This is a genomic window from Amycolatopsis dongchuanensis (genome assembly GCF_039542405.1).
GTDB lineage: Bacteria > Actinomycetota > Actinomycetes > Mycobacteriales > Pseudonocardiaceae > Amycolatopsis_E > Amycolatopsis_E sacchari.
Genome location: NZ_BAABIB010000017.1, coordinates 1 through 115343 on the forward strand (window position 1 = coordinate 1; position 115343 = coordinate 115343).

At 69.7% G+C, this 115343-nt stretch carries 93 protein-coding genes and 3 tRNA genes (1 of these 96 running past the window's edge); 64 read left to right on the top strand and 32 right to left on the bottom strand.

Features of this window, described 5'->3' with window-relative positions; all coding sequences use genetic code 11:
* Positions 1 to 121 precede the first annotated feature (121 nt).
* Both ABFX51_RS02760 and ABFX51_RS02765 read right to left on the bottom strand, forming a co-directional pair.
* Complete coding sequence (locus tag ABFX51_RS02760; protein WP_346051862.1) at positions 122 to 679, bottom strand: hypothetical protein; 558 nt, start codon at positions 677 to 679, stop codon at positions 122 to 124.
* A gap of 85 nt (positions 680 to 764) precedes the next feature.
* Positions 765 to 1142, bottom strand: coding sequence for a winged helix-turn-helix domain-containing protein (locus tag ABFX51_RS02765; RefSeq protein WP_346051864.1), 378 nt, complete (start codon positions 1140 to 1142; stop codon positions 765 to 767).
* Positions 1143 to 1297: 155 nt separating this feature from the next.
* Here ABFX51_RS02765 and ABFX51_RS02770 point away from each other — a divergent pair, with 155 nt between their 5' ends.
* Entirely contained in the window at positions 1298 to 1567 is a 270-nt protein-coding gene (locus tag ABFX51_RS02770) for a helix-turn-helix domain-containing protein (RefSeq protein ID WP_346051866.1), read from the top strand.
* A gap of 169 nt (positions 1568 to 1736) precedes the next feature.
* On the opposite strand, the gene ABFX51_RS02775 is transcribed toward ABFX51_RS02770, so the two are convergent.
* Positions 1737 to 2708 (bottom strand): toll/interleukin-1 receptor domain-containing protein, encoded by a 972-nt coding sequence (locus ABFX51_RS02775; protein ID WP_346051868.1) that lies wholly within the window; start codon positions 2706 to 2708, stop codon positions 1737 to 1739.
* Between the two features lie 597 nt (positions 2709 to 3305).
* Here ABFX51_RS02775 and ABFX51_RS02780 point away from each other — a divergent pair.
* The 3 genes from ABFX51_RS02780 (at position 3306) to istB (ending at position 7069) form a co-directional block, all read left to right on the top strand.
* Positions 3306 to 4280: an MrcB family domain-containing protein gene (locus ABFX51_RS02780; RefSeq protein ID WP_346051870.1), complete on the top strand. Its 975-nt coding sequence runs from the start codon at positions 3306 to 3308 to the stop codon at positions 4278 to 4280.
* Positions 4281 to 4915: 635 nt separating this feature from the next.
* Positions 4916 to 5434, top strand: coding sequence for a hypothetical protein (locus ABFX51_RS02785; RefSeq protein WP_346051872.1), 519 nt, complete (start codon positions 4916 to 4918; stop codon positions 5432 to 5434).
* A gap of 816 nt (positions 5435 to 6250) precedes the next feature.
* The gene (gene istB, locus ABFX51_RS02790) at positions 6251 to 7069 is read left to right on the top strand and encodes an IS21-like element helper ATPase IstB (RefSeq protein ID WP_346051874.1); all 819 of its coding nucleotides are present in this window, start codon (positions 6251 to 6253) and stop codon (positions 7067 to 7069) included.
* A gap of 886 nt (positions 7070 to 7955) precedes the next feature.
* Here istB and ABFX51_RS02795 read toward each other — a convergent pair.
* Positions 7956 to 9584 carry a DUF11 domain-containing protein gene (locus tag ABFX51_RS02795; protein ID WP_346051876.1) on the bottom strand — a complete coding sequence of 543 codons (1629 nt, stop codon included), beginning with the start codon at positions 9582 to 9584 and terminating at the stop codon, positions 7956 to 7958.
* Between the two features lie 169 nt (positions 9585 to 9753).
* Positions 9754 to 10737: a DUF11 domain-containing protein gene (locus ABFX51_RS02800; protein ID WP_346051878.1), complete on the bottom strand. Its 984-nt coding sequence runs from the start codon at positions 10735 to 10737 to the stop codon at positions 9754 to 9756.
* A 238-nt stretch (positions 10738 to 10975) separates the two neighbouring features.
* Between ABFX51_RS02800 and ABFX51_RS02805 the strand changes: the two genes are divergently transcribed.
* The 3 genes from ABFX51_RS02805 to ABFX51_RS02815 all read left to right on the top strand — a co-directional run bounded on the left by ABFX51_RS02805 (position 10976) and on the right by ABFX51_RS02815 (position 14682).
* The gene (locus tag ABFX51_RS02805) at positions 10976 to 12184 is read left to right on the top strand and encodes a glycosyltransferase (protein WP_346051880.1); all 1209 of its coding nucleotides are present in this window, start codon (positions 10976 to 10978) and stop codon (positions 12182 to 12184) included.
* A gap of 357 nt (positions 12185 to 12541) precedes the next feature.
* Positions 12542 to 13687: an MFS transporter gene (locus ABFX51_RS02810; RefSeq protein ID WP_346051882.1), complete on the top strand. Its 1146-nt coding sequence runs from the start codon at positions 12542 to 12544 to the stop codon at positions 13685 to 13687.
* A 59-nt stretch (positions 13688 to 13746) separates the two neighbouring features.
* Positions 13747 to 14682 carry an esterase/lipase family protein gene (locus ABFX51_RS02815; RefSeq protein ID WP_346051884.1) on the top strand — a complete coding sequence of 312 codons (936 nt, stop codon included), beginning with the start codon at positions 13747 to 13749 and terminating at the stop codon, positions 14680 to 14682.
* Here the strand turns inward: ABFX51_RS02815 and ABFX51_RS02820 are convergent.
* Complete coding sequence (locus ABFX51_RS02820; protein WP_091505104.1) at positions 14663 to 15037, bottom strand: VOC family protein; 375 nt, start codon at positions 15035 to 15037, stop codon at positions 14663 to 14665. The genes ABFX51_RS02815 and ABFX51_RS02820 overlap by 20 nt on opposite strands.
* A 199-nt stretch (positions 15038 to 15236) precedes the next feature.
* Between ABFX51_RS02820 and ABFX51_RS02825 the strand changes: the two genes are divergently transcribed.
* Both ABFX51_RS02825 and ABFX51_RS02830 read left to right on the top strand, forming a co-directional pair.
* Positions 15237 to 16730 carry a molybdopterin-dependent oxidoreductase gene (locus ABFX51_RS02825; protein ID WP_177228584.1) on the top strand — a complete coding sequence of 498 codons (1494 nt, stop codon included), beginning with the start codon at positions 15237 to 15239 and terminating at the stop codon, positions 16728 to 16730.
* Positions 16731 to 16804: 74 nt separating this feature from the next.
* Complete coding sequence (locus tag ABFX51_RS02830; protein ID WP_091505103.1) at positions 16805 to 17449, top strand: fasciclin domain-containing protein; 645 nt, start codon at positions 16805 to 16807, stop codon at positions 17447 to 17449.
* 43 nt (positions 17450 to 17492) lie between these two features.
* On the opposite strand, the gene ABFX51_RS02835 is transcribed toward ABFX51_RS02830, so the two are convergent.
* The gene (locus ABFX51_RS02835; RefSeq protein ID WP_177228583.1) at positions 17493 to 17648 is read right to left on the bottom strand and encodes a hypothetical protein; all 156 of its coding nucleotides are present in this window, start codon (positions 17646 to 17648) and stop codon (positions 17493 to 17495) included.
* Between the two features lie 118 nt (positions 17649 to 17766).
* Between ABFX51_RS02835 and ABFX51_RS02840 the strand changes: the two genes are divergently transcribed.
* Positions 17767 to 18540 (top strand): SDR family oxidoreductase, encoded by a 774-nt coding sequence (locus ABFX51_RS02840; RefSeq protein ID WP_346051887.1) that lies wholly within the window; start codon positions 17767 to 17769, stop codon positions 18538 to 18540.
* 56 nt (positions 18541 to 18596) lie between these two features.
* The gene (locus tag ABFX51_RS02845) at positions 18597 to 19277 is read left to right on the top strand and encodes a flavin reductase family protein (RefSeq protein ID WP_091505101.1); all 681 of its coding nucleotides are present in this window, start codon (positions 18597 to 18599) and stop codon (positions 19275 to 19277) included.
* A gap of 196 nt (positions 19278 to 19473) precedes the next feature.
* On the opposite strand, the gene ABFX51_RS02850 is transcribed toward ABFX51_RS02845, so the two are convergent.
* Positions 19474 to 20451: a YihY/virulence factor BrkB family protein gene (locus ABFX51_RS02850; protein ID WP_091505100.1), complete on the bottom strand. Its 978-nt coding sequence runs from the start codon at positions 20449 to 20451 to the stop codon at positions 19474 to 19476.
* 143 nt (positions 20452 to 20594) lie between these two features.
* Between ABFX51_RS02850 and ABFX51_RS02855 the strand changes: the two genes are divergently transcribed.
* Entirely contained in the window at positions 20595 to 20972 is a 378-nt protein-coding gene (locus tag ABFX51_RS02855) for a DUF6401 family natural product biosynthesis protein (RefSeq protein ID WP_091505099.1), read from the top strand.
* Between the two features lie 184 nt (positions 20973 to 21156).
* Here the strand turns inward: ABFX51_RS02855 and ABFX51_RS02860 are convergent, their stop codons facing one another.
* Positions 21157 to 21990, bottom strand: a complete 834-nt coding sequence (locus ABFX51_RS02860) for a mechanosensitive ion channel family protein (RefSeq protein WP_346051890.1) — start codon at positions 21988 to 21990, stop codon at positions 21157 to 21159.
* A gap of 97 nt (positions 21991 to 22087) precedes the next feature.
* Between ABFX51_RS02860 and ABFX51_RS02865 the strand changes: the two genes are divergently transcribed.
* Complete coding sequence (locus tag ABFX51_RS02865; RefSeq protein ID WP_346051891.1) at positions 22088 to 23164, top strand: ATP-dependent DNA ligase; 1077 nt, start codon at positions 22088 to 22090, stop codon at positions 23162 to 23164.
* Positions 23161 to 24132, top strand: a complete 972-nt coding sequence (ligD, locus tag ABFX51_RS02870) for a non-homologous end-joining DNA ligase (RefSeq protein ID WP_346051893.1) — start codon at positions 23161 to 23163, stop codon at positions 24130 to 24132. The genes ABFX51_RS02865 and ligD overlap by 4 nt, the downstream gene beginning before the upstream one ends.
* Here the strand turns inward: ligD and ABFX51_RS02875 are convergent.
* On the bottom strand, positions 24123 to 25064 hold the full coding sequence (locus ABFX51_RS02875; RefSeq protein ID WP_346051894.1) for a methionyl-tRNA formyltransferase: 942 nt from the start codon (positions 25062 to 25064) through the stop codon (positions 24123 to 24125). The genes ligD and ABFX51_RS02875 overlap by 10 nt on opposite strands.
* Positions 25065 to 25172: 108 nt before the next feature.
* Between ABFX51_RS02875 and ABFX51_RS02880 the strand changes: the two genes are divergently transcribed.
* Complete coding sequence (locus ABFX51_RS02880) at positions 25173 to 26453, top strand: lysine N(6)-hydroxylase/L-ornithine N(5)-oxygenase family protein (RefSeq protein ID WP_346051896.1); 1281 nt, start codon at positions 25173 to 25175, stop codon at positions 26451 to 26453.
* The gene (locus tag ABFX51_RS02885) at positions 26450 to 27712 is read left to right on the top strand and encodes a salicylate synthase (protein WP_346051898.1); all 1263 of its coding nucleotides are present in this window, start codon (positions 26450 to 26452) and stop codon (positions 27710 to 27712) included. The genes ABFX51_RS02880 and ABFX51_RS02885 overlap by 4 nt, the downstream gene beginning before the upstream one ends.
* Here ABFX51_RS02885 and ABFX51_RS02890 read toward each other — a convergent pair.
* Entirely contained in the window at positions 27709 to 28602 is an 894-nt protein-coding gene (locus tag ABFX51_RS02890) for an SDR family oxidoreductase (protein WP_346051900.1), read from the bottom strand. The genes ABFX51_RS02885 and ABFX51_RS02890 overlap by 4 nt on opposite strands.
* A gap of 87 nt (positions 28603 to 28689) precedes the next feature.
* On the opposite strand from ABFX51_RS02890, the gene ABFX51_RS02895 reads away from it, so the two are divergent.
* Positions 28690 to 29268, top strand: coding sequence for a TetR/AcrR family transcriptional regulator (locus tag ABFX51_RS02895; RefSeq protein ID WP_091505091.1), 579 nt, complete (start codon positions 28690 to 28692; stop codon positions 29266 to 29268).
* A gap of 8 nt (positions 29269 to 29276) precedes the next feature.
* Here ABFX51_RS02895 and ABFX51_RS02900 read toward each other — a convergent pair whose 3' ends face one another.
* Positions 29277 to 29639: a tautomerase family protein gene (locus ABFX51_RS02900; RefSeq protein ID WP_091505090.1), complete on the bottom strand. Its 363-nt coding sequence runs from the start codon at positions 29637 to 29639 to the stop codon at positions 29277 to 29279.
* Between ABFX51_RS02900 and ABFX51_RS02905 the strand changes: the two genes are divergently transcribed.
* Positions 29638 to 30036, top strand: coding sequence for a MarR family transcriptional regulator (locus ABFX51_RS02905; RefSeq protein ID WP_346051902.1), 399 nt, complete (start codon positions 29638 to 29640; stop codon positions 30034 to 30036). The two genes, ABFX51_RS02900 and ABFX51_RS02905, sit on opposite strands and share 2 nt — an antisense overlap.
* Here the strand turns inward: ABFX51_RS02905 and ABFX51_RS02910 are convergent.
* The 3 genes from ABFX51_RS02910 to ABFX51_RS02920 are packed head-to-tail and all read right to left on the bottom strand — an operon-like array spanning position 30013 to position 33505.
* Positions 30013 to 30993: a FecCD family ABC transporter permease gene (locus tag ABFX51_RS02910; RefSeq protein WP_346051904.1), complete on the bottom strand. Its 981-nt coding sequence runs from the start codon at positions 30991 to 30993 to the stop codon at positions 30013 to 30015. The genes ABFX51_RS02905 and ABFX51_RS02910 overlap by 24 nt on opposite strands.
* On the bottom strand, positions 30990 to 31973 hold the full coding sequence (locus tag ABFX51_RS02915) for a FecCD family ABC transporter permease (protein WP_346051906.1): 984 nt from the start codon (positions 31971 to 31973) through the stop codon (positions 30990 to 30992). The genes ABFX51_RS02910 and ABFX51_RS02915 overlap by 4 nt, the downstream gene beginning before the upstream one ends.
* Entirely contained in the window at positions 31970 to 33505 is a 1536-nt protein-coding gene (locus tag ABFX51_RS02920) for a (2,3-dihydroxybenzoyl)adenylate synthase (RefSeq protein WP_346051908.1), read from the bottom strand. The genes ABFX51_RS02915 and ABFX51_RS02920 overlap by 4 nt, the downstream gene beginning before the upstream one ends.
* Positions 33506 to 33573: 68 nt before the next feature.
* Here ABFX51_RS02920 and entS point away from each other — a divergent pair, with 68 nt between their 5' ends.
* The 7 genes from entS to ABFX51_RS02955 are packed head-to-tail and all read left to right on the top strand — an operon-like array spanning position 33574 to position 57355.
* Positions 33574 to 34830, top strand: coding sequence for an enterobactin transporter EntS (gene entS / locus ABFX51_RS02925; RefSeq protein WP_346051910.1), 1257 nt, complete (start codon positions 33574 to 33576; stop codon positions 34828 to 34830).
* Complete coding sequence (locus ABFX51_RS02930) at positions 34803 to 35606, top strand: alpha/beta fold hydrolase (RefSeq protein ID WP_346051912.1); 804 nt, start codon at positions 34803 to 34805, stop codon at positions 35604 to 35606. The genes entS and ABFX51_RS02930 overlap by 28 nt, the downstream gene beginning before the upstream one ends.
* 52 nt (positions 35607 to 35658) lie before the next feature.
* The gene (locus ABFX51_RS02935) at positions 35659 to 35874 is read left to right on the top strand and encodes an MbtH family protein (protein WP_091505083.1); all 216 of its coding nucleotides are present in this window, start codon (positions 35659 to 35661) and stop codon (positions 35872 to 35874) included.
* A 2-nt stretch (positions 35875 to 35876) separates the two neighbouring features.
* Positions 35877 to 42809, top strand: a complete 6933-nt coding sequence (locus ABFX51_RS02940) for an amino acid adenylation domain-containing protein (protein WP_346051914.1) — start codon at positions 35877 to 35879, stop codon at positions 42807 to 42809.
* Positions 42806 to 46993, top strand: a complete 4188-nt coding sequence (locus ABFX51_RS02945; protein WP_346051916.1) for an amino acid adenylation domain-containing protein — start codon at positions 42806 to 42808, stop codon at positions 46991 to 46993. The genes ABFX51_RS02940 and ABFX51_RS02945 overlap by 4 nt, the downstream gene beginning before the upstream one ends.
* Positions 46986 to 54017, top strand: coding sequence for a condensation domain-containing protein (locus tag ABFX51_RS02950; protein WP_346051918.1), 7032 nt, complete (start codon positions 46986 to 46988; stop codon positions 54015 to 54017). Before ABFX51_RS02945 ends, ABFX51_RS02950 begins: the two co-directional genes overlap by 8 nt.
* The gene (locus ABFX51_RS02955; RefSeq protein ID WP_428832434.1) at positions 54011 to 57355 is read left to right on the top strand and encodes a non-ribosomal peptide synthetase; all 3345 of its coding nucleotides are present in this window, start codon (positions 54011 to 54013) and stop codon (positions 57353 to 57355) included. Before ABFX51_RS02950 ends, ABFX51_RS02955 begins: the two co-directional genes overlap by 7 nt.
* A 549-nt stretch (positions 57356 to 57904) precedes the next feature.
* Here ABFX51_RS02955 and ABFX51_RS02960 read toward each other — a convergent pair.
* The 3 genes from ABFX51_RS02960 to ABFX51_RS02970 form a co-directional block, all read right to left on the bottom strand.
* Positions 57905 to 58903: an ABC transporter substrate-binding protein gene (locus tag ABFX51_RS02960; RefSeq protein ID WP_091505078.1), complete on the bottom strand. Its 999-nt coding sequence runs from the start codon at positions 58901 to 58903 to the stop codon at positions 57905 to 57907.
* 124 nt (positions 58904 to 59027) lie between these two features.
* Positions 59028 to 59672, bottom strand: a complete 645-nt coding sequence (locus tag ABFX51_RS02965) for a response regulator transcription factor (RefSeq protein ID WP_091505077.1) — start codon at positions 59670 to 59672, stop codon at positions 59028 to 59030.
* The gene (locus ABFX51_RS02970; RefSeq protein ID WP_091505076.1) at positions 59663 to 60802 is read right to left on the bottom strand and encodes a sensor histidine kinase; all 1140 of its coding nucleotides are present in this window, start codon (positions 60800 to 60802) and stop codon (positions 59663 to 59665) included. The genes ABFX51_RS02965 and ABFX51_RS02970 overlap by 10 nt, the downstream gene beginning before the upstream one ends.
* A 110-nt stretch (positions 60803 to 60912) precedes the next feature.
* Here ABFX51_RS02970 and ABFX51_RS02975 point away from each other — a divergent pair, with 110 nt between their 5' ends.
* Positions 60913 to 61548 carry a DedA family protein gene (locus ABFX51_RS02975; RefSeq protein WP_091505075.1) on the top strand — a complete coding sequence of 212 codons (636 nt, stop codon included), beginning with the start codon at positions 60913 to 60915 and terminating at the stop codon, positions 61546 to 61548.
* Here the strand turns inward: ABFX51_RS02975 and lon are convergent.
* Positions 61511 to 63916 carry an endopeptidase La gene (gene lon, locus ABFX51_RS02980; protein ID WP_346051923.1) on the bottom strand — a complete coding sequence of 802 codons (2406 nt, stop codon included), beginning with the start codon at positions 63914 to 63916 and terminating at the stop codon, positions 61511 to 61513. The genes ABFX51_RS02975 and lon overlap by 38 nt on opposite strands.
* A gap of 73 nt (positions 63917 to 63989) precedes the next feature.
* Positions 63990 to 64751 carry a GNAT family N-acetyltransferase gene (locus ABFX51_RS02985; protein ID WP_342743473.1) on the bottom strand — a complete coding sequence of 254 codons (762 nt, stop codon included), beginning with the start codon at positions 64749 to 64751 and terminating at the stop codon, positions 63990 to 63992.
* 469 nt (positions 64752 to 65220) lie between these two features.
* Between ABFX51_RS02985 and ABFX51_RS02990 the strand changes: the two genes are divergently transcribed.
* From ABFX51_RS02990 to rpmG, 4 genes are all read left to right on the top strand, one after another.
* Complete coding sequence (locus ABFX51_RS02990; RefSeq protein WP_091505073.1) at positions 65221 to 67842, top strand: putative bifunctional diguanylate cyclase/phosphodiesterase; 2622 nt, start codon at positions 65221 to 65223, stop codon at positions 67840 to 67842.
* Positions 67843 to 67916: 74 nt separating this feature from the next.
* Positions 67917 to 67989, top strand: a tRNA-Thr gene (locus ABFX51_RS02995).
* A 76-nt stretch (positions 67990 to 68065) separates the two neighbouring features.
* Positions 68066 to 68138, top strand: a tRNA-Met gene (locus ABFX51_RS03000).
* Between the two features lie 34 nt (positions 68139 to 68172).
* Positions 68173 to 68337 (top strand): 50S ribosomal protein L33, encoded by a 165-nt coding sequence (gene rpmG / locus ABFX51_RS03005; RefSeq protein WP_091505072.1) that lies wholly within the window; start codon positions 68173 to 68175, stop codon positions 68335 to 68337.
* Between the two features lie 1027 nt (positions 68338 to 69364).
* Here rpmG and ABFX51_RS03010 read toward each other — a convergent pair.
* Complete coding sequence (locus ABFX51_RS03010) at positions 69365 to 70507, bottom strand: ROK family transcriptional regulator (protein WP_091505215.1); 1143 nt, start codon at positions 70505 to 70507, stop codon at positions 69365 to 69367.
* A gap of 139 nt (positions 70508 to 70646) precedes the next feature.
* On the opposite strand from ABFX51_RS03010, the gene ABFX51_RS03015 reads away from it, so the two are divergent.
* The 7 genes from ABFX51_RS03015 to ABFX51_RS03045 are packed head-to-tail and all read left to right on the top strand — an operon-like array spanning position 70647 to position 77039.
* Positions 70647 to 72044, top strand: coding sequence for an APC family permease (locus ABFX51_RS03015; RefSeq protein WP_346051926.1), 1398 nt, complete (start codon positions 70647 to 70649; stop codon positions 72042 to 72044).
* Positions 72041 to 74746, top strand: a complete 2706-nt coding sequence (locus ABFX51_RS03020) for a glycoside hydrolase family 2 protein (protein WP_346051928.1) — start codon at positions 72041 to 72043, stop codon at positions 74744 to 74746. Before ABFX51_RS03015 ends, ABFX51_RS03020 begins: the two co-directional genes overlap by 4 nt.
* Positions 74743 to 75612, top strand: coding sequence for an ROK family protein (locus tag ABFX51_RS03025; RefSeq protein ID WP_346051930.1), 870 nt, complete (start codon positions 74743 to 74745; stop codon positions 75610 to 75612). Before ABFX51_RS03020 ends, ABFX51_RS03025 begins: the two co-directional genes overlap by 4 nt.
* A gap of 10 nt (positions 75613 to 75622) precedes the next feature.
* Positions 75623 to 76069 (top strand): MaoC family dehydratase N-terminal domain-containing protein, encoded by a 447-nt coding sequence (locus ABFX51_RS03030; RefSeq protein WP_091505214.1) that lies wholly within the window; start codon positions 75623 to 75625, stop codon positions 76067 to 76069.
* Complete coding sequence (locus tag ABFX51_RS03035; RefSeq protein ID WP_346051932.1) at positions 76069 to 76470, top strand: MaoC family dehydratase; 402 nt, start codon at positions 76069 to 76071, stop codon at positions 76468 to 76470. Before ABFX51_RS03030 ends, ABFX51_RS03035 begins: the two co-directional genes overlap by 1 nt.
* 30 nt (positions 76471 to 76500) lie before the next feature.
* Entirely contained in the window at positions 76501 to 76740 is a 240-nt protein-coding gene (locus tag ABFX51_RS03040) for a ribbon-helix-helix domain-containing protein (RefSeq protein WP_091505067.1), read from the top strand.
* Positions 76740 to 77039, top strand: coding sequence for a type II toxin-antitoxin system PemK/MazF family toxin (locus tag ABFX51_RS03045; protein WP_346051934.1), 300 nt, complete (start codon positions 76740 to 76742; stop codon positions 77037 to 77039). The genes ABFX51_RS03040 and ABFX51_RS03045 overlap by 1 nt, the downstream gene beginning before the upstream one ends.
* Positions 77040 to 77045: 6 nt before the next feature.
* Here ABFX51_RS03045 and ABFX51_RS03050 read toward each other — a convergent pair whose 3' ends face one another.
* On the bottom strand, positions 77046 to 77945 hold the full coding sequence (locus ABFX51_RS03050) for an SGNH/GDSL hydrolase family protein (RefSeq protein ID WP_346051936.1): 900 nt from the start codon (positions 77943 to 77945) through the stop codon (positions 77046 to 77048).
* A 15-nt stretch (positions 77946 to 77960) separates the two neighbouring features.
* On the bottom strand, positions 77961 to 79184 hold the full coding sequence (locus tag ABFX51_RS03055; RefSeq protein WP_346051938.1) for a pyridoxal phosphate-dependent aminotransferase: 1224 nt from the start codon (positions 79182 to 79184) through the stop codon (positions 77961 to 77963).
* 179 nt (positions 79185 to 79363) lie between these two features.
* Here ABFX51_RS03055 and ABFX51_RS03060 point away from each other — a divergent pair.
* From ABFX51_RS03060 to rplA, 5 genes are all read left to right on the top strand, one after another.
* Positions 79364 to 79436: transfer RNA gene (locus ABFX51_RS03060), tRNA-Trp, on the top strand.
* A 34-nt stretch (positions 79437 to 79470) separates the two neighbouring features.
* Positions 79471 to 79899 (top strand): preprotein translocase subunit SecE, encoded by a 429-nt coding sequence (secE, locus tag ABFX51_RS03065; RefSeq protein WP_143249818.1) that lies wholly within the window; start codon positions 79471 to 79473, stop codon positions 79897 to 79899.
* 45 nt (positions 79900 to 79944) lie between these two features.
* Positions 79945 to 80727, top strand: a complete 783-nt coding sequence (gene nusG, locus ABFX51_RS03070; protein WP_091505062.1) for a transcription termination/antitermination protein NusG — start codon at positions 79945 to 79947, stop codon at positions 80725 to 80727.
* Between the two features lie 77 nt (positions 80728 to 80804).
* A complete protein-coding gene (gene rplK, locus ABFX51_RS03075; protein WP_091505061.1) occupies positions 80805 to 81236 on the top strand; it encodes a 50S ribosomal protein L11 in 432 nt (143 codons plus the stop codon).
* An 81-nt stretch (positions 81237 to 81317) separates the two neighbouring features.
* Positions 81318 to 82037 carry a 50S ribosomal protein L1 gene (gene rplA / locus ABFX51_RS03080; RefSeq protein WP_091505060.1) on the top strand — a complete coding sequence of 240 codons (720 nt, stop codon included), beginning with the start codon at positions 81318 to 81320 and terminating at the stop codon, positions 82035 to 82037.
* A gap of 63 nt (positions 82038 to 82100) precedes the next feature.
* Here the strand turns inward: rplA and ABFX51_RS03085 are convergent, their stop codons facing one another.
* Complete coding sequence (locus ABFX51_RS03085) at positions 82101 to 82874, bottom strand: hypothetical protein (RefSeq protein WP_091505059.1); 774 nt, start codon at positions 82872 to 82874, stop codon at positions 82101 to 82103.
* On the opposite strand from ABFX51_RS03085, the gene ABFX51_RS03090 reads away from it, so the two are divergent.
* The 17 genes from ABFX51_RS03090 (at position 82875) to ABFX51_RS03170 (ending at position 104448) form a co-directional block, all read left to right on the top strand.
* The gene (locus tag ABFX51_RS03090; protein WP_346051941.1) at positions 82875 to 83291 is read left to right on the top strand and encodes a hypothetical protein; all 417 of its coding nucleotides are present in this window, start codon (positions 82875 to 82877) and stop codon (positions 83289 to 83291) included. It abuts the gene before it with no gap.
* 245 nt (positions 83292 to 83536) lie between these two features.
* Complete coding sequence (gene rplJ, locus ABFX51_RS03095) at positions 83537 to 84079, top strand: 50S ribosomal protein L10 (RefSeq protein ID WP_091505057.1); 543 nt, start codon at positions 83537 to 83539, stop codon at positions 84077 to 84079.
* A gap of 47 nt (positions 84080 to 84126) precedes the next feature.
* Entirely contained in the window at positions 84127 to 84519 is a 393-nt protein-coding gene (gene rplL, locus ABFX51_RS03100) for a 50S ribosomal protein L7/L12 (protein ID WP_091505056.1), read from the top strand.
* Positions 84520 to 84794: 275 nt separating this feature from the next.
* Positions 84795 to 85937, top strand: a complete 1143-nt coding sequence (locus ABFX51_RS03105) for an ABC transporter ATP-binding protein (protein WP_091505055.1) — start codon at positions 84795 to 84797, stop codon at positions 85935 to 85937.
* Positions 85934 to 86728: an MlaE family ABC transporter permease gene (locus tag ABFX51_RS03110; RefSeq protein ID WP_177228580.1), complete on the top strand. Its 795-nt coding sequence runs from the start codon at positions 85934 to 85936 to the stop codon at positions 86726 to 86728. Before ABFX51_RS03105 ends, ABFX51_RS03110 begins: the two co-directional genes overlap by 4 nt.
* Before the next feature lie 2 nt (positions 86729 to 86730).
* Complete coding sequence (locus tag ABFX51_RS03115) at positions 86731 to 87570, top strand: MlaE family ABC transporter permease (RefSeq protein ID WP_091505054.1); 840 nt, start codon at positions 86731 to 86733, stop codon at positions 87568 to 87570.
* Positions 87567 to 88901, top strand: coding sequence for an MCE family protein (locus tag ABFX51_RS03120; RefSeq protein ID WP_091505053.1), 1335 nt, complete (start codon positions 87567 to 87569; stop codon positions 88899 to 88901). Before ABFX51_RS03115 ends, ABFX51_RS03120 begins: the two co-directional genes overlap by 4 nt.
* The gene (locus ABFX51_RS03125) at positions 88898 to 89926 is read left to right on the top strand and encodes an MCE family protein (RefSeq protein WP_091505052.1); all 1029 of its coding nucleotides are present in this window, start codon (positions 88898 to 88900) and stop codon (positions 89924 to 89926) included. The genes ABFX51_RS03120 and ABFX51_RS03125 overlap by 4 nt, the downstream gene beginning before the upstream one ends.
* Entirely contained in the window at positions 89923 to 90909 is a 987-nt protein-coding gene (locus ABFX51_RS03130) for an MCE family protein (RefSeq protein ID WP_091505051.1), read from the top strand. Before ABFX51_RS03125 ends, ABFX51_RS03130 begins: the two co-directional genes overlap by 4 nt.
* Positions 90906 to 92087: an MCE family protein gene (locus ABFX51_RS03135; protein ID WP_346051945.1), complete on the top strand. Its 1182-nt coding sequence runs from the start codon at positions 90906 to 90908 to the stop codon at positions 92085 to 92087. Before ABFX51_RS03130 ends, ABFX51_RS03135 begins: the two co-directional genes overlap by 4 nt.
* Complete coding sequence (locus tag ABFX51_RS03140; protein ID WP_346051947.1) at positions 92084 to 93295, top strand: MCE family protein; 1212 nt, start codon at positions 92084 to 92086, stop codon at positions 93293 to 93295. The genes ABFX51_RS03135 and ABFX51_RS03140 overlap by 4 nt, the downstream gene beginning before the upstream one ends.
* On the top strand, positions 93295 to 94554 hold the full coding sequence (locus tag ABFX51_RS03145) for an MCE family protein (RefSeq protein ID WP_091505048.1): 1260 nt from the start codon (positions 93295 to 93297) through the stop codon (positions 94552 to 94554). Before ABFX51_RS03140 ends, ABFX51_RS03145 begins: the two co-directional genes overlap by 1 nt.
* A gap of 36 nt (positions 94555 to 94590) precedes the next feature.
* Entirely contained in the window at positions 94591 to 95178 is a 588-nt protein-coding gene (locus ABFX51_RS03150; RefSeq protein WP_346051949.1) for a hypothetical protein, read from the top strand.
* A 27-nt stretch (positions 95179 to 95205) separates the two neighbouring features.
* Complete coding sequence (locus tag ABFX51_RS03155) at positions 95206 to 96036, top strand: hypothetical protein (RefSeq protein WP_091505046.1); 831 nt, start codon at positions 95206 to 95208, stop codon at positions 96034 to 96036.
* Positions 96037 to 96118: 82 nt separating this feature from the next.
* Positions 96119 to 96427 carry a hypothetical protein gene (locus tag ABFX51_RS03160; RefSeq protein WP_143249816.1) on the top strand — a complete coding sequence of 103 codons (309 nt, stop codon included), beginning with the start codon at positions 96119 to 96121 and terminating at the stop codon, positions 96425 to 96427.
* A gap of 516 nt (positions 96428 to 96943) precedes the next feature.
* Positions 96944 to 100444 (top strand): DNA-directed RNA polymerase subunit beta, encoded by a 3501-nt coding sequence (gene rpoB / locus ABFX51_RS03165; protein ID WP_091505044.1) that lies wholly within the window; start codon positions 96944 to 96946, stop codon positions 100442 to 100444.
* A 92-nt stretch (positions 100445 to 100536) separates the two neighbouring features.
* Positions 100537 to 104448: a DNA-directed RNA polymerase subunit beta' gene (locus ABFX51_RS03170; RefSeq protein WP_091505043.1), complete on the top strand. Its 3912-nt coding sequence runs from the start codon at positions 100537 to 100539 to the stop codon at positions 104446 to 104448.
* A 56-nt stretch (positions 104449 to 104504) separates the two neighbouring features.
* Here the strand turns inward: ABFX51_RS03170 and ABFX51_RS03175 are convergent, their stop codons facing one another.
* From ABFX51_RS03175 to ABFX51_RS03185, 3 genes are read right to left on the bottom strand one after another with little or no spacing between them, the layout of a single operon-like run.
* Positions 104505 to 105284 (bottom strand): hypothetical protein, encoded by a 780-nt coding sequence (locus ABFX51_RS03175; RefSeq protein ID WP_245782953.1) that lies wholly within the window; start codon positions 105282 to 105284, stop codon positions 104505 to 104507.
* 2 nt (positions 105285 to 105286) lie between these two features.
* Positions 105287 to 106411: a WXG100 family type VII secretion target gene (locus tag ABFX51_RS03180; RefSeq protein ID WP_346051952.1), complete on the bottom strand. Its 1125-nt coding sequence runs from the start codon at positions 106409 to 106411 to the stop codon at positions 105287 to 105289.
* A gap of 10 nt (positions 106412 to 106421) precedes the next feature.
* Complete coding sequence (locus ABFX51_RS03185) at positions 106422 to 106739, bottom strand: ESX-1 secretion-associated protein (RefSeq protein WP_091505041.1); 318 nt, start codon at positions 106737 to 106739, stop codon at positions 106422 to 106424.
* A 166-nt stretch (positions 106740 to 106905) separates the two neighbouring features.
* On the opposite strand from ABFX51_RS03185, the gene ABFX51_RS03190 reads away from it, so the two are divergent.
* Positions 106906 to 107055, top strand: coding sequence for a hypothetical protein (locus tag ABFX51_RS03190; protein WP_091505040.1), 150 nt, complete (start codon positions 106906 to 106908; stop codon positions 107053 to 107055).
* 40 nt (positions 107056 to 107095) lie between these two features.
* On the opposite strand, the gene ABFX51_RS03195 is transcribed toward ABFX51_RS03190, so the two are convergent.
* Genes ABFX51_RS03195 through ABFX51_RS03215 form a run of 5 tightly spaced genes read right to left on the bottom strand, consistent with a single transcriptional unit; the run spans position 107096 to position 110577 of the window.
* A complete protein-coding gene (locus ABFX51_RS03195) occupies positions 107096 to 107836 on the bottom strand; it encodes a hypothetical protein (RefSeq protein ID WP_091505039.1) in 741 nt (246 codons plus the stop codon).
* Positions 107833 to 108426 carry a hypothetical protein gene (locus ABFX51_RS03200; protein WP_091505038.1) on the bottom strand — a complete coding sequence of 198 codons (594 nt, stop codon included), beginning with the start codon at positions 108424 to 108426 and terminating at the stop codon, positions 107833 to 107835. Before ABFX51_RS03200 ends, ABFX51_RS03195 begins: the two co-directional genes overlap by 4 nt.
* Positions 108427 to 108429: 3 nt before the next feature.
* Positions 108430 to 109539 (bottom strand): WXG100 family type VII secretion target, encoded by a 1110-nt coding sequence (locus ABFX51_RS03205; RefSeq protein ID WP_091505037.1) that lies wholly within the window; start codon positions 109537 to 109539, stop codon positions 108430 to 108432.
* A 10-nt stretch (positions 109540 to 109549) separates the two neighbouring features.
* The gene (locus tag ABFX51_RS03210; protein WP_091505036.1) at positions 109550 to 109900 is read right to left on the bottom strand and encodes a hypothetical protein; all 351 of its coding nucleotides are present in this window, start codon (positions 109898 to 109900) and stop codon (positions 109550 to 109552) included.
* Positions 109900 to 110577: a YbaB/EbfC family nucleoid-associated protein gene (locus tag ABFX51_RS03215; protein WP_346051956.1), complete on the bottom strand. Its 678-nt coding sequence runs from the start codon at positions 110575 to 110577 to the stop codon at positions 109900 to 109902. Before ABFX51_RS03215 ends, ABFX51_RS03210 begins: the two co-directional genes overlap by 1 nt.
* Positions 110578 to 111087: 510 nt before the next feature.
* On the opposite strand from ABFX51_RS03215, the gene rpsL reads away from it, so the two are divergent.
* The 4 genes from rpsL to tuf all read left to right on the top strand — a co-directional run.
* The gene (rpsL, locus tag ABFX51_RS03220) at positions 111088 to 111462 is read left to right on the top strand and encodes a 30S ribosomal protein S12 (RefSeq protein ID WP_003102113.1); all 375 of its coding nucleotides are present in this window, start codon (positions 111088 to 111090) and stop codon (positions 111460 to 111462) included.
* Positions 111462 to 111932, top strand: coding sequence for a 30S ribosomal protein S7 (gene rpsG / locus ABFX51_RS03225; RefSeq protein WP_091505034.1), 471 nt, complete (start codon positions 111462 to 111464; stop codon positions 111930 to 111932). Before rpsL ends, rpsG begins: the two co-directional genes overlap by 1 nt.
* A 64-nt stretch (positions 111933 to 111996) precedes the next feature.
* The gene (gene fusA, locus ABFX51_RS03230; RefSeq protein WP_091505033.1) at positions 111997 to 114096 is read left to right on the top strand and encodes an elongation factor G; all 2100 of its coding nucleotides are present in this window, start codon (positions 111997 to 111999) and stop codon (positions 114094 to 114096) included.
* A gap of 129 nt (positions 114097 to 114225) precedes the next feature.
* Positions 114226 to 115343 carry the 5' portion of an elongation factor Tu gene (tuf, locus tag ABFX51_RS03235; protein WP_091505032.1) on the top strand. 76 nt of this gene lie beyond the right edge of the window, so 1118 of the gene's 1194 nt are visible here — the first part of the coding sequence; its start codon is at positions 114226 to 114228; its stop codon lies beyond the right edge, outside the window.

A 115343-nucleotide genomic window follows, 5' to 3' on the forward strand; every position in this document is an offset into this window, starting at 1 on the left:
CCGCCCGGATGTCCACGCGACACGGTTACCACGTCAACGTTCCTTGAAGAGGCACTAGCTGCCCCTTCGGCCACTGGAGGTCTGGTCTCGCGTGCTCAGTCTCCCATGCAGGGCCGGGCCGTCAGCGCGTCGTTCGGGACCGTTCCCTCGAGAGGGCTTGGACGAAATCCAGGATGAGACGTTCCACCGCTTGGGCTGTGCGAGTGGCCGACTCGAACCGCTTCGGCAGGTCTCGCACCTCTCGGTCGCCCAGTGCGGCAAGCTCGGGGTCGGTGCCGAGTACTTCCCGCAGGGGAGCGGAAGTCTCGTCCAGCGCGGAGATCGCGGATCGAAGTTGCTCGGTCAAGGCGCGCAGCCGGGCAGTTTGAGCGCGGAAAGCCAGGACGTCGCGCCACGCCTGTAGCCGCTGCTCGGCGGCCTGGTCCAGCCGATCCGCATGGGGATGCTCCGAGTGCCTGACCTCGGGCGGCTGCTCGTCGTCGAGGTTCCCGTTAAGGAGGTCCAGCACCAGCGCCGCGTGGTGGTCCAGGCAGCTGAACCACATGTCCTCGCGCAGGTCGAGAACGTAGAGCTGCGCTGGCCGCTCGCACCTCACGCACTGAATCGGCCCGTCGGCGGCTGGGACCAGCCCGCTCGGGAATTCACGCCAAGCAGGCGGTTGTGTCACGACGTCGTTCACCACAAGTCCTCTCGTCGGGCGTGCTCGGCCGGATTCAACCGGAGGCCCTGCGGGGCGCTGCGCGGCGATTTCGCCTCACCGCGACCTACCACGCCTGGGAGCGATCGTCTGCGACATCGGGTGTCTCCGGCTGCGCGTCGCCGTCCGGCCCGCAGTCATCCTGGAGGTCCTGGTGCTCGGCACCGGCGGCCTCGGCGTCGTAGGTGACGTAGGTTCCCTTGGACCTCACCGTCGCGACCAGGCCCCGCGCGCGCAGACGCTCGGTGGCCTGCCGGGCGGTGCCCAGGGAGACGCCGAAGACGTGGGAGAGCTTGATCTCGCCCGGGAACCGCTCGTACAGGCGGAAGTGTCCTCGGGTGATCAGCCCGGCGAGATGGTCGGCGAGTTTGTCGTAGAGGTAGGCCGGGCCGCCGCTGTCGGGGTCGAACGGGGGTAGCTGGTCGTCTGTTGCGTCGTCGCTCATCTGGCTCGTGCACCTTCCGTGAGTCGTCCGGCCTGCCGCGGTTCGTAGCGCTCTGACCAGCAGATTCGGCGAGGAACTTCGACTGAAGATGCTATATATCGCATGCTATATACAGCAAGTACTCGTGACTATGGTCTTTATAGCCAGGACTGGTCATGGTTGCCGACGTGACGGTCAAGACCCCGGAGTCCGAGGAGTTCGGCGCCCGCGTGCGAGCTGCACGCGAGCGGATCGACGGCCTGACTCAGGAGCGAATGGCCCACGCGAGCGGCCTCACGGCGAGCTACTACTCAAATCTTGAGCGCGGCCTCGCCAACCCGACGTTCGACGTCATCGTGACCATCGCCGACCGGCTGGGCGTCGACCCGGGGGAGCTGATGCGCGGCTTGAAGCCCTCCGGCCTGCGGAAACGCGGGCGGGGCTGAACGTCAAGAGCGTTACCTTAGCGAGAATTTTCGCTGATGAGACCGGCGTACACCGGGCAGGCCGCCAGGTCACGGGAAGCACACATTTGCGTGCACGGTGACTACCGCCGCAGATTCTTATCGACACAGCGACGCCGCAGCGGTTCGCGAGACCACGCATGTAGATTGCTCAGACTTGATTATGGTGCGCATCTTCTGGCGTGAACGTTTGAGTTGAAAGCGCAGAGAAGTCCATCCGGTCGAGGTAAATTTGCGCATGGGAGACACAGTAATCGCCAAACGCGACTTGCAGCATTTCGTAGGCAACTTTGGTTGAGTAGCGTGAGGCGAAGTGGAAAGTCGGTACATCCCTATAGGCAGAGTGATCGCGCCATTCTAATTCTATTAGATCTTCAGAATGTTTACCGCCTGCTGGCCGTTGCTTATATTTGAAGCCAAGGGATCGCAGTCCGTCCAATATTTGAATGATCTCCGCGGGGGGCATCTCGATGTTTCTGCGGAGCAGGTCTGTTTCGATATGCAGGTTCTTTGGGAGGTCCATCCTGCAACCGGTCAGCATGATCCCCACGACCACTTCGCGCTCGCCCGAGTCCATCCTTTCCAAGACGTAGCGGAAGGATCTGGCTATGGTATCAACTATGTCTTTCTCCTTCTTCGTCTTGAGTCCCATCTCTTTGAAGAGACGATCAGGAGTAGGAGGGTAGAAGTTTGATAATTGTCGGGGTCCCAGCTTCTCGGCAATTAGGTCAGCCAGCTGTTCGGGTGAATTTTTGCGGGCGTCGACGTAGCTGATCGTCGGCCGCAGTCCGGGAATTTCAGTCTCATCGAACTTGACCGGCAGCACATATTCAGCGCTTTCCTGCAGTGCTCGCGCCTGCGCGCTCTTTCGTTCGTGATTTGTCCACACTTTCTTGGCATAGTCCTCGGAGATGAACATTATGCAATAACGCGCAGACTTCCTATAAACCCAGTCGAGATGCTCATAGAGGTCCTTGCCCCATAAATTCACAATCTCGTAGTTATCATAGAATATACGAACCCCGCGATCTTTCAGGAGTGCCGCAAGCTTATCCACATATTCGCGTTGTTCGCCAGCAAAAGATAGGCAAACGTCGTGCTCTCGATTCTCTTCAATCGTCACGTTAAGCCACTCCTTCGGCGGTTGCTGCCTCCGACTGTCGGTGTGGTCCACGACCTTCGATATCGTCGCTGCGAGCATCCACGTTGTTACGCCAGACGTAGCACTGACACGTCACCGGACCTCGGGACGGGATTGTGAGCAGCGGTGAGGGGGCGCAGCCTTAGCGAGCAGTCGCAGGGCACTGGTTCTTGCGGCTTGGTCCTTGTGATTCGAGGACAATCGCACGGTCGGCAATGCATGTTCGAGATGGCGCTCGTCGGCCTTGGGTCTGCTGCCCCGCATCAGCCCCACAACGGTCATGCAAGTTGGGCAAGTGTCCAGGTCAGAGGCACTTTGAATGCCGCCCTGTAAATCAGACGGCACTGCCTTCAGAGGTTCGAATCCTCTACCCGCCACACCAGGGAAATCACTCCCGTGACCTGCGGAGACAGGGCACGGGGGTGATCTTGTTTCCGGCGGACCTATGCAGTCGGATGCGGGCGTATGCGGCTGGCTGTGTCCGATCCGTGTCCCTGGTTCGCGTTCCCTCCACCGGCTTTTCTGTTGCTTGAACATCGTGCAAGACTTGATCATGTCGTGCTTCGAGGGAGGGGATCCATGGACTTGCGCGTGATGCTCAGCTCCGTTGCGGCCGGGTACGACAGCAAGGCACCCACCGGAAGCCCGATCCAGGACCGACTCCGTTCCGCGAAGCTGGAGCTGGCACACCTCGTACCAGCGGGCTACCTGGTCGAGGGCAGCGGCGGTCGTGGTGTGGACGCCACCGTGCCATGGATCGCAGTCTTCGACCCTGACGAGACCACGACGGCGACGCGCGGGATCTGCGTCGTGTATCTGTTCGCCGCTGACATGAGCACTGTGTACCTGACGGTCATGCAAGGCGTCACCTATGCGCGCGAGAAGTGGAAGGGCGGGGGGCGGGACCGGTTCCGTCGTCAAGCGGAAGCGATTCGAGCGAAGATTGAGCCCGCCCTGAGTGCCGGGCTTTCGCCGACCGTCGATCTGCGGCACTCCGGACGTTTGCCCAAGGACTACGAGGCAGGCATCATCCTCGCCCGAGCCTACGGCGTTGATGCACTGCCAAGTGAGCACGAGCTCAGAGCGGACTTGGCTCGATTCGTGCGGCTTAGCGCCGTTGCGATTGAGGTGCGGAACCAGCTGGGCGCGAGCACGCCGGAGATCGTCGCTGCGACCTCGCCAGAGCCGGTCGAACGGGATTCGCAGGGGGAGTTCAAGCCGAAGAACGACTCTGAGTACGTCCAGGAAATTACGGGCAGGAAGATCGTCAAGACTCGGAAGCACGAGACGCTGGTGAAGCACTACGGGACCTTTCTGTCCGATCAGGGCTTCCGGCCCAACACGAAGGTTCACCCGCGCGATCTGGTGGCAACGAAGGGCGACGATCACTGGCTAATCGAGGCGAAGATCGTGCCAAATGGCAACGGCGTCCAGGCCGCGCGCGACGCCATGGGTCAGCTCCTCATGTGTCGCCGGTTCCACTACCCCGACCCAGAATCCGTGCGGACGCTGGCGTTGTTCAACGAATCGGTCGGCGACCTGTGTGTGACCTGAGTTGGCTCACGAATTGCAATCTAACGGAGTCACGGCTCGCTGACCTGGTGCTATGTTGGCGGGGTCGATGAAATTGGGGCACTAAACGGGCGACTCTGGGGTGGTCTGGTGCCGCACATCCGTGCCGTGAAGACTGGCCCGGGAGCCCGGGCGGTGCAGATCGTGTACTCGTAAGGGCTCGCGCACGATCGAGCACATTGGGTCGGCGCACAACGACGTCGAACTCGAGCTGTTGAAGACGGCCGCCCGCCAGCTGGGTGCTGGCGCGGATTATCGGAGCCGACGAGCAAAGTGGGCTCGTTGCGGGTGCTGGAGTAAGCCGGGATCGCGCCAGGCTCCCGTCCCACGCTGAGCGGCGCTTGCCCGCGTTTGCCACCGACGCCTGGCGTGAACGGCTCGCCGCGCTCTCCGCCGCCCATACCGGGCCCAGCTCGGCAAGCACGTGGCCTTGGAGTGACGAGCCCCAGCGCGAAGACCGGTCTCTCGGCGGCGGGGACAGGCCTGTGGCATCGTCGAGCCGGTCAGTCTGCCTCGAACAGCTGTAGGCGCGTCCAGCTTGAGGTGAGTTGGCCCCGGCGCCTGCCCGACAAAATGATCTAGTGCTCCGTGATCGGAGTGCGGCTATCGTGCAGACCGTGTGCGATCCGATTCGGACGATCCCGTCGGGCAAGATGCCGGTCCTGGGCACGGGGCAGGGCTTCGGGTTCATGTTCCTGCACAACACTCGGCCGGACGCCCGGGGCGCCTTCTTCACCACGCGGTGGCTGATGATCGTGCTCCCGATCGTTCCGCTGGGCCGCTACTACGTGCGGCAGGGGCCTACGACCGACTCCGCGGGTTTCTCCAGCGTCGGAACCTCCACCGAGTACACGATCCTGGGCAGATCGCGGCTGCGTCTCGTCGAACTGCTGCGCACCCTCGCCTTGTTCTGGGTTGTGTTCCCCGCGGCGGGGGTCGGACCGATCATCCTGTCGATCATCTGGGACAACGACGAGTCCAGCGAGTGGCCACAGGCCGTCGGCGCGCTCGTGGGGATCGTCTTGATCGTGCTGGTGCTGGTCGCGCACCAGGTGTACCGGCGGAAGTGGCGACCGCTGCGCGAGGCGTGCTGGCCGCCTGTTCCGCTAGCCGAGAGGCGTGAAAACGCAGGTTAGGGCTTCCTCTTCCTCGTCGGGTTCAGGCCAGCCGTGGAAGGATCGGGCGGCTCACGGATCGTGGTTGCCGCATACCCGCACCGGAATACCTGCGAGCACGCCATCACCGCCGCAGACCGCTACCCGCCGATGTCGCGACGCCATCCGTGCCGGTGCCGAAGGGCACTAATGTGAGCCAACTCGGGGCGACCTGTGTGTGACGCTGCTTGAGGAGCTCGGGATCGCGAGCGTGTGGCCGGGATCCGGACTCTGGGCCGGCTCGCCAACGGCCGTTGAGGCAGGCTTGACGAGCGGCCCGGAGTCCGTGGTCTAGCGGAAGCTCGCGGGCACGACTACCAGACATCGAATGCCCGTGCGACACCCTCTCGCGCCGCTCGTTCTCCGCCGTCCAGGCACTTCGCGTAAACCCGCAGGAGCACCGCGAGGCTGTGCCGGGCGAGTGAACACTTTCGCACGTGCCGCGGCACACACACGCCCGTAGACGGTGCTACTGACCCGTCCGCCGTCTCTGGCTCCTCGGAAGAGCCGTCCGTCTCTGGCCGTGCCGAACCGCGTCAGGTGGTCGTGCAGGATCTCGGTCAGAGCCGGTGGGCACGGCACACTTCGACCAACGTTGTCCTCGCGGTGCTTCAGCCGGCCTTCTGCGCTCGCTTCACCGGAGTCTGTCCATGCGCCGCTCACCTCTGGTCGCGCCTTCTCCAGGTGTATGTCACCCCAGCCGTGCTCCGGAGGCGCGAGGTTCTGCTTCTTCACGTTGGCTGCCTCCTCCGTGTTCGGCGTCGACTTCACTGCACCACCAACGAAAGCGAGCAACACGTGAGCACAACCGCTCAGCCCACACCGTCGGCAGCAGCGCCGAAGAATGGGCTGCCGTCCCAGATCGCTGATCCCACCCGGGCATTGAAGACCTTGACGATCGGGGTGTTCTGGGAGCAACTGGCCAGCCAGGCCCGGGACGAGAACTGGTCGCATGAGGAGTACCTCCCCGCACTGTTGCAGCGCCAGGTCGCCGACCGCGAGTCCAAAGGCACCGTGATGCGGATCCGCACCGCCCACTTCCCGGCCGTCAAGACCCTGGAGGACTTCAACCTCGACCACCTGCCCTCGCTGCGCCGCGACGTGCTGCCGCACCTGTCGACCAGCACGTTCGTCGCCAAGGCCGAGAACGTGATCCTGCTCGGCCCGCCCGGCATCGGCAAAACCCACCTCGCGATCGGCCTCGGAGTCAGGGCCACCCAGGCCGGCCACTCGGTGTTGTTCGACACCGCCAGCAACTGGATCGCCCGGCTCGCCGCCGCCCACCACGGCAACCGGCTGGAGGCCGAGCTGAAGAAGATCCGCCGCTACAAGCTGATCATCATCGACGAGGTCGGCTACATCCCGTTCGACCAGGACGCGGCGAAGCTGTTCTTCCAGCTCATCGCCTCCCGCTACGAGCAGGGCTCGGTGATGGTGACCTCGAACCTGCCGTTCGGCCGATGGGGAGAGACCTTCTCCGACGATGTCGTCGCCGCGGCCATGATCGACCGCGTGGTCCACCACGCCGAGGTTCTCACCCTCACCGGCGACTCCTACCGGACCCGCCAACGCCGCAACCTGCTGCGCGACCAGCAGCAGAACACCAACCAGAACTAGACGACAACACCTCGGAGGGGGTCAATTTTCCGGAGACCACCCGGGGTCAAGGTTTAGGGAGCGTTGACACGGGCTGGCTGCACTTCTGCAACCACCACCGACCCCACAGCTCAACCGGCGGCAAACCCCCGATCACCCGGGCTGATCAACCTCCCTGGACACCACACCTAAGCTGCCCCTTCGGCCCTGGACGAAATCCAGGATGAGACGTTCACTTCACGCGCCTCGGGGTCGGCGCCGAGCGCTTCCCACAGGGGAGCGGAGGGCTCATCCAAGGCGTAGATCGCGGATCGAAGCTGCTCGGTCAGGGCGCGCAGCCCGGCAGCCTGCGCACGGAAAGCCAGAGCGCCACGCCTGTAGCCGCTTCTCCGCGGTCTGGTCCAGCCGATTCGTGCTGGATTGCTCCAACTGCCTGACTTCGGGCAGTTGCTCGTCGTCGAGGTTGCCGTTTGAGGAGGTCCAGCACCAGTGACGCATGGTGATCCAGGCGGCTGAACCACATCTCCTCGCGCAGGTCGAGGACGTAGAGCTGCGCCTTGCCGCTCGCACCTCACGCACTGAATCGGCTCGTCGGCAGCGGGGACCAGCCCGCTCGGGCAATACCGCTAAGTTAGTACGTTTTACCTGGTCAGGGCGTTACCGGAGGCTCTGTTCAGTCGTTCCCGCCGGTTAGGCGGTTCTCCACTTGAGACAGTCGCCGTTGCGGTTGAGGGGAATCTTCAATTGAGGCAACTGTTCTGTCGGGGTGTGACCGCTCTGTGGGCGACGCCTCCAAACGCCTCTGAGCTGCGGAAACTCGCCTAAACTTAGCGGTATTGCCCGCTCGGGAATGCAGGCGGTTTTGTCGACGTTCACAAGTCCTCTCGTCGGGCGTGCTCGGGCGGATTCAACCGGAGGTCTTGCGGCCTGCTCGGCGGCGTACGGCGAAGCCCGTGAGGGCGAGTGCGCCGGCGCCCACGCTGAGGCTCATCAGCGGGACGACCTCCGTGCGGACCTCGTTGGAGGTGTTGTTGCCGGGGTTCGGGTCGGTCTCCTGGCCGGTGACGGTGGCCGTGTTGAACAGGGTCGTCACCGCGCCGTCGGCGGTACCGGTGACCTCGATCGTCGCGCTCTGCCGCAGGGGCAGGGGGCCGCCGGTGCAGGTGAGGACCAGGTTGGCGATCGCGCAGCCCGGGGTGCTGGTGGTGACGTTGGTGAGCCCTGCCGGGATCCGGTCGGTGACCGTGTAACCGGACGAGTCGCTGGGGCCGGCGTTGGTCACGACCAGGGTGTAGGTGACGGCTTGCCCGACGCTGACGTTGGCAGGACCGGCCTTGCTGATCCCGAGGTCCGCCTCCGTCGTGTCGTCGGCGACCATGACGAATTCGACGAAGCCCTGGCCGCGGTTGGGGGCGTAAAGGGGTATGCGATCGACGGTCGACGGCTGCAGGGCGTGGTCGGCATTTCCTGCCCCGCAGCGGAGGAGCGGGTCCGGGACGGCGGAGGAGGTGTGGGTGCTGGTGCTGAAGTCCCCGGATTGGCCAGGTACGTGGTCGACGACGAGCTGGAACGGGACCATGCTGCCGGGGGAGGAGTAGCTGCACTGAGCCAGGTACAGGACATTGTTCGCCATGAGGTCCAGCGTTTGGGAAGCCGAGTACTGGGGTTGGAAAGTGTGATCGGCGTTCCCAGGGCCGCAACTCGGAGAAGTGACCGGGGTGTTCGAGGCGCTGGTGCCGGTCGTGAAGTCACCGGGCCGGGCAACCCAGGTGCCGAACAATGAGTCGCCGCCGTCGGCGTTGGAGCCGTAGCTGCACTGCTGCAGGTTCACGTAGCGGTAGCCCATCAGGTCCACCGGCTGTGCTGCCGAGTTCGCGGGCTGGTACTGGTATTCGGCGTTTCCGGGACCGCAGACGGGCGAAGTTTCAGGCGTGTTGCTGGTGAACGTGCCGGTCGACAACTCAGCGGACACGTTGCTGAGGATGGTGAAGGGTGTCGTGGCCTGCCCGGCGGAATAGCCGCATTCGTGGAGGTTCAGGTAGCGGACACGCCCGACAGCCATGAGGCCGCTGGTGGCGGAGGTGGACTCGCCGTAGAGGCCGGCGTTGGGGGCGATCCTGAGGGTGCTGCCCTGCCACACGGCAGCTTCGTCGATCGGGCCGCCCATGCCCGGGTCGGTGTTGCACCTCAGCTCGTCGTTGGGATGCGTGACGTCGGTGGTGCCGGGGTTGAGACAGGTCCGGGTCGAGCCCGGCACCAGGCCGTACCCGGCGGGGAGAGTGGTGGAGACCGAGGCGTCGAACCGGTCGGAGCTGCCGGTGTTGACGTAGTAGTTGCGCACCAGGACCTGCTGCCCCGGCGTCTTGGCTGGGGCCCTGGTGCTCCACGTGGCGCCACCGTCGGCCGAGTACGCCCTCGTGGTGATCTCGTCCGCCGACGCGGTCAGCGGGGCCACGCTCAGCACCGCGAGTGCGGCGCCGGCGAACGCCGTCGCGGTCACCGCGGCGTGGCCCCACCGCCTTCCTCTCACAGTCATGAAGCTCCTTCGTGCGGGATGCGGTGACACGAGGTCCACTGCTCGCGCCACAGTCCGCAGACCAGGACGACCGACCAGGAATGTCGCTTCGACCCTCGCGGGGTAGTCCGACGAGAGGAGCCCCACGGGGGGCGGGCCGGCGCGGACCCGCCCCCGGTGGTTCTGCTGGTTACGCGGCCGTTCCCTGGCGCATCCGGCGCCGGAGCGCCCAGCCGCCGCCGAGAAGCGCGAACGCTCCGGCGGCGACACCGGCGGACACCATGGGCACCTCGGTGACCGCGGTGGAGGTGTTGTTGCCGGGGTTGGGGTCGGGGTCGTTGCCGGTGACCTGCGCCGTGTTCGTGATCACCGACGTGGAGCCGTCGGCCACCCCGGTCACGGTGTAGAGCGCGGACTCGCCCACGCCGAGCGGCCCGTGCGTGCAGGTGACCGTGCTGCCGTCGGTCGTGCAGTCCGCCGGCACCGTGACCTGCGTCAGCCCGGCCGGGACGGGGTCGGTCAGGGTGTAACCGGATGAGGCATCCGGGCCGTTGTTGATGACGACGATGGTGTATTCGATCGTGTCACCCGAGGACACGTTCGCCGGACCGCTCTTCGCCACCGCCAGATCGGCCTGCGGACGGTCCACGGTCACCGCCATCGAGGAGAGCCCGCGGGCGAGGCCGGTGCCACCCACGGCCTGCCACGTCAGCGAAGTGGTCGGCGCCTTGGTGGTGAACGTGGTTTCGTCGCTCTGGCCGGTGTCGTTGGCTCCGGTGTGGCATAGGGTCGAGGTCGCCGCGTCCCAGCTGTGACTGGTGCCCAGCGTTTCCACGGTCACGTCGGCGTTGGGGAACCGGACGCATTCGTACGCGTCCGCGTTCGGTGGGGCGCCGTTGAGCTGGTTGACGGTGAACCGCACGTTCACCGGCTCGCTGTAGGTCCACGTTTGCGAGCCCGTGCGGATGACGTAGGAGTTCGCGTTCGCCACCCAGGTGCCGTTGTCGACGGAGGCGGTGACGCCGTTGCTCAGGGTGGCGGAGGCCGGTCCGGTGCCGATCGTCGCCAGCGGCACGTCCGCGGTCTCGGGCGCCGCGTTCGCGGGTAACGCCGAGCCGAGAAACAAGGCCGAGGTGACCCCGGCGCCCAATACGCCGAAGAGCAGTCTTCGCACGGTGGTTCCTCTCGTCATGGGGACTGATGACGACGAAGAGGACCGACCGGATGACGGGAAGCTGACTGAACCTAGTCCGGGCGGGGGAGGCCAACCAGCCGCGGACGCGAAGAAAAAGAAATCCCTCTCCCCACTTAAACGTATATCGCACCCCGGGGCTTGCGGCAAGACCCCCGTCGTGCCGCACAATTCTCCGGCCCTGGTCAGGGGCCTGAACCAAAAAAGGGGGATTCGCGCAATGCGTGTGTTGTTGACGTCCTGGGGATCGCGCGGGGACGTGGAGCCGGTGGTGGGGTTGGCGGTCGCCTTGCGGGAGCTCGGGGCGGAGGCCGTCGTCGCCGCGCCGCCGGACGAGGACTTCGTGCAGCTGCTCGGGCGGGTGGGTGTGCCGCTCGTGCCGTTGGGGCCCACCGTTCACTCGATCGTCGCCAGGCCCGCCCGGCCGACCGCCGAGGACGCCTTCCGGCTCGCCGCCCAGCTGGTCGGCGCGCGGTTCGAGGCGCTGCTGCCCGCGGCCAAGGACTGTGACGCCGTGGTCGCCGCCGGGCTGATGCCCGCCGGCGTGCGGGACGTGGCCGACAAGCTCGGCATCCGCTACGTGCTCACCGCCTACCACCTCCTCGGGCTGCCGTCGCGGCGCTTCCCGCCGGGGAAGCGGCCCGGCACGCCGTCCCCGGAGGGCGAGACCGACCTCAAGAAGCTGTGGGAGCAGGACGCCCAGCGCGTGAACGACCTCTACCAGGAGCCGCTCAACACCCACCGCGCCGCGATCGGGCTGCCGCCCGTGGACAACGTCCGCGACTACGTCTTCACCGACCGGCCGTGGCTGGCGGCGGACCCGGTGCTGTGCCCGTCCGAGGGCATGACGGAGCTCGACGTCGTGCAGACCGGGGCCTGGATCCTGCCCGACGAACGGCCGCTCCCCGACGGGCTGGAGCGGTTCCTCGACGCCGGTGAGCCGCCGGTGTACGTGGGTTTCGGCAGCATGGCCTCGTACCTCCCGAAGGACATGGCCACCACGGCGATCGAGGCGGTCCGCGCGTGCGGTCGCCGTGTGGTCCTCGCCCGCGGCTGGGCCGGGCTGGCCTCCATCGACGACGCCGACGACTGCTTCGTCGTCGGCGAGGTCAACCAGCAGGCCCTGTTCCCGAGGATGGCGGCCGTGGTGCACCACGGCGGCGCGGGCACCACGACGACGGCGTCCAGGGCCGGCGCGCCCCAGGTGGTCGTGCCGCAGATCGCGGACCAGCCGTCCTGGGCCGCCCGGATCGCCGAGCTGGGCGCGGGGGTGGCGCACGACGGCGGGACGCCGACCCTCGAGTCGCTGTCCGCGGCGCTCGAAACGGCGCTCAAACCCCAGATCGCCGCGGGGGCGCGGGCGCTCGCCGCCGAGGTGCGTCCCGACGGGGCGACGGTCGCCGCGAAACTGCTGCTCGAAGGGAACTGAAAACCCGGGGCCCTGGCGGGGTTTCAGCCCTGCCAGGGCCTGGGGTTCTCCAGCCGGAAGGCCGTGCACCGCCCGGCCGCGGCGGCGAACTCCTCGGGCGTGCCCCGCTCCACGGCGCCCATCTTCTGGAAGAACGGGACCCTGGTGGCCCGCGCTGCTCGACCGGCAGCTCCACCGGGTGGAACTTCGTGTGGTGCCTGCCGTTGGCCAGCACCCGCATGGTGCCGATCACCAAGCCGACGCGCTGCGAGCCGATGAGCACCGTGTTGGTCGGCTTCCACCAGCGCGGCGGATCCGCGATGTCCCCTTCCCCACACTGCCGAAGGTTTGCGGGCATCAAAATCGTGCCATCCTCGGATGGTGCAAGATCGTGAGCGGCACTGGGGTGTCGTGGCTGCCGCCGGGGCCGGGGTCATCGCCGTCTGTTACGGGTTCGCGCGGTACGCCTTCGGGCTGTTCGAACCGCGGTTCTCCGGGGACTTCCACCTCTCGGGCACCGGGGTCGGCATCCTCGGCGGGCTGTCCACCCTCGGCTACGGGATCGGGTTGCTGGTGGCGCCGCGACTGGCGGTCCGCTCCGCCAGGAGGACCACGGTGCTCGCGGGCGCGCTCGCCGCCGCCGGGGTGGCGTTGATGGCGGCCTCGGGATCGGTCGTGTTGTTCGGCGTCGGCACGGTGATCGCGGGCAGCAGCGCGGGACTCGCCTCGCCGGGGGTGGCCCAGCTCGTCGGCGAACGGGTCGGCGAGGGGGAGCGGAGCCGCGCGCAGACGTGGGCGAACACCGGGACCAGTTTCGGGCTCGCCGCCTCCGCCTTCCTGCCCTTGGCGGTGTGGAGCTGGCGGTGGACGTGGGCGGGGTTCGCCGTCGTCGCGGTCGTCGTCACCGTCGTGGCGGGAACGCTGGTCGGCCGGTCCGCCGACCGGCCCCGCGAGACGGCGGCGCAAGGGAGCCGGTGGCCGGACGGCGCCACGCGGCTGGTCGCCAGCTCGGTGATCCTCGGCGCCGCGTCCGCGCCGTACTGGAACTTCTCCCCGGCACGCCTGTCGGACGCGGGGATCAGCACGGTGCTCGCGTCGCTGTGCTGGTGCGCGATCGGGCTCGCCGGGCCCATCGGCGGGATGGCGGGACGCCTCGCCGAACGCCGCGGGCTCCGCTGGACCGTGGTGTGCGTGTGGCTGGTCTGGACCGCCGGGATGGCCCTGCTGGCGTTGCCGCGGCCCGTGTTCCCGGTGGCGCTGCTGTCCACCGTGCTGTTCGGCATCGCGTACATGGGGTTGACCGGGCTGTGCATCCTGTGGGCGGGACGCCTGTTCGAGGACGTCTCGCGCGGCGTGACGCTGTCGTTCCTCGGGCTCGCCGCGGGACAGACCGCCGCGTCGCCGGTCGCGGGTGCGCTCGGGGACGCCGTCGGCCTCGGCCCGGTGTTCGGCGGGGCCGCGCTGGCCAGCCTGGTCGCGCTCCTGCTGCTGCCGCGCGAGGAGGCCCGCGTCGCGGTGGGATGACCACTTCCCTCCTTACCTACTTTTGAGTAGCCTCTCCCTCCGAGGATCGGAGGGACGCGATGAGGCGTTTCGGAGTTCTGCTGCTCGCGGTCGTGCTCGGGCTGGTGCCCATGACGGGGCAGGCCGCGACCCGGTTACCCGTGCTGTACTCCGGCGTCGCCTCGCTGGCGAACGCCGCGCTGCGCCCCGACACCGATCCCGCGGGCGCGAACGACTGGACCTGCCGCCCCGGTGCCGCCCACCCGCGGCCCGTCGTGCTGGTGCACGGGACCGTCGAGAACAAGACGTACAACTGGTTCACCCTCGCCCCGTTGCTGCGGAACAACGGCTACTGCGTCTTCGCCCTGAACTACGGCGACACCGGCAGCCCGCACGTCGGGCTGCCGGGCTCGACCCGCACCTACGGCGCGGCACCGGTCGCCGAGAGCGCCGGGGAGCTGCGGGAGTTCGTCGACCGCGTGCTCGCGACTACCGGATCGTCCGAAGTGGACATCGTGGGGCACTCGCAGGGCGGCATGATGCCGCGCTACTACCTGCAGTACCTCGGCGGCGCGAGCAAGGTCGGCAAGCTCGTCGCGCTCTCGCCGTCCAACCACGGCACCACCGCGGACGGGCTCGCGCAGCTCCCCGGCGTCGGCTACCTGCTCGCCACCGGGCTGGGCCCGTCCGTCGAGGACCAGCTCGCGGGATCCCCGCTGCTGCGGTCGCTCGACGAGACCGTGCCCGGTGTGGCGTACACGGTGATCCAGACGGCCTACGACGAGGTCGTCACCCCGTACACCTCGGCGTTCCTCGCCGGGGAGGGCGTCACGAACATCCTGCTGCAGGACCAGTGCCCCGCCGACGTCAGTGACCACCTCGGCATCTCGTTCGACGCCATCGCGTTGCGGGACGTCCTCAACGCACTCGACCCCGTACACGCCCAGGCACCGGACTGCACTCTCACCCTGCCGGTGAACGGCGGCGGACTCGCCGCTACAGGTACGGCCGCGTGATCATCTCCAGGCCGTGCCCCGACGGGTCGCGGAAGTAGACGCCGCGGCCGCCGTGCTCAGTGTTCGTCTCGCCCGGCCGTTGCCAGTGCGGGTCGGCCGCGTGGTCGACGCCCTGCTCCCGCAACCGGGCGTAGGCGCGGTCGAACAGGTCGTCGTCCACGAGGAACGCGTAGTGCTGCATCTGGATCTCCACCGGCGGCTCGGCGAACTGCAGCAGCACACCGTCTTCGAGCAGCAAGTTGGTGAACGGACCCCACGACGGCGCTTCCGCCAGCTCGAACAGGTCGCGGTAGAACGCCGCCGAACGCACGCGGTCGGTCGAGGCGATGATGGTGTGGTTGAACTTGGTACCCATGGGTTCCTCCTCCGGGAAGTACTGGTCAGGACGCGGAAAAGGTCCTGAGCCGGAGGAGCCCGCGCGGCGCTCAGCCCGCTACCGGGTCGCCGTTCCGTGAGTGGCCGATGGCCGTCCCGGTGATCACGTCGCCAACCTAGCTGGAAATCCGCGCCGAGCCAAGACCAATACGCGGCCGTCCCGGCTCCGAACCCCCGGCATGGCACAGACCTCCCTCCGCGCGTGGCGGGCCGTGGCATGCGGCGTGCTGGCGCTGCTCGCGGCGCTGGCCGCCGGGCACCTGGTGGCCGCGCTGATCAACGTCGGCGCCTCGCCGTACCTCGCGGTCGGCAACGCGGCCATCGACCTCACGCCGCTCCCGCTCAAGGACTTCGCGGTGCGGACCTTCGGCACGCACGACAAGCAGGTGCTGCTGGGCGGGATGGCCGTCGTGCTGCTCGGCGCCGCCGCGCTGGCCGGGCTCGCGTCGCGCCGGTCGCCCTGGCCCGGCACGGTCGTGATCGCCCTGTTCGGGCTGGTCGGCGTTGCCGCGGTGGCCACGCGGCCGGGCCTGGGCGCTGTCGCGGTGCTCGCGCCGCTGGCGAGCCTGGTCACCGGGGTGCTGGTGTTCCGCGGCCTACGCGGGAAGGAGACTGTGGCATCACGGCGGTCGTTCCTGATCGTGCTGGCTGGGTCCGCCGTTGCGGGCGTGGCGGGGCAGCTGCTCGCGTCCACAAAGGACGCAGGCGCCTCGCGTGCCGCCGTCGGTCCGCTCGTCCCGGCCCGGCGAGCACCCGCGATCCCGGCCGACGCGGACTTCGCGAAGCTCGGCACACCGCCGTTCCTGACGCCCAACCGGGACTTCTACCGCGTGGACACCGCGCTCACCGTGCCACAGGTGCGCACCGAGGACTGGAGCCTGCGGATCTCCGGCATGGTGGACCGGGAACGCGCCTACCGCTACCAGGACATCCGCGGCCGCCCGCTGGTGGAGCGCACGATCACGATGACCTGCGTGTCCAACGAGGTCGGCGGCCCGTACGTGTCCACGGCGAACTTCATCGGCGTCGACCTTGCGGACCTGTTGCGGGAAGCCGGAGTCCGGCCTGGTGCCGAGCAACTGTTCTCGACCAGTGTGGACGGTTGGACCTCGGGCACGCCGGTGGCGGACGCGCTCGATCCCACCCGCGGAGCGATGCTCGCGATCGGCATGAACGGCGAGCCGCTGCCGCTGGAACACGGATTTCCCGCCAGGCTCGTCATCCCCGGCCTGTACGGTTACGTGTCCGCGACGAAGTGGGTGACGCGGCTCGAAGTCACGACGTGGCAAGCGAAACAGGCCTACTGGCTGCAGCGCGGCTGGGGTGAACAGGCGCCGATCAAGACGCAGTCCCGGATCGACACGCCGAAGGGGTTCGAGACGGTACCGGCGGGCACACTGCGTGTCGCCGGGGTCGCGTGGGCGCAGCACACCGGTATCGACCAGGTCGAAGTGCGGCTCGACAACGGGCCGTGGCAGCGGGCGATCCTGTCCCGTGAAATCACTGTGGACACTTGGCGCATGTGGTGGGCGGAGCTGTCCGTAACGCCGGGCGCGCACCAGATTTCCTGTCGTGCCAAGGACAAGAGGGGTTACGTGCAGACGGCTGAACGGGCCGGGACCGTGCCCGACGGCGCGACCGGCTGGCACACGATCTCGTTCGTCGCGAAATGACCCCAATCCGTTCGTGCCGGGGCTCCGAATCCCTGATGACAGCAAGGAATTTCCCAACGCAGAAGGAGTTTCCCATGAAGGCTCTGCGCATCGCCGGTGCCGGTCTCACCGCCGCGGCCGCCGTGGCCCTCACCGCGTGCGGGGGTGGCGGTGACACCGCGTCCGGCGGCACGAGCAGCAGCGCCGCGCCGATGTCCAGCCCGATGAACAGCAATGCGGGCGTGACCACGAACGCCGACGTCTTCGGGCCCGCGTGCGGGAAGCTGCCGCAGGGCAGCGCGCCCGGCAGCCTCGACTCGATGGGGCCGCAGCCGGTCGCGAGTGCGGCGAGCACGAACCCGTTGCTGACCAAGCTGGTCGCGGCGGTGAAGGCCGCGAACCTCGTGGACACGTTGAACAGCCAGCAGGCCATCACCGTGTTCGCCCCGGCGGACACCGCGTTCGACAAGCTCGGCAACGCCAAGGTCACCGAGCTGGCGAACAACCCCAGCCGGCTCACGCCGATCCTGCAGTACCACGTGCTGCCGCAGCGCTACGACGCCAAGGGGCTGGAGGCGGCGGGCACGGTGCAGTCGCTCGACACCGCCGGTGGCCCGATCAGGATCTCCGGCTCCGGCGACAGCATGACCGTCAACGGCGCGAAGGTGCTGTGCGGCAACATCCCGACGAAGAACGCCACGGTGTTCGTGATCGACTCCGTGCTGACGCCCGGTATGTGAGGTTCGGCAGTGGGGCCGGCGACGCGCCGGCCCCGCTTCCTCGTCAGCGGCGTGCGCCGCGCTTGACCCAGCCGAAGATCGCCGTCACGACGAACAACACCGCGCCGATGATGAGCAGCCAGAACAGGCCCTTCACCACGGCACCGACGACCACGAGCACCAGCCAGACCAGCAACAGCAGCCCGATCAACCCGAGCATGGCACCCACCTCGCTTCCTCGCCGCCCATGCGGCCTCACCAGGGACTACCCCGGGTGCGGGCGGAAGTAACGGTCCGCAGGTGGGACGGGGGGAACCGCGGGTCACTAGGCTCCCCGCATGACTGATCTCTTCTCCGTGACCGGCAGGACGGTCCTGGTCACCGGCGGTTCGCGGGGCATCGGCGAGATGATCGCCCGCGGCCTGGTCGAAGCGGGCGCGCGGGTGCTCGTCTGCGCGCGCAAGCCCGGCGCCGCCGAGGCGGTGGCCGAGGAACTGTCCAAGACCGGCGAATGCCACGCGCTCCAGGCGGACCTGACGTCCACATCGGACATCGCCCGGATCGTCGAGACCGTGGGCGAGCGCTTCGGCGGGCGGCTCGACGTGCTGGTCAACAACGCGGGGGCGACGTGGGGCGCGCCGCTGGAGGAGTTCCCGGTGAAGGGGTGGGAGAAGGTCCTCTCCACGAACGTCACCGGCCTGTTCGAACTGACCACCGCGTTGCTGCCCGCGTTGCGCGCGAGCGGGGAACGACCCGCCCGTGTGATCAACATCGGTTCGATCGACGGGCTGCGCGTGCCGGTGTTCGAGAACTACTCGTACTCCGCGAGCAAGGCCGCCGTGCACATGCTCACCCGGCACCTGGCGAAGCGGCTGGCGGGTGAGGCGATCACCGTCAACGCGATCGCGCCGGGCCTGTTCCCCAGCCAGATGACGCGGTGGCTGCTCGACGACCCCGAGGGCAGGGCGCAGGTGGAGAGCGGCATCCCGCTCGGTCGCATGGGGCAGCAGGAGGACATCGCGGGCACGGTGATCTTCCTCGCCTCCCGCGCCGGCGCGTACCTCACCGGCGCGGTCATCCCGGTCGACGGCGGGGTCTCCGGCACGGCTTGATCGTCGTGTCCGAATACCGCCAGCGAGCGGCCGTCCCCGTCGTGAGACTGGCGGTCATGAGACACACCCGGATGGAACCCGGCATCCTGTACTTCGGCACCCCGGTGGTGCTGCTGTCCACCTGCAACGAGGACGGCTCGGCGAACCTCGCGCCGATGTCGTCGGCGTTCTGGCTGGGCTGGCGGGGGATGCTGGGGCTGGGCGCGCGGGCGAAGACCGCGGAGAACCTGCTGCGCACCGGCGAGTGCGTGCTGAACCTGCCGTCCGACTCGCTGGCCCCGCAGGTCGACCGGCTCGCGCTGACCACCGGCAGCGACCCGGTGCCGCCGCGCAAGGCCGAGCGCGGTTACGTCCACGAGGGCGACAAGTTCGCCCGCGCGGGGCTGACGCCGTTGGAGTCGGAGGTGGTCGCGCCGCCCCGCGTCGAGGAATGCCCCGTGCACCTGGAGGCGGTCCTCGAAGCGAGCCACCCGGTCGGCGACGGGGGCGTGCTCGCGTTCGAGGTGCGGATCGTGCGGGTGCACGTCGCCGACGAGATCCGGCTGCCCGGCACGACCGACCGCATCGACCCGGACCGCTGGCGCCCGCTGATCATGAGCTTCCAGCAGTTCTACGGCCTCGGCCCGCGCGTGCACCCGTCCACGCTGGCGACGATCCCGGAACGCCTGTACCGCGGCCCGGACATCGAGCGCGCCCGCGAGGCGGAGGTCCTCGCCCGCGGGGCAGCGGGGAACTAAGCCGCAACGACGACGAGTCTGTTGCCGTCGGGGTCGCGGAACGCGAACATCGGCGGAAGGCCCTGCCAGCGCAGGATTTCCGCGTCGACGTCACCCCGGCGGCTCGCAGGCCCTCGTGGTCATCGGTATCAGGCGGTGGGGAGGCGCACGCCGTCCAGAGCCCTGCCTTGACCCGTAGCCCGGCGTCGTCGGGATTTCACCGTCGTTCGTCCTTCGACGGGAAGTCCGCTTCGATGCGCTCCTCCTCGTGGTAGGACCGCTCCTGCGCGTAGGCGTCGTAGGCCCGGTGGTCCGCCTCGGTCTGCGGCGCGTCCGTCAGCGCACGCGGGTGCAGCCGCTCCTTGAGCACGACGTTCAGCTGCGCACCCAGCAGCGTGACGATGCTCTGCAGGTAGAACCACCACAACAGGGTGATGACCGTGGCGAACGTGCCGTAGGTGCTCTGCGCCTTGTGCAGGTAGTTGCTGATGATCAGCGACGACGCCGACTGCAGCACCCAGAACAGCCCGCCGGACAGCACCGCGCCCGGCAGCACGTCCCGCGTGGTGATCTCGCGGTCGGTCAGGATGCGGAACGCCGCGATGAACAGCCCCACGTCGAGCGCGATCGCGACGACGTACCCGAGCAGGTGTCCCGCCCAGCCCAGGTGGACGGCGTTCGCGCCGCTCGACACGAACCCGTTGATCAGGGTGCTCAGCACCAGGCCCAGCCCGATGGTGGCGAGCACGCCGACGCTGCGCCCGATCTGCTCGGTGATCTTCGGGCGCGCGACGTAGGGCAGCTCCCAGACGGAGTTGAACGCGAACTGCACCGTCCGCACGACGGACAGCCCGCTCCACAGCGCGCTCACCAGCCCGATGAGCAGTGCCCACCACGAGCCGGACAGCCCGTGCATCGACGACGGGTCGAGCAGCGGGAACATGGTGCCGACCTGGTCCAGCACGTCGTCCTTGACGCCGCCGGGCAGGAGGAAGCCCAGCAGCGTGATGAACACGAGGAACAGCGGGAAGATCGAGAAGAACGCCCAGAAGGCGATCATGCCGGCGAGGTTCGTGGACTGGTCCTCGCCGAACTTCCGGAACACGGCGACCGGGATGCCCACCGACTCGTGCCGCTGCTGGAACTCGTCCACCCGATCGAGCTGGGCCTTCACCTTGCCGGTCTTCTCGTTCACGGTGCGCTCCCGGTTTCTCCGATCCGTCCCCCGGGTGCTACCCGCTCGTCCACCAGGTCAACCAGGGGTTTTGGCGCGGTGGGCGCGGCATGGTACGTCACACTCCTGGGGTTCGCAGCGCGAGCGGGAGCTACCGTGGGTGCATGGCGAGTTGGGTGGCCCAGTGGGCCGAGTTGTCCGCGCGCAGGACGCTGGACCGGCTGGGCGAGCAGCTCGGCGCCGGCCTGCCGGCGGCGGCCGCGGTCCCGGGGCTGCTGGCCGCGATCGACCAGCACGCCGCCGCGGTGCGGGACATCCTCACGTTCGGGGTCGAGGGCTCGGCGGCCGTGGCGGGGGTCGTGCTGCTCGCCGGGTACGCGAACGGCGTGCTCGACCAGGCCCGCGAACACGGCTGGGCCTTCGCGGCGCCGGTGGACTGGGCCGCGGCCGACTGGTTCACCGCCCGGCTGCTGGCGGTCTGCGCGCTGGCCCGCCGCTTCGACGAGCCGGGCTACGACCCGCGCGCCCTGCTGGAGGCCTGAGGCGTTCGGGGCGCCGCGCCGCCCTGGGCTGCGCGGTGGCTCCGCGACGGTGGCCGCCGCCTGGGCTGAAGCCGCGCCGGGTTGCGGTCGGCCGCCGGTGGCCACCGAAGCCCTGCCCAACACACCCCTGAACGCCGGAACGGCCGGCCCCCGCGGGACCGGCCGTTCCTCCGATGGGTGGACGTCACCCCTGACCCGCGGTCGGGGGCATCGGACCCGGACCTTCGCCGCTCCGGGTCGCCGCGCTCGTCTCCGGGCGCAGCTGCTCGGTCGGCGCCTCGGTCGTGCGGGCGGCGTCCTCGCGGCCGCGCTGGTAGGCCTGCGTGCGGGCCTTGGCCGAGGGCAGCTCGCTCTCCGCGCGGCCCAGCCAGCTCTCCCAGCGCTGCTGCATCGGCTTGATCAGGCCACCGCCCATGCCGACGACCACGACACCGGCCACCGTCGCCAGCACGGTGATCAGCACCGGCGTGGTCACGGTCGTCGCGACGCCGATCTGGTTCAGCGCCGCGATGATGCCGAGCCCCCAGATGAACACCGCCGCGATAGTGCCCAGCACCCTGCCGTAGGACAGCCCGCTCAGCGCGCCGGACACCAGGTCCTTCACCGCCCTGGCGATGGCACCCGCCACCACCACGATGATGATCGCCACCGCGGCCTTCGGCAGCCACGCCACGATGCCCGTCAGCAGCGCGCTCACCGGGTTCGGGCCCCACACGCCGAACGCGATCTGCAGCGCGATCAGCAGGACGGCGTAGTACACGAGCTTGCTGATGATGTCGGAGGCGTCGTACTTGCTGCGCTGGAGCATCTGCTTGATGCCGCCGCGCTCGACGACGCGGTTGAAACCGACCTTGTCGAGCACCTTGCTCACGATCTTCGCGAGCGCCTTCGCCACGACCCAGCCGATCACCATGATCACCAGGAACGCGACGAACTTCGGTACGAAGGTGGCGACCGAGCTCCAGGCGTTCGACACGCCTTGTCCAAAGTCGACAGCCGCCAAATGGTTTGTGGACACTGCTTGTTCTCCTTCCGACCGGCGTTCCCGGCGGGTTCCCCTACCCCGTACGCGGGAAAACAGCTGCCACCCGGTCGGGTGGCGTTACGATCGGTCGGTGGAGCTTCCCGTGATGCCGCCGGTCCGGCCGATGCTGGCGAAAGCCGTGCACGAGGTGCCGCGTGCCCCCGGCCTGCGGTACGAGCCGAAATGGGACGGCTTCCGCTGCGTGGTGTTCCGCGACGGTGACGAGGTCGAGCTCGGTTCCCGCAACGACCGCCCGCTGACCCGCTACTTCCCCGAACTGGTGGACCTCCTGAAAGAAGCGCTGCCATCACGCTGCGTGGTCGACGGGGAGATCGTCATCGTCACCGAACACGGGCTGGATTTCGAGAGCCTCCAGCTGCGGCTGCACCCGGCCGCCTCCCGCGTTCGGAAACTGGCGGAGGAGACCCCGGCGAGTTTCGTCGTCTTCGATCTTCTGGCGCTCGACGACCGGGATCTGACCGCGGAACCGTTCGCCGAACGGAGGCGGCTGCTCGAAACGATCGTGAGCGGCGAGTTCGCGCGTGTGCACCTGACGCCGATGACCGAGGACCCGGATGTGGCGCAGGACTGGTTCCGCCGGTTCGAGGGCGCCGGTTTCGACGGCGTGATGGCCAAACCCGCCGACCAGCCGTACGAGCAGGACAGGCGGGTGATGTGGAAGGTCAAGCACGAGCGCACGGCCGACTGCGTCGTCGCCGGGTTCCGCTGGCACAAGGACGGCAACGGCGTCGGCTCGCTGCTGCTCGGGCTGTACGACGAAGCCGGGACGCTGCACCACGTCGGCGTGGCGAGCAGCTTCTCCGTCGCCCGTCGCGCGGAACTCGTCGACGAACTGGCGCCGTTGCGGGAGAACGCGCTGGAGGGGCATCCGTGGCGCCGCTGGGCGGAGGTGCAGGTCGAGGCGGGCGGCCGGATGCCCGGCGGGCAGAGCCGGTGGAGCGCGGGCAAGGACCTGGCGTGGGAGGCGGTCCGGCCCGAGCTGGTCGCCGAGGTGCGCTACGAACACGTGCAGTCCGGCCGTTTCCGGCACGGCACGCGCCTGGTGCGGTTCCGCCCCGACCGCACGCCCGAGTCGTGCACCTACGGTCAGCTGGAGGAGATACCACCGGCGGAACTGTCCACTTTGTTCGGTGAGGTGCGGTCGTGAAGGTCGAGATCTCCCATCCGGACAAGGTTTACTTCAACGAGCGCGGCGAGACCAAGGGCGATCTCGCCCGGTACTACGAAGCGGTGGAAGGGCCGTTGCTCGCGCGGCTGGGTGGCCGTCCGTTGCTGCTGGAGCGCTATCCCGAGGGCGCGAGCGGGAAGTCGTGGTTCCAGAAGCGAGTCCCGAAGAACACGCCGTCGTGGGTGCGGACAACGGTCGTGTCGACGCCGAACGGCACGAAGAGTGACGCGCTCGTCGCGGCCGACCTCGATCACGTGCTGTGGGCGGTGAACCTGGGCTGCATCGGGTTCCACGTCTGGCCGTTCCACGCGGACACGCCGGAGTTCGCCGACGAGCTGCGCATCGACCTCGACCCGTCGCCGGGCGTGGGTTTCCCGCAGGTCCGCGAAGCCGCGTTGCGGACGAGGGAACTGCTGGCGGAGCTGGGCATCGAGGTCCGCGTGAAGACGACGGGCTCACGCGGGCTGCACCTCTACGTCGACCTGGAGCCCCGGTGGGACAGCTACCAGGTGCGCGCGGCGGCGGTGGCGCTGGCCCGCGAGCTGGAGCGCCGGTACCCGGAGTCGATCACCGCGCAGTGGTGGAAGGAGGAACGCGGCGCCCGCGTGTTCGTGGACTTCAACCAGAACGCCCCGCACAAGACGGTGTTCGGCGCGTGGTGCGTGCGGCCGCGGGCGGGGGCGCAGGTGTCGACGCCGATCGCGTGGGAGGAGCTGGACGGCGTCGAACCGGCGGAGCTGACGATCGCCACCGTGCCCGCCCGGGTCGCCGCGCAGGGCGATCCCTGGGCGGGCGGTGCACCGCAGTCGCTCGAACCGCTGCTGGAGATGTCCCGGCGGGATCTGGAGAGCGGGCTGATGGACGCGCCGTGGCCGCCGGTCTACCCGAAGATGCCGAACGAGCCACCGCGCGTCGCTCCGAGTAGGGCTAAGAAGGCTCAGGGCTGAGCCGTGAGGTAGCCGCCCATCGTGCGGAAGTAGTCCGTCGCCGCGAGCTCGGTGCCGTCCTCGGTGCGGACGCGTTCGACGACGAGCCCGTGGTTCTGCCCGAACCGCGCGTCGGCACCGGCGACGATCACCACGCCGTCGCCCTCCTTGATGAAGATCCGCCCCGGCGTGCCGCCGTACCGCCCCTGCGAAACCGAGGCGCGCACGATCCGCAGCCGCTGCCCGCGGTGGTACGTGAACGCGTTGGGATAGGGGTCCACCTGTGCCCGCACGAGCCGGTCGATGTGCTCGGCAGGCCAGTTCCAGTCGATCCGGCTGTCCTCAATGGACCGTTTGTGGAAGAATGTCGCCTTCGAGCGGTCCTGTGGCATGAAGTCCTTGCGCCCGGACGCGATGAGCCCCAGCGCCTCGGTGACCACGGGCTCGATGAGGTCCACCGTCTTGTGGAACAGGTCCACGCTCGTGTCCCGCGGCCCGACGGGCACCGAGCGCTGCACGACGATGTCGCCCGCGTCCAGCTCCTCGTCCATCAGGTGCCCGGTGACGCCGACCTCCTGCTCACCGTTGATGAGCGCCCAGATCAGCGGCGAGAACCCGGCGTAGGCGGGCAGGAGCGAGTCGTGCACGTTCAGCGTGCCGTGCGGGGGGAGGGTGAAGATCTCCGGCGGCAGCCACGTGCGCCAGTTGTTGGCGACGATGATGTCCGGCTCGGCCTCCTTGAGCGTCGGCACCAGGTCGTCCGGCCGGTTGCGCAGCACGACCGGCACACCGTGCTCGGCGGCGAGGTCCGCGACCGAGTCCGACCAGATCTTCTCGTACGCGTGGTCACTCTTCGGGTGGGTCACCACCAGGACCACCTCGTGCTCCGAGTCCAGCAACGCCCGCAGCGTGCGGTGGCCCCAGGTCTGGTACCCGAACATCGCGACCCGCATCGGCTCTCCTCCGTCAGGGGATCAACATCACGCCCGAATGTAGTAGTTGAGGCTTCCCTAAGTTAGGTTAGGGTTGCCTCGGTTGTACATCGACAGATGGGACAGGGCATGCCAGTACCACCGGAGTTCGACCTGATCGGGGTGGGTTTCGGGCCCTCCAACCTCGCGCTGGCGATCGCCGTGGCCGAGCACAACGCCGGGGCGGCGGAACCGGTGACGGCGCACTTCCTGGAACGGCAGCCGCGGTTCGGCTGGCACCGGGGGATGCTGCTCGAAGACGCCACGATGCAGGTGTCCTTCCTCAAGGACCTGGTCACCATGCGGAACCCGGCCAGCGGCTTCAGCTTCCTGTCCTACCTGCACAGCCGCGGCAGGCTGGTCGACTTCATCAACCACAAGACGCTGTTCCCGCTGCGCACCGAGTTCCACGACTACTTCGCGTGGGCCGCGGCGCAGGTCGGCGACCAGGTGTCCTACGGCGCCGAGGTGGTGTCGGTGCGCGGCGGCGACCCGTACTTCGAGGTCCGGACGGCCGCCGGCGAGGTGTACCGCGCGCGGAACCTGGTGGTGGGCACGGGGTTGCGGCCGAACCTGCCCGAAGGAGCGCAGACCAGCGACCGCATCTGGCACAACTCCGAGCTGCTGCACCGCATCGAGGACGTGCGGGAACCGCGCCGCTGCGTCGTGCTCGGCGCCGGGCAGAGCGCCGCCGAGGTCACCGCCTTCCTGCACGACCGGTTCCCCGGGGCCGAGGTGTGCTCGGTGTTCGCGCGCTACGGGTTCAGCCCGTCCGACGACAGCTCGTTCGCCAACCGGATCTTCGACCCCGAAGGCGTGGACGCGTTCTACTCCGCGCCCGAGGACGTCAAGCGGCGCCTGATGAACTACCACGCCAACACGAACTACTCGGCCGTGGACCTCGACCTCATCGACGACCTGTACCGGCGCGTGTACCGCGAGAAGGTGCAGGGCACGCAACGGCTGCGGATCTTCAACACCTCGCGCCCCGCCGACATCACCGAGGACGACACCGTGCGCGTCACGGTCGAATCGCTGACCACGGGCGAGAAAACGGTGCTCGACGCCGACCTGCTCGTGTACGCGACCGGCTACCTGCCCGCCGATCCCACGCCGTTGCTGGGCGAGCTGGCGCGGGAGTGCCGCCGCGACGAGCACGGCCGGCTGCGTGTCGAACGGGACTACCGGCTCGTCACGCCCGGGCTCGGCGGCGCCATCTACCTGCAGGGCGGCACCGAGCACTCGCACGGGATCACGTCGTCGCTGCTGTCCAACACCGCCGTCCGGGTGGGCGAGATCCTCACCTCGATCGTCGAGCGCCGTCCCGCTCCGGACTGGTCGGCCGACTACGCCTTGAAGGAGTGGGCATGAACGAGCTGCGGGCGGTCGCGGCACTGGCGCGTGCGGGGTTCGAGGACTACGTCGTCTACGAGCGCGACGGGGCGTGGACGTTCGCGGGCGGCGCGCTCGCGACCATCACCCTCGACGCGACGCACGTCCGGGTCCGCGGGATCGTGGAGTCGGACACCGAGTGGTCGGGTTCGCCGGGCGCGGCGTTGCGGCGGGCGCTGGAATCGTTGCCCGTGCCGGGGTGGCGCGCGTACGGGTTCGTCCACTTTGGATTCTCGAAGCTGCTGTCCGGGCTGCGGCTGCGGGGTGCCGCGGCGCCGGCGGGAGATCTGGTGCGGTTGATCGTGCCGCGGACGGAGGTGCGCCTCGGCGCCGACGGCGTGTCCGTGTCCGGGGAGGAGCAGGCCCGGGTGCGGGAGATCCTGCGTGAGCCGTTCACCGGCACCGAGCCGCGGCCGCGGCCGATCGACGTGCGCGCGGACGGGGCGGGCTACCGCGATCGGGTCGCGTTGGCGGTGAAGGAGATCCGGCAGGGGCAGTACCAGAAGGTGATCCTGTCGCGGACCGTGCGGATCCCGTACGAGGCCGACCTGGTCGCGACGTACGAGCTGGGCCGTGCGGCCAACACCCCGGCGCGGTCGTTCCTGCTGCGGCTGGGCGGTGCGGAGGCCGCGGGGTTCAGCCCGGAGGTGGTCGTGACCGTGACGCCCGAGGGTGAGGTGACGACGCAGCCGCTCGCGGGCACGCGCGCCTTCGGGCGCGGGAGCGAGCAGGACGCGGCGGCCCGCGCGGAGCTGGAGTCGAACCCGAAGGAGATCTTCGAGCACGCGGTCTCGGTGCGCACGGCGCAGGAGGAGCTGCGGCGGGTGTGCCCGCCGGAGTCGGTGCGCGTCGGCGACTTCATGGGGATCAAGGAACGCGGCAGCGTGCAGCATCTCGCTTCGCTGGTCAACGGCAGGCTCGCCGACGGCCGGACCGCGTGGGACGCGCTGGAAGCGCTGTTCCCCGCGGTGACAGCGTCCGGCATTCCGAAACTGGAGTCGCTCGACGCGATCGCCCGGCTGGACGAGGCGCGTGGGCTGTACTCGGGTGCGGTGCTCACGGCCTCCGACGACGGTTCGCTGGACGCGGCGCTCGTGCTGCGGGCGGTGTACCAGGAGGACGGCGCCGCGTGGCTGCGTGCGGGCGCCGGCATCGTCGCGGACTCCACCCCGGAACGCGAGTTCGAGGAGACGTGCGAGAAGTTGACCAGCGTGGCGCCCTACGTCGTGCCGGCTTAGCTGGGCTCGCTGTCGAGGTCGGCGCCGAGCCCGGGGCCGGTCGGCGTCCAGCCGAGCAGGTCCCGGGTGACGCGGCTGGAGGTCGGGTTGTCGAGGCCGATGAAGCCGCTGAGGAAGCCGAAGTGCCGCTCGACGTTCTCCGGGGCTACCGGCGCGTCCGGGACCCCGAGACGGCGGCCGATCATCGCGGCGAGGTCGCGGAGGGCGATGCCTTCTTCGGCGACGGCGTGCAGCCTGGACCCGGCCGGCGCGGACTCGAGCGCCAGGCGGTAGACGCGGCCGACGTCCTGGGTGCCGGCCGAGGGCCAGCGGTTCGCGCCGTCGCCGAGGTAACCGGCGACGCCGGTGGCGCGGGCGATCGCGATCAGGGCCGACGCGAAGCCGTACTGGCCGGGGCTGTGCACCGTCGGCGGCAGCCGGACGACCGAGGAGCGGACGCCGTGCCCGGCGAGCGCGATCACCCTGTTCTCGGCGTCGATCCGCGGACCGCCGGGCAGCACGTCGTCCTCGGTGAGCCGTCCGGTGAATCCGGCCAGGATCAGCCCGAGCGTCGCGGCTGTGCCCACGAAGGGTTTCCCCGAGCCCTCCAGCGCGGCCGCCATCGCCTCGATGGCACGCAGGTCGGTGGCGGCCGCTCCGGCCAGGTCGCCTTCCCGCATCTCCTGGTTCTGGAACGCGAGGTGGATGACGCCGTCGGCCTCGCGGGCCGCTGTGGTCAGGGCATCGAGGTCGGTCAGATCCCCTCGGAGCACGTCGGCTCCGCGCGCTCGGACGGTCGTGGCGGCCTGGTCCGAGCGGGCCAGCCCGGTGACGGTGTGGCCGGCGGCCAGCAGCTCGGGAAGGACCGCGCCGGCGATGCGCCCGGAGGCGCCGGTGACGAAGACGTGCACAGCTGGATCTCCTCAACAAGTGATTGCACTTGATGTAATCACCCTAGCGCCGTGACTGCACTTGGTGCAATCGATAGGCTGAGCGGGATGCCTCGATGGGAACCGGACGCGGTGGGCCGCCTGCAGGCGGCCGCGATCGACCTCTTCGCCGAACAGGGGTTCGAGCGGACCACGGTCGCCGAGATCGCCGAGCGCGCGGGGCTCACCAAACGGACGTTCTTCAATCACTTCGCCGACAAGCGGGAGGCGCTCTTCGGGCCCGTGTCCGAGCGTCAGCGCGAGCTGGTCGTCGCCGAAATCGCCGCGTGCGCCGGTTCGGTGTCACCCGTCGACGCCGTGCTGCGTGGTCTGCAAGCCGCCGCCGACGTGATGTTCGAGGAACGCCGCGCCGCCGTGGCCCGGCGCCGGGAGATCATCGACGCCAACCCCGAGCTACGGGAACGCGAATGGGGCAAGCGGGCCGCCCTCGCGGACGCCATCGTCGAGGCGCTGCGTGCCCGGGGCGTCGACTCCGGCACAGCGCTCCTCGCCGCCGGTGTCGGGGTCCTCGTCCAGCAGATGGCGATGCGGACCTGGGCGGAGGCCGCCGACGGCCGGCCCCTCCGTGAGCACCTGTCCGATGCGCTGCTCTCGCTGCACGCGGTCATCGGGCAACGGTCCGTGTGAAGGGATCTTCAGGCCACCTTGCCGCCGGTTCCGATGTAGCCGCCCGGCGTCGCGGTGAGGGTGACGACGACCCGGTCCCGGACGTCCTCGCCCAGCGCGCCGACCACGCGGTCGGTGATGGCCGTGATCAGCCGGGCCTGGGCGTCCGGCACGCGGTAGGCGCCTTCCCGCAGGTTGAGCGTGACCAGGACTTCGTCGTTCCCCGCGACGCCGCCCGTGCCCCGGCGCCGCCGCGGGATGCCGATGAGGTCGACGCCCGCGAGGCGGCTGAACTGTTCCCCGTACACGTCCCCGATGGCGTCGGTCAGTGCTTGGATCAGTTCGACCTCGAGCGTGCACATCAGCGAGGAAGCACTCGACGAGACCGTCATGCCCGCGGCTGCTGACCAGGAGGTGGACGACGCCGTCCGCGCGCTGCTGTTGCTCATGCCCCGGCTCGTGGGCAGGGCGGAAGAAGATCCCGGTGCCGGAGTCGCTGCGCTCGTTCGCGCTGGCCCCCGGCACCTCTCGTTGCTGTCGTACCTGCTCGTCGGCGACCTGAACCGGAAGGGGATCCTCGAACGCACCGAGGACGAGGCCGACCGGCGGCGGCGGATCATCCGCATCGCGCCGGACCAGGAGCCCGCGATCAGGGCCTGGCTGGCCCGGGGCGCGGCGGCCTGGCGCAAGGTCCTGACGCCGCTGACGCCCGAGCAGCGCCGCCTGTTCGTGGACACCCTGCTCGCCTACGAAGCGGCCGCCGGGTCATCGGCGGGAACGGCGGAGTAGCCAGCCCAGGTACACCCCGCCGAGCGCGGCCGTCGCCACGCCGACCGGCAGCGTGCCGCTCCCGGCGACGCGCTGCGCCACGAAATCCGCCGCCAGCACGAGGAAACCACCCAGCCACGCCGCCGGGAGCACACCCGCCCCGGGCGCGCGCGTGAGGCGCTTCGCGAGCTGGGGCGCGGTCAGCGACACGAACGCGATCGGCCCGGCGACCGCCGTCGCGACCGCACACGCCGCCGTGCCGACGACGATCAGGTACAGCCTGCTGCGCTCGACCCGCACCCCCAGCGCCGCCGCCGAATCGTCGCCCATCTCGAGGATGTTCAGCCGCCGCGTGCCCGCGAGCAGCAGTGGCACCACGAACGCCAGCGCGATCACGACCGGCCACACGTGCGCCCAGCCGAGGTTGTTGAGGCTGCCCATCAACCACACCGTCGCGCGCGAGACGTCTGCCAGTTTCGCGTTGACGATCAGGTAGAAGTTGACCGCCTGCAGGATCGCGCTGATCCCGATGCCCACCAGCACCAGCCGGCTGCCGCGCACCCCGCGTTGCCACGCCAGCAGGTACACCGCGAGCGCCGTGACCAGCCCGCCCGCGACCGCGCCCAGCGAAATCCCGAGCAGGCCGCTGCCGAACGTGAGGATCGCCAGCAGCCCGCCGGTCGTCGCCCCGTAGTTGAAGCCGATGATGTCCGGGCTGCCCAGCGGGTTGCGGGACAGGCTCTGGAACACCGCCCCGCTCATGCCCAGCGCCGCCCCGACACACACGGCGATCAGCACGCGCGGCAGCCGCAGGTCGAGCACCGCGAAGTTCGTCAGCCTGCTGCCGTTGCCCAGCAGCGTGCGCACGACGTCCAGCGGTGCCACGGAAATCGCGCCCACACCCAGGGCGAGCACGGCGAGCACCACGGTCGCGACGACGAGGACAGTGGACACCACCACCGAGCGAGAGGTGATCATGCGCGAGCCGCCTTGCTCCGCCGCACCAGCCAGATGAACACCGGCGCCCCCAGCAACGCCGTCACCACGCCCACGTCGATCTCCTCGCGCGCGATCACCCGGCCCACCACGTCCGCGGCCAGCAACAACGCCGGCGCGAGGACCGCGCAGTACGGCAGCACCCACCGCTGGTCCGGCCCCGTCAGCGCCCGCACCATGTGCGGCACCGCGAGCCCGACGAACACCAGCGGACCCACCGCCGCCGTCGCCGCGCCCGCCAGCAACGTCACCGCCAGCAGCGACAGCAGGCGCGTACGGCCGAGGTGCGCGCCCAGCGACTTCCCGGCGTCGTCCCCGAGCGCCAGCGCGTTCAGCGGGCGCGCGAGCAGCAGCGCCAGCACCAGACCGACCGCGAGGAACGGCAGCACGCGCACGAGCGTCCCGGCGTCGGCCCGCGACAGCGAACCGACCGTCCAGAAGCGCATCTGGTCGAGCGTCTGCTGGTCGAGGAGGGTGAGCCCCTGCGTGAGCCCGGTCAGCGCCGCCGACACCGCGGTCCCCGCGAGCGCGAGCCGCACGGGGGAGGCGCCGCCGCGCCCGGCGATCAGGTACAGCGCGGTGCCCGCGATCGCCGCGCCCGCGAACGCGAACCACACGAACGCGCGCAGGTCGGTCAGCCCCAGCACGGTGACCGACAACGCCGCCGCGGCCGACGCCCCGGCGTTCACGCCCAGCAAACCGGGGTCGGCGAGCGGGTTGCGGGTCAGCGCCTGCATCACCGCGCCCGCGACCCCGAGCGAGGCGCCCACCGCGATCCCGATGAGCGTGCGGGGGATCCGCAGGTCCCACACCACGTACGACGCGTCGGAACCGTCGCGTTCGAACAGCAGGTGGACCACAGTGGACAGTGGGACCGAGCGTGCGCCCACGGCGACGCTCAGCAGCGCGAGGAGGACCAGGAGCGCGAAGGCGGCGAGCAGTCCGAGTGCGCGGCCCCTCACCCCGCTTCACCGGCGAGGCGCCGGGCCAGCTCGGTCTTGCTGACCTTGCCCACCTTCGTGAGCGGGAACGCGTCGAGCACCTCCACCCGGTCCGGCAGCTTGTACTCGGCGACCCCGCGCTCCCGCAGGAACTTCGTGATCTCCCGCAGCTTCGGCGCCTCGCCACGCATCACGAGGAACGCGCACGTCCGCTCGCCCAGCACGGGATCGGCCATCCCGACGACCGCCGCGTCGTGCACCGCGGGATGGGCGAGCAGGTGGTTTTCCAGCTCCTCGGCGGGGATCTTCTCGCCGCCGCGGTTGATCTGGTCCTTGACCCGGCCCTCGACGACCAGGTGCCCGGACGGCAGCTGCCGCACGACGTCACCGCTGCGGTAGAAGCCGTCCTCGGTGAAGGACCGCGCGTTGTGCTCCTCCGCGCGGTAGTAGCCGCGCAATGTGTACGGGCCGCGCGTGAGCAGCTCGCCGTTCTCCAGCACACGCACCTCGTCGGCGGGGCACAGCGGACGGCCCTGCGTGGTGACGACCAGCTCCTCGGGGTCGTCGAGGCGCGTGAAGTTCAGCAGTCCCTCGGCCATGCCGAACACCTGCTGCAGCGCACACCCCAGCGATTCGCGCACGCGGCTCGCGGGTTCGGCGCTCAGCTTCGCCCCGCCGACCTGCAACAACCGGAGGCTGGAGAGGTCCTCGTCGGCGAACTCCGCCGCGTCCATCCACAGCAGTGCGACCGGTGGCACGACCGCGGTGACGGTGACCTTCTCCCGTTCGATCAAGGCGAAAGCCGTGTCCGGACTGGGATCGGGAGCGAGCACTACCGTCCCGCCCGCGGCGAAGGCGCCGAGCAAGCCGGGGGAGGCCAGTGCGAAGTTGTGGGCGGCGGGCAACGCCACCAGGTACACAGTGGACTCGTCGAAGCCGGAGACCCCGGCGCTCGCACGCGCGTTGTAGAGGTAGTCGTTGTGCGTGCGCGGGATCAGCTTCGGCGTGCCCGTGGTGCCGCCGGAAAGCAGGAAGAGCGCGACGTCCGCGGGGTCCGGTTCGGGCAGCGGCACGGGGTCGGCCGTGGGCAGGTCCTCGGCCGCGATGACGTGCTTGAGCCCCGGCACGGCTTTCGTCACCACGCGCGAGAGCTCCCGGTACTCCTCGGTGATGAAGTACGCGACCGCTTCGCTCAGCTCGCACAGCGGGACGATCTCGGCCTCGCGGTGTGCGGGCAGCGCGAGTACGGGCAGTGCGCCGATGCGCAGCAGCGCGAAGAACAACGCGACGAACTCGGGGATGTTGGGCAGCTGCACCACGACCCGCTCGCGGGGCGCGATGAGCGGTTGGAGTCCGGCCGCCAGGCGGGCGATCCACGCGTCCAGCTCCGCGTACGTCCACTTCGAGCCGTCGGGGCCGACCAGCGCGACGCGGTCCGGATGGCGCTCGACCCCGGCCAGCACCAGGCGGTCCAGCGGTTCTCCGGTCCAGTACCCCTCTGCCCGGTAGCGCTCGGCCAGTTCCTCCGGCCAGGGCACACACCCGTCCAGCATCCGCAGCTCCTTGGGTCAGGCGACGAGCTTAGGTTAGGCTAGCCGATGTTCTCGGAGGGAGAGTGCTCGTGCGGCTCGGCGAACTCGTCATCGACGTCACACCGCTCCGCACCAGTTCCGGGTACCGGCGGGTGTTCACCGCGCAGACCCTCACGGTGCTCACGACGGCGCTGACGAACGTCGCGATCAACCTGCACGTCTACCAGCTCACCGGGTCCTCGGTCCAGGTCGGGCTGGTGAGCCTGGTGTTCGGGCTGGCGCTGCTCGCCGGGTTGCTCGCCGGTGGGGTGCTGGCCGACCGGCTGGACCGGCGGCGCCTGATCCTCGGCACGCGCACGCTCGTGGCCGTCGTCCTCGCCGGGCTCGCGGTCAACGCCGCGCTGCCGCACCCGCTGCTCGGGTTCGTCTACGTCGCCGCCGTGCTGGCCGGGGCCATCAACGGGCTCGGCGGTTCGGCGCTGATGGCGGCCGTGCCCGCGCTCGTCGCCCCGGCGCAGCTCGCCGCGGCGGGGGCGTTGTTCACGGTGACGAGCCAGTTCGGCGCGATGGTCGGGCCGACGGTGGCGGGGTTCCTCGCCGCGGGGCCGGGCGTCGCGGCGTGCTTCGCGATCGACGCCGTCGGCTACCTCGCGGGGGTCGCGTTGATGTGGCGCATTCCGCCGCTGCCGTCCGAGCGCGAACCGCAGCACCCGTTGCGTGCCCTCGCGGAGGGGTTCCGGTTCGTGCGCAAGGACCGCACGGTTGCCGGATTGCTGCTGATCGACGCGTGGGCGATGGTGTTCGCGATGCCGTACTCGCTGTTCCCGCAACTGGGCGAAGAGGTCTTCGGCGGCGGGCCGTCGACCGTCGGCCTGCTCTACACCGCGCCCGCGGTGGGCGCGTTCGCCGGTGCGCTCGCGAGCGGCTGGACCGGCCGCTTCCGGCACAGCGGCCGCGCGCTGATCGCGTCCGTCCTGTGCTGGGGGCTGGCGATCACGGCGCTCGGGTTGTCCGGGCACCTGTGGCTCGCGTTGGTGTGCCTCGGGATCGCCGGTGCCGCCGACACGACCTCCGAAATCCTGCGGCGCGCGCTGCTGCAGCACTACACCCCCGACCACCTGCAGGGCCGCGTGTCGAGCCTGTGGCTCGCGCAGGCCACGAGCGGTTCCGCGGTCGGCAACGCCGAGGCCGGGCTCGCCGCCCGGCTGCTCGGCGCGCCGGGCGCGGTGATCGGCGGCGGGCTCGTGTGCCTGGTCGGCGTGTGCCTGGTCGCCCTCACCCTGCCCGCATTGCGCCGGGCTAGCCTGCGAGGAGAACGATGCCCGTCGCTGCCGTCAACGGCGTAGAGATCCCTTACCAGGACACCGGTTCCGGCGAACCGGTCGTGCTCGTGATGGGGACCGCCGCCACGGGCCGGGTCTGGCACCTGCACCAGGTGCCCGCGCTCGTCGACGCCGGCTACCGGGTGATCACCTTCGACAACCGGGGCGTCGCGAGCGACGAAACCGGGTTCACGATCGACGACCTGGTGGCCGACACGGCCGCGCTCGTCGAGCACCTCGGGCTGGGGCCGTGCCGCTTCGCCGGCACGTCGATGGGCGCGCAGGTGGTCACGGAACTGGCGCTCGCGCGGCCGGACCTGGTCACGCAGGCGGTGCTGATGGCCACGCGCGGGCGGTCCGACGTGATGCGGCGCGCGATGCACGACGCCGAGCTGGAGCTGCGGGAGAGCGACGTGCGGCTGCCCGCGCGGTACGAGGCGGTCGTGCGGGCGATGGAGAACCTGTCGCCACGCACGCTCAACGACGACAAGGCCGTCCAGGACTGGCTGGACCTGTTCACGATGTCGCCGACGATCTGGACCCCGGGCCTGCGGGCGCAGCTGCACCTCGACATCGGGGGAAACCGCTTACCGGCGTACCGGGCGATCGAAGTCCCGTGCCTGGTCATCGGTTTCGCCGACGACGTGCGGCTGCCCGCGTACCTGGCCCGCGAGGTCGCCGACGCCATCCCGTCCGCCCGGTACCTGGAGATCGCGGACTGCGGGCACTACGGCTACCTGGAGCGGCCGGACGAGGTCAACGCCGCGCTCGTCACCTTTTTCGCGGCTGGACACCCTTAGCCTCCCCTTACTAAGGTAAGCCTCAGCTTATTCGGCGATCAGGGAGGCTTACGTGACGAACCCCTTCGACGACGACAGCGGCCGTTTCTACGCGCTGGTCAACGACGAGGGCCAGTACTCGCTGTGGCCCACGTTCGCCGAGGTGCCCTCCGGCTGGCGGATCGTGTTCGGCGAGGACACGCGGCAGGCGTGCCTCGACCACATCGAGGCGAACTGGACCGACATGCGGCCGCGCAGCCTGGTCCGCGCGATGGAATCCGAGTCCTGAGCGTGGCTTCGAGCGTCGAGGAGGTCCTCCCGCTCACGCCGCTGCAGCAGGGCATGGTGTTCCACGCCCTGCTCGGCGACCGGGTGGACGTCTACACGGTGCAGACGGTCCTCCGCCTGACCGAGGACGCCGATCCCGATCGGCTCCGGCAGGCGGCCGAGGCGCTCGTGCGGCGGCACGCGAACCTCCGCGTCGCGTTCCGCACGCAGTCCTCGGGGCAGTTCGTGCAGGTGGTCCGGCGTTCGGTGGCCGTGCCGTTCCGCGTGGTCGACGAACTCGACCTCGACGCCGAGCGCGCGGAACCGTTCGACCTGGCGCGCCCGCCGCTGCTGCGGTTCACGCTCGTGCGCGGGCGCACGCTCGTGCTGACGGCGCACCACCTGCTGTGGGACGGCTGGTCCGCGCCCGTACTGGTCCGTGAGCTGCTCGCGCTGTACCGGGGCGAGCAGTTGCCCGCCGTGCGGCCGTTCCGCGACCACCTCGTCTGGCTGTCCAAACAGGACAAATCCGCGGCGGAGCGCGCCTGGGCGGAGGCGCTGGCGGACCTCGACGGGCCGACGCTCGTCGGCTCACCTGCGGGTGGTTTCCCGCGGCGCACGGAGTTCCGCGTGCCCGGCGGTCCGCTGGAGCAGGCCGCGCGTCGGCATGGCGTGACGGTCAACGCCGTCGTGCAGGGCGCCTGGGCACTGACCCTGGCGACGTTGACGGGGCGCGACGACCTGGTGTTCGGCGCGACGGTTTCCGGCCGCAGTGCGGAAGTGCCCGGCGTCGAGTCGATGGTCGGCCTGTTCATCAACACCGTGCCCGTGCGCGTTCGCCTGCGTGGAAGGGAATCGCTGGCCGGGTTGTTCGCGCGGGTGCAGGCGGAGCAGGCGCGGCTGCTGGAGCACCAGCACCTCGGTCTCGCCGACATCCAGCGCGTCAGCGGGCAGGCGAACCTGTTCGACACGCTCGTCGTGTTCGAGAGCTACCCGATGGACGCCGAGATCCCCCTGCTGGCGGACGTTTCCGTGCGCGACGCCACGCACTACCCGCTCGCGCTGCTCGTCGTGCCGGGGGGCGAGTTCGTGGTGCGCTTCGACGCGGACCCTGCGCAGTTCCCGGACGTTTCGGCGATCGCCGACCGGTTCCTTGCCGTGCTCGACCGGTTCATCGCCGCGCCAGAGACGCCGGTCGCGCAGGTGGATCTGGTGCGGGAGGAGCTGCCGTACTTCCCGGCACCGGTGCCCTCGACGACTTTGCCGGAGTTGTTCGCGGAGCAGGTCGCTCGCACTCCGGATGCCACGGCGGTGGTGTTCGAGGGCTCCAGCCTGACCTACGCGGAGTTGGATGCCCGGGCTTCGGCGTTGGCGCGGCAGCTGGCTGCGGCGGGGGTGGGGCCGGATCGGATCGTGGGGATCCGGCAGGACCGGTCGCTGGAGCTGATCGTCTCGTTGCTGGCGGTGCTCAAGGCGGGTGGGGCCTACCTGCCGTTGGATCCTGACTACCCGGCCGAGCGGCTGGACTTCATGATCGCCGACGCTGCGCCGACCGTCGTGCTTCCTGCCGTGCTGGACGGTTTCGCTGAGCCTCGCCCGGCAGGCCCGGACAATGCGGCCTACGTCATCTACACCTCGGGCTCGACCGGCCGCCCGAAGGGTGTGGTGATCACCCACCGCGCGATCGTGAACCGTCTGTTGTGGATGCAGCACGAGTACGGTCTCACGGTCGAGGATGCGGTGTTGCAGAAGACCCCGTCGAGTTTCGATGTGTCGGTGTGGGAGTTCTTCTGGCCGTTGATCACCGGCGCCAAGCTGGTCCTCGCGAAACCTGGTGGGCACAAGGACCCTGACTACCTGGCCGAACTGATGCCGCAGGTGACGACCGTCCACTTTGTTCCGTCGATGTTGCGGGCGTACGGTGACCGCCCGCTGCCGAAGCGAGTGATCACGAGCGGGGAAGCGCTTTCCGCGGACATCGCCAAGCCGGGCATGCACAACCTCTACGGCCCGACGGAAGCCGCCGTGGACGTCACGCATTGGACTGTGACGGATGAGGTGGCGATCGGGCGGCCGGTGTGGAACACGAGTGTCCACGTCCTGGACCGGCTGCTGCGGCCTGCCGACGTGGGCGAGCTGTACCTCGGGGGTGTACAGCTCGCCCGCGGTTACCTCAACCGCCCGGGTCTCACCGCATCGCGGTTCGTGGCGGGACCGAACGGCGAGAGGCTCTACCGCACGGGAGACCTCGTGCGGCAGGTCGACGGCGTGCTGCACTACCTCGGCCGCACCGACGACCAGGTCAAGATCCGCGGCTTCCGCGTGGAACTCGGCGAGGTCGAAGCCGCGCTCACCGGCCTGCCCGGGGTCAAGGCCGCCGCCGTCGCCGTGCGAAGTGAGCAGCAGCAGCTCATCGGGTACGTCGTGCCGGAGGACGGCGCGAGCGTCGACACCTCCGCGCTGCGGCTGCCCGAGCACCTGACGCCGTCGGTGATCGTGACGCTCGACGACCTGCCGCTCACCCCGAGCGGCAAACTCGACCGCAAGGCCCTGCCCGAACCGGCCGTCCCGACCGACAGCGCACCCGCGACCGATCCGCGCGAGCAAATCCTGTGCGAACTGTTCGCCGACGTCCTCGGCCTCGCCGCGGTCGGGCCACACGACGACTTCTTCGCCCTCGGCGGGCATTCCCTGCTCGCCACGCGCCTGGTCAGCCGGGTGCGCCGGACGTTCGGTGTCGATCTGCCGCTGCGTGCCGTCTTCGACGCCCCGACCGCCACGCGCCTGGCCCGGCGCCTCGACGGCGGCGAACGCCGTCCCGCGCTCACCAAGCGCGAGCGCCCCGCGGAGATAGCGCTTTCTCCGGCGCAGCGCAGCCTGTGGTTCCTCTATCGCTTCGAGGGCCCGAACCCGACGTACAACATCCCGTTCACGGCGTGCCTCACCGGTCCGCTCGACACCGAGGCACTCGACGCGGCACTACTGGACCTCGTGACCAGGCACGAATCCCTGCGCACGATCTTCCCCGGCTCCGAACCACGGCAGGAAATCCTCGCCCCCGCACCGGTGCAGCGTGGCACAGCCGAACACTGCTTCCGCCTCGACGAGGAACCGCCGATCCGCTACGACCTGCGGCGCACCGGGGAGGACGAGTACGAGTTCACCCTGGTCGTGCACCACATCGCTGCGGACGAGTGGTCGGCACGCCCGCTGCTGCGGGACCTGAGCACCGCCTACGCCGCCCGCGCCGAGGGCCGCGAACCGGAGTGGGCACCGCTGCCTGTCCAGTACGCCGACTACACCTTGTGGCAGCAGGAAAACGCGCGCGATGACAGCGCTTACTGGCGGCAGCGGCTCGAGGGCCTGCCCGAGGAGCTGCCGCTGCCGACCGACCGTCCGCGCCCGCAGCAGCCGAGCCGCCGCGGCGGCAGCGTCCGGGTGCCGCTGCCCGACCTGCGACCGCTCGCACGGAAGCTGGGCGTGACGGACCTGATGGTCGGCCAGGCCGCGGTCGCCGTGTTGCTGCACCGCCTCGGCGCGGGCGAGGACATCCCGCTCGGCACGCCGACCGCCGGCCGCGGTGACGAAAGCCTCGACGACGTGGTCGGCTTCTTCGTCAACAACCTCGTGCTGCGGACGGACCTGTCCGGCAACCCGACGTTCCGCGAGTTGCTGGCGCGGGTACGGGAGACGAACCTGGAGGCGTACTCGCACCAGGACCTGCCGTTCGAACGCGTCGTCGAAGCGGTGAACCCGCCGCGCTCGCCAGGGCGGCACCCGTTGTTCCAGACGATGGTGTCGTACCAGGACCTCGACGCCTCATTGGCGCTGCCCGGCGTCACGGTGACCCCGCTCGACCCCGGCGTGACGGGCGCGAAGTTCGACCTCGCGTTCCATTTCGGGCCGGGCGAATGCGCCGTCACCTACAGCGCCGACCTGTTCGACGAGTCCACAGTAGAGGGATTCACGCAGCGGCTGGCGAGGCTGCTCAATGCATTCGTGGCCGAACCGAACCGCCCGGTGGGCTTGGTCGACGTGCTCTCCGAGGGCGAGCACGCGCAGCTCCGCGCCTTCAACGACACCGTCGAGACGCGACCGGAGACCACGCTCACCGCGATGGTCGAGGAGCAGGTCGCCCGCACGCCGGACGCCATCGCCGTCGAGTTCCACGACGCCAAGCTCACCTACGCCGAACTCGACGCCCGCGCGAACCACGTGGCCCACCGCCTGCGTGAGCTGGGTGTCGGGCCGGAACAGACCGTCGGCATGCACTGGGAGCGGTCGATCGAACTGGTCGTCGGGTTGCTCGGTGTGGAGAAGGCCGGGGCCGCGTTCGTGCCGCTGGAGCCGTCGTGGCCGCAGCGCCGCATCGCGGAGGTCTGTGCGAACGCCGGACTCGCCGCGATCCTGAGCGGCGAGAAACACGACGAGCCCGTGCGTGACCTGGGCGTGCCGATCGTGCACATCGGTGAAGAGTCCACTTTGGAGCGAGCCGAAGCGGCCATTCTGCCGGAGAACCTGGCCTACGTCATCTACACCTCGGGCTCCACGGGCACGCCCAAGGGCGCGATGATCCGCCACCGCGCGATCACGCACCGCCTGCTGTGGCAGCGCGAGCTCCTGGGCTTCGGACCGGGGGACGCGTCGCTGTTCAAGGCACCGCTCGGCTTCGACATCTCGATCAACGAGATCTTCCTGCCGTTGGTCACCGGCGGGAAGCTGGTCATCGCCGAACCCGGCGGTGAGCGCGACATCGACTACCTGCTCGGCCTGATCACGCGGCACGACGTCACGTTCACCTACCTGCCGTCGTCGATCCTCGACCTGCTGCTGCAGATCGACGGCTTCGCCGGGAAGGCGCGCTCGCTCAAGCACGTGTGGTGCGGTGGCGAGGTGCTCACGCCGGAGCTGTTCCAGCGGTTCCGTGAAGCCAGCGACGCCGTGATGTACCACGGCTACGGGCCCGCCGAGGCGACCATCGGCGTCAGCCACGTCGTGTACCGGGACGCCGTGCGGACAGCGGTGTCGATCGGCAAGCCCAACGGCAACACGCGCCTGTACGTGCTGGACCGCAATCTGATGCCGGTGCCGGTCGGAGTGCCGGGTGAGCTGTACGCGGGCGGGGTGTACCTCGGCCGCGGCTACCTCAACGACCCGAAGCGCACCGCCGACCACTTCGTCGCAGATCCGTTCGGCCCGCCTGGATCCCGTCTGTACCGCACCGGCGACCTGGCCCGGTGGCAGCCCGACGGGAGCCTGGAGTTCCTGGGGCGCGCGGACAACCAGATCAAGATCCGCGGCATGCGCGTCGAGCTGGAGGAGATCGAGGCCGTGCTGGAGCAGCACGAGCAGGTCCGCCGCGCGGTCGTGTTGTTGCGCGAGGACCGGCCGGGGCTCGTCGGCTACTGCCTCGGGCCGCGGGTCGACGGGCTCGGTGAATGGTTGCGGCAGCGGCTGCCCGGGCACATGGTGCCGCCGCGGTTCGTGTTCCTCGACGAGTTCCCGCTGCTGCCGTCGGGCAAGGTGAACCGCAAGGCGCTGCCGGCGCCGCCCGAGGAGGCGGTCACCGGCAGGTTGCCGGTCACCGAGACCGAGAAGCTCCTTTGTGGACTGATGGCCGAGTTGCTGCGCGTGCCGGAGGTCCGCGCCGACGACAACTTCTTCGCGCTCGGCGGCGACAGCATCCTGTCGATCCGGTTCGTGAGCAAGGCCCGTGCCGCCGGGTTGCAGCTCTCGCCGAAGCAGGTGTTCGAGCACCAGACCGCCGCCGCACTGGCCCGCACGGTGGACACGGCCGCGGTCACGGCGCACGACGACGGCACCGGTGACGTGCCGCTGACGCCGATCATGCGCTGGTGGACGGGCACCGGTGACCGGCACATGCACCAGGCCGCGCTGCTGCGGGTGCCCGAACCGTTCGCGCCGGACGCGTTCGAGCAGGTCCTGCAGGACGTCCTCGACCACCACGACCTGTTGCGTGCCCGGCTGGGCGACGGGGTGCTCCACGTGCCGCCCCGAGCACAGGCGGTGGTGGAGCACGTGAACGGCCCGTACCAGCCGGAGAAGTACGCCGAAGCCGTCGCCGCGCTCGATCCGGCCGAGGGGATGGTCCGGGCGGTGGCCTTCGACCGGCGGCTGTTGCTCGTCCTGCACCACCTCGTCGTGGACGGCGTGTCGTGGCGGATCCTCGCTGAGGACCTGGCGGAGGCGTGGACGGCCCGCACGTCCGGGCGTGCCCCGGCGCTGGCGCCGGTGCCGACTTCGTTCCGCAGCTGGGCACTCGCCACCGCCCGGCCCACGCCCGTGCACCCGCGCAAGGCGGAGGCCACGAAGGGCCGGTTGACCGTCGAATTCGGCATGGCCGAGACGAGGAAGCTGCTCGAAGGCAAGCACGCCCGTGTCCAGGAAGTGCTGATCACCGCACTGGGGCGCGCGCTCGGCCCGGCGACGATCGCGCTGGAGGGGCACGGCCGCGAGGAACAGCTGGCGCCGGGCGCGGACCTGTCACGCACGGTCGGCTGGTTCACCACGGTCTTCCCGTTCGAGTTGCGCGAAGAACCGTTGTCGCAGGTCAAGGAGCGCCTGCGGGCGATCGCGGACTCCGGCTTCGGCCAGGAGATCCCCGACGCCGAAATCGGCTTCAACTACCTCGGCCGGTTCGACCTGACCGAAGGCGACTGGACGCCGGGCCCGGAGCAGCTGCCACCGCCCGAGTTGCAGCACCGGGCGCTGGAGATCAACGCCCTAACGGAAGACGGCCCCGGTGGTCCGGTCCTCAAGGCGACGTGGTCGTGGACGGCGAAACACACCGAGGCCGAGGTGCGCAAGCAGGCCGAGGCGTGGCGCGAGGCGCTGACCGGCGACCTCGACGCGGGGCTCACGCCGTCGGACGTGCCGTTGGTGTCGCTCAACCAGGGGCAGCTCGACCGCCTCGCCGCGAAGTGGGGAAAGAAGTGATCGAGGACATCCTGCCGCTTTCCCCGCTCCAGCAGGGAATGCTGTTCCACGCGTTGTACGACACGGGATCCGACGACGTCTACACCGTGCAGTTCGTGCTGGGCCTGCAAGGAGAACTGGACAGCAAGCGCTTACACGCGGCCGCGCAACGGCTGCTCGGCCGGCACGCGAACCTGCGGGCGGCGTTCGTGCACGAGGACGTCGACGAGCCGGTGCAGGTGGTCCTCGACGAGGTGGAGCTGCCCTGGACCGAGGTCGACGGCGACCTCGAAGGCGTGCTCGCCCGCGACCGCGCCGCGCGGTTCACCCTCGACGAACCGCCGCTGCTGCGGATGACCCTGGTGCGGATGGGCGACACCGACCACCGGCTCGTGCTGACGAACCACCACCTCCTGCTCGACGGCTGGTCGCTTCCGCTGCTGGTCAGCGAGCTGCTGGCGCTCTACGGCGGCACCGAGCCGCCCCGGCCGCGGCCTTACCGCGACTACCTGTCCTGGCTGTCCACAAGGGACGTTCAGGCCTCGACCGAAGCGTGGCTGCACGTGCTCGACGGCGTCGAACCCACGCTGCTCGCGCCCGACGCTTCCCGCGTGCCGACCCGGCCGGGCAAGATCCGCGTGGACCTGCCGGCCGAGCGGCTCTACGCCCGCGCCCGCGAGGAAGGGCTGACCGTCAACACCGTCGTGCAGTCGCTGTGGGGTCAGGTGCTCGCGCGGCTGACCGGGCGCGACGACGTGGTGTTCGGCGCGACGGTCTCCGGCCGCCCACCCGATCTGTCCGGAGTGGACTCGATGATCGGGCTGTTCATCAACACCGTGCCCGTCCGCGTGCGTGCGGATGCCTCGCCCGCTGAGCTGCAGGCCCAGCAGTCGAGCCTGATGGAGCACCAGTACCTCGGGCTCACTGAGATCCAGCGCGCCGCCGGCGGCGGGGACTTGTTCGACACGCTCGTCGTGTTCGAGAACTACCCGATCGACTCAGGCGCGGTTGGTGAAAGCGAGCGGCAGGCCGGGATCCGGATCAGCCAGGTCGAAGTCGACGACGCCACGCACTACCCGCTGACGCTCGCGGTCGCGGCGGAGGAAGCGCTTTCCGTCACCTTCGAGTACCGGTCGGAGGTGTTCGACCGTGAGCGGATCGAGGCCATCACGCGGTACTTCACGCGTGCCGCCGAGTCCTTCGCCGAGGGACGGCCGGTCGAGCTCCTGTTCCCCGAGGAGTACCGGCAGCTCGCGGAGTTCGGCACCGGCAAGCGCCTCGACGTGCCCGCGAAGACGATGTCCGAGCTGTTCGAGGAGCAGGCCCGCCGGACGCCGGACGCGCTCGCCGTCGTGGACGGGCAGCGGCGGCTGACCTTCGCCGAGCTGAACCGCCGCGCCAACCACGTGGCACGCCTGCTCGTCGGGCAGGGTGCCGGGCCGGAGCGGATCGTCGCGCTCAAGCTGTCCGCGAGCGCGGACATGATCATCGCGTTGCTGGCGGTGTTCAAGGCGGGCGCGGCCTACCTGCCGCTGGACCCGGAGTGGCCTGCCGAGCGGATCGACCTCATGCTCGCCGACGCCCAGCCGGTGGCCGTGCTGACCGAAGTGCCCGAGGGCGAGGCGGACGACCTGCCGCAGAAAGCGCTTCCCGAGCATCCGGCGTACGTCATCTACACCTCCGGCTCGACGGGCACGCCGAAGGCCGTCGTTGTGCCCCACGCCTCGATCGTCAACCTGCTCTGCAGCCACCGGGACCAGCTGTTCGACCCGGCGCGTGAGCGTGTGGGGCGGCCGTTGCGGGTGGCGCACGCGTGGCCGATGGCGTTCGACGCGTCGTGGCAGCCGATGCTGTGGTTGTTCGCCGGGCACGAGCTGCACCTCGTCCCGCCGGACGTCCGGCGGGACGCCGACCGGCTGAGGGAGTTCCTCGCCGAACACGCGATCGAGTTCGTCGAACTGTCGCCTTCACTGTTCGCGCAGGTCGCGACCGAGCCGTGGCGCGGCTCGCTGAAGGTCCTCGGCCTCGGTGGGGAAGCCGTGCCGGGGGAGCTGTGGCGGATGCTGCGCGCGGAGGACGATCTGGCGGTTTACAACCTCTACGGACCCACCGAGTGCACTGTGGACTCCGCTGCAGCGGACTTCGCCGACAGCGAGTCACCTTCGATCGGCTCCCCGGTCGGCAACGCGCGGGCGTACATCCTCGACCGGCGGCTGCGGCCGTGCCCGGTCGGCGTGGAGGGTGAGCTGTACCTGGCCGGTGCCGGGCTGGCGCGCGGCTACCTCGGCCGCCCCGGTACGACGGCCGAGCGGTTCGTAGCGAACCCGTTTGAGCCCGGCCGGATGTACCGCACTGGGGACGTCGCGCGCTGGACTGCGGACGGCCGCATCGAGGCGCTCGGGCGCGTCGACGACCAGGTGAAGATCCGGGGCTACCGCATCGAGCCAGGTGAGATCGAAGCCGTGCTCGCGCGGGAGGAACGCGTCGAGCGGGTGGTCGTGGTGCCCCGCGAGGACACGCCGGGCGTGCGGCGGCTGGTGGCATACGTCGTGCTGCGTGAAGGCGGTGTCGAAGGGCTGCGGGAGCGCGTCGCGGCGAGCCTGCCCGACTACATGGTGCCCGCGGCGGTCGTGGCCGTGGACAGCTTCCCGTTGACCCGCAACGACAAGCTCGACGTGAAAGCGCTTCCCGCGCCGGACTACGAGGGCACCACACGCGCCCCGCGCACCGAGACCGAAGCCAAGCTCGCCGAGCTGTTCGCCGAGGTCCTCGGTGTCCGGCACGTCGGCGCGGACGACAGTTTCTTCGCGCTCGGCGGCGACAGCATCGTCTCGATGCGGCTGGTCAGCAAGGCCCGCGCGGCCGGGTTCGGCTTCAGCCCTCGCGACGTCTTCGAGCGCCGGACGGTCGCCGAACTCGCACTCGTCGCAGGCAAGGCGAAGGCCACGGCGGATCCGGACGCCGGCATCGGCGAGGTCCCGTTGACCCCCATGCTGCACTGGCTCACCCGCAACGCGCCGTACGACCGGCTCAGCCAGGCCCGGCTCCTGTGTACCCCGGCTGGGCTGGATCTCGACCGGCTCACCCGCATGCTGCGGACCCTGCTCGACCGGCACGACGTGCTCCGGTCCACTTTCGACAGTGGGTTCGTCGTACACCCCCGTGGCGCCGAACCGGCGCTGCGGCGCGTCGAGCTGACCGACGTGGCCGCGCAGCTGCCCGAGGTGCTGGAGGAGGAGCTGCGCGAGCTGTCCCCGGCTCAGGGCCGGATGGCGCGGTTCGTGTGGTTCGACCGGCCCGGCGGCGACGGGCGGCTCCTGATCCTGCTGCACCACCTGGTCGTCGACGGGGCGTCGTGGGGTGTGCTGGTGCCCGAGCTGGCCGACCTGTGGGCGGGTCGCGAGCTGCCGCCGGTCGGCACGTCGTTCCGCGAGTGGGCGAAAGCGCTTCCCGAGGTTGCGCGGGCGAAGGCACCGGAGCTGGACCTGTGGCGGGACATCCTGTCCGGTCCTGACCCCGTGCTCGGCACGCGATGCCTGGACCCCGCTCGAGACACCCGCGCCACGATGCGCGCGACCCGCACGTTCCTCGACGCGGATCTGACGAACGCGCTGCTCACGACCGTGCCGGAACGCCTCGGCGTGACGGTCAACGACGTGCTCCTCACCGCGTTCGCCCGCGCCATCGCGCGCTGGCGCGGGGAGGACGGTTCCGTGCTCATCGCGCTGGAAGGGCACGGCCGCGAGGAACAGGTCGTGCCCGGCGCGGACCTGTCCGGCACCGTCGGCTGGTTCACCGACGTGCACCCGGTCCGCATCGACCCCACCGACGTGCGCAAGGTCGCCCAGCAGCTCGCGCTGCCCGACGGCGGCCTCGGCTACGGCCTGCTGCGGTACCTCAACCCCGACACCGCCCCCGAGCTGGCGCGGCTGCCGGAACCGCAGGTGGAGTTCAACTACCTCGGCAGGCTCACGGTCGGCGAGACCGAAGGGCAGCCGTGGTCCGGCGCGCTCGAGGTCGGTGCGATGGGCGGTGGCGTGGATGACGCCATGCCCGCGCCGTACTGCCTGGTGCTCAACGCCCTCGTCCGCGGGTCGGTGCTGGAGGCCGACTGGCAGTGGGCGAGCGGCATCTTCCCCGAAGACCGCATCCACGACCTGTCGCGTGAGTGGTTCGCCGCGCTGAAGGAGATCGCCGATGAGTGACCTGGCCGCCCGCAAGCGCGAGCTGCTGCGCCGCCGGCTCGCGCAGGCCGGGCTCGCCCGCACGGACCAGATCCCGAGGCGGGACCGCGAGGACGACCTGCCGCTGTCGTACGCGCAGTCACGCATGTGGTTCCTGCAGCAGCTCGAACCGGACAGCCCGGCCTACAACGTGTGCCTCGCGATCAGCCTGCGCGGGGAACTGGACACGGCCGCGTTGCACCGGTCGTTCCAGCGGCTCGTGGACCGGCACGAGGTGCTGCGCACCCGGTACGTGCCGGGCGCAGACGGCGAGCCGCGGCAGGTGGTGGACCGGTTCGCCGTGGTGGCGATGCCCGAGACCGACCTGCGCGGCCTGCCCGCCGACGAGCGCGAACGCGCGGTGGAAGCGCTTTCCCGCGAGGAGTCCGCGCACGCCTTCGACCTCGAACGCGAGCACTCGCTGCGGTTGAAGCTGCTCCGCAGGGCCGACGACGAGTACGTGCTCGTGCTGACCGTGCACCACATCGCGTGGGACGGCTTCACGTTCAACGCCCTCTCCCACGAGATCTCCGCGCTGTACCGGGAGGACACCACCGGTCGCCCGGCCGGGCTCGAACCGCTTCCCGTGCAATACGCCGACTTCGCGCTGTGGCAACGGAAAACGCTTACTGACGAACGGCTGGCGGGCGACCTGGACCACTGGCGCCGCGCCCTCGACCCGATGCCGGAGCCGCTGCCCCTGCCAACGGACTTCCCCCGTGGCGCGACCCGGTCCAGCCGGGGCGACCGTCGGTTTCGGACGTTCGACGCCGCGCTCACTGAACGCGCCACCGCGTTCGCCCAATCCCGCGGCGTCACGCCGTTCATGGTCGTGTTCGCCGCGTACGCGGCCCTGTTGGGCCGCTACACCGGCGCGACCGACGTGCCGATCGGTTCGGCGTCGATGAACCGCGACGCGGGCGAGGTCGAGCGGCTCATCGGCAACTTCGGCAACACGCTGGTGCTGCGGGCCGACCTCACCGGAGACCCGTCGTTCGCGGAGCTGGTCGCGCGGGTCCAGCGGGTGTGCACCGAGGGCTACGCGCACCAGGACCTGCCGTTCGACCTGCTCGTCGAGCGGCTGCGCCCGCCGCGTGTGGCCGGGCGGTCGGTGTTGTTCGACGTGATGCTGCTGTTCCTGACGCAGGGGTTGCAGGGCTTCGACCTGCCCGGCGTGACCGCGGACTGGCGGACGGTGCACAACGACACGACGCAGTTCGACCTCGCGCTGGAAGCGTTCCTCACCGACGGCCGGATGCGCGTCGAGGCCACCTACTCCACGGACCTGTTCACCGCCGCGACCGTCGACCGGTTCCTGGCGCACCTGGAGTCGCTGCTGGAAAGCGCTCTCAACGAACCGGACCGCGGCATCGGGCGTCTGGACTACCACTCCTCGGCCTTGCCTGCCGGCGCCGAGGTGGAGTTGCCCGCAACGACGTTGGCCGAGCTGTTCTCCGCGCAGGTCGCCCGCACCCCGGACGCGACCGCCGTGGTCTTCGAGGGCTCAAGCCTGACCTACGCCGAGCTGGATGCCCGGGCCGCGGCGCTGGCTCGCCAGCTGGCTGCGGCGGGTGTGGGGCCGGACCGGATCGTGGGGATCCGGCAGGACCGCTCGCTGGACTTGATCGTCTCGCTGCTGGCGGTGCACAAGGCGGGCGGCGCCTACCTGCCGCTCGACCCCTCCTACCCGCCAGAACGCCTTGATTTCATGATCGCCGACGCCCAGCCCGCGGTGGTGCTGCCTGCCTCGTTGAAGGGCGAAGCCGAGCCTCACCCAGCAGGCCCGGACAACGCGGCCTACGTCATCTACACCTCGGGCTCAACCGGCCGTCCGAAGGGCGTCGTGGTCACGCACCGGGCGATCGTCAACCGCCTCCTGTGGATGCAGCACGAATACGGGCTCACGGCCGAGGACACGGTCCTTCAGAAGACCCCGTCGAGCTTCGATGTGTCGGTGTGGGAGTTCTTCTGGCCCCTCATCACCGGCGCGAAGTTGGTGCTTGCGAAGCCGGGCGGGCACAAGGACCCCGACTACCTGGCCGAGATCATGCGGCAGCTCACGACCGTCCACTTTGTCCCCTCGATGCTGAGGGTGTACGGCGACCGGCCCCTGCCGAAGCGGGTGATCACCAGTGGCGAGGCGCTGCCGTCCGAGCTGGCCCGTCCACAGGTGCACAACCTGTACGGCCCCACCGAGGCCGCGGTCGACGTCACCTACTGGCCCGCGGCCGAGGGCGTCGGGAACGGCACGGTCCCGATCGGACGGCCGGTGTGGAACACGAGTGTGCACGTGCTGGACCGGTTTCTGCGTCCGGTGCCGCCGGGCGTGCCGGGGGAGCTGTACCTCGGCGGCGTCCAGCTGGCCCGGGGTTACCTCGACCGTCCCGGGCTGACGGCCTCACGGTTCGTTGCGTCAGACAACGGCGAGAGGCTTTACCGCACCGGCGACCTCGTCAAACAGGTCGACGGCGTGCTGGAATTCCTCGGCCGCGCGGACGACCAGGTCAAGATCCGCGGGTTCCGGGTCGAGCTCGGCGAGATCGAGGCGGCCATGACCGCACTGCCCGGGGTGCGGGCGGCGGCCGTCGTGGCGCGGCCGGAACAGCAGCAGCTCGTCGGATACGTCGTCGGCGAGGCGGCGGACGTCAAGCGGCAGCTGGCGAAGACCCTGCCCGAGCACATGGTGCCCTCGGTGGTCGTGCCGCTGGACGCCTTGCCGCTCACGCCCAGCGGCAAGCTCGACCGCAAGGCGCTGCCCGAACCCGAGGTCAGCGTCACCGATACCGAGCCCGCCAACGACCGCGAGCGTGCGCTGGCCGCGTTGTTCGCCGACCTGCTGGGGCTCGACCGGGTGGGCGTGCACGACGACTTCTTCGCACTGGGCGGGCATTCCCTGCTCGCGACCAGGCTCGTCGGCCGCGTCCGCGCGGAACTCGGGGTTGAACTGACCATCGGCACGGTCTTCGACGCCCCCACGGTGTCACGCCTCGCCGCCGCGCTCGACGACAGCGCCCGCAAGCGGCCCGCGCTCACGCCGATGCCGAGGCCGCGGCGGGTGCCATTGTCGTTCGCGCAGCAGCGCTTGTGGTTCCTCTACCGGATCGAAGGCCCGAGCCCCACGTACAACGTCCCGCTCGCGGTCCGCCTCGACGGGCCCCTCGACCTCGACGCGCTGCGGGCCGCACTGTCCGATGTGGTCGGTCGGCACGAGGTGCTGCGGACGATTTACCCGGAGTTCGAGGGGCGGCCGTACCAGCAGGTGCTGGACTGGACCCCCACGCTGCACGTCGGGGGCAGCGTGGCGGAGGCGGCACGGCGGGCGTTCGAGCTAGACCGGGAACCGCCGTTCGAGGCGCGGCTGTGCGACGGGCAGGTGCTTTCCCTGCTGACGCACCACATCGCGAGCGACGGCTGGTCCGGAGAGCGCTTGCTCGCCGACCTCACCGCCGCCTACACCGCGCGCCTGCACGGCCGCCGTCCGGATTGGACGCCCCTACCCGTGCAGTACGCCGACTACGCGCTCTGGCAGCGGGACCTCCTCGGCGATCTTGGCGAAACGCAGCTGGCGTACTGGCGGGAAAAGCTCGCCGAGCTGCCGGAGGAGCTGTCGCTGCCCACGGACCGCCCGCGTCCCACGACGCCGAGCTTCGAGGGCGACGCCGTCCGGTTCCGGCTGGACGCGAAGATCCGGGAAGCGCTTGCTGCACTCGCCCGCGAGACCGGTTCGACGGTCTTCATGACCGTGCAGGCCGCGCTCGCCGCGCTGCTCGACCACCTGGGCGCGGGCACGGACATCCCGCTCGGCACGCCCGTCGCCGGCCGGAGCGACGCCGCGCTCGACGGGCTCGTCGGGTTCTTCGTCAACACGCTCGTGCTGCGCACCGACGTGTCCGGCAACCCGACGTTCCGCGAGCTGGTCGAGCGAGTGCGGCAGACCGACCTCGACGCGTTCGCCCACCAGGACCTGCCGTTCGAGCGGCTCGTCGACGCGGTGAACCCGACTCGCTCGCTGGGGCGGCACCCGCTGTTCCAGGTGATGCTGGCGTACCAGCAGGCGCCGCGTGCCGCCGTGCCGTTCGGGGCGGCTTCCCTGCGGGAGGAGCACGTGCCCTTCTACGCCGCGCGGATGGACCTGTCGTGGCACCTGTTCGAGGACGAGACCGGGATCGACGGCTGGCTCGTATACAGCAAGGACCTGTTCGACCGGTCCACTGTGGAGGATTGGGTCACTCGGTTCACGCGGCTCGTCGAGGACCTGGCGGCGCATCCGGACCGCCCCCTCGCGGCGAGCCGCCTGGCCCCGGCACAGGCGGATTTCCCGGTTGCGTCCGTACCGCCGGTAACGCTGCCGGAGCTGTTCTCCGCGCAGGTCGCTCGCACCCCGGACGCCACGGCGGTGGTGTTCGAGGGCTCAAGCCTGACGTACGCGGAGTTGGATGCCCGCGCCACGGAGCTGGCTCGCCGCCTGGCCGCGGCGGGGGTGGGGCCGGATCGGATCGTGGGTATCCGGCAGGACCGGTCGCTGGAGTTGGTCGTCTCGTTGCTGGCGGTGCTCAAGGCGGGCGGGGCCTACCTGCCGTTGGATCCTGACTACCCGGCCGAGCGGCTGGACTTCATGATCGCCGACGCTGCGCCGACCGTCGTGCTTCCTACCGTGCTGGACGGCGAGGCTGAGCCTCGCCCGGCTGGCCCGGACAATGCGGCTTACGTCATCTACACCTCGGGCTCGACCGGCCGCCCGAAGGGGGTGGTGATCACCCATCGCGCGATCGTGAACCGCCTCCTGTGGATGCAGCATGAGTACCAGCTCATGGCCGAGGATGCGGTGTTGCAGAAGACCCCGTCGAGCTTTGACGTGTCGGTGTGGGAGTTCTTCTGGCCGTTGATCACGGGCGCCAAGCTGGTCGTCGCGAAGCCGGGTGGGCACAAGGATCCTGACTACCTGGCCGAACTGATGCCGCAGGTGACAACCGTCCACTTTGTCCCGTCGATGCTGCGGGCGTATGGCGATCGTTCGTTGCCGAAGCGGGTGATCACGAGTGGGGAAGCGCTTTCCGCGGACATCGCGAAGCCGGGCATGCACAACCTCTACGGCCCGACCGAAGCCGCCGTGGATGTCACGCACTGGACTGTGACGGATGAGGTGGCCATCGGCCGCCCGGTGTGGAACACGCAGGTCCACGTCCTCGACCGCCTGCTCCGTCCGGTGGCGCCCGGCGTGCCGGGGGAGCTGTACCTCGGCGGCGTGCAGCTGGCCCGCGGTTACCTCAACCGCCCGGGCCTCACCGCCCAACGGTTTGTGGCGGCTCCCAACGGCGAGCGGTTGTACCGCACCGGCGACCTCGTCAAGCAGGTCGACGGTGTCCTGCACTACCTCGGCCGCACCGACGACCAGGTCAAGATCCGCGGCTTTCGCGTGGAACTCGGCGAGATCGAAGCCGCCGTCGAGCGGTTGCCCGGCGTGCGGCAGGCGGTCGTCGTCGCGCGGGACCAGCGGCTCGTCGCCTACGTCGTGGGTTCGCCGGACGGGGTGCGCGAAGCCGTCGCCGCCGAGCTGCCCGAGCACATGGTGCCCGCGGCCGTCGTGCCACTCGGCGAGCTGCCCCTGACGCCGAGCGGCAAGCTGGACCGGAAAGCGCTTCCTGACCCGGACTTCGGTGCACTGGCCGGGGACGCCAAACCCCGCGACGAGCGCGAGCGCATCCTGTGCGAGCTCTTCGCGGACATCCTCAAGCTGCCCGAAGTCGGCGTGCACGACAGCTTCTTCGAGCTGGGCGGCGACAGCATCATCTCCGTGCAGCTGGTCAGCCGCGCCCGCAAGGCAGGCATCCGGCTCACCCCGCGGCAGATCTTCGAGCACCGCACCCCGGCCGGCCTCGCCGCCGCCGGAGAGTTCACTGTGGACCCCGACGACGTGCCGTACGGCCCGGTCGAGCCGACGCCGATCATGCGGTACCGCGGCCTGTTCCAGGCGATGCTGCTGGTCGCGCCGCCGGACCTGACCGAACCGGCGCTCGTGCGCACGCTGCAGGCCGTGCTGGACCGGCACGACGTGCTCCGCGCCCGTTGGGACGGCCGTACCCTCGTCGTGCCCGAGGAGTCGTTCTCCGCGCGGGAAATCCTCACCCGCGCCACGGGTTCCCTCGACGACGAGCTGCTCGCCGCTCGCGACCGGCTCACCGACGAGCGGCTGCTGCAGGTCGTGTGGTTCCCGGACCGCGTGCTGCTCGTCGCCGACCACCTCGTCGTGGACGGCGTCTCGTGGCGGATCCTGCTCGACGACCTTGCCGAGGCCTGGCAGGGGCACGAGCTGTTCCGCAGCGGCACCTCTTTCCGGCGGTGGAGCCAAATCCTGCGGCAACAGGACCGCAGCGGCGAAGCAGACCTCTGGCGCGGCATCCTCGACGGCGCCGACCCGGTGCTGCCGTTGACCGACCGCGAGCCGGACGTGACCGAGTTCGCCGTCCCGCTGCCCGGCGGCGACGTGCAACAAGCGCTGGTCAGCGCGCTCAGGCAGGTGCTCGGAGACGCGGTGATCGCCGTCGAGGGGCACGGCCGCGAGGAGCGGATCGCCCCGGGCGTGGACCTGTCCGCGACCGTCGGCTGGTTCACGACGATCTTTCCCATGCGCACCACCGGCCGCGTGCGGGACCTGCCCGACGCGGGCCTCGGCTACGGGCTGCTGCCACCGCTGGGCCTGCCCGAGCCGACCGTGGTCCTCAACTACCTCGGCCGCGTCGAGACCGGCGACGGCTCGCCGTGGTCGGTGGCGCCCGAAGCGCCGATGCTGCGCGTTCCGCCGCGGCACGGCCGGAAACCGGACTGGGCGCTGGAGGTGAACGCCGCCGCGGTCGGCGACGAGCTGCGCGTCAGCGTCGCCGCCCAGGACAGCGGCTTGGCCGACCGGCTGCGGCAGGCGCTGGCGGCGGCCGGCCCGGTGCCGGACCTGGTGGACATCAGTCAGGACGAGATCGACGAGTTCGAAGAGGAGCTGGGCACGTGGTGAGTCAGCAACCGACGGCGGGGGAGCTGCTGCGGGAGGTCACCGACCTGCTGGGCCCCGAGGCGGCGGAACTGTCCGAAAACGACAGTCTCATCGAGTGGGGACTGGACTCGATCCAGCTCATGCAGGTCGCGAACAAGTGGCGGCGGCGCGGCATCAAGGTCGGCTTCGCGCAGCTGGCGAAGCAACCCACGCTCGCGGGCTGGCGCCAGGTGCTGGCCGAGGCCGCCGGGGTCGCGCCCGAGCCCGCGGTGAGCGTCGAGGTCGACGAGTCCGAGCCGTTCCCGCTCGCGCTCATGCAGCACGCGTACTGGATCGGCCGCGACGAGGAGACCACGCTCGGTTCGGTCGCCGCGCACCTGTACGTCGAGTTCGACGGCGAGGGCGTGGAGCCGGAGCGGCTGGAGCGGGCCGTGCGGGCGCTCGTGCGGCGGCACGGCATGCTGCGCGCGAAGTTCACGGACGACGGCCGCCAGCAGATCCTGCCCGAGCGTGCGCAGCCCGCGCTCGTCGTGCACGACATCGAGGACGAGCAGGAGCTGGAGCGCATCCGCGACCGGTCCTCGCACGCCCGGCTCGACGTCGCCGACGGCGAGGTGTTCTCCATCCAGCTCAGCCGCCTGCCCGGCGGCCGCACCCGGCTGCACGTGGACGTGGACATGCTCGCCGCCGACGCGCTGAGCTACCGCATCCTGCTCGCCGACCTCGCCCGCTTCTACGAAAACCCCGAGTTCGAGCCGATCGGTTACAGCTACCCGCGTTACCTGGCCGAACACGAGCTGAGCCGCAAGGCCGACCGCGAGCGTGCCCGCGAGTGGTGGCAGCAACGGATTCCCGAGCTGCCCAGTGCGCCGGACCTGCCGCTGGTGCCGGAAGGCGAGCGCGGCGACGCCACCCGCGTCACCCGGCGGCACCACTGGCTCGCGCCCGAGGACCGCAAACGCCTCGGCGCCCGCGCCCACGAGCACGGACTGACCCCGGCGATGGTCGTCGCGACCGCGTTCGCCGAAGCGCTCGCGGCGTGGAGCGCGCAGCCGCGGTTCCTGCTCAACCTGCCGATGTTCGACCGCGAGAGCCTGCACCCCGAGGTGGACCGGCTGGTCGGCGACTTCACCAGTTCCGTGCTGCTGGAGGTCGACTTCACCGAAGAAGCGTCCTTTGTGGACTATGCGCGGCGGCTGCAGGAACGGATGCACGCCGACGCCGCGCACGCCGCGTACTCGGGCGTCGAGGTGCTGCGGGACCTGTCGCGACACCAGGGTGAGCAGGTGCTCGCGCCCGTGGTGTTCACCAGCGCGCTCAACCTCGGAGAGCTGTTCGACGCCGAGGTCCGGCGCTGCTTCGGCGAGGCCGTGTGGATCATTTCGCAGGGCCCGCAGGTGCTGCTCGACGCGCAGGTCACGGAGGTCAACGAGGGCCTGCTGATCAACTGGGACGTGCGGGAAAACGCTTTCCCGGCGGGCATGATCGACGAGATGTTCGCGGCCTTCCACCGCCTGATCACCCGCCTCGGGCAGGACGACGACGTGTGGGACCAGCCGGTCGGCGGCCTGCTGCCGGCGAGCCAGGCGAAGATCCGCGCGAAGGTCAACGACACGGCGGGTCCGCGCAGCGGCAAGCTCCTGCACGACGGCTTCTTCGAGCGGGCGCGGCGGCAGCCGGACGCGCCCGCGCTGCTGTGGTCCACCGGCGAACTGACGTACGGGGAGCTGGCGGACCGCGCCCTGCGCATCGCGGCGACACTGGAACCGCACGACGTCGTCGGCGTGAGCCTGCCGAAGGGGCCCGACCAGATCGCGGCCGTGCTCGGGGTGCTCGCCGCGGGCGGCACCTACGTGCCCATCGGCGTCGACCAGCCGGCGGCGCGGGCCGAGCGCATCCGCCGCATCGCGGGCATCACACACACGATCACCAGCGCTGAAGTGGACGCCGAGCCACTGGCCGAGCCCGTGCGCGTGGACGAGGAGTCGATCGCCTACGTGCTGTTCACCTCCGGCTCGACCGGCGAGCCGAAGGGCGTCGAGGTGCCGCACCGCGCGGCGATGAACACGATCGACGACCTCAACGAGCGTTTCGGCATCGGCCCGTCGGACCGCTGCCTCGCGGTGTCCGCTTTGGACTTCGACCTGTCGGTGTACGACATCTTCGGCCTGCTGGGCGCGGGTGGTGCGGTGGTGCTCGTCGAGGAGGGCGACCGGCGGGACGCGCGGGCGTGGGCGGAACTGGTCGCGGCGAAGGGGGTCACGCTCGTCAACTGCGTGCCCGCGTTGCTGGACATGCTGCTCGTCTCGGCGCGTCCAGGGGAGCTGACCGGCCTGCGTACAGTGCTGCTCGGCGGGGACTGGGTGGGCACGGACCTGCCCGGTCGCGTCGCCGCGCACGCGCCGCGTTGCCGCTTCGCCGGACTGGGCGGCACGACCGAGACGGCGATCCACTCGACGGTCTGCGAGGTGCACGGCGTCCCGGGGCACTGGCGTTCGGTGCCGTACGGCACGCCGCTGCGTAACGTGGCCTGCCGCGTGGTGGACGCCCGCGGCCGCGACTGCCCGGACTGGGTGGGCGGCGAACTGTGGATCGGCGGTGATGGCGTGGCCCGCGGCTACCGCGCCGATCCGGAGCGCACCGCCGACCGGTTCGTCGAGTACGAGGGTCGCCGCTGGTACCGCACGGGTGACCTGGCGCGGTACTGGCCGGACGGCACGCTGGAATTCCTGGGGCGCCGTGACCACCAGGTCAAGGTGCGGGGGGTGCGGATCGAACTCGGCGAGGTCGAGGCCGCGCTGGCCGAACACCCGGAGGTGCGGCGCGGGGTGGCCGGGGTGGCGGGCAACCAGCTCGTCGCCGCCGTCGCCGGGAAGGTCACGCCCGAGGAGGTGCGTGAGTTCGTGCGGGACCTGCTGCCGCCGCACATGCTCCCGGCGCGCGTGGTGGTTCTCGACGAGATGCCGTTGACCGCGAACGGGAAGGTGGACCGCCGCGCGGTCGCGACGCACTGGGCCACGGGCGCGGACTCCTACGTGGCGCCGAAGACGCCGCTGGAGCAGGTGATCGCGAAGGTGTGGGCGGAGGTGCTGGAGGTCGAGCGCGTCGGCCTGGAGGACCCGTTCTTCGCACTCGGCGGGGATTCGGTGCTGGCAACGATGATCGTTGGCCGCCTGCGGGAAGCGCTCGACACCACGGAGGTAACGGTCCGCACGCTGTTCGCAACCCTCACCGTCGGCGCGATGGCAGCCCGCCTCCTCGCCGACGAGACCACGCCGGGCAGGCTGGAGCAGGTAGCGGAGATCTACCTGGAGGTAGACGCACTCTCCGAAGAGGACCTGGAGGGCGAACTGTCCTGAAGGCGAGTAGGGCCCCCTTCCGGGGCGGAAGGGGGCCGCAACTTCCTCGAGAAGTTTCCTCGTGAGGGCCGCGAAGGGTGGCTGGCTCTCCGCCGCCGAAAGCCACGATCCGATGCCGGTCGTGGAGCACCCGCTGGTGCGGGAGCAGCTCGGGATCGCTTAGTGGAGGGGTGCCTGGCATGGAGCCGCGCGGCACAGCGGTCCAGGCGCGAGAGCGAAGAACGTGTGTCGGTGGCGGCGATGACAGGTGCTCCCGTCGCTCCCGAGGTGTAATGCACCGCCTCGTGCAAGGCGCGGACTGGGAAGCCGTTCAGCATTGGCCCGGGGTCGTCCGCCGGAGCGGTTCGTCTGGCACAGCATCGTGCGCTGACCCGCCACAGCCCAAATTCAGCACCCTGTCGGCGAAGCGCCCAGCCGGACTGAGGTTTTCCGCATCTGTTAAGACCGGTGCGTGGCCCCAAACGCGCACTGACCGATCTGGACCTGGAGAGCGAACTGTCCTGAGGCGAGAACGGCCCCCTTCCGCGTGGGAAGGGGGCCGTTCAGCGGTCAGAGCTTCGCGAGGCCGGGCTTGAGCTTGTCCAGCACCCACGGGATGTCGTAGACCGTCGGGTAGCGCAGGGCCGAGATGGTCGCCATGTCGACCACCAGGTAGTTGCCCGACTTCACGTTCGCCACGAGCTGGTTGCTCTCGAATGCCTGCTGCAGGTCGGGCGAGGTGAACGCGATGACCACGAGGTCGGCCGCGAGCTTGTCGTACTGCTCGGGCGACAGCGAACCGGTCGGGCTGCCGGAGTCGTTCTGGCCCAGGTTCGCCACGTTCGGCGACAGCTTCAGGCCCAGCGACTGGATCAGCTGCACCGCGAAGTCCTTTTGCGACACCAGCGTGAAGATCTTGCCCGCGGTGTTGCCGACGGAGGCGGTGAACGTCTTGCCCGCCGCCTTCGGGTAGTCCGCCTTCACCTTGTCGATGGCGGCCTGCGTGGTGTCGATGACCTGCTGTGCCTGGCTGGACTTGCCCAGCGCCTTCGCCGTCACCTGCACGTGTTCCTGCCACGACTGCGCGCCCCACTCGGTCGCGTAGCCGACGGTCGGCGCGATCTTCGACAGGTTCGGGTACTCCTGGTCGAGGCCGTAGTCGGCGGTGGCCAGGATCAGGTCCGGCGTGAGCGCCCCGACCTCCTCGGCGTTGACGCCGTTGGTCGCGTCGACGATCTTCGTCTTCGCCGGATCGAGCTTGCCCTCCAGGTAGGCGGGCACGCCGGACGTGCCGGACTTGTTGAAGAACGCGACCGGCGTCACGCCCAGCGCCAGCGCCGCGTCCAGGTCGTCACTCGACGTCCCGACCACGACCACCCGCGAAGGCGCTTTCTCGATCGTCGTCGAGCCGAACTTGTGCGTGATCGTCACGGGGAACGCGGCGGCATCCGTCGCGGCCGAGGACGACGGCGCCGAGGACGACGAGTCCTGCACGTCGCCGCACGCGACCAGGCCGAAGGAGACGGCGCCCGCGAGCAGCAGGGCGCCGAGGATTCTCTTACGGGACATGAACTGCCTTTCCTGAACCGGCGGGGCAGCGGCTACCGGTCGTAACCGCAGTGCTGTTGCCGCTTAGGTTTGCCTAGCCAAACTGCCCCGTCAAGGCGCGCTGCATCACCCTGTGACCAGTCCGTTAGGAATCGAGGTAGCGCACCACGGCCAGTACCCGCCTGCTGAAGCCCGCCGTGTGGGCGAGGCCCAGCTTGTCGAAGATGGAGTTCACGTGCTTCTCGACCGTGCTCTGCGACACGTGCAGCTCCGCCCCGATACCGGCGTTCGAGTGCCCCTCTGCCATCTTCGCCAGCACCTCGACTTCACGCTCGGTGAGCGTCGCGAGCGGATCGGTGTGGGACGAGCGGGCCAGCAGCCGCCGCACCACCTCGGGATCGAACGCAGCGCCACCCCGCGCCACGCGGTCCAGCGCCTTCAGGAACTCGCCCACCTGCATGACGCGGTCCTTGAGCAGGTAGCCCACGCGTCCGCGTTCGCCGGTGATGAGGTTCGTGGCGTACCGCTTCTCCACGTACTGCGACAGCACGAGCACCCCCACGCCCGGCCAGCGGCGCCGGATCTCTAGCGCCGCTCTCATGCCCTCGTCGGTGTGCGAAGGCGGCATCCGGACGTCGGTGACCACCACATCGGGCTGGTGCGCCTCGGTCTCGGCGAGCAACGCCTCCGCGTCGCCGACCGCGGCGACCACCTCGTGCTCCTCCTCGGACAGCAGCCGGACGAGCCCTTCGCGCAACAGCGTCGAGTCCTCGGCCAGGATCACGCGCACGGCAACACCGCCCCGATCCGCGTCGGCCCGCCCTCGGGACTGTCCACAGTGAACTCGCCCTCCACCCCGGCGACCCGCCGCGCCAGCCCGGACAACCCACCGCCGCCGAGGTGTGCCCCGCCGAACCCGTCGTCGACGACCTCGACGTGCACGCTGCCCGACTCCTCCAGCACGGACACCGCGATCCGGCTCGCGTCCGCGTGCTTGACCGCGTTCGTCACGGCCTCCGAAACCACGAAGTACGCGGCCGTCTCGACGGCTGCCGGTAGTGAACCGACTTCACACCGCAGGTCTACCGGCAAGCCTGCCCGCTCGGCGAGCGATTCGAGCGCCGCGGGCAGGCCTTCGGAGGCCAGCGCGACCGGGTACACCCGCCACGCCACCTCACGCAGGTCCTCCAGCGCCCACGTCGCCTCCTCGTGTGCCTGGCGTAGCAACTCGTCCGACCTCGTGCTGTCCTTCGCGCGCCGCGCACGGCCCAGCAGTATGCCGAGCGCGACGAGCCGTTGCTGCACCCCGTCGTGGATGTCGCGCTCGATCCGGCGGCGCTCCTCGTCCACGGCCGCCAGCACCTCGGCCCGGCTCTCCGCGAGCGCGGTCACCCTGCGCTGCAACAGTTCCCGCTGGCTCGGGCCGAAGAAGTACCGCGCCAGCCGCCGCTCGAACGACACCACGCCGGCCAGCCCCTGCAGCGCGACGAACAACAACACGGTGCCGAGCAGCAGGACCGCGAGCCCGTCGTACCAGTCGTGGTCCCGGCCGATGGGATCTCCGCCACCCAGCGGCCGCCCGGTGGCGACCTGCCACAGCATGATCCCGATGGAGGTCCCGCCCAGCGCGATCAACACGAAGATCCCCGCCCCGATGCCGCCGAGCACGCACCGCACCGACAGGTACCGCAGCGCGCGCTCGCCGCGGTAGTCGTCGGCGTTCTCGCTGCCGTACCAGCGCGCCAGCCTCCGACGGTCCACTTCGGCCAGTGCGCGGGCAGCCGCGAACACCCGCGGCCGCACGGCCCGGACCGCCAGCGACGGCACGGCGAGCACCACGAAGACCGCCTCCGCGAACGCGGCGAGACCGCCGAGCGCGAGCCCGACGGTGATCCGGGCGGCCCGGCCTACGTGGTTCATGACGTCGAGACTAGCGAGCGGCGGGGCCGTGCGGACTGCGGTTTTCCACAGTAAAAGTCGGCGGTCGACCGCATGGTCCGAGGCGGCCGCGGTTCGTAGCGTCGGATGGCATGAGCGAATCACTGACAGGCCTGGCGGGCTGGGCCGTACACCTGATGGACACCCTCGGCGGGCCCGGTGCCGCGCTGATCGTCGGCCTGGACAACCTGTTCCCGCCCATCCCCAGCGAGCTCGTGCTGCCACTCGCGGGCTTTTCCGCGAGCCAGGGCACGTTCACGCTCCTCGGCGCACTGGCCTGGACGACGCTGGGTTCGGTGGCGGGGGCGATGATCGTCTACTGGCTCGGCGTGCTGCTGGGCCGCGAGCGCACGCGCGCGTTGATCCTGCGGATCCCGTTGCTGAAGGCCGAGGACTTCGACCGCACCGAGGCGTGGTTCGCGCGGCACGGGCAGAAGGCGGTGTTCTTCGGGCGGATGGTGCCGATCTTCCGGAGCCTCATCTCGCTGCCGGCCGGGATCGAGCGAATGCCCTTCGCCCGGTTTCTCGCGCTCACCACACTCGGGAGTCTGTTGTGGAACACCGCGTTCGTGATCGCGGGCTACCTGCTCGGCGCCAACTGGCACGTCGTGAACGACTACGCCGGCGTGGCCCAGTACCTGGTCCTCGCCGGCGTAGCCGTCGCGATCATCGGGTTCGTCGTGGTGCGGCTCAGGCGGCCTGGGCGACCGGCGCCGACGCGGCAGTGAGCGCCAGCTCCAGCACCTCGCGGACGTTCGACACGGGGTGCACGTCAAGCTCGGCGAGGACGTCCGCGGGGACGTCGTCGAGGTCCGGCTCGTTGCGCTGCGGGATGATCACCGTCTTCATCCCGGCCCGGTGCGCCGCCAGCAGCTTCTGCTTGACGCCGCCGATCGGCAGCACCCGCCCGGTCAGCGAGACCTCACCGGTCATCGCCACGTCGGCCCGCACCACGCGGCCCGACAGCAGCGACGCCAGCGCGGTGGTCATCGTGACCCCGGCCGACGGGCCGTCCTTCGGCACCGCGCCCGCGGGGACGTGCACGTGAATACCGCGCTCCTTCAGGTCACCGACCGGCAGCTCGAGCTCCGCGCCATGAGACCGCAGGTACGACAGGGCGATCTGCGCCGACTCCTTCATCACGTCACCCAGCTGGCCGGTCAGGGTCAGCCCGGTGCCGCCGGACTCCGGGTCCGCCAGCGAGGCCTCGACGTAGAGGACGTCACCACCGGCACCGGTGACCGCGAGACCCGTCGCGACGCCGGGGGTGGCGGTCCTCTGGGTCGACGCGGGCAGCGAGGACTCGGGCAGGTGCCGCGGCCGGCCGAGGTAGCCGGGCAGGTCCTCGGCGTCGACCGTCACGGGCAGGGTCGCCTCGCCCAGCGCGGTCTTCGTCGCGATCTTGCGCAGCACCTTCGCGATCGTCCGGTTCGCGTTCCGGACGCCGGCCTCCCACGTGTACTCGGTGGCGATCCGGCTCAGCGCCGCGTCGGTGAACACCACGTCGCCCGGCTGCATCCCGGCCCGCTCCAGCTCACGCGGCAGCAGGTGGTCCCGGCCGATCACGACCTTCTCCTGCTCGGTGTAGCCGTCCAGCGTCACCAGCTCCATGCGGTCCAGCAGCGGGCCGGGGATGGTCTCCAGCGCGTTGGCGGTCGCCAGGAACACCACGTCGGACAGGTCGAGCTCGACCTCCAGGTAGTGGTCGCGGAACGTGTGGTTCTGCTCCGGGTCCAGCACCTCGAGCAGCGCCGCGGTCGGGTCGCCGCGGTAGTCGGCGCCGACCTTGTCCACCTCGTCGAGCAGGACCACCGGGTTCATCGACCCGGCCTCCTTGATGGCGCGGACGATGCGGCCCGGCAGCGCGCCGACGTAGGTGCGCCGGTGCCCGCGGATCTCCGCCTCGTCCCGGATGCCACCGAGCGCGACGCGGACGAACTCGCGGCCCATCGCCTTCGCGACGGACTCGCCGAGCGAGGTCTTGCCGACCCCGGGAGGCCCGACGAGCGCCAGCACGGCGCCGGAGTGCCGCCCGCCGACCTGACCCTTGCCGGCCTCGGCGCGGCGGGCACGCACGGCCAGGTACTCGATGATGCGTTCCTTCACGTCGTCCAGACCCGCGTGGTCGGCGTCCAGCACGGCGCGGGCGGCGGCGATGTCGTGCACGTCCTCGGTCCGCTTGTGCCACGGCATCTCCAGGACGGTGTCCAGCCACGTCCGGATCCAGCCGCCCTCCGGCGACTGGTCGGAGGTCCGCTCCAGCTTGTCCACCTCGGCCAGCGCGGCCTTGCGGACGTGCTCGGGCAGGTCGGCCTTCTCGACGCGGGCGCGGTAGTCGTCCTCACCGTCGCCGCTGCCGTCCAGCTCGCCCAGCTCCTTGCGGATCGCCTCCAGCTGGCGGCGCAGCAGGAACTCCTTCTGCTGCTTCTCCATGCCCTCGGCGACGTCCTTGCGGATCGTGTCGGTGACCTCCAGCTCGGCCAGGTGCTCGCGGCTCCACTCGAGCGCGCGCTCCAGCCGGGCCGCGACGTCGAGCGTGCGCAGCAGCTCCAGCTTCTGGTCGAGGTCGAGGTACGGGGCGTTGCCCGCGAGGTCCGCGATCGCGGACGGGTCCTCGAGCTCCTGGACGGCGTCGATCATCTGCCAGCCGCCACGCTGCTGGAGGATCGAGATCACCACGGTCTTGTGCTCGGCGGCAAGCGTTTGCGCGCGCTCACCGCTCAGCTCCGCCGCTTCCTCCACACGCATCCAGCGGGCCGCGCCGGGGCCTTCGCCGGTCTCGCCGACGAGCGCTCGACGGGTGCCCCGCAGCAACACGGCGGCCTTGCCGCCGGGGATGCGGCCGATGCGCTCGATCGTCGCGACGGTGCCCAGCTCGGCGTACTCGCCGTGGACGCGCGGAACGATCAGGACCTCGGCCTTGGCGGCGGGCAGGGACCGGATGCCGGGGAACGACGGTGCGCTCGGTGCTTTCGCCTGCGCGGATTCCACCGCGGCACGGACTTCGGGCTCGTCGAGCTCCAGCGGGACGATCATGCCGGGTAGCACGACGTCCTCGTCGAGGGGAAGCAGGGGCAGGAGCCTGGATTCAGTCATCGGGACGCTCCTTCTAGTTGAGTCTGCACAGCTCAACTTCGCCGCGTCCCGTTTTGTTTCCGCAGGTCGTTCGCTATGAGCGAGCGGCGTTCCGGGAATAAACAGCGGGCCTGCGGTACCAGTAGGTCCACAGCGGGCGGTAGCCGTGCCCGTACCAGAACGGCGTCGAACGGGGGCTCGCGAGCGTGTGGTGCAGCAGCACCGCGTCGATCCCCGCCTCGTCGTAGAGCTGGTGGGCGTGGGCCGCCAGCGCGGTACCGACGCCGGACGAGCGGGCGGCCTCCGACACTTGCAGAGAAGAGAGGTAGCCGACGCGCTCCGCGGCGACGAACGGCGCGACCCAGTCCGTCTCCGGCGGGTACTGCAGCCGCAGGAACCCCAGCGGGCGTCCGTACAGCTCGGCGAGCCACACCGTCGGCTCCGTCCGGTCCAGCTGCGCCGCGAGGTCGGCCCGCAGTAGCTCGCCCGCGTTCTCCCGCAACGTCACGAGCCCGAACTGGGCGTCGTAGCGCTGGAGCTCGGTGTACAGCTCGACGGCCGTGTCGAGGTCCGCAGGCTCCGCCGCACGCAGGCGCACGCCGGGTTCGGCGGGTGGGCCGGCCGCGGCGAGGCGGTCGGCCGGGCGTACGGCCAGCACGCGCACGGGTGCGAAGCCGTGCCGCAGCAGTTCCGCCGAACCGGCTGGCTCCCGGCTCGGGCGGGCCACGACGGCCGCCGTGTCCCAGTCCCCGGCGCTCGCCACACCGGTGAGATGTTCATCCCATCGTATGAGGATTTCGGACAGTGCGGCTTCCGGTTCTTCGCCGGTCAGCCGGACGTCGAGCCGGTGCTCCACGAGTGGCCGCCACAGAGAGTCACTTGATCGTTCAGATACTTCGCTGCGCCACGCGTGCCCCTCGGCGGCCGAACCCGCGGACCCGGCGCGGAAAACGGTTACCGACTCCGGTGGCGGGGCAAGCGGGTTTGACAAGGGCAGCAACGGGTCGGCGGCCCTGGGGCCGGTGGCCTGCGGTGTCGCGATCGCCTCCGTGTCCATGCCGGTATTGAAGCGCTCTTGCTCGATCCAGCGCAGCACTTGTTCGGTTACCGCTCGTCATCGGAAAAAGAACGCCACTCGGGTTCCCGTTTCACCCGGTAGTCGCCATGGCCGCGGACCGTTGGCGCATTGTTAACTAAGGGCTGATCTGATGACGATCAGAGACGGGCTGAAGTACGCCCTCCGGGGTACAGTGACACCCTCATTCGTGCGGAGATCGAGTTTTCCGTGCAGGTGCGCCGGGGGCCAGGGGTGGGAAGGAGGTCGCATGCCGGGCACAGGCGGCACACCGGACACAGCCGCTCCCGCGGCCGCCGGTGGCGAAGCCCGCCCGTCCTCCGGGGAGGCGGCAGGCGACGAGCGGCGGTTCCGCATCTACACGGCCGTCGTCCTCACCTTCGGCATCCTGTCCGCGGCACTGGTCTCCGTGCTGTGGCTGCCGTTCCACGGGCACGCCTCGCTGTGGTGGATCGGCCCGGTGCTCGCGCTGTCGTTCCTGCTCGCCGAGCAGCTGGGCATCAACGTCGACGTGCGCAGCGGTATCTCGTGGACCATCTCCTTCACCGAGATCCCGCTGGTCATCGGCTTCTTCGTGGCCCCGTTCGAGGTCGTGCTCGCCGCGCACCTGGTGGCGGGCATCAGCACACTCGTCGTGCGGCGCGTGTCCGGCCGCGTCCTCTACAACGCGGGCGCGTTCCTGCTGGAGATCACGAGTGCGTTCGCCGTCGCGGGCCTCGTTCAGCACGCCACCGGCACCACCGAGATGACGTGGCCCGCCGCGCTCGCCGGCACCCTGACCGCGCCGCTGGCCAGCACGCTGCTCGCGCTCGCGGCCGTGCGCGTGCTGCGGCGGCGGATGCGGATCGGCACCGCGCTGCGGCTGACCGGGCGGATCCTGGTCGTCGGGTTCGTCAACGCCTCGGTGGGCCTGAGCGGTTACCTCGTCATCGCGGGCACCAGCAACGCGTGGCCGCTCGTGGTCGCCGTGTTCCTCGGCCTTTCCGCCCTGTACTGGGCCTATTCGGACCTGCTGCGCGAGCAGCGGGACATGGAAGCGCTTTCCGACGTCAGCCTGATGGTCGCCAGGTCGGGGCAGCAGGCCGCCGCCCGCCCGGCGAGCCGCGTCGACGACCTCAGCGGCGGCGTGAACGCCAGCGACTGGGCCACGATCGCCGAGCGGATCAAGGACCAGCTCTCCGCGGCCCGTGTCGTCCTGCGCCTGCGGCTGGAGCCGACCGCGGCGATGACCACCGTCGTCGCGGGCGAGCCGCTGCCCGGTGACGGGCGGCTCGGGGAGGACGCGCTGGTCCGGCTGCCGGGCTCGCACGTCCGGCATTTCCGCATCACGGAGGCGAACGCCGACGTCACGGCCGCACTGCTGGACCGCAACGCGCAGGAGGCGCTGGTCGTCCCGCTGCGCAGCGCGAACCAGCTGCTGGGGGTCGTCGAGGCGCACGACCGGCTGTCGCGCTGGCGCGGGTTCGGCAAGTACGACGTGCAGCTGCTCGGCACGATGGCCAGCCACCTCGCGACGGCGCTGGACAACCGGCGCCTGCTGGCGACGCTGCGCCACGACGCCTACCACGATCCGCTGACCGGTCTGCTCAACCGGCCGGGCTTCCGGCAGGTGGCGCGTGAGCCGTTGCGGGACCAGGACGCGGCGGTGCTGCGGGTGGATCTCGATGTGTTCTCGACGGTCAGCGACGCGCTCGGCTACACCTGGGCGGACCGGATGGTGATCGCCGCGGGCCGGCGGATCCGGGACGCACTGGGCCCGGACGTCCCCCTCGCCCGGCTCGAGGGCGCGTCGTTCGCGGCGCTGCTCGTCGGCTACCCGAGTTCCGAGATCCACGCCGTCGCGGAGCGGCTGCGCGGACAGCTGTCGGCGCCCTACCCGGTGGACCGCCTCACGGTCGAGGCGAACGCCATGGTGGGGTACGCGACGCCGCTGGCCGAGGACAGCGAGAGCACGGACATCGACGCGCTGCTGCAGCGGGCCGACGTCGCCGTGCGGGCCACGCGCGGTGGGGAAGAGGTCCGCGCCTATGTGCCGAGCATGGGGCAGATCTTCCTGCGCCGGTTCCAGATGGTCACGCAGTTCCGGCAGGCGCTGGAAGAGGGCCAGCTGAGCGTGCACTACCAGCCGAAGATCTCGCTGCCGAGCAAGCAGGTGCTGGGTGTCGAGGCGCTGGTCCGGTGGGTGCACCCGGAGTTCGGGAAACTGGACCCGGACGAGTTCGTGCCGGCGGTCGAGGCGGCGGGGCTCATCGGCGTGCTGACCGGTTTCGTGCTGGACGAGTCGCTCAAGCGCGTGCGCAAGTGGATGGACGAGGGGCTGCGGATCTCGGTGGCCGTGAACCTGTCCGTGCGCAACCTGGCGGACGTGGACTTCCCGGCGAAGGTGGTCGACTCCCTGCGGCGGTTCGGGGTGCCACCGGGGCTGCTGACGTTCGAGCTGACGGAGTCCGGCGTGATGGCCGATCCGCAGAAGGCGCTGCCCATCCTGCAGGAGCTGCACGAGCTGGGCATCGTCCTGGCGGTCGACGATTTCGGGACGGGATATTCGTCACTGGCCTACCTGCGGCGCCTGCCGGTGGACGAGGTCAAGATCGACAAGAGCTTCGTCCTGGGCATGGGCACGGACCTGGGTGATCTCGCGGTGGTGCGCTCGATCGTCGAGCTGGGTCACTCGCTGGGCCTGACGGTCGTCGCGGAGGGCGTCGAGGAGGACATCGCGAGGGACCAGCTGGAGGCCATGGGCTGTGACGTGGCGCAGGGCTACCTGATCTCGCGTCCCCTGGCCGAGGACCGGCTGGAGGCCTGGCTCCAGGCCCGAACGGCCAGGTCAGCGGGCCGTCAGCGGGAGACGATCCTGACGTTGTTGACGTAAGGGACCCCCGGTGCGCGAGGGGTGTCGCCGGTTGTGTAATCTCTTCGAGGCTTCAACGTTGAGGCGTTGATCCCGCCCCTTTAGCTCAGTCGGCAGAGCGTCTCCATGGTAAGGAGAAGGTCTACGGTTCGATTCCGTAAAGGGGCTCTCGGACGGGTGGTAACCTGTCCAAGGGAGCTGGCGCTCCCGGTGCCCTTGGACCCCCGGGCGGTGGGCACATCAGGGCGGTGTAGCTCAGTTGGCAGAGCAAGCGGCTCATAATCGCTGTGTCGCCGGTTCAAGTCCGGCCACCGCTACCGGGATTCGAGTTTTGTAGAGAAAGGCGTAGCCGTGGCTGCCACCGACGTGCGACCGAAGATCACCCTGGCGTGCGAGGAGTGCAAGCACCGCAACTACATCACCAAGAAGAACCGGCGTAACGACCCGGACCGCTTGGAGATGAAGAAGTTCTGCCCGAACTGCGGTACGCACCGGGTGCACAAGGAAACCCGCTGAGCACACAGACCAGAGAACCGCCGTCCCCAAGTTGGGGGCGGCGGTTTTTTTGTGTCGGGCCTGGGGACCGAATGTGGTCGGCGCCACCACGGGCGGGGGTCTTGTTTGCGCGGCAACCCGAAGCGAGCAGGCCGACCCGGGAGCGGTGGCTTTCCTTGCGCGGGGAAGCGGCGGCGGAACGGCGAGGGGTCTCGGCTCGCAGCCGCCCAGCAACCCGAGGCGAGCAGGGCTCCCATCCGCCGCACGTGGCGAAGGGAACGAGGGCCCGGCACCCACCGCAAGCCGATGACGGAACGGCGGCAAGCCCGCCGCACCCGGCGGCGGAACGGCGGGAGGCTCGCCACCGCACCGCACCGCACCGCACCGCACCGCATCCGACGGCGGAACGGAGGGAGGCCCGCTGCACGTGGCGAAGGGAACGAGGGCCCGGCACCCACCGCCACCCGATGACGGGACGGGGGCAAGCCCGTCGCATCCGGCGGCGGAACGGCGGGAGGCCCACCGCACCGCACCGCATCCGACGGCGGAACGGAGGGAGGCTCGGTCACCCCACCGGAACCGAGCAACGCAACGCGAGCGGCCACACCGCCCACACCCACCCCCGCCCCGATCCCCAGCCGCACTTACGGTCGATCCGGCGGGTCAAGAGTGGGCGAAGCCCATCCCGAAGGGACGCCGAAGGCGCTCTTGACGCGACGGATCGGCCGTGAACACTCAAAGATCGGGGCGGGGGTGGGGCCGCTCAGCAGGGCGCGCAGCGCCCGGTGGACCCCGGTGCGCGGGCACTCAAGCGAGCAGGGAAAAAGAATGCCTCGCCGGCGGGCAGGCTCCAGGATGATCGGGCCCAAAGGGATCTCACCTTTGGGTGGGTGGTCGAGTTGAGTGATCATCCCGTCGCCTGCGGTTTGTGCATATCACTTTGAGGACCAGCCGCAAGCCTGGCAACGTCGACCGCCGGTTGGCAAAAAAGGTTGCGGCTGCTCCTCAAAGTGATCCACCGGTATCAGCCGACGCAACTCTGGGGCCCTCATAGCGCCTGCCCCCGCCGCTCGAACACCACATCCCGCGCCGTCCTCAGCGCCGTCGCGATCGCTCCGGTCAACGCTGCCTCTTCCCCCAGTTCCCCTGGCACGATCGTCGGCCGGAGAGGTGTTGCGTGGGCCAGGGCGCGCTCCAGCGGCGCCGACAGCAGGTCCGTGTTCTTCCCGATCCCACCGCCGAGCACGACCAGCGCCGGGTCGATCACCGCCGCCACCGAGGCCACCATGAACGCCAGGCGCGTGGCCTCTTCCTCGACCGCCTCCAGCGCCCGCGCATCGCCCTCCCGGGCCAGGGTGAAGACGTCCTTCGCGGTGCGCACCGACAGACCCCGGGCCGACGCCATCTCCACCACCGAATGCGCCGCCGCGGCCGACTCCAGCAAGCCTTCGCGCGGGGGTGAGCTGGGCGGCGGCCAGCCGTAGGGCAGGTACCCGACCTCGCCCGCAGCACCGTGCGCGCCCCGGAACAGGACCCCGTCGACCACGATGCCCATGCCGATCCCGGTGCCGACGGTCACGCACACGAACACGTCGGCATCCCGCGCCGCGCCGGCTTCGTACTCGCCGATGGCGGTCAGGTTCGCGTCGTTCTCCACCACGAGATCCGTGCCCAGCAAGGACGACAGCTCGTTGAGCAGGCCCTTGCGCTCCCAGCCCGGCAGGTTCGGCGCGCGCCGCAGCGTCGCCGAGCGGTGGTCCGGGACGCCGGGGGTGCCGACGACCGTCGACACGATGTCCGCCATCCGCAGACCCGCCTCCGCGACCGCGTCCTCCGCCGCCGAGCGCACCGACTGCAGCAGCGCGCCCGCCGAACGGGCCTTGTTCCGGGTGTCCAGCCGCGCCACCACCGAGCCCGCCAGATCCGCCACCGCGACGCGGATCAAACCGCGCCCGATGTCGATGCCCAATACGTGCCCGGCCGCGGGGTTCACCTCGTACACCACCGCCGACCGGCCGGGACCCGAGATCGTCCGGCCCGCCGTGCGCACCAGACCGTGCTGTTCGAGGTCGAGCAGGGCCTGGCCGACCGTGGGCTTGGACAGGCCCGTGTCGGCCGCGATCCGGGGGCGCGTCGCGGGGCCGTGGTCACGCAACCGCTGCAGCACCGCGCGCTGGTTCAGCTCACGCATGCTCGCCGGAGTGCCGACCGCCAACGCCCCATCCCCTGCCTCGTAGAACCCGGTAACGACCAGTTTAGGAGACGAACCCCTTCCACCAGCGTCAGGTCTATGTTAAGAAACCTTCTTAACAAACGAACGGAGGCGCGCCGTGAGTTCACCCACGCGATCCGAAGCGGCCGGCCTGCAGCGGCAGATCGGCCCCGTGCAGGCGACCGCGATCAACATGACGCAGATGTGCGGTATCGGCCCGTTCGTGACGATCCCCGCGATGGTCGCCACGATGCAGGGCCCGCAGGCGATGTTCGGCTGGGTCGTCGGCGCGATCATCGCGCTCGCCGACGGGCTCATCTGGGCCGAGCTGGGCGCGGCGATGCCCGGCGCCGGCGGCACGTACATCTACCTTCGCGAAGCGTTCCAGTACCGCACCGGCAGGCTGATGCCGTTCCTGTTCGCGTGGAGCGCGGTGCTGTTCATCCCGCTGATCATGTCCACCGGCGTGATCGGACTGGTCAGCTACCTCGGCTACCTCGTGCCCGGCGTGGTGGACGCCGACGGCCACACGACCGTGCTCGGGCACGTCATCGGGATCGCCGTCGTGGTCGTCGTCGTGTTCGCGCTGTGGCGGCGGATCGGCGAGATCGGCAAGCTCACCACGGTCCTGTTCGGCGTGATGCTGTTCTCCGTGCTCGCCGTGGTCCTCGCCGCCTTCACGCACTTCGACGGCGGCCGCGCCTTCGGCTTCACGCCCGGCGCTTTCGGCTCGCACGGCGCGTTCTGGACCGGCCTCGGCGCCGGGCTCGTGATCGCGATCTACGACTACCTCGGCTACAACACGACCGCGTACCTCGGCGCCGAGCTGCGTGACCCGGGCCGGACGCTGCCGCGGTCCATCGTGTACTCGGTGCTCGGCATCATGGGCCTGTACTTCCTGCTCCAGGTCGGCGTGCTGGGCGCGGTGCCGTGGGAGGAGGTGACGAACTCCTCGTCGATCGCGTCGCTGGTGCTGGAGCGCACGTGGGGCAGCACGGCCGCCAAGATCATCACCGTCGCCATCGTGATCACCGCCTTCGGCTCGGTGTTCGCGGGGCTGCTCGGCGGCTCGCGGGTGCCGTTCGAGGCGGCGCGCGACAAGCTGTTCCTGCCGTGGTTCGCGCGCCTGCACCCGCGGCTGAACTTCCCGACGTTCGGCCTGCTCGCGATGGGCGTGATCACCGCCGTGGGCTCGCTGTTCACCCTCACCGACGTCATCAACATGGCGCTCGCCGTGCTGGTGGTCGTGCAGTCGGTCGCCCAGGTCGCGGCGATCTTCGTGCTGCGGCGGCGCCAGCCGAACCTCAAGCGCCCGTACCGCCAGTGGCTCTTCCCCGTGCCGACGCTCATCGCGCTGGTCGGCTGGGGCTACATCTTCTACTCCGCGAGCACGCTGTCGAAGTGGCTCACGCTGGCGTGGATCGTCGTCGGCGTCCTCGCGTACCTGGTCTGGGCGAAGGTCGAGCGGACCTGGCCCTTCGGTGAGAAGGAGATCCGGGAGGCGTACGCCGCATGAAGATCGCACTGGGAGCCGCGGTCCTCGCCGCGACCGCACTGCTCACCCCGCCCGCGGCCGCACAGCCGCACGACACCGGGCTCATCACCGTCGGCACGCAGGGGTGGCAGGTGCAGAGCAGCGCCGTCGCCACCGATTCCCCCGAGCAGATCTCCAACCCCGCCTACCGCACCACGAACTGGCTGCGCGTCAGGCCCGACGACGCGGGCGCACCCGGCACGGAGCTCAACGCGCTGGTGCAGAACGGCCAGTGCCCGGACGTCTTCTACTCCGACAACATGCGCAAGTGCTTCGGGTACATGGACAAGCTCGGCCCGGTGACCGTGCCGCGCTTCGCCGTGCCGTGGTGGTTCCGCACCGACTTCACGCTGAACACCGCGCCCGGCCAGAACGTGAAGATGACCATCCCCGGCGTGGTCGGCGAGGCCGACGTGTGGGTGGACGGCAAGCAGGTCGCCACGCGCGAGGTCGTCAGCGGCGCGTACGCGGGCCACACGTTCGACATCACGGGGTTCGTGCGGCCCGGCAAGAACTCGCTCGCGGTCAAGATGTACCCGAACGACCCGACGAAGATGTTCACGCTGGACCAGGTGGACTGGAACCAGTTCCCGCCGGACAACAACACCGGCATCCAGTTCCCCATCCAGCTCCAGCTTTCCGACGCGCTGACCGGCTCGGACGCGCACGTCGTGCAGCAGAACGCGGCCGACCTGTCGAGCTCGAAGCTGACCGCGAAGCTCGACGTCACCAACAACGCCGACCGGGCGCAGGCCGGTGACGTCAGCGCGACGATCACACCGCCGGACGGCGGGAAGCCGATGGTGGTGCGGCAACGCGTCACCGTGCCCGCGCACAGCACGAAGACGGTCACGTTCGCCCCGGTGACGATCAACCACCCGCGGCTGTGGTGGCCCTACTCGATGGGGGACCAGCCGCTGTACACGTTGAGCACCGCGGTCGCCCAGGGCGGCAAGGTGTCCACCACCTCCAGCCAGACGTTCGGCATCCGCACGGTCACCACGCGGCTCGTCGGCAAGTCGCCGCAACTGCCGGACGGCGCACGCATCTTCGCCGTCAACGGCAAGGAGTTCGTCTTCCGCGGCGGCGGTTACGCGCCCGACCTGTTCCTGCGCTACTCGAAGTCCGACGTGGCGCACCAGGTCCAGCTGATCAAGAACATGGGCCTCAACGGCATCCGGCTCGAAGGCCACGACATGCCGCAGGACTTCTACGAGCAGATGGACCGCGCGGGGCTGCTGGTGCTCGGCGGCTTCCTGTGCTGCGACGCCTGGCAGCCGGAGACCGAGGCGAACCTGACCAACCGCGACTTCCGCATCATCCACGACTCCGCGCGCACCATCGGCGAGCTGGAGCGCAGCCACCCGAGCGTCATCACCTACGGCTGGAGCGACAACGAACCGTTGCCGCGCCAGGAAAGGGAGTCGCTCGCCGGGTTCGCCGAGGCCGACTTCGACGTGCCGATCGTCGCCTCCGCCGAGTACAAGAGCACCCCGACGCTCGGCCCGGCGGGGGAGAAGGAAGGCCCGTACGACTGGGTCCCGCCGTCGTACTGGTACGACACGACGCACTACGACCCCGACGACCCGACCCGCACCAACGCCGGCGGCTCGTGGGGTTTCGCGAGCGAGCAGAGCGCCGGGCACACCGTGCCCACGCTCGACTCGATCAAGCGGTTCCTCTCACCGGAGGAGCAGGCGAAGCTGTGGCAGGACCCGGAGTACAACCAGTACCACGCGAACTTCGAGCCAGGGCACGGCGGTTACGCCTTCGGCACGCTGTACACGTTCGACACCGCGCTCAAGGCCCGCTACGGCGGCTGGTCCGATTTGGACTCCTACGTCCAGCTGGCGCAGCTGCAGAACTACGAGAACACCCGCTCGCAGTTCGAGGCGTTCCTCGACCACTCGACGGACAAGGCGAATCCCGCGACGGGCATCGTGTACTGGCAGCTCAACAAGGGCTGGCCGACGCTGCTGTGGTCGCTCTACAACTACGACGGCGACCAGCCCGGCGCCTACTACGGCGCGCAGAAGGCCAACAAGCCGCTGCACGCCCTGCTGGGCTACGACGACAACCAGGTCACGATCGACAACCTCGGCGGCGCCACGCAGGACGGCCTGGGCGTCGAGGCGAAGGTCTACGACCTGAACGGCACGCTGCTCGACGACCAGAAGGCCGGCGGGCTCGCGTTGCGCGGCCAGGAGGTCCGCAACGACGTGTTGCGGCCGAAGCTGCCCGCCACGGGCTCGGTCCACTTCGTCGAGCTGCTGTTGTCCCAGCACGGCAAGGTGGTCGACCGCAACGTGTACTGGCGCTCCACCAAGGCGGACGTCGTCGACTGGCCGTCCACTTTGGGCAATCCGCAGGCGACGATGACGCAGTACGCGGACTTCTCGGCGTTGCAGTCGCTGCCGCCGTCGTCGGTGCGGGCGGTCGCGAAGACACCGCGGCCGGGCCTGACGCAGGTCACGCTCACCAACACCTCGGACAAGGTCGCGTTCTTCCTGCGTGCCGACGTCCGGACCGGCGGGGCGCAGGTGGCGTCCGCGATCTGGGACGACAACGACATCACGTTGTGGCCCGGGGAATCGCAGACCCTCACCGCGACGTACGACCCCGTCGCGGCGCCGCAGGTCAGCGTGGACGGGTTCAACACGCCGGCTCTTACGGTGACCGCGTGAGCGAAGAGGTTCTCGGGATCGACTTCGGCGGCACGAAGGTCGCCGTCGGAGTCGCCGACCGGGCGGGGAACTTGGTGCGCCAGGCGCGGCTGGACACCGAGGCCGAACTGGGGGCCGGGCAGGTCGTGTCGCGTGCGCTCGCCGCCGCGCGCGACCTGCTCGACGGCACCGAACCCGCCGCCGTCGGCGTGGTGAGCCCCGGCATCGTCCTGCCCGACCGCGTCCTGCTCGCGCCCAACGTGCCCGGCTGGGAGGACCTGCGGCTGCGCGAGCTGGTGGCCGCGGAGTTCGCCGCGCCGGTCACGGTGGGCACGGACGTCAAGGCGGCCGGGCTCGCCGAGGTGCGCTGGGGCGCGCTCGCGGGCGCGGATCCGGCGGTGTTCCTGTCGCTGGGCACGGGCATCGCGGCCGCGATCGTCGTCGGCGGGCAGGTGCTGGCGGGCGCGAACGGCGCGGCGGGGGAGATCGGGTACCACCTCGTCGACGGTGCGGACGAGGGCTTCGCCTCGGGCGCGGCCCCGCTGGAGGAGGCCGTGGGCGGCCGCGGGCTGGGCCTGCGGGCGAGTGCCGCGCTGGGCCGCCCGGTGACCGCGGCGGAGCTGTTCACGCTGGCCCGCCGTGACCCCGCGGCGAAGGAACTGGTGTCACGCGCGCTCGACGAGTTGTCCCGGCACGTCGCGAACCTGGCGATCACGCTGGACCCGCGGCGGATCGCCGTCGGCGGGGGCCTCGCGGGGTCGAACGACGTCATCCTGCCCGCGCTGCGGGAGCGGCTGGCGCAGGCCGTGCCGTTCCCGCCGGAGGTCGTGGCGGCCCGGTTCCCGCACGACGGCGCCCTGCGCGGGGCGATCGCACTCGCTGGGTAATGTGCCCCTCGTGCCACTCGACCAGTCGTTCATCGGGCGTAGCTATCCGCCGACCAGCACCTACGAGGTCGGCAGGGAGAAGATCAGGGAGTTCGCCGACGCCATCGGCGACGACAACCCGGTCTACCGCGACCCGGAGGCGGCGCGCGCCGCGGGCCACCCCGACGTGATCGCGCCGCCGACGTTCCTCACGGTGATCAACCTGGCCGCGATCAACACCATCGTCGCCGACCCCGAGCTGGGGCTGGACTACTCGCGGATGGTGCACGGCGACCAGAGCTTCCGGTACACGCGCCCGGTGTGCGCGGGCGACCGGCTGCGGCTGACGACGTTCGTCGAGGACATCATGACCCGCGCGGGCAACGACTTCCTGACCGTGCGCGCGGAGATCACCGACGACGCGGGCGAGCCGGTCTGCACCACGCGCGCGCAGCTCGTGGTCCGAGGGGAGGCGTGATGGGCTACACGGTCGGAGACGAGCTGCCGCCGCTGGACGTGCGGGTCACGCGGGACAGGCTGGTCCGGTACGCGGGCGCGTCGCTGGACTTCAACCCGATCCACTGGAACGAGCGGTTCGCCAAGGAGGTCGGGCTGCCGGACGTGATCGCGCACGGCATGCTCACGATGGCGCTGGCCGGGCGGCTGGTCACGGACTGGCTGGGCGACCCGGGCAAGCTCGTCGAGTACAGCTGCCGGTTCACCCGCCCCGTCGTGGTGCCGGACGACGACGAGGGCGCGCTCGTCCAGTTCACCGGCAAGGTCGGCGAGGTGCGCGAGGACGGCACCGCGCGCGTGGACATCACCGCGAAGTTCGACGGGAAGACGGTACTGGGCAAGGCGGTCGCCTTCGTCCGGTGAGCCTGCATCCCAAAGTGGTACCATGGTGGGATGAGTAAGCAGATCGCGGTGCGCCTGCCGGACGAGTTGGTCTCCTTCATCGACGATGTGGTCGGCGAGGGCAAGGCGGCCAGCAGGGCTGAACTCGTGTCGCGGGCGTTGGAGCGCGAACGCAGGCGCATCATCACCGAACGCGACATCGAGATCCTGCAACAGGCCGGCGGTGCCGGTGATGATCTCGACGGGCTGGCAGAGCACGCCGCTCGCACTCCGCTGGTCGATCTCGACTGATGCGTCCTATTCACACCGCGCGTCTCGACAAGGTGCGTCCGGTGGTCGTGTTGACCCGGGAGCTGATCCGTCCGCACCTCTCGAACGTGACGGTCGCGCCGATCACGTCCACAGTCCGCGGCATCGCGACGGAGGTGGCGGTGGGACCCGCGAACGGGCTCGACCACGACAGCGTGATCAGCTGCGACAACATCCAGACGATCTCGAAGGCTGATCTCGGGCGGCAACTGGGCTTCCTGCTGTCGTGGCAGGAACGGCAACTCGGCGAAGCCATCAAGCTGGCTTTCGACCTCGACTGACGCCGGTCAGTGCAGCACGTCCAGCACGGCGTCCGCCATCGCGCGCTCGCCGTTCGCGTTCGGGTGCAGCGCCGCTGCCGGTGAGGACGGCACCAGGTCCTCGACCCACTTCGTCGCCGCCTTCTGGCACAGGTCGTGCCCCTTGCTCGGCGTCGCCGTGTCCACGTACCCCGCCTGGTGCGCCTTCGCCTGCTCTTCGAGCATCGCGTTGAGCCGGTCCGCCATCTCCCGCACGTACGCCACGTCCGCGGGCACGAGCGGCAGGAACGGGAAGCAGCCGTCGCCGTCGGGCAGCACCGTCGGGTAGCCCACCAGGAGGATCCGCGCGTTCGGCGCCTTCGCGTGGATCGCCGTCAGCGCGGCGGCGATCTTGGGCGCGGCCGCGTCGATCCGCTCGGCCAGCTGGTCCCGGCCACCCGCGGTGAGCCGGTCCCGGCAGGGTGCCGCGTTCGGGTCGTCGGTGCCGCACTGCTGGATGAGGCCGATGAAGCCGATGTCGTTGCCGCCGATGCCCAGCGTCACGAGCGTGGTGTCCGGCGTGACCGCGTCGAGTTGCGGCGGGTTCGTGCCGTCGTTCGTGCGCTGCGGTGTGTAGAGGTGCTGTGTCGTCGCCCCGCCGCAGCTGACGTCGGCGAACTGCGCCGGGTGCAGCTCGGCCGCGACCAGGTGCGGGTAGTTGTTGTCCGAGCGCTGGCAGCCCGGCGGCGTGCCCGCCGCCTTCCCGGTCCCCGGTGCGGACGTGTACGAGTCACCCAGCGCCACGTAGCGGCCGGACTGGACGGGCACGGAACTCGCCGGCGCCGGGGGCGACGCCGACGAGCCCTGCCGCGACTGGTGGTAGGCGAACGCGCCCGCGGCGGCGAGCACCACGAGCGCGATCAGCCCGACGAGGAGTTTCCTGCCCACCCGTTACAGGGTGCGCTACTTGGCCTCGGCCAGCAGGTCGGCGACCCGCCGCACGCCCTCGACCAGGTCGGCCTCGGCCAGCGCGTAGGAGAACCGGAAGTAGCCCGGCGTGCCGAACGCCTCACCCGGCACGGCCGCGACCTCGGCCTCGCGCAGCATCAGGTCGGCCAGCTCCAGCGTGTCCTTCGGGCGCTCGCCGCGGATCTCCTTGCCCAGCACGCCCTTGAACGACGGGTACGCGTAGAACGCGCCCTTCGGCGTCGGGCACTCGACACCGGGGATATCCGACAGCAGCGACACGATCTTCTTGCGGCGCACGTCGAACGCGGCCCGCATCTCGTGCACGACGTCCAGCGGCCCCGACACGGCGGCCAGCGCGGCCCGCTGCGCGACGTTCGCGACGTTGCCGCACAGGTGCGTCTGGTAGCTCGTCGCGGCCTTGACCACGTCCTGCGGGCCGATGATCCAGCCGACGCGCCAGCCGGTCATCGAGTACGTCTTGGCGACCCCGTTGAGCACCAGCGTCCGGTCGGCCATCTCCGGCACCACGACGGGCAGCGAGTAGTTCTTCGCGTCGTCGTAGACCAGGTGCTCGTAGATCTCGTCGGTGATCACCCAGATGCCGTGCTCGTAGGCCCAGCGGCCGATCGCCTCGATCTGCTCACGCGGGTAGACCGAGCCCGTCGGGTTGGACGGCGAGTTGAACAGCAGCACCTTCGTGCGCTCGGTGCGCGCGGCCTCCAGCTGCTCGACCGAGACCAGGTAGTCGGTCGACTCGTCCGCGGTGACCTGCACCGGTACACCGCCGGCCAGCTTGATCGACTCGGGGTACGTCGTCCAGTACGGGGCCAGCAGCAGCACCTCGTCGCCCGGGTCGAGCAGCGTGGCGAACGCGGAATACACGGCCTGCTTGCCGCCGTTGGTGACGAGGACCTGGGACGGCTGCACCTCGAAGCCGGAGTCGCGCAGCGTCTTGGCGGCCAGCGCCTCACGCAGCTCGGGCAGGCCGGCGGCGGCGGTGTAGCCGTGGTTCGCGCGGTCGCGCACGGCGGCCGCGGCGGCCTCCACGACGTAGTCCGGCGTCGGGAAGTCGGGCTGCCCCGCGCCGAAGCCGATCACCGGGCGGCCCTCGGCCTTGAGCGCCTTGACCTTCGCATCCACCGCGAGGGTCGCCGACGGCGTGATGCCGGCGATGCGGGCCGAGATGCGCGGGCGGGTGACGGTTGCGGGAGAGGTCATGGCCCCATGGTGGCACGCGCGCCGTGTGATCAAACACGCAGGGGAGGGCGTCGGGAGGGCTCGGTTGCGGGCCGGTCGGGGCCTTGCCGTAGACTGCCGAACTTGGAACGTCCGGCGCGTGACCCCGCACGGAATGCGGGGTTGGTGAAGGGCGTCCGGCGAGCGGTGGTTCAGCTCGAAGGGGTGTAGCTCAGTTGGTAGAGCAGCGGTCTCCAAAACCGCAGGTCGCAGGTTCGAGTCCTGTCGCCCCTGCTTCGGCATAGGTGGTCCAAGCGGAGGAGAAGTCGTGAGCGACAGCGACGCCGGCGGCGAGAAGGAGCAGGAGGCCAAGCGGGCCTCTCGTCCGGTCACCGCCGCGGCTCGGCGCGAGCGGCGGGCCTCCGCGCGCCCGGCGGGCAAGGCCACGGCGAAGGACGCCGACAAGGCGCGCCCCGCAGGCAAGACCTCGTCCAGCGCGGACGGCGCGACGAAGGCCGACGGCAAGGGGCGGGCGACCCCGAAGCGGGACCGCAAGGAGAAGAAGCCCTCGCTGGTGGCGAGGTTCACGCGGTTCGTCCGCGAGGTGTGGGCCGAGCTGCGCAAGGTCATCTGGCCGACGCGCAACCAGATGGTCACCTACACCACCGTGGTGCTGGTCTTCGTGGCTTTCATGGTCGCGTTGGTCTACTTGCTGGACTTCGTGTTCCGCAAGGGCGTGTTCTGGCTGTTCGGCTGACGCGCCGGCACCAGGACGACAAGCGATCAAGTGAGAGGACGGAACGTGACCTCCGAGAACGGCGTGGCAGCCGGCGACGAGTTTGACGAGCCGGTGGCGCCCGCGAACGAGGCAGGCGACGACACCGCCGAGGAGCAGGCCGACCTCGAGCCGACCGCAGCGGAGACCGTCACCGAGGCCGGCGAGACCGCCGAGCCCGAGGCCGACGACGAGGACCCGGTGGCCAAGCTCCGCAAGGAGCTGCAGTCGCTGCCGGGCGAGTGGTACGTCGTGCACTCGTACGCCGGGTACGAGAACAAGGTCAAGAACAACCTCGAGACCCGGACCCAGACCCTGGACGTCGAGGACTTCATCTTCCAGATCGAGGTGCCCACCGAGGAGGTCACCGAGATCAAGAACGGCCAGCGCAAGCAGGTGCAGCGCAAGGTGCTGCCCGGCTACATCCTGGTCCGGATGGAGCTCAACGACGCCTCGTGGAGCGCGGTGCGCAACACCCCGGGCGTGACCGGGTTCGTGGGCGCCACGTCGAAGCCCTCGCCGCTGACCGTCGACGAGGTGCTGAAGTTCCTGGCGCCGAAGGTCGAGAAGGCGGCGCCGGCGAAGGCCAAGGGCGAGGCGGCCACGGCCGAGGCGAGCCTGGGCGGCGCGCCGGTCGAGGTGGACTTCGAGGTCGGCGAGTCGGTCACCGTCATGGACGGCCCGTTCGCGACGCTGCCCGCCACGATCAGCGAGGTCAACGCGGACGCGCAGAAGCTGAAGGTGCTGGTGTCGATCTTCGGCCGCGAGACGCCGGTCGAGCTGTCGTTCAACCAGGTCTCCAAGATCTGACGGCCCGGTACACTGGGACGTTGGCCCTCGGGCGCAGGCAGGCGCCCGGGGTACGCAGTAGTGAATAGGAACTAGGAATGCCACCCAAGAAGAAGAAGCTTGCAGCGATCATCAAGCTGCAGATTCAGGCGGGTGCCGCGAACCCGGCTCCGCCGGTCGGCCCCGCGCTGGGTCAGCACGGCGTCAACATCATGGAGTTCTGCAAGGCCTACAACGCCGCGACCGAGTCGCAGCGCGGCAACGTGGTGCCGGTCGAGATCTCCGTGTACGAAGACCGGTCGTTCGACTTCAAGCTCAAGACCCCGCCGGCCGCGAAGCTGCTGCTGAAGGCCGCTGGGATCGAGAAGGGCTCCGGCGAGCCGCACAAGACCAAGGTCGCGAAGGTGACCTGGGACCAGGTGCGCGAGATCGCCGAGACCAAGAAGAGCGACCTCAACGCCCTGGACATCGACCAGGCCGCGAAGATCATCGCCGGCACCGCCCGGTCGATGGGCATCACCGTCGAGTAAGTCCCGGCGGGACACCGTGGGAGGGCCAGGCGCTGGCCCGGACCACAGCTGATCCACTTTTTTCGTAGTTAAGGACAGAGCATGGCAAAGCGCAGCAAGGCCTACCGTCAGGCCGCCGAGCTGGTCGACCGCGAGCGGCTGTACGCACCGCTCGAGGCGGCGAAGCTCGCGAAGGAGACTTCCAAGGTCAAGATGGACGCCACGGTCGAGGTGGCCGTGCGTCTCGGGGTCGACCCCCGCAAGGCCGACCAGATGGTCCGCGGCACCGTGAACCTGCCGCACGGTACCGGTAAGACCGTTCGCGTCATCGTGTTCGCCGTGGGTGACAAGGCCGCCCAGGCCGAGGCCGCCGGCGCCGACGCGGTCGGCAGCGACGACCTGATCGAGCGAATCCAGGGTGGCTGGCTCGACTTCGACGCCGCTGTCGCGACGCCGGACCAGATGGCGAAGGTCGGGCGCATCGCCCGCATCCTCGGCCCCCGTGGCCTGATGCCGAACCCGAAGACCGGCACCGTGACGCCCGACGTCGCCAAGGCCGTCGCCGACATCAAGGGCGGCAAGGTCAGCTTCCGGGTCGACAAGCAGGCGAACCTGCACCTGGTGATCGGCAAGGCGTCGTTCGACGCGGAGAAGCTGGTGGAGAACTACGCGGCCGCGCTGGACGAGATCCTGCGGGTCAAGCCCTCCGCCGCGAAGGGCCGTTACCTGAAGAAGGTCGTCTTCTCGACCACCATGGGCCCGGGCATCCCGGTCGACCCGGCCCGCACCCGCAACCTCCTCTCGGAGGACGCGAACGCCTGACGCGTTCCCACTGCGAAAAGCCGGCCGGTCTCCGCTTTTGGGAGGCCGGCCGGCTTTCGTGCGTCAGGAGGTCGGGGTGGGGGCCGTGCTCGGCGGCGGGCAGGTCCGCGGGCCGGGCGCGTGCCCGGTGATGAGCCACTGGCCCCGGTCGACCTGCTGCACGGTGAAGATCCCCAGTGCTGGCCCGCCGCTCACGCCGAACGAGCACGAGTCGATCGTGATCGTGGTGCCCTGCTGGCCGGAGACGTAGCTCGGCAGGGACTCCGCGTAGTCGTTGACGTTCGTGACCTGCTTCTTCAGGTCCAGCACCGCCTCGCGGCAGTCGGGGTAGCCGAGGTCGGTGGCGAAGGTCTGCTGGACGGGGATGTCGAAGTAGCCGCACGCCAGGTCAGGCCGCCCCTGGGCGATCTGCTGGTACACCTTCCGCACGGCCTCGTACGGCTGCGTGGAGAGGATCTTGTTGGCGTGGTAGGTCCCGCCGCCGGTTTCCGACGCCGGGCGGTCGTCGTCCTGGGGCGGGAAGAAGTGGTCGTACAGGAGCTTGCCCGCGACGCCCAGCACGGCGAGGAAGATCAGCGCCGACAGCACCGACGCGAGGATCCGCTTGACGAACCGGGGCATCCGGATCTTCGGCCCCGGGCTCGGTGGCGTGGGGGCGGGTTGCAGCTGTCCACCCGGCGGAGGCGCGGGCGGGCCGGAGCCGCCGGGCACGACCTGGCCGCGTTGCTGCGCCTCGGTGAACCGCAGGTAGTCCTGGAACTGTTGGAACTGCTGGAACTGGCGCAGCTGCTCGGGATCCAGCTGCGGCGCGCCCGGCGCCTGGGGCGCGGACTGCACGTGCGGCACCTGCGCGGGGCGGGGCTGCGGCAGCGCGGCGCTCGGCTCCTGCTCGGGCTGCGACTCCGGCGCACGACCCTGCCCCTGCGTGGGGCGGGGCTGCGGCAGCGCGTGGTGCGATTCCTGCTCGGGCTGCATCGGCTGCGGTCCCGGCGCGTGGCCTGGCCCCTGCTGCGGTGGCTGGGAAGGGTGCAGCTGCTGTGGTCCCTGGGCGTGGCCCGGCCCCTGCTGAGTCGGCTGCGGTCCCGGCGCGTGGCCCGGCCCCTGCTGCGTCGGCTGCGGCCCCGGCTCCTGCGGTGGCTGCCGCGACCCCGCCTCCATGGGCTGTCCGGGTTCCGGGTCGCCCCGGTGCTGGGGCTCGTCGCCAGGTCGCTGCTCGGGCACCCGCTCATGATGCCCGGCCCCTCCCGCCGCTGACCACCGGGAGCCGCCGTGTATCCTGGACGACGGTTCTACCGAAGACCGCTGGTTTTCCGTGCGCCCCACGGCGTCCGGAACGAAGGTCCCGCATCGTCGGGCGGCCCGCGCAGGAGGAACGAGGCTTCGCCACGGGTGCGCCCACGCGCATCCTGCCACGCCCCGCGTCTGCTGCGCTGGGGCGTTTCGTCGTTTCAGGGGCTCCTTCACGGCCGGCGGTCACCAGCCAAGAGAGGAGGCGAGGAATGGCGAAGCCCGACAAGGTGGCGGCCGTCGCCGAGATCGCGGACAACTTCCGCACCAGCTCGGCCACCGTGGTCACCCAGTACAACGGCCTCTCCGTGTCCCAGCTGAGTCAGCTGCGCCGCGCTCTCGGCACCAGTGCCAAGTACCGGGTCGCGAAGAACACCCTCGTCAAGCGTGCCGCTGAGGACGCCGGGATCGAGGGTCTCGAGGAGCTGTTCGTCGGTCCGACCGCCATCGCCTTCGTCGAGGGTGAGCCGGTCGACGCCGCCAAGGCGCTTCGTGACTTCGCGAAGGACAACAACGCGCTCGTGATCAAGGGCGGCTACATGGATGGCCGTCCGCTCACGGTGGACGAGATCAACCGGATCGCCGATCTCGACAGCCGTGAGGTCCTGCTCGCCAAGGCGGCGGGCGCGTTCAAGGCGAAGCTGTCCCAGGCCGCCGCGCTGTTCCAGGCGCCGGCGTCCCAGGTGGCCCGCCTTGCCGCCGCGCTGCAGGAGAAGCAGCAGGGCGGCGACAGCGAGGCACCGGCCGAGAGCTGACCGTTTCACCCACCCCACGAACCCCCTGATCAGAAAGGACCGCCATCATGGCGAAGCTGAGCACTGACGAACTGCTCGACGCTTTCAAGGAGCTCACCCTGCTCGAGCTCTCGGACTTCGTGAAGAAGTTCGAGGAGACCTTCGACGTCACCGCCGCCGCCCCGGTCGCCGTCGCGGCCGCCGCCCCCGGCGCTGCCGGTGCCGCCGCCCCGGCCGAGGAGGAGAAGGACGAGTTCGACGTCATCCTCGAGGGTGCCGGCGACAAGAAGATCCAGGTCATCAAGGTCGTCCGCGAGGTCGTCTCGGGCCTGGGCCTGAAGGAGGCCAAGGAGCTCGTCGAGGGCGCCCCGAAGCCGATCCTCGAGAAGGTCGACAAGGAAGCGGCCGACGCGGCCAAGGAGAAGCTCGAGGCCGCCGGCGCGAAGGTGTCGGTCAAGTAGGTTCCTCCGCACCGCGGAATTCAGGGCGGGCATCCCGGCAGGGGTGCCCGCCCTTTTTGCTGTTGGGCCGACCCGGAGATTCCGCCATCCGGAAGAACGCGGGTACCTCCGTCAGGATTGCCCGGTTTTGTGCTTCACCTGGTTTGTGGATTGCCAAACTCGTGAGTAACCTCCACCGAGCCCTGCTCGTTGGCTCACATGACGCGGACGCGCTCACCGTGCGCAACCTGTCTAGGGTGTGTGAGCCGTCACCGTAGGAAGCTCCGGGAGGTGCGATGGGTGCCGAGGTGGTCATCGAGGGTCTGACGAAGTCGTTCGGCAGACAGACCATCTGGCGGGACGTCACGCTGACCCTCCCGCCCGGCGAGGTCTCCGTCATGCTCGGCCCGTCCGGCACCGGCAAATCCGTCTTCCTCAAGTCGATGATCGGCCTGCTCAAGCCCGACCGCGGCAAGTGCATGATCAACGGCGTCGACATCGTCCGCTGCAGCGAACACAAACTCTACGAAACGCGAAAATTGTTCGGGGTCCTGTTCCAGGACGGCGCGTTGTTCGGGTCGATGAACCTGTACGACAACGTCGCCTTCCCGCTGCGTGAGCACACCAAGAAGTCCGAAACCGAGATCCGGCGCATCGTGTTGGAAAAGCTCGAGATGACGGGTCTCGCGGGCGCCGAGAAGAAGCTGCCCGGCGAGATCTCGGGCGGGATGCGCAAGCGTGCCGGGCTCGCCCGCGCGCTCGTGCTGGACCCGGAGATCATCCTGGTCGACGAGCCGGACTCGGGCCTCGACCCGGTCCGCACCACCTACATCTCCCAGCTGTTCCTCGACGTCAACGCGCAGATCGACGCGACGTTCCTGATCGTCACGCACAACATCAACCTGGCCCGCACGGTGCCGGACAACCTCGGCATGCTCTTCCGCAAGGAACTGGTCATGTTCGGGCCGCGCGAGGTGCTGCTGACCAGCGAGGAGCCGGTCGTCAAGCAGTTCCTCAACGGCCGCATGGACGGGCCCATCGGCATGTCCGAGGAGAAGGACCAGGCGCAGATGGCCGCCGAGCGCGCCATGTTCGAGGCCGGTCACCACGCGGGCGGCGTCGAGGAGGTCACCGGCATCCCGCCGCAGATGCAGCCCGCGCCGGGCCTGCCGACGCGGCAGGGCGCGATCCGCCGCAAGGACCGCGTCATGCAGATCCTGCACACGCTCCCGCCCGCCGCGCAGGAGGGGATCATCGAATCCCTGTCCCCGGAGGAGCAGGCGCGCTACGGCGTGCACCCGCGCCGCGGCGCCTACGAGGACCCGCCCACGATCAACACCACGCCCGTGCCGCCCCGCCACAGCGGGGAGCTGCCGAGCGAGGAGGTGGCCCGGATCCCCGGCGCCCACCGCCGGACCCAGGGGCCAGGTGGCGCATGACGTCGTCGGCCTCTCCAGCCAAGATCCCCGGGATCGGGATGCTGCGGGAGACCGGGAAGCTGTTCGCGCTCGGGCTGGACATCATCCGCGGGATCTTCCAGCGGCCCTTCCAGCTCCGTGAGTTCATCCAGCAGTCCTGGTTCATCGCGAGCGTCACGATCCTGCCGACCGCGCTGGTCGCGATCCCGTTCGGCGCGGTCATCTCGCTGCAGTTCGGCTCGCTCGCCCGCCAGCTCGGCGCGCAGTCCTACACCGGTGCGGGCAGCGTGCTCGCCACCGTGCAGCAGGCCAGCCCGCTGGTGACGGCGCTGCTCGTCGCGGGCGCGGGCGGCAGCGCGATCTGCGCCGACATCGGCGCGCGCACCATCCGCGAGGAGATCGACGCGATGGAGGTGCTCGGCGTCTCCGCGGTGCAGCGGCTGATCGTGCCGCGCGTGCTCGCGTCGATGCTCGTCGCGTTGCTGCTCAACGGCATGGTCAGCGTCATCGGGGTGCTCGGCGGCTACTTCTTCAACGTGGTGCTGCAGGGCGGGACCCCCGGCGCGTACCTGGCGAGCTTCTCGGCGCTGGCGCAGCTGCCCGACCTGTGGGTGGGCGAGATCAAGGCGCTGATCTTCGGGTTCATCGCCGCCGTCGTCGCCGCGTACCGGGGGCTGCACCCCTCCGGCGGGCCGAAGGGCGTGGGGGACGCGGTGAACCAGTCCGTGGTCATCACGTTCCTGCTGCTGTTCGTCGTGAACTTCGTGATCACCCTGGTCTACCTGCAGATCGTGCCCGGAAAGTTGAGCTAGAGATGGCGACGTTCGGCCAGCACGCGAAACGCATCGCGAACCGGCCCCTCGAGGTGCTGGACAACTTCGGCGACCAGATGTCGTTCTACGCCAGGGCGCTGGCGTGGACCCCGCGGACGATCCGCCGCTACACCAAGGAAGTCCTGCGGCTGCTCGCCGAGGTGAGCTTCGGCTCCGGCTCGCTCGCGGTCATCGGCGGCACCGTCGGCGTGATGATCGGGCTGACGTTGTTCACCGGTGTGCTCGTCGGCCTCCAGGGCTACTCGGCGCTGAACTCGATCGGCACCTCGGCGTTCACCGGGTTCCTGACGGCGTTCTTCAACACCCGCGAGATCGCGCCGCTGGTCGCGGGCCTCGCGCTGTCGGCGACGGTCGGCGCCGGCTTCACCGCGCAGCTGGGCGCGATGCGGATCTCCGAGGAGATCGACGCGCTCGAGGTCATGGCCGTGCCGAGCCTGCCGTACCTCGTGACCACGCGGATCATCGCCGGGTTCGTCGCGGTGATCCCGCTGTACATCATCGGCCTGCTGTCGTCCTACCTCGCGTCGAGAGTCGTGGTCATCTACATCTACGGCCAGTCGGCGGGGACCTACGACCACTACTTCACCCTGTTCCTGCCACCGCAGGACGTGTTCTACTCGTTCATCAAGGTGCTGATCTTCAGCGTCGTGATCATCCTGACGCACTGCTACTTCGGCTACCGCGCCTCGGGTGGCCCCGCGGGCGTCGGTGTCGCGGTGGGCCGCGCGGTCCGGCTGAGCATCGTCACCGTGGCGATCATCAACTTCTTCATCGGCTTCGCCATCTGGGGCACTTCGACGACGGTGAGGATCGCGGGATGAGGACGCTGCGCCGCAGGCTGCTCGGCCTGCTCCTGATCGCGGTGCTCGTCGGCGGCATCACGCTGAGCATCGCGATGTACAACAGGGCGTTCACGTCCACTGTGGACGTCAAGCTGGAGGCGAGCGACATCGGCAACCAGCTGCTGGAGCAGTCCGACGTGAAGGTGCGGGGGCTGATCGTCGGCTCGGTGAAGTCGATCGCCGCGAAACCGGACGGCGCCGAGCTGACGCTCGCGCTGGACCCGGAGTCGGCGAAGATGATCCCCGCCAACGTCTCCGCGCGGTTCCTGCCGAAGACCTTGTTCGGCGAGCGGTACGTGTCGCTGGAGATCCCGAAGCAGCCCGCGACCGCCACGTTGACCAACGGCGCCGTGATCCCCGAGGACCGCACGCAGGACGCGGTGCAGCTGTCCAAGGCGCTCGACGACCTGCTGCCGGTGCTGCAGGCGGTGCAGCCGCAGAAGCTGTCGGCCACGCTCACCGCGATCTCGACGGCGTTGCAGGGCCGCGGGGACGAGCTCGGCCAGACCCTCTCGGAGCTCGGCAAGTACCTGGACGGGCTGAACCCGCACCTGCCGGAGCTGCAGCACAACCTGCAGGCGCTGGCGAAGTTCTCCGACAACCTCAGCGGCACCGCACCGGACCTGGTGCAGACGCTGGACAACCTGTCGACCACCAGCAAGACCATTGTGGACGAACAGCAGAACCTGCAGGCGTTGTACGGCAACGTGACCGCCGCGTCGCAGACGCTGGAGTCCTTCGTGGCCGCCAACGCGAACAACCTCATCCGGCTTTCGGAGACCTCCCGGCCGACCGCGGAACTGCTCGCGCGCTACTCCCCGGAGTACCCGTGCCTGCTCGGCGGGATGGCCGAGCTGGTGCCGCTGCTGGACCAGGCGTTCGGCAAGGGCACGAACCAGCCGGGCCTGCACGCGACGCTGGAGATCGTGTCGAGCCGCGGCCCGTACAAGGCCGGCCGGGACGAGCCCAAGTTCGAGGACAAGCGCGGCCCGCGCTGTTACGACATGAAGCAGTTCCCGCAGCCGTTCCCGCAGTACCCGCCGGACGGCCCGATCAAGGACGGCAGCCAGCCCGGCCCCGGTTCGCGCACCGCCAGTGACGGGCTGGTCCCGGCGAACACGAACGCGAACGCGGGCGGTTACAACGGCGGCGGCAGCACCGCGGGCAACCCCGTCAACACCCCGGCGGAGCAGGACTTCCTGAACGCGATCGTCGGCCCGCAGGTCGGCATCGCCCCGTCGGACATGCCGGGCTGGAGCGGGCTGCTCGTGGGGCCGCTGTACCGGGGAGCGGAGGTGACGATCCAGTGAGGGGGCTCGCCGCACCGCTGATCAAGCTGACGATCTTCATCGTCATCACGGTGCTGTTCACCGCGATTCTCGGGATCAGCATCGCCAACATCAACACCAGCGACACCAAGGGGTACAGCGCGCGGTTCAGCGACGCGACGCTCGTGCTGCCCGGTGACGACGTCCGCATCGCCGGGGTGCGCGTCGGCCAGGTCACCGGCGTGAAGATCGTCGACCGGCGCCAGGCGCAGGTGGACTTCGAGGTCGACTCCGGCCGCACGCTGCCCGCGAACGTTACGGCGACGATCAAGTACCGCAACCTCGTCGGCCAGCGCTACATCGCGCTCGGGCAGGGCACCGGCGGCGACACCGGCCCGCTCAAGCCGGGTGCGACCATCCCGATCGACCACACCACGCCCGCGCTCGACCTGGACGAGCTGTTCAACGGCTTCAAACCGCTGTTCGCCGCGCTCAACCCGGACGACGTGAACAAGCTGTCCTACGAGATCATCCAGGTGATGCAGGGCGAGGGCGGCACGATCGACAGCCTGCTCGCCCACACCGCGACGCTGACCACCACGATCGCGCAGAAGGACCAGGTCATCGGCCAGGTCATCGACAACCTGAACAGCGTGCTCGACACGGTCAACGCGCACACCCCGCAGCTGAACACGCTGATCGTCAACCTGCAGCAGCTCGTGACCGGGCTGGCGCAGGACCGCAAGCCCATCGGCGACGCGATCGACGCGCTGGGCGGGCTGGCGAACACCACCGCGGGGCTGCTGGACAAGGCCCGCGCCCCGCTCAAGGGCGACATCCAGGCGCTCGGGGTGCTCAGCGACAACCTCAACGACAACCAGGCGCTGGTCGAGCACTTCCTCCAGTACCTGCCGCAGAAGGTGACCACGTTGACGAGCACCGCGGACTACGGCTCCTGGTTCAACTTCTACCTCTGCTCGGCGGGCGGCACGGTCGCGCTCCCGCCGCTCGTTCCGCAGATCAGCGTGCCGCTGATGCCCGTGACGCAGGACCGGTGCAAGGGATGAAAAGCTTCTCCAGCCGCAACCCCGTGCCGATCGCCGTCGTCGGCCTCGTGCTGATGGCGCTCGGTCTCGTCGTCGCGCTCAACGCCGACGACCTGCCGCTCATCGGCGCCGGCACCACCTACAGCGCCGACTTCACCGAGGCCGCCGGGCTCAAGCCGGACGACGAGGTGCGCGTCGCCGGCGTCAAGGTCGGCAAGGTGACCGACGTCGAGCTCGACGGCGCCCAGGTCAAGGTGTCGTTCAAGGTCAAGGACACGTGGCTGGGCGACAAGACCGCGGCCGCGATCAAGATCAAGACGTTGCTCGGGCAGAAGTACCTCGCGCTGGACCCGGTGGGGGACCGGGCGCTGGACCCCGGCACGACCATCCCGAAGGAACGCACGCTCGCGCCCTACGACGTGATCGACGCCTTCCGCGACCTGTCGTCCACAGTGGACCAGATCGACACCGGGCAGCTCGCGCAGAGCTTCGACACGCTGTCGCAGACGCTGTCCGGCACGCCCGACTCCGTCAAGGGCGCGCTGTCGGGCCTGCAGCAGCTGTCGGACACCATCGCCAAACGCGACAGCCAGCTGTCCCAGCTGCTCGCGAACACCCGCCAGATCAGCCAGACGCTGGCCGACCGCGACGCCGAGCTGACCAAGCTGCTCGCGGACGGCAACCAGCTGCTGGACGAGATCGCCAAGCGGGAGCAGGCGATCTCCACGCTGCTGACCGGCTCACAGGAGCTGTCCAGGCAGCTCAAGGGCCTCATCGACGACAACGACAAGCAGCTGACCCCCGTGCTGGACTCGCTCGACCAGCTCACCTCGATGCTCCAGCGCAACCAGGACTCGCTCGCGCAGGGCATCGCGCGCTTCGCGCCCTACATCCGGGTGTTCACCAACACCGTCGGCAACGGGCACTGGTTCGACAACTACATCTGCGGGCTGCTGCTGCCGTCGATCGGCCCGCTGAACCAGGAGGGGTGCAACCAGAAATGACGGACACCCGCTTCGGACAGTCGCTCGCGCGCGGCGTCGCCATCGCGTGCGTGCTGGGGCTCGTCGTCGCCGGGGTGCTGTGGTGGACCCTCAAGGACGCCAACAAGAAGCACCTCACCGCGTACTTCCCGAGCGCCGTCGGTCTCTACGTCGGCAACAGCGTGCGCGTGCTCGGCGTCGAAATGGGCACGATCACCAGCGTCCAGCCGATGGGCAACCAGGTGCGCGTCGACATGGAGTACGACCGCTCGGTCGCGATCCCGGCCGACGCGCAGGCCGCGATCATCGCGCCCTCCCTGGTCAGCGACCGGTACGTGCAGCTCGCGCCCGCCTACACCGGCGGGAAGGTCATCGCCGAGGGCGCCACGATCCCGCTCGACCGCACCGCGGTGCCGATCGAGGTCGACGACCTGTACGCGAGCCTCAACAAGATCAGCCAGGACCTCGGGCCCAACGGCCTCAACGCCAACGGCTCGCTGTCGGACCTGCTGACGACGCTGGCGAAGAACTTCGACGGCAACGGCCAGTCCCTGCACGACACGATCACCAAGCTGAGCCAGCTGTCCACCACGTTGTCCGGCAACAAGAACGACCTGTTCGCGACGATCACCAACCTCGCGGACTTCTCGCAGACGCTGGCGAACAGCGACACCCAGGTGCGGCAGTTCGAGTCGAAGCTGGCCGACGTCAGCGGCTACCTGGCGGGGGAGAAGGACAACCTCGCCGCGACGGTGCAGCAGCTCGGCACGACGCTGGGCATGGTGCAGCAGTTCATCGACTCCCACCACGACAAGCTGCGCACCAACGTGGACAACCTGGCGAGCGTGACGAAGGTGCTCGTCGACCAGCGCAGCGCGCTCGCGCAGATCCTCGACGTCGCGCCGGTCGGCCTCGGCAACGTGATCAACGCGTACAACGGTTCCTCGGGCACGCTCGACGCGCGGCCGAACCTCAACGAGCTGACCCAGCCGCCGCTGGTGATGATCTGCGGGCTGCTCAAGCAGGCCGGGCAGGTCGGTCCCGCGATCGGCCAGCTGTGCGACCCGGTCGCGAAGATCCTCGACGGCACGCTGAAGCTGCCGTCGCTGGCGCAGACGGCGTACGCGCTGCAGCACGGCGAACTGCCGCCGCTGCCGCTGCCGTTCGTCGACCTGGTCGGATCGGGGGCGTCGCAGTGAAGCGCTTCGCACTCCTCGCCACGGGTGTGGCCGCCACGCTGACGCTCACCGGCTGCGGGTTCGGCGGGATCTACGACGTCCCGCTGCCGGGCGGCGCCGACCTCGGCGAGCACCCGTACACGGTGAAGGCGCAGTTCCAGGACGTGCTGGACCTGGTGCCCAAGTCCGGCGTGAAGGTCAACGAGGTCGCCGTCGGCCGCGTCGAGTCGATCGGGCTCACGCCGGACGGCTGGCACGCCGAGGTGACCATGCAGCTCAACGGCGACGTCAAGCTGCCCGCCAACGCGCTGGCCAACATCCGCCAGTCGAGCCTGCTCGGCGAGAAGTACGTCGAGCTGTCCTCGCCCGGTGACGACCTCGCGCAGGGCACGCTCGCGGACAACGCCGAGATCCCGCTCGCGCGCACCAACCGCAGCGTCGACGTGGAGGAGGTGCTCGGCGCGCTGTCGATGCTGCTCAACGGCGGCGGGGTCGAGCAGCTCAACACCATCACCAAGGAGCTCAACTCCGCGACCGAGGGCCGCGAGCCCGACATCCGCAACCTGCTCGACAACGCCAACCAGCTGGTCACGACGCTGGACAAGCAGTCGGGCGACATCACCCGCGCGCTGGACGGGCTCAACCGGCTGTCGGCCACCCTCGTCACGCAGAAGGACCGGCTCGCGGGAGCGATCGACAACCTCGGCCCCGGGCTCGCGGTGCTGGAGCAGCAGCGCACCCAGCTCGTCACGATGTTGCAGGCGCTGCAGAACCTGTCGGGCGTCACGGTCGACACGATCAACAAGAGCCAGGAGGACCTGGTCGCGGACCTGCGGGCGCTGCTGCCGACGCTGCAGAAGCTCGGCGAGGCGGGCGCGGACCTGCCGAAGTCCCTGGAGCTGCTGCTGACGTACCCGTTCACCGACTCGGCGGTGCAGGGCGCGAAGGGCGACTACTTCAACCTGTACGCGAAGATCGACCTGAACCTGCAGACCGTGCTGCAGAACCTCGGCCGCAGCCGGGACAACCCGCTGTCCGGGATCCTGCCGCAGAACCTCGCGGGCGGTAGTCCCTCGTCGGGCAACGCGCCGCTGCCGCTGCCACTCGACCTGGGCACGTCGTCCGGTACCACGGGTACGAGCGGTACCACCGGGAACACGGGCAGCGGCCAGCAGTCGCAGGGCGGCCTCGCCGGTCTCTTCGGCCTGCTGTCGGGAGGGGGTGCCTGATGCTGGTCCGCAGCACGAAGATCAAGCTCGTCGCGTTCCTGGTGATCTCGGTCGTCGCGGTGGTGTACGCGCTGATCCGCTTCGCCGGCCTCGGCCAGGTGTTCGGGCAGGAGGGGTACACGGTCAAGCTCGAACTCAACTCCTCGGGCGGGATCTTCACCGGAGCCGAGGTCACCTACCGCGGCTACAACATCGGCAAGGTCGGGCAGCTGCGCCTCACCGCGAGCGGGCTGGAGGCCGACCTGAACATCGACCCCAGCGCCCCCGACGTGCCCGCCGACCTCCAGGCCGTGATCGCCGACCGGTCCGCCGTGGGTGAGCAGTTCGTCGACCTGCGGCCCACCGGCACCGGCGGGCCGTACCTGCGGGCCGGCTCGGTCATCCCGGCGGAGAAGACCAAGACGCCGATCGCCACCGAACAGGTGATCGGCGACCTCGACGCGCTCGCCCGGTCGGTGCCCACCGACGCGCTGCGCACCGTCGTCGACGAGTCGTACAACGCGTTCAACGGCACCGGTGGTGACCTGCAGGTGCTGCTGGACACCCTGCGTGACTTCACGAAGTCCGCGCAGGAGAACCTGCCCCAGACCGTGCAGCTGCTCGACGCCGGCGGCAAGGTGCTCGACACCCAGAACGCCGAGGCGTCGAACATGGCCGAGTTCAGCCGCAACCTCAACCAGCTGTCGGCCACGCTCAAGTCCTCGGACGGGGACCTGCGCAAGCTGATCGAGGCCGCCCCGGGTGCGGCGCAGTCGCTCAACCAGCTCGTCACGGACACCGGCCCCGGTCTCGGTGCGCTGTTCGCGAACCTGCTCACCACGTCGAACCTGCTGCTGACCAGGCAGAACGGCATCGAGCAGGTGCTGGTGAGCTACCCGGTGCTTGCCGTGGGCGCCCGGTCCGTGGTGCCCGGCGACGGCACGGCGCACCTCGGGCTCGTGCTGAACCTGTTCGACCCGCCGGCGTGCACCAAGGGCTACCAGGACCCGGGCAAGTACCGGACGGGCGCGGACACGACCCCGCGCCAGCCGGACTGGAACGCCTACTGCGCCGAGCCGACCGGCAGCCCGATCGACGTCCGCGGCTCGCAGAACGCGCCCTACAACGGCGTGCCGGTGATCCCCACCGACCAGCAGGTCGCCGCCAACGCCGACCGGCCGGAGCAGCAGCTCGCCGAGCTGGCGGGCACGCCGGGGGTCGCGGGCTCGCCCGCGGTGTCCATCACCAGCCTGTCCTCCCTGCTCGGCCTGCCCGGCTGACCGGAACCGCACACCCGCTGTCTACTCTGGAGAGATATGAGTTCCGAGGACCAGGAGGCACCCGAGACCGGCGCCGAGGAGACCGGCGAGCCGGCCTCGCGGGACGCCGTGCCGGCCCGCTACCTGCTGTGGGGCTCGGCGGCGCTGGCCGCCGCGGCCCTGATCGTGGCCGCGGTCTTCGGCATCCAGTGGTGGTCGGCCTCCGGGGACGACGACGTCGCGCTCGCCAAGGCCCGTGACGACGTGAGCAGGCAGGGCGCGGCCGCGGTGAAGGCGTTCACCGAGCTGGACTACACGAACCCGGACGCCTACTTCCAGCGGCAGCTGGACGTCTCGACCCCGGAGTACCAGACCCAGATCAAGAACACCGAGCAGACCTACCGGCAGGCGATGACCGACGCCAAGACCAAGGTCACCACGACGGTGCAGGACATCGGCGTGGAGGAGCTCGACAACCACCAGGGCAAGGCCAGCTTCCTGGCGGCCATCGTCACGCAGGTCACCAAGGAGGGGCAGCAGCCGGTCGCCAAGCCGCTGCGGCTCGAGGTGCAGCTGACCAGGGTCGGGCAGGACTGGAAGGTGTCCCAGATCGGTTCGGTGCCGCTCGTGAGCAGCGGGCAGTAGGCAGGACCAGCAGGAACGGAGTTCGTAGTGCCATCCAGCAACCCCGGCCGTCCGCAGCCGGTGCGGCGACCCAAGGTGGCGGGCCTGCGTCGTCCTTCGCCGACCCCGCGCCCGCAGCAGGACACGCCCGAGCCCGAGGTGACGGGGCAGGAGGAGCAGGTCCGGCCCAGCCCGCGCCCGAAGGCGCGTGACGAGGGCGAGCCGAAGCCCGCCGACTACGCGCAGGCCGAGGCGGCCGTCGCGGAGCCGGAGGAACCCGAGGAACCCGAGCCCGCGCGCCGGAGCCGCAACCCGTTCGTCGTCGCCGGTGCGCTGTTCGGGCTGGCGATCGTGCTGGCCGGGTTCGCGGCGTGGTTCCGGATCGAGGACAACCGCCTGGAGGCCGTGACGGCCAACACCGCGCTGGTGGACGTGGCCCGCACCGCCCAGGTCAACCAGGCCGCCACGAACGCGGCCGAGACGCTGTTCTCCTACGACTTCAACGACATCGCGAAGACCCAGAACGCGGCGAAGGACCTGCTGATCACCGACGAGGTCCGCGCCAGGTACAACTCGCTCATGGGCGAGGTGCAGCGCCTCGCGCCGCAGCAGAAGATCGTCGTCACGGTGAAGGTGACCCGCAGCGCGGTGATCAGCCTGGAGGGCGACCGCGCGAGGGTCATGGTGTTCGTCGACCAGACCGCGACGCGCACCGACCAGAACCAGACCTCCAGCGGCAGCGCCCAGCTGTGGATGAACCTGCAGGACGTCGACGGCAAGTGGAAGGTGTCCTCGCTGGACACCTACAACTCCGAGAACCCCGCGGCGACCAGCCCGGCCCCGAGCACCTCGCCGGCACCCCCGTCACCCTCGCGCTGACGGCGGAACCGCGCCGCGCGCCGCCGCGTCGGTGATCATCGGGGCTCCGCCCGGGGCCCCGTCACCGACGAGGGGAACCTGAATGCGTACTCGCGTGCTGGGAATGCTGGGAGCGGCCGTCTTCGCCGCGGGCTTCACGGTGGTGGGGGTGGCCGCACCGGCCGCCAGTGCCGACGACTGCCGGTACCAGGCGGCGGAGTCGATCAAGATCCGCACCGCTCCGCGGACCAGCGCCACGGCCGTCGGGCTGCTGACGAAGGGCACGCACGTGTGCGTGCAGTCACTGGTCACCGGCGGCGGCTACACGGCGTGCGGCCGCACCGACGACCGCTGGATGAAGCTCGGCACCAACCGCTACGTGGCGGCCATGTGCCTCGACTTCACCGGCTGAGCCACCCCTTGCCGTGCGCCGCGTCCCGACGCGGCGCACGGCCCCGGACGGGGGCACCGGTCCTGCCCCGAACGGCCCTCGTGAGGCGTCGAATCCGCGCCCCGGGTCCCGGTCGCACCCCGCCGCCGCGTGCCGGGCGTCCCGCGAACCCGCAGCTCACCGCGACGACCTCACCCCCTGTGCACATGCCGACCACATTGCGCCAACCGGCGGGTTGAGGGCGTGGCATCTTGACTGAACGGCGCCGGGGGGTCACGCTTACTGGCGACGGCGACGCCCTGCGGGAGGGCGAGGCTGGGAGGCATACCTGAAGACGGTGTGATCGAGATCTGGGCCCCATCGGGAGCGCCCCTCGACAGAACACGTCATTCGGGCTAGACTGCTTCTTTGCGCTGCCCTCTTTCAGGCTGCCCGGGCACGGCAGTTAGGATAGTGGGCACCACGGCACCCTTGACAGTCGCAATAGTTGACGCTATGGCGGCTGCTCACCGCTCATTGTCCCCGGAAGGACGCATCTTGGCAGTCTCTCCCGCGAACCAGGCCACTGCTGCGACCACCTCTGCTGTATCCGACCCGAACCCGACGGGAATCCCCGGAGCCCCGAAGCGCGTCTCCTTCGCGAAGATCCGCGAACCGCTCGCCACGCCCAATCTGCTCGACGTGCAGATCCAGTCGTTCCAGTGGTTCACCGGTGACGAGAAGTGGTTCCAGCGCCGGGTCGAAGAGGGCGAGGAGAACCCGGTCGGCGGCCTCGAAGAGGTCTTGAACGAGATCTCACCCATCGAGGACTTCCAGGGCTCGATGTCGCTGTCCTTCTCCGACCCGCGCTTCGACGAGGTCAAGGCCTCCGTTGAGGAGTGCAAGGACAAGGACATGACCTACGCGGCTCCGCTGTTCGTCACGGCGGAGTTCGTCAACAACAACACCGGCGAGATCAAGAGCCAGACGGTCTTCATGGGTGACTTCCCCGTGATGACCGACAAGGGCACCTTCATCATCAACGGCACCGAGCGTGTCGTGGTGTCCCAGCTCGTCCGCTCGCCCGGCGTCTACTTCGACCAGGCGATCGACAAGACGACCGACAAGGACGTCTTCAGCGTCAAGATCATCCCGAGCCGCGGTGCCTGGCTGGAGTTCGACGTCGACAAGCGCGACACCGTCGGTGTCCGCATCGACCGCAAGCGCCGTCAGCCCGTCACCGTGCTGCTGAAGGCCCTCGGCTGGTCCACCGAGCAGATCCGCGAGCGCTTCTCGTTCTCCGAGACCCTGCTCGCGACGCTCGAGAAGGACCACACGGCCGGCACCGACGAGGCGCTGCTCGACATCTACCGCAAGCTGCGCCCGGGCGAGCCGCCGACGAAGGAGAGCGCCCAGGCCCTGCTGGAGAACCTGTTCTTCAAGGACAAGCGCTACGACCTGGCCAAGGTCGGCCGCTACAAGGTCAACAAGAAGCTGGGTCTCGACCTGCCGTACGAGACCGGCACGCTGACCGAAGAGGACATCGTCACCACCATCGAGTACCTGGTCCGGCTGCACGCCGGCGAGGACAAGATGGAGATCAACGGCCAGACCATCCCGGTCGAGGTCGACGACATCGACCACTTCGGCAACCGGCGCCTGCGCACCGTGGGTGAGCTGATCCAGAACCAGATCCGGGTCGGCCTCTCCCGCATGGAGCGCGTGGTCAAGGAGCGGATGACCACCCAGGACGTCGAGGCGATCACGCCGCAGACCCTGATCAACATCCGCCCCGTCGTGGCGGCGATCAAGGAGTTCTTCGGCACCTCGCAGCTGTCGCAGTTCATGGACCAGAACAACCCGCTGTCGGGCCTGACCCACAAGCGCCGCCTCTCGGCGCTCGGCCCCGGTGGTCTGTCCCGTGAGCGCGCCGGCATGGAGGTCCGCGACGTCCACCCGTCGCACTACGGCCGCATGTGCCCGATCGAGACGCCGGAAGGCCCGAACATCGGCCTCATCGGCTCGCTGTGCTCCTACGCGCGGGTCAACCCGTTCGGCTTCATCGAGACGCCGTACCGCAAGGTCGTCGAGGGCCGGGTCACCGACCAGATCGACTACCTGACGGCCGACGAGGAGGACCGGTTCGTCAAGGCGCAGGCCAACGCGCCGCTGACCGACGACGGCCACTTCGCCGAGGACCGCGTGCTGGTCCGCCGGAAGGGCGGCGAGGTCGAGCTGATCGACCCGATGGACGTGGACTACATGGACGTGTCGCCGCGCCAGATGGTGTCGGTCGCCACGGCGATGATCCCGTTCCTCGAGCACGACGACGCCAACCGCGCGCTGATGGGTGCGAACATGCAGCGCCAGGCCGTGCCGCTGCTGCGCAACTCGGCGCCGCTGGTCGGCACCGGCATGGAGCTGCGTGCCGCGATCGACGCCGGTGACGTGATCGTCGCCGAGCAGGCCGGTGTGGTGGAGGAGCTCTCCGCCGACCTGATCACGATCATGCACGACGACGGCACGCGGAAGAGCTACGGGCTGTACAAGTTCCGCCGCACCAACCACGGCACGTGCTTCAACCACCGGCCGATCGTCAACGAGGGCGACCGGGTCGAGGCGGGCCAGGTCATCGCGGACGGGCCGTCCACCGAGAACGGCGAGATGGCGCTGGGCAAGAACCTGCTCGTCGCGATCATGCCGTGGGAGGGCCACAACTACGAGGACGCGATCATCCTCTCCGAGCGGCTCGTGCAGGACGACGTGCTCACCTCGATCCACATCGAGGAGCACGAGATCGACGCGCGCGACACCAAGCTCGGTGCCGAGGAGATCACCCGGGACATCCCGAACGTCTCCGAAGAGGTGCTGGCCGACCTGGACGAGCGCGGCATCATCCGCATCGGTGCCGAGGTCCGCGACGGCGACATCCTGGTCGGCAAGGTCACGCCGAAGGGCGAGACCGAGCTGACCCCGGAGGAGCGCCTGCTCCGCGCGATCTTCGGCGAGAAGGCCCGCGAGGTCCGCGACACCTCGCTGAAGGTGCCGCACGGCGAGACCGGCAAGGTCATCGGCATCCGCGTGTTCTCCCGCGAGGACGACGACGAGCTGCCCCCGGGCGTCAACGAGCTGGTCCGCGTCTACGTGGCCCAGAAGCGGAAGATCCAGCCGGGCGACAAGCTCGCCGGCCGGCACGGCAACAAGGGTGTCATCGGCAAGATCCTGCCGGTCGAGGACATGCCGTTCATGGAGGACGGCACCCCGGTCGACATCGTGCTGAACACCCACGGTGTGCCGCGACGCATGAACATCGGCCAGATCCTCGAGCTGCACCTGGGCTGGCTGGCGTCGCAGGGCTGGAAGGTCGAGGGCAACCCCGAGTGGGCGCAGAACCTGCCCGAGGAGCTCTACGACGTCGACCCCGGCACCAACACCGCGACCCCGGTGTTCGACGGCGCGAAGGAGGAGGAGCTGACGGGCCTGCTGGCCTCGACCAAGCCGAACCGCGACGGTGAGCGCCTGGTCCAGCCGGACGGCAAGGCGGTGCTGCTGGACGGACGTTCCGGCGAGCCGTTCCCGTACCCGGTGGCGGTCGGCTACATGTACATCCTCAAGCTGCACCACCTGGTCGACGACAAGATCCACGCCCGGTCCACCGGCCCGTACTCGATGATCACCCAGCAGCCGCTGGGTGGTAAGGCGCAGTTCGGTGGCCAGCGCTTCGGTGAGATGGAGTGCTGGGCGATGCAGGCCTACGGCGCCGCCTACACGCTGCAGGAGCTGCTGACGATCAAGTCGGACGACGTGGTCGGCCGCGTGAAGGTGTACGAGGCGATCGTCAAGGGCGAGAACATCCCGGACCCGGGGATCCCGGAGTCGTTCAAGGTGCTGTTGAAGGAGCTGCAGTCGCTCTGCCTCAACGTGGAGGTCCTGTCCTCCGACGGTGCGGCGATCGAGATGCGCGACTCCGACGACGAGGACCTCGAGCGCGCCGCGGCGAACCTCGGCATCAACCTGTCCCGCAACGAGTCGCCCTCGGTGGACGACATCGCGCAATGACCCAGCCGCCTGGGGCGGGAGACACCTCCCGCGTCTCCCGCCCCAGGTAGCCGACCCCTCTAGCCACATCTACCCCAAGGGGATGCAAGGACGTGCTGGACGTCAATTTCTTCGATGAGCTCCGGATCGGCCTGGCCACCGCGGATGACATCCGCCAGTGGTCCTTCGGCGAGGTGAAGAAGCCGGAGACCATCAACTACCGCACGCTCAAGCCCGAGAAGGACGGCCTCTTCTGCGAGAAGATCTTCGGCCCCACCCGGGACTGGGAGTGCTACTGCGGTAAGTACAAGCGGGTCCGCTTCAAGGGCATCATCTGCGAGCGCTGCGGTGTCGAGGTCACCCGTGCCAAGGTGCGCCGTGAGCGGATGGGCCACATCGAGCTGGCCGCCCCGGTCACCCACATCTGGTACTTCAAGGGCGTGCCGTCGCGGCTGGGCTACCTGCTCGACCTGGCCCCGAAGGACCTCGAGAAGATCATCTACTTCGCGGCCTACGTGATCACCGGGGTGAACACGGAGCTGCGGCACAACGACCTGCCGACGCTCGAGAACGAGATCGGGGTCGAGCGCAAGAACATCGAGACCAAGCGCGACGCCGACATCGAGGCGCGGGCGCAGAAGCTCGAGGCCGACCTGGCGCAGCTCGAGGCCGAGGGCGCCAAGTCCGACGTGCGCCGCAAGGTCAAGGAGGGCGGCGAGCGTGAGATGCGCCAGCTCCGCGACCGGGCCCAGCGCGAGCTGGACCGGCTCGAGGAGATCTGGACGACCTTCACCAAGCTCGAGCCGCGGCAGCTGATCGCGGACGAGATGCTCTACCGCGAGCTGTACGACCGCTACGGCGAGTACTTCACCGGCGGCATGGGCGCGGAGGCCATCCAGAAGCTGGCCACCGAGTTCGACGTCAACGCCGAGGCCGAGAGCCTGCGCGAGACGATCCGCAGCGGCAAGGGGCAGAAGAAGCTCCGCGCCCTCAAGCGGCTCAAGGTCGTGGCGGCCTTCCAGGCCACCGGCAACGACCCGCGTGGCATGGTGCTCGACGCCGTCCCGGTGATCCCGCCGGACCTGCGCCCGATGGTGCAGCTCGACGGTGGCCGGTTCGCCACGTCCGACCTGAACGACCTGTACCGCCGGGTCATCAACCGGAACAACCGCCTCAAGAGGCTGATCGACCTCGGCGCGCCCGAGATCATCGTCAACAACGAGAAGCGGATGCTGCAGGAGGCCGTCGACGCGCTGTTCGACAACGGCCGCCGCGGCCGTCCGGTCACCGGCCCTGGCAACCGGCCGCTGAAGTCGCTGTCCGACCTGCTCAAGGGCAAGCAGGGCCGGTTCCGCCAGAACCTGCTCGGCAAGCGCGTCGACTACTCGGGCCGTTCGGTCATCATCGTCGGCCCGCAGCTGAAGCTGCACCAGTGCGGTCTGCCCAAGGACATGGCGCTGGAGCTGTTCAAGCCGTTCGTGATGAAGCGGCTGGTCGACCTGAACCACGCGCAGAACATCAAGTCCGCGAAGCGGATGGTCGAGCGGGCCCGCCCGGCCGTGTGGGACGTGCTGGAAGAGGTCATCACCGGGCACCCGGTGCTGCTCAACCGCGCGCCGACGCTGCACCGCCTCGGTATCCAGGCCTTCGAGCCGCAGCTGGTCGAGGGCAAGGCCATCCAGCTGCACCCGCTGGTCTGCGAGGCGTTCAACGCGGACTTCGACGGTGACCAGATGGCGGTGCACCTGCCGCTGTCGGCCGAGGCGCAGGCCGAGGCCCGGATCCTGATGCTGTCGGCGAACAACATCCTGTCGCCGGCGTCGGGCCGCCCGCTCGCCATGCCGCGTCTGGACATGGTCACGGGTCTGTTCCACCTGACGCGTCTCGACGAGAACGCGACCGGTGCCGGGCAGGCGTACTCCTCGCCGGCCGAGGCGATCATGGCCTTCGACCGCAAGGCGCTGGGTCTGCACGCCCCGATCAAGATCCGGATCAACGACCGGCAGCCGGGCAAGGAGGACGCCGCCAAGCTCGCCGAGTCCGGCTGGGAGCCCGGTCAGCCGTGGCTGGCCGAGACCACCCTGGGCCGGGTGCTGTTCAACGAGCTGCTGCCCGCGGACTACCCGTTCGTGAACGAGCCGATGCCGAAGAAGCGGCAGGCCGCGATCGTGAACGACCTCGCGGAGCGGTACTCGATGACGCAGGTGGCGCAGACCCTGGACCGGCTCAAGGACGCCGGCTTCTACTGGGCGACGCGGTCCGGCGTGACGGTGTCGATCACCGACGTCGTGGTGCCCAAGGAGAAGAAGGAGATCCTCGACCAGTACGAGGCCAAGGCCGACCAGGTCGAGAAGCGCTACCAGCGCGGTCAGCTCTCGCACGCCGAGCGCAACAACGAGCTGGTCAAGGTGTGGAGCCAGGCGACCGACGACGTCGCCAAGGTCATGGAGGACGCCTTCCCCGAGGACAACCCGATCTCGATGATCGTGAAGTCCGGTGCGGCGGGCAACATGACCCAGGTCCGGTCGCTCGCCGGGATGCGTGGTCTGGTGTCGAACCCGAAGGGTGAGTACATCCCGCGCCCCATCAAGGCGAACTTCCGCGAGGGCCTGTCGGTGGCCGAGTACTTCATCGCCACCCACGGTGCCCGGAAGGGTCTGGCCGACACCGCGCTGCGGACCGCCGACTCGGGTTACCTGACCCGTCGTCTGGTGGACGTCTCGCAGGACGTCATCGTCCGCGAGGTCGACTGCGGTACCCGCCGCGGCATCAACATGCCGATCGGTGAGGACCTCGGCGACGGCCGGATCGTGCGTGCCCAGCACGTCGAGACCAGCGCCTACGCCCGCACCCTTGCCACGGACGCCAAGGACGCCCAGGGCAACGTCGTGCTCAACGCCGGCGACGACCTCGGCGACCCGGCCATCGAGAAGCTGCTGTCCAGCGGCATCACGACGGTCAAGGTCCGCAGCGTGCTGACCTGCGAGTCGGCCGTCGGGGTGTGTGCGACCTGCTACGGCCGCTCGATGGCGACCGGCAAGCTGGTGGACGTGGGTGAGGCCGTCGGTATCGTCGCCGCCCAGTCGATCGGTGAGCCGGGTACGCAGCTGACGATGCGTACGTTCCACCAGGGTGGTGTCGCCGGTGACGACATCACGACGGGTCTGCCGCGTGTCACGGAGCTGTTCGAGGCCCGTGTGCCGAAGGGCAAGGCGCCGATCGCCGACGTCGATGGCCGCGTGCGCATCGAGGAGAGTGAGCGGTTCTGGAAGATCACGCTGATCCCGGACGACGGCAGCGAGGAGATCGTCTTCGACAAGCTGTCGAAGCGCCAGCGCCTCGCGAACACGCCGACCGGCCCGCTGGCGGACGGTGACCACGTCGCCGTCGGGCAGCCGCTGCTCGAGGGCACGCCGGACCCGCACGAGGTCCTGCGGGTCATGGGGCCGCGTGAGGCGCAGATGCACCTGGTGGACGAGGTCCAGAAGGTGTACCGGGCGCAGGGTGTGTCGATCCACGACAAGCACATCGAGGTCATCGTCCGGCAGATGCTGCGCCGGGTGACGATCATCGACTCCGGTTCGACGGACTTCCTGCCGGGCGAGCTGCCCGAGCGGACGAAGTTCGAGGCGACGAACCGGCAGGTCGTGGCCGAGGGCGGGCAGCCGGCCTCGGGTCGTCCGGTGCTGATGGGTATCACGAAGGCCTCGCTGACCACGGACTCGTGGCTGTCGGCGGCGTCGTTCCAGGAGACCACGCGGGTGCTGACCGATGCGGCGATCAACGGCCGCAGCGACAAGCTCGTGGGCCTCAAGGAGAACGTGATCATCGGTAAGCTGATCCCGGCCGGTACGGGCATCAACCGCTACCGCAACATCCAGGTGCAGCCGACCGAGGAGGCCAGGGTGGCGGCGTACGCCATCCCGTCCTACGACGACGGCTACTACACCCCGGACGTGTTCGGCAGCGGCACGGGTGCCGCCGTCCCGCTGGACGACTACGACTTCGGTCGCGACTTCCGCTGATCCTGTCGTAACGCGAAGCCCCCGGTTCCTGCGAAGGAGCCGGGGGCTTCGCTTTTTTACGCCCGGCGGGCGCCGGGGATGCGGTCGAGGAGCCCGAGGATGGCGTCGACGGTGGTGAGCAGGGTTCGCGGGTCGATGCGGGTGGGCCAGGTGGTGTACAGCAGTCCCGCCTCGAACGTGAGGCCCCACGGCAGGCGGCCGATGTTCTGGGAGAGCCAGTCGAGCGCCTCTGGGGTGAGCGGTGCGTCGGCGGGATCACTCGCGAACGCGACCCAGTCCGTGCTGGCGGGGTGCGGGAGGTCTACTTCCAGCCAAGGGCCTTCTCTGACCGTCGCGGGCGCTTCTCGCACCGGCTTGCCGCCGAAGGCCAGAACGCTGCCCGGTTTCACCGGGCGGCCGAGGAAGTCCGTGTGCAAGCGGCGGTGGAGTTTCATCGGCGGCAGTGGGCCGGTGGCCACGTCGATGCGGTGTTCGTAGGACGTGATCGTGCCGTTGGAGACGGCCTTACGCATCGAGGCCTCGCTGACCCGGACCGGCCAGCCGCCGTGCCGGAAGTCCAGGGCCGTCTCGAAGCGTGGCTTCCGCACGGTGCCCAGCCAGTTGATCAGGCCTGGAGTGTCGGCCTTGAATGGCGGCTGAAGTGCGGCGGACCACGCCGTGGCCTCCTCTCGTCCGGCCACCGCACCGCCGAGGGAGGCGGCGAGGGTGGCCAGCGCGTCGGCCTGCTCACGGTTCTCGCGCTGTTCCTTGCGGCGGAACCACCAGAACAAGGAGCCAAGCGGCAGCACGAGGAGAACCAGCACCGCCAGCGCGGCCCGCAGCTCGAACTCACCCACGATCAGATGTCCAGGTAGCCCTCGGTCTCACCCTTGGACTGGTCGTCTCCGACGTTGTCGACCTCCGCGGCCTTCTGCCCGCCGCTGATGTTCCGCAGCGGTTTGTCGATCCCCGCGTTCTGGCCCTTGCCCAGCCCGGCCTCCGACACCGCTGTATCGCGCGTCGTGTTCCACAGGGACTTGCCGATGCCGTCCTGCAGCCTGCCGCCGAGCAGGCCGTCCTTGCTCCACAGCTTCGTCAGCGCCGACTTGTCGCCCAGGCCCTTGCTGGCGTCGGCGAAGACGCTGCCGACCTGCTTGTTGACCATCGCCCGCTGGAAGGCCGTGCGCACGTTGCCGACCCGCGTGGCGAGGTTGCGCAGGAAGGCCATGATCTTGTCGAGGAACTCCCGCAGCTTCGCGATGATCCGCGACACCCGGCTGCCGGTCTGCGCCGCACGCACCCCGGTCGCCGTACCGGCCGCCGCCGTGGAGGCCCCGAAGCTGGGGATCGCGGCCGCGAGCGCGGGGATCCAGATCATGATCAGCCAGGTGATCAGCTCGGTGAGGATCGCCTTGATGAAGTCCTCGATCACGGTCATGATCATGCTGAAGATCTGGAGCATCCGCGCCAGCTCGCCCGCCTGCCCGGCGACGCCCTCGATGCCGTTCGCGAACTCGCCCAGCTTCGTGCTCGCCGCCTCGGCCGCGGGGCCGCCCCAGCTCGTCACCGAGTCCGCCAGCTCCTGCTCGAACCGATTGCCGAGGTCGGCGACACCCTTGCCGATCGCGTTGAAGTTCTCCGCCGCCTGCGACAGCGCGGGCCCGTCGCCGCTGACGAAGTGGATCGCGTCCTCCAGCGGCTGCACCACGCTGATCAGGAAGTTCAGCCCCTGCCCGACGAGCCAGCCGATCGGGTCGGTCGCGATGCCGTACGCGCTGGTGCCGACCGCGCCGAGCAGCGCCGTGCCCTCGGAGGCCAGGTTCGACACCTCGGAACCGTCGGCGCCGTCGCTGAACTTGCCGATCGCGTCCTTGGTCTTGAGGTAGTTCCCGTAGAAGGGGATGGCCTCCTGGACCTTCTGGCCCGTGTCCTTCTCCCCGGTGGTGATCTCGACACCACCGGCCTTCGTCTTGGTCTCAGCCATCGCGGTGCCCCTACCGGTTCTCGATCTCGATCTTCAGGCCGTCGAGGAGCTTCTTCACGGCGTCCTCCTGGGCCTGGTAGCCCTCGGCGGCGCCGCGGAACTTCTCCGCGCCCGACTGCAGCCCCTCCTGCAGGTCGCCGAACAGGTCGTTCAGGTCGCCCAGCATCTGCGTGTACTGGTTCTTCACGAACAGGCCGACCACGCCCCACGACTTGTCACCCACGTCGGCCTTGCCGACCAGGCCGGCGATCTCGCCCGCGGTGCCGTGCTGCGCGTCGAGCTTGCCGGCGTACTGCCGCAGCTCGTCGGCGTTGACGTCGAAGCCCACCGGAGTCCTCCTCGTCCTCGTCTTCCCCGTTCGACCACGCGGAGGCCGACTTGGTTCCGGACAAAGTACCTAATCGCGGCGTGACCAGGGGGAGTCTCATCCCCGGCGCCCGTTCTCGGTAGCGTGTCCGAGGAGGGGTTCACACCAGCGGAACGAGGAGGGCGCTGTGAACACTGACGAGAACGGGAGCCCGCAGGAGGCTCCGTCGACAGGGCGCCACGCGGCGCCCGAGGGGGCACCACGGCACCCCGCGATCGACCTGTCCCGGGACCCGAACCCCGGCAAGCCGGACCACGCGAAGCCGGACGAGGACTGAGGAGCGGAGGGCCCCGGACGCGAAGTCCGGGGCCCTCCGCTCACACCGGTTCCTCGCTCCGTTTCCGTTCCCGGAGCGCGAAGGCCATCAGGGCCCCGCCCGCGGCGAGACCGAAGGCCCCGAACCCGACGATCACCCAGGCGGCGGAGGTGGTCTCGATCATCACCGTCGGCCACAGCCGGGAAAGGGTGACCCGGATGGTGTCGCCCTCCTTCGGCAGCGGGGTCAGCGACATCCAGGCGCTGTCCTCGAGGTGCTCGACCTTCCCGTCGAGGACGTAGTCCCCGTCGATGGTGTCGGTGAAGCCGCGGCGGTCGCCGGGCCGCGCGTCCCGGTCGATCACCTCGGTGACCTTCAGCTCTACGGGCTGGGCGAGGCCCGTGAGGTGCATGAGCCCATCGGCGGTGGCGACCGTGCCGGGCAGCAGGCAGGCCAGCGCGAACGCGCCGATCAGGACGACGTGCCAGACCGGCTCCGTCTTCCCGCGCCGTTCCCGCAGCTTGCCGAGGCGCAGCCCGACGAAGCACACCACGAATGGCAGGAACACGAACAGGAAGACGAACATGAACACGCCGCCGGCCAGTCCACCCGACAGGGCGGCGGGCAGCAGCCACGACGTCGTGGTGACGGTGCTGACGAGCCCGGCCGAGATCCGCAGCGCGACCCCGAAGCGACGGCGTCCGCGCGACCCCGTGCGGTAGAGCCGCATCCCGGCGGCCTGCAGCACGGCGGCCAGCACGTACCCGCAGACGGCGACGACGAAGTGTTCGAGGACGCTCACGCCGCCGCCTCCGCGAGCTTGTCCAACGCGCGCACCAGCCGCCGCCGGGACAGGTGCCCGAACCAGCTCACCGACCGCATCCCCGCGTCGGACTGCACCACGTCACCGGTGTCCAGCAGCTTCCGGTTCCGCGCCCACTCGACGAAGTCCGGGTAGAACGCCATCGGGTCCCCGTTGAGCACCCTGCCGCGCCGCTCCGCGTTGAAGCCCGAGAACGGCTGGTCGGACACGGCCATGGTGACGACGGAGTAGTACCGCACCCGCCGGCGCGGCACCTGGCCGGGCAGCCGCCGCAGCCAGTACGTCACCGAGACCTCGACCCCGTGCACGGGCCGCCCGGCGTGGGTGCCGACGAACTCGCACAGCATGCCCGGCAGCGGGGTTTCCCAGTCCTGGCTGCCGTCGCCGGGCAGCTCGTCCTCCGCCTCGTACCCGGTGAACCGCCCGCGTGCCCGCCAGCCGCGCTCGCGGGCGAACGCGGGCAGCACGACGAGCCGGAACACGACGGGCCCGAGGACGGCCCACAGGGCCCACACCAGCAGCGGGACCACCACGACCAGGCCGGCGACGGCGCTCGCGTCGAAGGTCATCGGTCAGAAGTCCAGGTTCTCTTTGGTTTCCTCCGTCGAGGCCTCCTCGCCGGTGTCCCCGTACTCGACGGCCTTGCTGACGCCGTCGAAGTACCCGGGGACCTTCGACGGCTTGACCTGGTCCTTCGCGGTGTCGACGACGTTGTTCCGCAGCGACTTGCCGAGCCCGTCGGTGACGCGGCTGCCCACCATGCCCTCGGCCGAGTCGTACAGCCGGGCCGACCGGCTCGCGGTGCGGCCCGCGGCCTGCGCCGACTCGACCTCCAGGTGTGCGAGGCTCGCGTTCATCTTCTTGGTGTCCATGACCCGGCTGAAGTTCGTCCTCAGGTTCGTCATGAAGGACTTCAGGTTCGCCAGGACCTGGCGGATCTTGTCCAGCAGCTGCTGCAGCTTGCTGACCTGCCGCGTCGCGCGCGAGCCGGTCTGCGCCGCCCGCACGCCGGTCGCGGCGCCGGCCGCCGCCGTGGACCCGCCGCACGTCGGCACCGCGGCCGCGAGCGCGGGGATCCAGATCATGATCAGCCAGGTGATCAGCTCGGTGAGCAGGCCTTTGATGAACTCCTCGATGACTGTCATGATCATGCTGGAGATCTGCAGCAGCTGCGCGATGTCGCCGGCCTTCGCGGCCACCCCGTCGATCCCGCCGGCGAACTGGCCCAGCTTGTCCGCCGCGGTCTCGGCGGCCTGGCCCTCCCACTTGGCCAGCGCCTCCTGCGCGTGCCGGCCGAACTGCTCGCCGAAGTCGGCGAGGCCCTGCCCGATGTTGCCGAAGTTGCCCGCGGCGCGGGACAGCTCCTCACCGTCGCCGCTGACGAAGTGGATGGCGTCCTGCAGCGGCTGGCAGATGGCGATCAGGAAGTCGAGGCCCTTGCCGACGAGCCAGCCGATCGGGTCGGTGGCGATCTCCGTGACGTCCATGCACGACTGCACGAACCCGCCGCCCTCCGCGGCGACGCTGCGGACGTCCTCGAAGCTGACGCTGCCGTCGGCCAGCGCGTCCTTGCCGGCCTGGAACACCTTCCAGCCATCACCCGCGATGGGGATCGACTCGACGACCTGGTCGCCGTAGCTCTTCTCGTCCTCGATCTCGATGGAACCCAGTGGGTCCGACACGACTGCCCCCTCAGGCGTTCAGGTCCCTGACGACGACGTCGTCGAGTTGTTTCACGATGTCGGCCAGGCTCTGTTTGTGCTCGTCGTCCTTGTCCCGGTACGCCTTGGCCGCGCCGCCGATCTTGTCCGAGGCCGACTCGAGGCCGTCCTCCATCTCCTTCAGCAGGTCCTTGAGGTCGTTCAGCATGTCGGAGTACTTCTGCTTCACGAACAGCCCGACGATGCCCCACGACTTGTCGCTGACGTCGGTCTCGCCGACCTGCTCGGTGACCTTCGCGACGGCCTCCTTGTTGCCCTTGAGGTCGCCCGAGTACTTCGTCAGCGCGGCGATGTCGACCGCGTACCCGTCCTTCGGCGCCATCACTGGTCCTCGTTGTCGTAGAGGTTGAGGTAGCCGCCGCCCTCAGGCCGCTGCTGGGACCGCGGCGGCGGGGGAGGGGTCTGCTGCTGGTCGCGGCGCAGGAAGTTCTCCTGCGAGAAGTCGTCGGGCTCGCGAGCGTCGCGCTGCGGCCGCGGGCGCGGTCCCGCCGCGGGCGGTGCGGGCGGCTGCGGGGGCATCGGCGGGCGGCCCGCGGGCGGGGGCGGCGGTGGCACGGCGGGCCGGCCGGCGGGCGGGGGCGGCGGCGTGTCCTGCTGCGCGAGGGTGGCCTTCAGCTCCTCCGGCGTGGTGCCGAACAGCTGGGCCTGCGTCTCCAGCACCTGGTCGGTGAGGTGCATGTCGTCGCCGATGGCCTCCTCGACGATCCCCGCCTGCCGCCGCGCGGCCTCGGCGACCGCCTGCCGGAGGGTGGTCATCAGCGTGGCGGACAGCGCCTGCGGCGACTGGCGCAGCGCGAGGTCGGTCAGCCGGATGTCCTTGATCGCCCCCGACGGGCCGGCGACCACGGTCACGGCCCGGTCGGGTGAGGTGGCGACCGCCTCCAGCGCCGCCAGCTCCTGCTGCATCTGCCCGATGCTCGCGAACTGGTCGTCGACGCGCTTGAGCTTCGCCTGGAACTGTTCGAACTGGGCGACGAGCTGGTCGAACTCGGCTGACACGAGGGGACCTCCCCGGTTTGGACGACTTGAGCGGCCCCATCCTGACCGAACGAGGACCGCCGGTGGGCCGAACGGCGCAATTGACCATAAAGGCCACTCGACCGGGCCATGCGGGCGGGAATGACCTGGGCCCGGGGCGCGTTGTAACCCACGCGGGTGGCCTGCGGCTCCCCGTGTCGAAGCGCCCACACCCGCGGGTGGATCGGCTAGGGTGGAACGACGAGCCCCCGCGCCCGTTCCCCGCGTCCCGAAGCCACCCCCGATGTGACCGGTCTCGGACGGGGCGGGTATCTTTGACGACTGTGCCCGGCACGTGCTGGGCCGCTCTGCGTGCCGTCAGGCCTCGTCAGGGTGTTCCGACACCCCGGCAGGCGCCGCGGTGAAGCGGAGCTCCGCGGAAATCCGAGGAAACGTTATCGGCCGCAAGGCCTAGACGCGGGCCGACACGCCCGACCTCGGGGGCCGGGGACGGAAGACGGAACAAGCAAGACGCGACAGAAAGCTGGTCCATTGCCCACGATCCAGCAGCTGGTCCGCAAGGGCCGCCAGGACAAGGCTGCCAAGCAGAAGACCGCGGCGCTCAAGGGGAGCCCGCAGCGGCGTGGCGTGTGCACCCGCGTGTACACCACCACCCCGAAGAAGCCGAACTCGGCGCTGCGCAAGGTCGCGCGTGTGAAGCTGACCAGCGGCATCGAGGTCACCGCCTACATTCCCGGCGAGGGCCACAACCTGCAGGAGCACTCGATGGTGCTCGTGCGTGGTGGTCGTGTGAAGGACCTCCCCGGCGTCCGCTACAAGATCATCCGCGGTTCCCTGGACACCCAGGGCGTGAAGAACCGCAAGCAGGCGCGCAGCCGGTACGGCGCGAAGAAGGAGAAGAGCTGATGCCCCGCAAGGGACCGGCCCCGAAGCGGCCGTTGATCTCCGACCCGGTCTACGGCTCCCCGCTGGTCACCCAGCTGGTGAACAAGGTGCTGACCGACGGGAAGCGGTCGCTGGCCGAGCGGATCGTGTACGGCGCGCTGGAAGGCGCCCGCGAGAAGACCGGCACCGACCCGGTCGTCACCCTCAAGCGCGCGCTCGACAACGTCAAGCCCGCGATCGAGGTGAAGAGCCGCCGCGTCGGTGGTGCCACCTACCAGGTGCCGATCGAGGTCAAGCCCGGCCGCTCGACCACCCTTGCGCTGCGCTGGATCGTCGCCTTCTCCCGGCAGCGTCGTGAGAAGACCATGATCGAGCGCCTGCAGAACGAGCTGCTCGACGCGAGCAACGGCCTCGGGGCCAGCGTGAAGCGCCGCGAGGACACCCACAAGATGGCCGAGTCCAACAAGGCGTTCGCCCACTACCGGTGGTGAACGCAGCCCGGCTGCCGACGAAAGCCTGGCCGGGCCCCACGCTTCTAGACAGGGGATTTGTGCAGTGGCACGCGAAGTGCTGACCGACCTGAACAAGGTCCGCAACATCGGCATCATGGCCCACATCGACGCCGGTAAGACCACCACCACCGAGCGGATCCTGTTCTACACCGGGATCAACTACAAGATCGGCGAGGTGCACGACGGCGCCGCGACGATGGACTGGATGGAGGAGGAGCAGAAGCGGGGTATCACCATCACCTCGGCTGCGACCACCACCTTCTGGAACGACTACCAGATCAACCTGATCGACACGCCCGGTCACGTCGACTTCACCGTCGAGGTGGAGCGCAACCTGCGCGTGCTCGACGGTGCCGTCGCGGTGTTCGACGGCAAGGAAGGTGTCGAGCCCCAGTCCGAGCAGGTCTGGCGCCAGGCCGACAAGTACGACGTCCCGCGCATCTGCTTCGTCAACAAGATGGACAAGCTGGGCGCGGACTTCTACTTCACCGTCCGCACCATCTCCGACCGCCTGGGTGTCCGGCCGCTGCCCATCCAGCTGCCGATCGGCGCCGAGAACGAGTTCGAGGGTGTCATCGACCTGGTCCGGATGAAGGCCCTGGTCTGGCGCGGTGAGGTCAAGAAGGGTGACGACTACACCGTCGAGGACATCCCGGCCGAGCTCGCCGACCGCGCCGCGGAGTACCGCGAGAAGCTGGTCGAGGCCGTCGCCGAGACCGACGACACGCTGATGGAGAAGTTCCTCGAGGGCGAGGAGCTGACGGAGGCCGAGATCAAGGCCGGTATCCGCAAGCTCGTCATCACCCGCGAGGCGTTCCCGGTGCTCGCCGGTTCCGCGTTCAAGAACAAGGGCGTGCAGCCCATGCTCGACGCGGTGATCGACTACCTGCCGTCGCCGCTGGACGTGCCGGACGTCGAGGGCACGCTGCCCGACGGCGAGACCCCGGCCTCCCGCAAGGCGTCGACCTCGGAGCCGTTCTCCGCGCTCGCGTTCAAGATCGCCGCGCACCCGTTCTTCGGCAAGCTCACCTACATCCGGGTCTACTCGGGCAAGGTTTCCGCGGGCGCCCAGGTCATCAACTCGACCAAGGAGCGCAAGGAGCGCATCGGGAAGATCTTCCAGATGCACTCCAACAAGGAAAACCCGATGGACGAGGCCCAGGCCGGCCACATCTACGCGGTCATCGGCCTCAAGGACACCACCACGGGTGACACCTTGAGCGACCCGCAGCACCCCATCGTGCTCGAGTCGATGACCTTCCCGGAGCCGGTCATCAAGGTGGCCATCGAGCCGAAGACGAAGGCCGACCAGGAGAAGCTCTCCAACGCGATCCAGAAGCTCGCCGAGGAGGACCCGACCTTCCGGGTCAGCCAGGACGAGGAGACCGGCCAGACGATCATCGAGGGTATGGGCGAGCTGCACCTCGAGGTGCTGGTGAACCGCATGAAGTCCGACTACAAGGTCGAGGCGAACATCGGTAAGCCGCAGGTCGCCTACCGCGAGACGATCCGCAACGCGGTCGAGAAGTACGAGTACACGCACAAGAAGCAGACCGGTGGCTCCGGTCAGTTCGCGAAGGTGATCATCGCGCTGGAGCCGCTCGCGACTACGGACGGTGCTCTCTACGAGTTCGACAACAAGGTCACGGGTGGCCGCATCCCCCGGGAGTACATCCCCTCGGTGGACGCGGGTGCCCAGGACGCCATGCAGTACGGCGTGCTGGCCGGATACCCGCTCGTCGGGTTGAAGGTGACCCTGTTGGACGGTGCGTACCACGAGGTCGACTCTTCGGAAATGGCCTTCAAGATCGCCGGTTCGATGGCGCTCAAGGAGGCCGCGAGGAAGGCCCACCCGGTACTGCTGGAGCCGATGATGGCGGTCGAGGTGACCACGCCCGAGGACTACATGGGTGACGTCATCGGTGACCTCAACTCCCGCCGTGGCCAGATCCAGGCCATGGAGGAGCGGGCGGGCACCCGCGTCGTGAAGGCGCTGGTTCCGCTCTCGGAGATGTTCGGGTATGTCGGTGACCTGCGGTCTCGCACCCAGGGTCGCGCGAACTACACGATGACCTTCGACTCCTACGCCGAGGTTCCGGCGAACGTCGCGAAGGAGATCATCGCGAAGGCGACGGGGGAGTAATCCCTTAAGCACCCAACGCGGGCGCCGTCGGGGGACTCCCCTAAGGTCCGCACAACGAACCAGATCGAGTCGCTGTCCGACTAAGCCACGTCGGCCGGTGAGCAAGCAACAGTCCAGGAGGACATTCCAGTGGCGAAGGCGAAGTTCGAGCGGAGCAAGCCGCACGTCAACATCGGAACCATCGGTCACGTCGACCACGGGAAGACCACTCTGACCGCGGCGATCACCAAGGTTCTGCACGACAAGTACCCGGACCTGAACGAGTCCCGGGCGTTCGACCAGATCGACAACGCGCCGGAAGAGAAGCAGCGCGGTATCACGATCAACATCTCGCACGTCGAGTACCAGACCGAGAAGCGCCACTACGCGCACGTGGACGCCCCCGGTCACGCGGACTACATCAAGAACATGATCACCGGTGCCGCCCAGATGGACGGCGCGATCCTGGTGGTCGCCGCGACCGACGGCCCGATGCCGCAGACCCGTGAGCACGTGCTGCTCGCCCGCCAGGTCGGTGTGCCCTACATCGTCGTGGCGCTGAACAAGGCCGACATGGTCGACGACGAGGAGATCCTCGAGCTCGTCGAGCTGGAGGTCCGCGAGCTGCTGTCCTCGCAGGAGTTCCCCGGCGACGACGCCCCCGTGGTCAAGGTCTCCGGCCTCAAGGCCCTCGAGGGTGACCCGAAGTGGGCGGAGTCGGTCCTGGAGCTCATGCAGGCCGTCGACGACAACGTGCCGGACCCGGTGCGTGACCTCGACAAGCCCTTCCTGATGCCGATCGAGGACGTCTTCACCATCACCGGCCGCGGCACCGTCGTGACCGGTCGTGTGGAGCGCGGCCAGATCAACGTCAACGAAGAGGTCGAGATCGTCGGCATCAAGGAGAAGTCGCAGAAGACGACTGTCACCGGTGTCGAGATGTTCCGCAAGCTGCTCGACTCGGGCCAGGCCGGTGACAACGTCGGCCTGCTGCTGCGTGGCATCAAGCGTGAGGACGTCGAGCGCGGCCAGGTCGTCGTGAAGCCCGGCACCACGACTCCGCACACGGAGTTCGAGGGTTCGGTCTACATCCTGTCCAAGGACGAGGGTGGCCGTCACACGCCGTTCTTCAACAACTACCGCCCGCAGTTCTACTTCCGCACCACCGACGTGACCGGCGTCGTGACCCTCCCCGAGGGCACCGAGATGGTCATGCCGGGCGACAACACCGAGATCAAGGTGCAGCTGATCCAGCCGGTCGCCATGGA

What these genes read in the sequence shown, in the direction of transcription:
- ABFX51_RS02765 (WP_346051864.1), bottom strand. Translation starts at nt 1,142, where the DNA reads ATGAGCGACGACGCAACAGACGACCAGCTACCCCCGTTCGACCCCGAC.
- ABFX51_RS02770 (WP_346051866.1), top strand. Translation starts at nt 1,298, where the DNA reads ATGGTTGCCGACGTGACGGTCAAGACCCCGGAGTCCGAGGAGTTCGGC.
- ABFX51_RS02780 (WP_346051870.1), top strand. Translation starts at nt 3,306, where the DNA reads ATGGACTTGCGCGTGATGCTCAGCTCCGTTGCGGCCGGGTACGACAGC.
- ABFX51_RS02795 (WP_346051876.1), bottom strand. Translation starts at nt 9,584, where the DNA reads ATGACTGTGAGAGGAAGGCGGTGGGGCCACGCCGCGGTGACCGCGACG.
- ABFX51_RS02805 (WP_346051880.1), top strand. Translation starts at nt 10,976, where the DNA reads ATGCGTGTGTTGTTGACGTCCTGGGGATCGCGCGGGGACGTGGAGCCG.
- ABFX51_RS02810 (WP_346051882.1), top strand. Translation starts at nt 12,542, where the DNA reads ATGGTGCAAGATCGTGAGCGGCACTGGGGTGTCGTGGCTGCCGCCGGG.
- ABFX51_RS02815 (WP_346051884.1), top strand. Translation starts at nt 13,747, where the DNA reads ATGAGGCGTTTCGGAGTTCTGCTGCTCGCGGTCGTGCTCGGGCTGGTG.
- ABFX51_RS02820 (WP_091505104.1), bottom strand. Translation starts at nt 15,037, where the DNA reads ATGGGTACCAAGTTCAACCACACCATCATCGCCTCGACCGACCGCGTG.
- ABFX51_RS02825 (WP_177228584.1), top strand. Translation starts at nt 15,237, where the DNA reads ATGGCACAGACCTCCCTCCGCGCGTGGCGGGCCGTGGCATGCGGCGTG.
- ABFX51_RS02830 (WP_091505103.1), top strand. Translation starts at nt 16,805, where the DNA reads ATGAAGGCTCTGCGCATCGCCGGTGCCGGTCTCACCGCCGCGGCCGCC.
- ABFX51_RS02835 (WP_177228583.1), bottom strand. Translation starts at nt 17,648, where the DNA reads ATGCTCGGGTTGATCGGGCTGCTGTTGCTGGTCTGGCTGGTGCTCGTG.
- ABFX51_RS02840 (WP_346051887.1), top strand. Translation starts at nt 17,767, where the DNA reads ATGACTGATCTCTTCTCCGTGACCGGCAGGACGGTCCTGGTCACCGGC.
- ABFX51_RS02845 (WP_091505101.1), top strand. Translation starts at nt 18,597, where the DNA reads ATGAGACACACCCGGATGGAACCCGGCATCCTGTACTTCGGCACCCCG.
- ABFX51_RS02855 (WP_091505099.1), top strand. Translation starts at nt 20,595, where the DNA reads ATGGCGAGTTGGGTGGCCCAGTGGGCCGAGTTGTCCGCGCGCAGGACG.
- ABFX51_RS02875 (WP_346051894.1), bottom strand. Translation starts at nt 25,064, where the DNA reads ATGCGGGTCGCGATGTTCGGGTACCAGACCTGGGGCCACCGCACGCTG.
- ABFX51_RS02880 (WP_346051896.1), top strand. Translation starts at nt 25,173, where the DNA reads ATGCCAGTACCACCGGAGTTCGACCTGATCGGGGTGGGTTTCGGGCCC.
- ABFX51_RS02885 (WP_346051898.1), top strand. Translation starts at nt 26,450, where the DNA reads ATGAACGAGCTGCGGGCGGTCGCGGCACTGGCGCGTGCGGGGTTCGAG.
- ABFX51_RS02895 (WP_091505091.1), top strand. Translation starts at nt 28,690, where the DNA reads ATGCCTCGATGGGAACCGGACGCGGTGGGCCGCCTGCAGGCGGCCGCG.
- ABFX51_RS02905 (WP_346051902.1), top strand. Translation starts at nt 29,638, where the DNA reads ATGCCCGCGGCTGCTGACCAGGAGGTGGACGACGCCGTCCGCGCGCTG.
- ABFX51_RS02900 (WP_091505090.1), bottom strand. Translation starts at nt 29,639, where the DNA reads ATGACGGTCTCGTCGAGTGCTTCCTCGCTGATGTGCACGCTCGAGGTC.
- ABFX51_RS02910 (WP_346051904.1), bottom strand. Translation starts at nt 30,993, where the DNA reads ATGATCACCTCTCGCTCGGTGGTGGTGTCCACTGTCCTCGTCGTCGCG.
- ABFX51_RS02920 (WP_346051908.1), bottom strand. Translation starts at nt 33,505, where the DNA reads ATGCTGGACGGGTGTGTGCCCTGGCCGGAGGAACTGGCCGAGCGCTAC.
- ABFX51_RS02930 (WP_346051912.1), top strand. Translation starts at nt 34,803, where the DNA reads ATGCCCGTCGCTGCCGTCAACGGCGTAGAGATCCCTTACCAGGACACC.
- ABFX51_RS02950 (WP_346051918.1), top strand. Translation starts at nt 46,986, where the DNA reads ATGAGTGACCTGGCCGCCCGCAAGCGCGAGCTGCTGCGCCGCCGGCTC.
- ABFX51_RS02960 (WP_091505078.1), bottom strand. Translation starts at nt 58,903, where the DNA reads ATGTCCCGTAAGAGAATCCTCGGCGCCCTGCTGCTCGCGGGCGCCGTC.
- ABFX51_RS02970 (WP_091505076.1), bottom strand. Translation starts at nt 60,802, where the DNA reads ATGAACCACGTAGGCCGGGCCGCCCGGATCACCGTCGGGCTCGCGCTC.
- ABFX51_RS02975 (WP_091505075.1), top strand. Translation starts at nt 60,913, where the DNA reads ATGAGCGAATCACTGACAGGCCTGGCGGGCTGGGCCGTACACCTGATG.
- lon (WP_346051923.1), bottom strand. Translation starts at nt 63,916, where the DNA reads ATGACTGAATCCAGGCTCCTGCCCCTGCTTCCCCTCGACGAGGACGTC.
- ABFX51_RS02990 (WP_091505073.1), top strand. Translation starts at nt 65,221, where the DNA reads ATGCCGGGCACAGGCGGCACACCGGACACAGCCGCTCCCGCGGCCGCC.
- ABFX51_RS03010 (WP_091505215.1), bottom strand. Translation starts at nt 70,507, where the DNA reads ATGCGTGAGCTGAACCAGCGCGCGGTGCTGCAGCGGTTGCGTGACCAC.
- ABFX51_RS03020 (WP_346051928.1), top strand. Translation starts at nt 72,041, where the DNA reads ATGAAGATCGCACTGGGAGCCGCGGTCCTCGCCGCGACCGCACTGCTC.
- ABFX51_RS03035 (WP_346051932.1), top strand. Translation starts at nt 76,069, where the DNA reads ATGGGCTACACGGTCGGAGACGAGCTGCCGCCGCTGGACGTGCGGGTC.
- ABFX51_RS03040 (WP_091505067.1), top strand. Translation starts at nt 76,501, where the DNA reads ATGAGTAAGCAGATCGCGGTGCGCCTGCCGGACGAGTTGGTCTCCTTC.
- ABFX51_RS03045 (WP_346051934.1), top strand. Translation starts at nt 76,740, where the DNA reads ATGCGTCCTATTCACACCGCGCGTCTCGACAAGGTGCGTCCGGTGGTC.
- ABFX51_RS03055 (WP_346051938.1), bottom strand. Translation starts at nt 79,184, where the DNA reads ATGACCTCTCCCGCAACCGTCACCCGCCCGCGCATCTCGGCCCGCATC.
- rplK (WP_091505061.1), top strand. Translation starts at nt 80,805, where the DNA reads ATGCCACCCAAGAAGAAGAAGCTTGCAGCGATCATCAAGCTGCAGATT.
- rplA (WP_091505060.1), top strand. Translation starts at nt 81,318, where the DNA reads ATGGCAAAGCGCAGCAAGGCCTACCGTCAGGCCGCCGAGCTGGTCGAC.
- rplJ (WP_091505057.1), top strand. Translation starts at nt 83,537, where the DNA reads ATGGCGAAGCCCGACAAGGTGGCGGCCGTCGCCGAGATCGCGGACAAC.
- rplL (WP_091505056.1), top strand. Translation starts at nt 84,127, where the DNA reads ATGGCGAAGCTGAGCACTGACGAACTGCTCGACGCTTTCAAGGAGCTC.
- ABFX51_RS03105 (WP_091505055.1), top strand. Translation starts at nt 84,795, where the DNA reads ATGGGTGCCGAGGTGGTCATCGAGGGTCTGACGAAGTCGTTCGGCAGA.
- ABFX51_RS03110 (WP_177228580.1), top strand. Translation starts at nt 85,934, where the DNA reads ATGACGTCGTCGGCCTCTCCAGCCAAGATCCCCGGGATCGGGATGCTG.
- ABFX51_RS03115 (WP_091505054.1), top strand. Translation starts at nt 86,731, where the DNA reads ATGGCGACGTTCGGCCAGCACGCGAAACGCATCGCGAACCGGCCCCTC.
- ABFX51_RS03120 (WP_091505053.1), top strand. Translation starts at nt 87,567, where the DNA reads ATGAGGACGCTGCGCCGCAGGCTGCTCGGCCTGCTCCTGATCGCGGTG.
- ABFX51_RS03130 (WP_091505051.1), top strand. Translation starts at nt 89,923, where the DNA reads ATGAAAAGCTTCTCCAGCCGCAACCCCGTGCCGATCGCCGTCGTCGGC.
- ABFX51_RS03135 (WP_346051945.1), top strand. Translation starts at nt 90,906, where the DNA reads ATGACGGACACCCGCTTCGGACAGTCGCTCGCGCGCGGCGTCGCCATC.
- ABFX51_RS03145 (WP_091505048.1), top strand. Translation starts at nt 93,295, where the DNA reads ATGCTGGTCCGCAGCACGAAGATCAAGCTCGTCGCGTTCCTGGTGATC.
- ABFX51_RS03150 (WP_346051949.1), top strand. Translation starts at nt 94,591, where the DNA reads ATGAGTTCCGAGGACCAGGAGGCACCCGAGACCGGCGCCGAGGAGACC.
- ABFX51_RS03160 (WP_143249816.1), top strand. Translation starts at nt 96,119, where the DNA reads ATGCGTACTCGCGTGCTGGGAATGCTGGGAGCGGCCGTCTTCGCCGCG.
- ABFX51_RS03180 (WP_346051952.1), bottom strand. Translation starts at nt 106,411, where the DNA reads ATGGCTGAGACCAAGACGAAGGCCGGTGGTGTCGAGATCACCACCGGG.
- ABFX51_RS03200 (WP_091505038.1), bottom strand. Translation starts at nt 108,426, where the DNA reads ATGACCTTCGACGCGAGCGCCGTCGCCGGCCTGGTCGTGGTGGTCCCG.
- ABFX51_RS03210 (WP_091505036.1), bottom strand. Translation starts at nt 109,900, where the DNA reads ATGGCGCCGAAGGACGGGTACGCGGTCGACATCGCCGCGCTGACGAAG.
- rpsG (WP_091505034.1), top strand. Translation starts at nt 111,462, where the DNA reads ATGCCCCGCAAGGGACCGGCCCCGAAGCGGCCGTTGATCTCCGACCCG.